The sequence below is a fragment of the Paenisporosarcina sp. FSL H8-0542 genome (genome assembly GCF_038632915.1).
Taxonomy (GTDB): domain Bacteria; phylum Bacillota; class Bacilli; order Bacillales_A; family Planococcaceae; genus Paenisporosarcina.
On record NZ_CP152050.1, the window covers coordinates 3,347,501 to 3,462,843 of the forward strand.

The 115,343-nt window shown below is 39.3% G+C and carries 119 protein-coding genes, 1 riboswitch and 1 other annotated feature (2 of these 121 running past the window's edge); of the genes, 53 read left to right on the forward strand and 66 right to left on the reverse strand.

Features of this window, described 5'->3' with window-relative positions; genetic code table 11:
• A protein-coding gene (locus MHH33_RS16750) for an SRPBCC domain-containing protein (RefSeq protein ID WP_342542413.1) crosses the window boundary here: on the reverse strand, positions 1-399 show its 5' portion. 51 nt of this gene lie to the left of the window's left edge; 399 of the gene's 450 nt are visible here — the first part of the coding sequence; it begins with the start codon at positions 397-399; its stop codon lies beyond the left edge, outside the window.
• Positions 400-452: 53 nt separating this feature from the next.
• The gene (locus MHH33_RS16755; RefSeq protein WP_342542414.1) at positions 453-1,364 is read right to left on the reverse strand and encodes a S66 peptidase family protein; all 912 of its coding nucleotides are present in this window, start codon (positions 1,362-1,364) and stop codon (positions 453-455) included.
• Positions 1,365-1,733: 369 nt separating this feature from the next.
• Here MHH33_RS16755 and MHH33_RS16760 point away from each other — a divergent pair, with 369 nt between their 5' ends.
• From MHH33_RS16760 to MHH33_RS16775, 4 genes are all read left to right on the forward strand, one after another.
• Complete coding sequence (locus tag MHH33_RS16760) at positions 1,734-2,090, forward strand: hypothetical protein (RefSeq protein WP_342542415.1); 357 nt, start codon at positions 1,734-1,736, stop codon at positions 2,088-2,090.
• 527 nt (positions 2,091-2,617) lie between these two features.
• Entirely contained in the window at positions 2,618-3,076 is a 459-nt protein-coding gene (locus MHH33_RS16765; RefSeq protein WP_342542416.1) for a GNAT family N-acetyltransferase, read from the forward strand.
• A gap of 191 nt (positions 3,077-3,267) precedes the next feature.
• Positions 3,268-3,933 carry an HAD hydrolase-like protein gene (locus MHH33_RS16770; RefSeq protein ID WP_342542417.1) on the forward strand — a complete coding sequence of 222 codons (666 nt, stop codon included), beginning with the start codon at positions 3,268-3,270 and terminating at the stop codon, positions 3,931-3,933.
• Positions 3,934-4,562: 629 nt separating this feature from the next.
• Positions 4,563-4,745 carry a hypothetical protein gene (locus tag MHH33_RS16775; protein WP_342542418.1) on the forward strand — a complete coding sequence of 61 codons (183 nt, stop codon included), beginning with the start codon at positions 4,563-4,565 and terminating at the stop codon, positions 4,743-4,745.
• A gap of 263 nt (positions 4,746-5,008) precedes the next feature.
• Here MHH33_RS16775 and MHH33_RS16780 read toward each other — a convergent pair whose 3' ends face one another.
• The 5 genes from MHH33_RS16780 to MHH33_RS16800 form a co-directional block, all read right to left on the reverse strand.
• Positions 5,009-5,794 (reverse strand): YqhG family protein, encoded by a 786-nt coding sequence (locus MHH33_RS16780; RefSeq protein WP_342542419.1) that lies wholly within the window; start codon positions 5,792-5,794, stop codon positions 5,009-5,011.
• 26 nt (positions 5,795-5,820) lie between these two features.
• Positions 5,821-7,353 carry an SNF2-related protein gene (locus MHH33_RS16785; RefSeq protein WP_342542420.1) on the reverse strand — a complete coding sequence of 511 codons (1,533 nt, stop codon included), beginning with the start codon at positions 7,351-7,353 and terminating at the stop codon, positions 5,821-5,823.
• Between the two features lie 261 nt (positions 7,354-7,614).
• Complete coding sequence (locus tag MHH33_RS16790; RefSeq protein ID WP_342542421.1) at positions 7,615-8,355, reverse strand: amino acid ABC transporter ATP-binding protein; 741 nt, start codon at positions 8,353-8,355, stop codon at positions 7,615-7,617.
• 16 nt (positions 8,356-8,371) lie between these two features.
• Complete coding sequence (locus tag MHH33_RS16795; protein WP_342542422.1) at positions 8,372-9,127, reverse strand: amino acid ABC transporter permease; 756 nt, start codon at positions 9,125-9,127, stop codon at positions 8,372-8,374.
• Positions 9,128-9,187: 60 nt separating this feature from the next.
• Positions 9,188-10,027 (reverse strand): transporter substrate-binding domain-containing protein, encoded by an 840-nt coding sequence (locus MHH33_RS16800; RefSeq protein ID WP_036659550.1) that lies wholly within the window; start codon positions 10,025-10,027, stop codon positions 9,188-9,190.
• Positions 10,028-10,163: 136 nt separating this feature from the next.
• Positions 10,164-10,346: riboswitch (Lysine riboswitch) on the reverse strand.
• A gap of 301 nt (positions 10,347-10,647) precedes the next feature.
• Here MHH33_RS16800 and MHH33_RS16805 point away from each other — a divergent pair.
• Genes MHH33_RS16805 through MHH33_RS16815 form a run of 3 tightly spaced genes read left to right on the forward strand, consistent with a single transcriptional unit; the run spans position 10,648 to position 14,415 of the window.
• Positions 10,648-11,970 carry a response regulator gene (locus MHH33_RS16805; RefSeq protein WP_342542423.1) on the forward strand — a complete coding sequence of 441 codons (1,323 nt, stop codon included), beginning with the start codon at positions 10,648-10,650 and terminating at the stop codon, positions 11,968-11,970.
• Positions 11,967-13,010: a HEAT repeat domain-containing protein gene (locus MHH33_RS16810; RefSeq protein WP_342542424.1), complete on the forward strand. Its 1,044-nt coding sequence runs from the start codon at positions 11,967-11,969 to the stop codon at positions 13,008-13,010. Before MHH33_RS16805 ends, MHH33_RS16810 begins: the two co-directional genes overlap by 4 nt.
• A gap of 34 nt (positions 13,011-13,044) precedes the next feature.
• Positions 13,045-14,415: a glycosyltransferase gene (locus MHH33_RS16815; RefSeq protein WP_342542425.1), complete on the forward strand. Its 1,371-nt coding sequence runs from the start codon at positions 13,045-13,047 to the stop codon at positions 14,413-14,415.
• Between the two features lie 36 nt (positions 14,416-14,451).
• Here MHH33_RS16815 and MHH33_RS16820 read toward each other — a convergent pair whose 3' ends face one another.
• The 3 genes from MHH33_RS16820 to MHH33_RS16830 form a co-directional block, all read right to left on the reverse strand.
• Positions 14,452-17,685 carry a hypothetical protein gene (locus MHH33_RS16820; protein ID WP_342542426.1) on the reverse strand — a complete coding sequence of 1,078 codons (3,234 nt, stop codon included), beginning with the start codon at positions 17,683-17,685 and terminating at the stop codon, positions 14,452-14,454.
• A gap of 550 nt (positions 17,686-18,235) precedes the next feature.
• The gene (gene helD, locus MHH33_RS16825; RefSeq protein ID WP_342542427.1) at positions 18,236-20,542 is read right to left on the reverse strand and encodes an RNA polymerase recycling motor HelD; all 2,307 of its coding nucleotides are present in this window, start codon (positions 20,540-20,542) and stop codon (positions 18,236-18,238) included.
• Between the two features lie 289 nt (positions 20,543-20,831).
• Complete coding sequence (locus MHH33_RS16830; protein ID WP_342542428.1) at positions 20,832-21,395, reverse strand: DUF4256 domain-containing protein; 564 nt, start codon at positions 21,393-21,395, stop codon at positions 20,832-20,834.
• Between the two features lie 299 nt (positions 21,396-21,694).
• Here MHH33_RS16830 and MHH33_RS16835 point away from each other — a divergent pair, with 299 nt between their 5' ends.
• Positions 21,695-22,381, forward strand: a complete 687-nt coding sequence (locus MHH33_RS16835) for a GIY-YIG nuclease family protein (RefSeq protein WP_342542429.1) — start codon at positions 21,695-21,697, stop codon at positions 22,379-22,381.
• 192 nt (positions 22,382-22,573) lie between these two features.
• Here the strand turns inward: MHH33_RS16835 and MHH33_RS16840 are convergent, their stop codons facing one another.
• The 8 genes from MHH33_RS16840 to MHH33_RS16875 all read right to left on the reverse strand — a co-directional run bounded on the left by MHH33_RS16840 (position 22,574) and on the right by MHH33_RS16875 (position 28,679).
• On the reverse strand, positions 22,574-23,422 hold the full coding sequence (locus tag MHH33_RS16840; RefSeq protein ID WP_342542430.1) for a hypothetical protein: 849 nt from the start codon (positions 23,420-23,422) through the stop codon (positions 22,574-22,576).
• A 186-nt stretch (positions 23,423-23,608) separates the two neighbouring features.
• The gene (locus MHH33_RS16845) at positions 23,609-24,166 is read right to left on the reverse strand and encodes an HAD-IIIA family hydrolase (RefSeq protein ID WP_342542431.1); all 558 of its coding nucleotides are present in this window, start codon (positions 24,164-24,166) and stop codon (positions 23,609-23,611) included.
• Between the two features lie 79 nt (positions 24,167-24,245).
• Positions 24,246-25,103: a GIY-YIG nuclease family protein gene (locus tag MHH33_RS16850; RefSeq protein ID WP_342542432.1), complete on the reverse strand. Its 858-nt coding sequence runs from the start codon at positions 25,101-25,103 to the stop codon at positions 24,246-24,248.
• Positions 25,104-25,164: 61 nt separating this feature from the next.
• Complete coding sequence (locus tag MHH33_RS16855) at positions 25,165-26,271, reverse strand: hypothetical protein (protein WP_342542433.1); 1,107 nt, start codon at positions 26,269-26,271, stop codon at positions 25,165-25,167.
• A gap of 47 nt (positions 26,272-26,318) precedes the next feature.
• Positions 26,319-26,909 (reverse strand): hypothetical protein, encoded by a 591-nt coding sequence (locus tag MHH33_RS16860; RefSeq protein ID WP_342542434.1) that lies wholly within the window; start codon positions 26,907-26,909, stop codon positions 26,319-26,321.
• Positions 26,910-26,951: 42 nt separating this feature from the next.
• The gene (locus MHH33_RS16865) at positions 26,952-27,959 is read right to left on the reverse strand and encodes a hypothetical protein (RefSeq protein WP_342542435.1); all 1,008 of its coding nucleotides are present in this window, start codon (positions 27,957-27,959) and stop codon (positions 26,952-26,954) included.
• Between the two features lie 234 nt (positions 27,960-28,193).
• On the reverse strand, positions 28,194-28,412 hold the full coding sequence (locus tag MHH33_RS16870) for a hypothetical protein (protein ID WP_342542436.1): 219 nt from the start codon (positions 28,410-28,412) through the stop codon (positions 28,194-28,196).
• A 126-nt stretch (positions 28,413-28,538) separates the two neighbouring features.
• Positions 28,539-28,679, reverse strand: a complete 141-nt coding sequence (locus MHH33_RS16875; protein ID WP_342542437.1) for a hypothetical protein — start codon at positions 28,677-28,679, stop codon at positions 28,539-28,541.
• Between the two features lie 176 nt (positions 28,680-28,855).
• Between MHH33_RS16875 and MHH33_RS16880 the strand changes: the two genes are divergently transcribed.
• Positions 28,856-30,184 (forward strand): PD-(D/E)XK nuclease family protein, encoded by a 1,329-nt coding sequence (locus MHH33_RS16880; RefSeq protein WP_342542438.1) that lies wholly within the window; start codon positions 28,856-28,858, stop codon positions 30,182-30,184.
• Positions 30,185-31,161: 977 nt separating this feature from the next.
• Here the strand turns inward: MHH33_RS16880 and MHH33_RS16885 are convergent.
• The 6 genes from MHH33_RS16885 to MHH33_RS16910 all read right to left on the reverse strand — a co-directional run bounded on the left by MHH33_RS16885 (position 31,162) and on the right by MHH33_RS16910 (position 38,447).
• Positions 31,162-33,183, reverse strand: a complete 2,022-nt coding sequence (locus tag MHH33_RS16885; RefSeq protein WP_342542439.1) for an HNH endonuclease signature motif containing protein — start codon at positions 33,181-33,183, stop codon at positions 31,162-31,164.
• A gap of 178 nt (positions 33,184-33,361) precedes the next feature.
• Positions 33,362-33,832 carry a FixH family protein gene (locus MHH33_RS16890; protein WP_342542440.1) on the reverse strand — a complete coding sequence of 157 codons (471 nt, stop codon included), beginning with the start codon at positions 33,830-33,832 and terminating at the stop codon, positions 33,362-33,364.
• A 203-nt stretch (positions 33,833-34,035) separates the two neighbouring features.
• On the reverse strand, positions 34,036-34,593 hold the full coding sequence (locus tag MHH33_RS16895; protein ID WP_342542441.1) for an SCO family protein: 558 nt from the start codon (positions 34,591-34,593) through the stop codon (positions 34,036-34,038).
• A 248-nt stretch (positions 34,594-34,841) separates the two neighbouring features.
• The gene (locus tag MHH33_RS16900) at positions 34,842-36,200 is read right to left on the reverse strand and encodes a PepSY domain-containing protein (RefSeq protein ID WP_342542442.1); all 1,359 of its coding nucleotides are present in this window, start codon (positions 36,198-36,200) and stop codon (positions 34,842-34,844) included.
• Positions 36,201-36,363: 163 nt separating this feature from the next.
• Positions 36,364-37,770, reverse strand: coding sequence for an ATP-binding protein (locus MHH33_RS16905; RefSeq protein WP_342542443.1), 1,407 nt, complete (start codon positions 37,768-37,770; stop codon positions 36,364-36,366).
• Complete coding sequence (locus tag MHH33_RS16910) at positions 37,767-38,447, reverse strand: response regulator transcription factor (RefSeq protein WP_342542444.1); 681 nt, start codon at positions 38,445-38,447, stop codon at positions 37,767-37,769. The genes MHH33_RS16905 and MHH33_RS16910 overlap by 4 nt, the downstream gene beginning before the upstream one ends.
• Before the next feature lie 241 nt (positions 38,448-38,688).
• On the opposite strand from MHH33_RS16910, the gene MHH33_RS16915 reads away from it, so the two are divergent.
• Positions 38,689-38,976 (forward strand): hypothetical protein, encoded by a 288-nt coding sequence (locus MHH33_RS16915; protein ID WP_342542445.1) that lies wholly within the window; start codon positions 38,689-38,691, stop codon positions 38,974-38,976.
• A complete protein-coding gene (locus MHH33_RS16920; protein WP_342542447.1) occupies positions 38,898-39,263 on the forward strand; it encodes a hypothetical protein in 366 nt (121 codons plus the stop codon). The genes MHH33_RS16915 and MHH33_RS16920 overlap by 79 nt, the downstream gene beginning before the upstream one ends.
• Positions 39,264-39,395: 132 nt before the next feature.
• On the opposite strand, the gene MHH33_RS16925 is transcribed toward MHH33_RS16920, so the two are convergent.
• From MHH33_RS16925 to MHH33_RS16940, 4 genes are all read right to left on the reverse strand, one after another.
• Entirely contained in the window at positions 39,396-41,138 is a 1,743-nt protein-coding gene (locus MHH33_RS16925; RefSeq protein ID WP_342542448.1) for a zinc-ribbon domain-containing protein, read from the reverse strand.
• Between the two features lie 345 nt (positions 41,139-41,483).
• On the reverse strand, positions 41,484-41,750 hold the full coding sequence (locus tag MHH33_RS16930; protein ID WP_342542449.1) for a hypothetical protein: 267 nt from the start codon (positions 41,748-41,750) through the stop codon (positions 41,484-41,486).
• A 271-nt stretch (positions 41,751-42,021) separates the two neighbouring features.
• Positions 42,022-42,555 (reverse strand): topology modulation protein, encoded by a 534-nt coding sequence (locus MHH33_RS16935; RefSeq protein WP_342542450.1) that lies wholly within the window; start codon positions 42,553-42,555, stop codon positions 42,022-42,024.
• A gap of 257 nt (positions 42,556-42,812) precedes the next feature.
• On the reverse strand, positions 42,813-42,956 hold the full coding sequence (locus MHH33_RS16940) for a hypothetical protein (RefSeq protein ID WP_342542451.1): 144 nt from the start codon (positions 42,954-42,956) through the stop codon (positions 42,813-42,815).
• Positions 42,957-43,070: 114 nt separating this feature from the next.
• Between MHH33_RS16940 and MHH33_RS16945 the strand changes: the two genes are divergently transcribed.
• The 9 genes from MHH33_RS16945 (at position 43,071) to MHH33_RS16985 (ending at position 48,675) form a co-directional block, all read left to right on the forward strand.
• Positions 43,071-43,469 carry a hypothetical protein gene (locus tag MHH33_RS16945; protein WP_342542452.1) on the forward strand — a complete coding sequence of 133 codons (399 nt, stop codon included), beginning with the start codon at positions 43,071-43,073 and terminating at the stop codon, positions 43,467-43,469.
• Between the two features lie 12 nt (positions 43,470-43,481).
• Positions 43,482-43,685, forward strand: coding sequence for a helix-turn-helix transcriptional regulator (locus tag MHH33_RS16950; RefSeq protein ID WP_342542453.1), 204 nt, complete (start codon positions 43,482-43,484; stop codon positions 43,683-43,685).
• Positions 43,686-43,727: 42 nt separating this feature from the next.
• Positions 43,728-43,940, forward strand: coding sequence for a hypothetical protein (locus MHH33_RS16955; protein ID WP_036659552.1), 213 nt, complete (start codon positions 43,728-43,730; stop codon positions 43,938-43,940).
• Between the two features lie 179 nt (positions 43,941-44,119).
• Positions 44,120-44,356 carry a hypothetical protein gene (locus MHH33_RS16960; protein WP_231391136.1) on the forward strand — a complete coding sequence of 79 codons (237 nt, stop codon included), beginning with the start codon at positions 44,120-44,122 and terminating at the stop codon, positions 44,354-44,356.
• Between the two features lie 139 nt (positions 44,357-44,495).
• Entirely contained in the window at positions 44,496-45,098 is a 603-nt protein-coding gene (locus MHH33_RS16965; protein ID WP_342542454.1) for a dienelactone hydrolase family protein, read from the forward strand.
• Positions 45,099-45,224: 126 nt separating this feature from the next.
• On the forward strand, positions 45,225-46,151 hold the full coding sequence (locus MHH33_RS16970; protein WP_342542455.1) for a DUF1835 domain-containing protein: 927 nt from the start codon (positions 45,225-45,227) through the stop codon (positions 46,149-46,151).
• Between the two features lie 225 nt (positions 46,152-46,376).
• A complete protein-coding gene (locus MHH33_RS16975) occupies positions 46,377-46,835 on the forward strand; it encodes a copper chaperone Copz family protein (RefSeq protein WP_036659554.1) in 459 nt (152 codons plus the stop codon).
• A gap of 451 nt (positions 46,836-47,286) precedes the next feature.
• Positions 47,287-47,418, forward strand: a complete 132-nt coding sequence (locus tag MHH33_RS16980; RefSeq protein WP_342542456.1) for a hypothetical protein — start codon at positions 47,287-47,289, stop codon at positions 47,416-47,418.
• Between the two features lie 12 nt (positions 47,419-47,430).
• Complete coding sequence (locus MHH33_RS16985) at positions 47,431-48,675, forward strand: helix-turn-helix transcriptional regulator (protein WP_036659556.1); 1,245 nt, start codon at positions 47,431-47,433, stop codon at positions 48,673-48,675.
• A 268-nt stretch (positions 48,676-48,943) separates the two neighbouring features.
• On the opposite strand, the gene MHH33_RS16990 is transcribed toward MHH33_RS16985, so the two are convergent.
• Positions 48,944-52,672 carry a S8 family serine peptidase gene (locus MHH33_RS16990; RefSeq protein WP_342542457.1) on the reverse strand — a complete coding sequence of 1,243 codons (3,729 nt, stop codon included), beginning with the start codon at positions 52,670-52,672 and terminating at the stop codon, positions 48,944-48,946.
• Between the two features lie 592 nt (positions 52,673-53,264).
• On the opposite strand from MHH33_RS16990, the gene MHH33_RS16995 reads away from it, so the two are divergent.
• Positions 53,265-53,690 carry a GNAT family N-acetyltransferase gene (locus MHH33_RS16995; protein ID WP_108586992.1) on the forward strand — a complete coding sequence of 142 codons (426 nt, stop codon included), beginning with the start codon at positions 53,265-53,267 and terminating at the stop codon, positions 53,688-53,690.
• A gap of 154 nt (positions 53,691-53,844) precedes the next feature.
• Here MHH33_RS16995 and MHH33_RS17000 read toward each other — a convergent pair whose 3' ends face one another.
• From MHH33_RS17000 to MHH33_RS17010, 3 genes are read right to left on the reverse strand one after another with little or no spacing between them, the layout of a single operon-like run.
• Complete coding sequence (locus MHH33_RS17000; RefSeq protein ID WP_036659558.1) at positions 53,845-54,120, reverse strand: hypothetical protein; 276 nt, start codon at positions 54,118-54,120, stop codon at positions 53,845-53,847.
• A 41-nt stretch (positions 54,121-54,161) separates the two neighbouring features.
• Entirely contained in the window at positions 54,162-54,308 is a 147-nt protein-coding gene (locus MHH33_RS17005) for a hypothetical protein (protein ID WP_016428707.1), read from the reverse strand.
• Positions 54,305-54,838, reverse strand: coding sequence for a helix-turn-helix transcriptional regulator (locus MHH33_RS17010; RefSeq protein WP_342542458.1), 534 nt, complete (start codon positions 54,836-54,838; stop codon positions 54,305-54,307). Before MHH33_RS17010 ends, MHH33_RS17005 begins: the two co-directional genes overlap by 4 nt.
• A 548-nt stretch (positions 54,839-55,386) precedes the next feature.
• On the opposite strand from MHH33_RS17010, the gene MHH33_RS17015 reads away from it, so the two are divergent.
• The 9 genes from MHH33_RS17015 (at position 55,387) to MHH33_RS17055 (ending at position 62,960) form a co-directional block, all read left to right on the forward strand.
• A complete protein-coding gene (locus tag MHH33_RS17015; protein ID WP_342542459.1) occupies positions 55,387-55,707 on the forward strand; it encodes a hypothetical protein in 321 nt (106 codons plus the stop codon).
• Positions 55,700-56,539, forward strand: a complete 840-nt coding sequence (locus MHH33_RS17020; protein ID WP_342542460.1) for a type II CAAX endopeptidase family protein — start codon at positions 55,700-55,702, stop codon at positions 56,537-56,539. Before MHH33_RS17015 ends, MHH33_RS17020 begins: the two co-directional genes overlap by 8 nt.
• A 60-nt stretch (positions 56,540-56,599) precedes the next feature.
• Complete coding sequence (locus MHH33_RS17025) at positions 56,600-57,430, forward strand: type II CAAX endopeptidase family protein (RefSeq protein ID WP_342542461.1); 831 nt, start codon at positions 56,600-56,602, stop codon at positions 57,428-57,430.
• Positions 57,427-58,104 (forward strand): hypothetical protein, encoded by a 678-nt coding sequence (locus MHH33_RS17030; RefSeq protein ID WP_342542462.1) that lies wholly within the window; start codon positions 57,427-57,429, stop codon positions 58,102-58,104. The genes MHH33_RS17025 and MHH33_RS17030 overlap by 4 nt, the downstream gene beginning before the upstream one ends.
• Before the next feature lie 150 nt (positions 58,105-58,254).
• Entirely contained in the window at positions 58,255-58,518 is a 264-nt protein-coding gene (locus tag MHH33_RS17035) for a hypothetical protein (RefSeq protein WP_016428714.1), read from the forward strand.
• Positions 58,519-58,914: 396 nt separating this feature from the next.
• On the forward strand, positions 58,915-60,423 hold the full coding sequence (locus tag MHH33_RS17040) for an FTR1 family protein (protein WP_342542463.1): 1,509 nt from the start codon (positions 58,915-58,917) through the stop codon (positions 60,421-60,423).
• Positions 60,413-60,832 carry a hypothetical protein gene (locus MHH33_RS17045; RefSeq protein ID WP_016428717.1) on the forward strand — a complete coding sequence of 140 codons (420 nt, stop codon included), beginning with the start codon at positions 60,413-60,415 and terminating at the stop codon, positions 60,830-60,832. Before MHH33_RS17040 ends, MHH33_RS17045 begins: the two co-directional genes overlap by 11 nt.
• A 243-nt stretch (positions 60,833-61,075) precedes the next feature.
• Positions 61,076-62,290: an MFS transporter gene (locus tag MHH33_RS17050; RefSeq protein WP_342542464.1), complete on the forward strand. Its 1,215-nt coding sequence runs from the start codon at positions 61,076-61,078 to the stop codon at positions 62,288-62,290.
• A 151-nt stretch (positions 62,291-62,441) separates the two neighbouring features.
• Positions 62,442-62,960 carry a hypothetical protein gene (locus tag MHH33_RS17055; protein ID WP_016428719.1) on the forward strand — a complete coding sequence of 173 codons (519 nt, stop codon included), beginning with the start codon at positions 62,442-62,444 and terminating at the stop codon, positions 62,958-62,960.
• Between the two features lie 250 nt (positions 62,961-63,210).
• On the opposite strand, the gene MHH33_RS17060 is transcribed toward MHH33_RS17055, so the two are convergent.
• From MHH33_RS17060 to MHH33_RS17075, 4 genes are all read right to left on the reverse strand, one after another.
• On the reverse strand, positions 63,211-63,651 hold the full coding sequence (locus MHH33_RS17060; RefSeq protein ID WP_342542465.1) for an NUDIX domain-containing protein: 441 nt from the start codon (positions 63,649-63,651) through the stop codon (positions 63,211-63,213).
• Between the two features lie 257 nt (positions 63,652-63,908).
• A complete protein-coding gene (locus tag MHH33_RS17065) occupies positions 63,909-64,193 on the reverse strand; it encodes a YiaA/YiaB family inner membrane protein (RefSeq protein WP_016428722.1) in 285 nt (94 codons plus the stop codon).
• 313 nt (positions 64,194-64,506) lie between these two features.
• Positions 64,507-64,692 (reverse strand): aspartyl-phosphate phosphatase Spo0E family protein, encoded by a 186-nt coding sequence (locus tag MHH33_RS17070; protein ID WP_016428723.1) that lies wholly within the window; start codon positions 64,690-64,692, stop codon positions 64,507-64,509.
• 306 nt (positions 64,693-64,998) lie between these two features.
• Positions 64,999-66,933 carry an endonuclease MutS2 gene (locus MHH33_RS17075; RefSeq protein WP_342542466.1) on the reverse strand — a complete coding sequence of 645 codons (1,935 nt, stop codon included), beginning with the start codon at positions 66,931-66,933 and terminating at the stop codon, positions 64,999-65,001.
• Between the two features lie 828 nt (positions 66,934-67,761).
• Here MHH33_RS17075 and MHH33_RS17080 point away from each other — a divergent pair.
• The gene (locus MHH33_RS17080; RefSeq protein ID WP_342542467.1) at positions 67,762-68,949 is read left to right on the forward strand and encodes a CapA family protein; all 1,188 of its coding nucleotides are present in this window, start codon (positions 67,762-67,764) and stop codon (positions 68,947-68,949) included.
• Between the two features lie 205 nt (positions 68,950-69,154).
• Complete coding sequence (locus tag MHH33_RS17085) at positions 69,155-69,961, forward strand: DUF2935 domain-containing protein (RefSeq protein WP_016428726.1); 807 nt, start codon at positions 69,155-69,157, stop codon at positions 69,959-69,961.
• An 83-nt stretch (positions 69,962-70,044) separates the two neighbouring features.
• On the opposite strand, the gene MHH33_RS17090 is transcribed toward MHH33_RS17085, so the two are convergent.
• Together MHH33_RS17090 and MHH33_RS17095 are read right to left on the reverse strand one after the other, a co-directional pair.
• Entirely contained in the window at positions 70,045-70,332 is a 288-nt protein-coding gene (locus MHH33_RS17090; protein ID WP_342542468.1) for a hypothetical protein, read from the reverse strand.
• A gap of 84 nt (positions 70,333-70,416) precedes the next feature.
• The gene (locus MHH33_RS17095; RefSeq protein WP_342542469.1) at positions 70,417-71,241 is read right to left on the reverse strand and encodes a Ku protein; all 825 of its coding nucleotides are present in this window, start codon (positions 71,239-71,241) and stop codon (positions 70,417-70,419) included.
• A 114-nt stretch (positions 71,242-71,355) separates the two neighbouring features.
• Between MHH33_RS17095 and MHH33_RS17100 the strand changes: the two genes are divergently transcribed.
• On the forward strand, positions 71,356-73,200 hold the full coding sequence (locus MHH33_RS17100; RefSeq protein ID WP_342542470.1) for a DNA ligase D: 1,845 nt from the start codon (positions 71,356-71,358) through the stop codon (positions 73,198-73,200).
• 44 nt (positions 73,201-73,244) lie between these two features.
• Complete coding sequence (locus MHH33_RS17105; RefSeq protein WP_016428730.1) at positions 73,245-73,469, forward strand: hypothetical protein; 225 nt, start codon at positions 73,245-73,247, stop codon at positions 73,467-73,469.
• 56 nt (positions 73,470-73,525) lie between these two features.
• On the opposite strand, the gene MHH33_RS17110 is transcribed toward MHH33_RS17105, so the two are convergent.
• A complete protein-coding gene (locus MHH33_RS17110) occupies positions 73,526-74,509 on the reverse strand; it encodes a hypothetical protein (protein ID WP_016428731.1) in 984 nt (327 codons plus the stop codon).
• Positions 74,510-74,596: 87 nt separating this feature from the next.
• On the reverse strand, positions 74,597-75,901 hold the full coding sequence (locus MHH33_RS17115) for an MFS transporter (RefSeq protein ID WP_016428732.1): 1,305 nt from the start codon (positions 75,899-75,901) through the stop codon (positions 74,597-74,599).
• A 172-nt stretch (positions 75,902-76,073) separates the two neighbouring features.
• Between MHH33_RS17115 and MHH33_RS17120 the strand changes: the two genes are divergently transcribed.
• Together MHH33_RS17120 and MHH33_RS17125 are read left to right on the forward strand one after the other, a co-directional pair.
• Complete coding sequence (locus tag MHH33_RS17120) at positions 76,074-76,589, forward strand: XRE family transcriptional regulator (RefSeq protein WP_016428733.1); 516 nt, start codon at positions 76,074-76,076, stop codon at positions 76,587-76,589.
• A gap of 144 nt (positions 76,590-76,733) precedes the next feature.
• Positions 76,734-77,663, forward strand: a complete 930-nt coding sequence (locus MHH33_RS17125) for a thermonuclease family protein (RefSeq protein WP_342542471.1) — start codon at positions 76,734-76,736, stop codon at positions 77,661-77,663.
• Positions 77,664-77,843: 180 nt separating this feature from the next.
• Here MHH33_RS17125 and MHH33_RS17130 read toward each other — a convergent pair whose 3' ends face one another.
• Positions 77,844-79,031: a hypothetical protein gene (locus MHH33_RS17130; RefSeq protein WP_016428735.1), complete on the reverse strand. Its 1,188-nt coding sequence runs from the start codon at positions 79,029-79,031 to the stop codon at positions 77,844-77,846.
• A 419-nt stretch (positions 79,032-79,450) separates the two neighbouring features.
• Here MHH33_RS17130 and MHH33_RS17135 point away from each other — a divergent pair, with 419 nt between their 5' ends.
• Complete coding sequence (locus MHH33_RS17135) at positions 79,451-80,548, forward strand: MBL fold metallo-hydrolase (protein ID WP_342542472.1); 1,098 nt, start codon at positions 79,451-79,453, stop codon at positions 80,546-80,548.
• A 122-nt stretch (positions 80,549-80,670) separates the two neighbouring features.
• On the opposite strand, the gene MHH33_RS17140 is transcribed toward MHH33_RS17135, so the two are convergent.
• Together MHH33_RS17140 and MHH33_RS17145 are read right to left on the reverse strand one after the other, a co-directional pair.
• Complete coding sequence (locus MHH33_RS17140) at positions 80,671-80,952, reverse strand: DUF6509 family protein (RefSeq protein ID WP_016428737.1); 282 nt, start codon at positions 80,950-80,952, stop codon at positions 80,671-80,673.
• A 225-nt stretch (positions 80,953-81,177) separates the two neighbouring features.
• A complete protein-coding gene (locus MHH33_RS17145) occupies positions 81,178-81,411 on the reverse strand; it encodes a hypothetical protein (RefSeq protein WP_342542473.1) in 234 nt (77 codons plus the stop codon).
• Positions 81,412-81,523: 112 nt separating this feature from the next.
• Here MHH33_RS17145 and MHH33_RS17150 point away from each other — a divergent pair, with 112 nt between their 5' ends.
• Genes MHH33_RS17150 through MHH33_RS17160 form a run of 3 tightly spaced genes read left to right on the forward strand, consistent with a single transcriptional unit; the run spans position 81,524 to position 83,248 of the window.
• Complete coding sequence (locus MHH33_RS17150; protein WP_342542474.1) at positions 81,524-82,393, forward strand: alpha/beta hydrolase; 870 nt, start codon at positions 81,524-81,526, stop codon at positions 82,391-82,393.
• The gene (locus MHH33_RS17155) at positions 82,369-82,665 is read left to right on the forward strand and encodes an MGMT family protein (protein WP_342542475.1); all 297 of its coding nucleotides are present in this window, start codon (positions 82,369-82,371) and stop codon (positions 82,663-82,665) included. Before MHH33_RS17150 ends, MHH33_RS17155 begins: the two co-directional genes overlap by 25 nt.
• Positions 82,666-82,723: 58 nt before the next feature.
• Entirely contained in the window at positions 82,724-83,248 is a 525-nt protein-coding gene (locus MHH33_RS17160; RefSeq protein WP_342542476.1) for a GrpB family protein, read from the forward strand.
• 140 nt (positions 83,249-83,388) lie between these two features.
• Here the strand turns inward: MHH33_RS17160 and MHH33_RS17165 are convergent, their stop codons facing one another.
• The 3 genes from MHH33_RS17165 to MHH33_RS17175 all read right to left on the reverse strand — a co-directional run bounded on the left by MHH33_RS17165 (position 83,389) and on the right by MHH33_RS17175 (position 85,926).
• Complete coding sequence (locus MHH33_RS17165) at positions 83,389-83,946, reverse strand: M15 family metallopeptidase (protein WP_342542477.1); 558 nt, start codon at positions 83,944-83,946, stop codon at positions 83,389-83,391.
• A 131-nt stretch (positions 83,947-84,077) separates the two neighbouring features.
• Positions 84,078-84,998 (reverse strand): ABC transporter permease, encoded by a 921-nt coding sequence (locus MHH33_RS17170; protein ID WP_342542478.1) that lies wholly within the window; start codon positions 84,996-84,998, stop codon positions 84,078-84,080.
• Between the two features lie 4 nt (positions 84,999-85,002).
• Positions 85,003-85,926: an ABC transporter ATP-binding protein gene (locus MHH33_RS17175; RefSeq protein WP_016428742.1), complete on the reverse strand. Its 924-nt coding sequence runs from the start codon at positions 85,924-85,926 to the stop codon at positions 85,003-85,005.
• Positions 85,927-86,117: 191 nt separating this feature from the next.
• On the opposite strand from MHH33_RS17175, the gene MHH33_RS17180 reads away from it, so the two are divergent.
• On the forward strand, positions 86,118-86,834 hold the full coding sequence (locus tag MHH33_RS17180; protein WP_016428743.1) for a serine hydrolase: 717 nt from the start codon (positions 86,118-86,120) through the stop codon (positions 86,832-86,834).
• 29 nt (positions 86,835-86,863) lie between these two features.
• Here MHH33_RS17180 and MHH33_RS17185 read toward each other — a convergent pair whose 3' ends face one another.
• Together MHH33_RS17185 and MHH33_RS17190 are read right to left on the reverse strand one after the other, a co-directional pair.
• The gene (locus tag MHH33_RS17185; RefSeq protein ID WP_016428744.1) at positions 86,864-87,295 is read right to left on the reverse strand and encodes a YkvA family protein; all 432 of its coding nucleotides are present in this window, start codon (positions 87,293-87,295) and stop codon (positions 86,864-86,866) included.
• A 54-nt stretch (positions 87,296-87,349) separates the two neighbouring features.
• Positions 87,350-88,084, reverse strand: coding sequence for a sulfite exporter TauE/SafE family protein (locus MHH33_RS17190; RefSeq protein ID WP_342542479.1), 735 nt, complete (start codon positions 88,082-88,084; stop codon positions 87,350-87,352).
• A 113-nt stretch (positions 88,085-88,197) separates the two neighbouring features.
• Between MHH33_RS17190 and MHH33_RS17195 the strand changes: the two genes are divergently transcribed.
• Positions 88,198-88,713, forward strand: coding sequence for a GNAT family protein (locus tag MHH33_RS17195; protein WP_016428746.1), 516 nt, complete (start codon positions 88,198-88,200; stop codon positions 88,711-88,713).
• Between the two features lie 204 nt (positions 88,714-88,917).
• Here the strand turns inward: MHH33_RS17195 and MHH33_RS17200 are convergent, their stop codons facing one another.
• Positions 88,918-89,304 carry a hypothetical protein gene (locus MHH33_RS17200; RefSeq protein WP_016428747.1) on the reverse strand — a complete coding sequence of 129 codons (387 nt, stop codon included), beginning with the start codon at positions 89,302-89,304 and terminating at the stop codon, positions 88,918-88,920.
• A gap of 100 nt (positions 89,305-89,404) precedes the next feature.
• Between MHH33_RS17200 and MHH33_RS17205 the strand changes: the two genes are divergently transcribed.
• Entirely contained in the window at positions 89,405-90,040 is a 636-nt protein-coding gene (locus MHH33_RS17205; protein WP_342542480.1) for a histidine phosphatase family protein, read from the forward strand.
• Positions 90,041-90,256: 216 nt separating this feature from the next.
• On the opposite strand, the gene MHH33_RS17210 is transcribed toward MHH33_RS17205, so the two are convergent.
• The 13 genes from MHH33_RS17210 to MHH33_RS17270 all read right to left on the reverse strand — a co-directional run bounded on the left by MHH33_RS17210 (position 90,257) and on the right by MHH33_RS17270 (position 102,445).
• Positions 90,257-90,712 carry a GNAT family N-acetyltransferase gene (locus MHH33_RS17210; protein ID WP_342542481.1) on the reverse strand — a complete coding sequence of 152 codons (456 nt, stop codon included), beginning with the start codon at positions 90,710-90,712 and terminating at the stop codon, positions 90,257-90,259.
• Between the two features lie 250 nt (positions 90,713-90,962).
• Entirely contained in the window at positions 90,963-91,427 is a 465-nt protein-coding gene (locus tag MHH33_RS17215; RefSeq protein ID WP_016428751.1) for a GNAT family N-acetyltransferase, read from the reverse strand.
• Positions 91,428-91,679, reverse strand: a complete 252-nt coding sequence (locus tag MHH33_RS17220) for a hypothetical protein (RefSeq protein WP_016428752.1) — start codon at positions 91,677-91,679, stop codon at positions 91,428-91,430. It lies immediately after the preceding gene.
• 341 nt (positions 91,680-92,020) lie between these two features.
• The gene (locus MHH33_RS17225) at positions 92,021-92,494 is read right to left on the reverse strand and encodes an acyl-CoA thioesterase (RefSeq protein ID WP_016428753.1); all 474 of its coding nucleotides are present in this window, start codon (positions 92,492-92,494) and stop codon (positions 92,021-92,023) included.
• A gap of 84 nt (positions 92,495-92,578) precedes the next feature.
• Entirely contained in the window at positions 92,579-93,541 is a 963-nt protein-coding gene (locus MHH33_RS17230) for an oligopeptide/dipeptide ABC transporter ATP-binding protein (RefSeq protein WP_016428754.1), read from the reverse strand.
• Positions 93,538-94,479, reverse strand: coding sequence for a C40 family peptidase (locus MHH33_RS17235; RefSeq protein ID WP_342542482.1), 942 nt, complete (start codon positions 94,477-94,479; stop codon positions 93,538-93,540). The genes MHH33_RS17230 and MHH33_RS17235 overlap by 4 nt, the downstream gene beginning before the upstream one ends.
• A 13-nt stretch (positions 94,480-94,492) precedes the next feature.
• A complete protein-coding gene (locus MHH33_RS17240) occupies positions 94,493-95,596 on the reverse strand; it encodes a dipeptide epimerase (protein WP_342542483.1) in 1,104 nt (367 codons plus the stop codon).
• Between the two features lie 18 nt (positions 95,597-95,614).
• Positions 95,615-96,538, reverse strand: coding sequence for an LD-carboxypeptidase (locus MHH33_RS17245; RefSeq protein ID WP_342542484.1), 924 nt, complete (start codon positions 96,536-96,538; stop codon positions 95,615-95,617).
• Positions 96,539-96,880: 342 nt separating this feature from the next.
• Positions 96,881-98,524, reverse strand: a complete 1,644-nt coding sequence (locus MHH33_RS17250) for a peptide ABC transporter substrate-binding protein (protein ID WP_342542485.1) — start codon at positions 98,522-98,524, stop codon at positions 96,881-96,883.
• Between the two features lie 62 nt (positions 98,525-98,586).
• Complete coding sequence (locus tag MHH33_RS17255; protein WP_342543798.1) at positions 98,587-99,612, reverse strand: ABC transporter ATP-binding protein; 1,026 nt, start codon at positions 99,610-99,612, stop codon at positions 98,587-98,589.
• A 107-nt stretch (positions 99,613-99,719) separates the two neighbouring features.
• The gene (locus MHH33_RS17260; protein ID WP_016428760.1) at positions 99,720-100,673 is read right to left on the reverse strand and encodes an ABC transporter permease; all 954 of its coding nucleotides are present in this window, start codon (positions 100,671-100,673) and stop codon (positions 99,720-99,722) included.
• On the reverse strand, positions 100,673-101,608 hold the full coding sequence (locus MHH33_RS17265; protein WP_016428761.1) for an ABC transporter permease: 936 nt from the start codon (positions 101,606-101,608) through the stop codon (positions 100,673-100,675). Before MHH33_RS17265 ends, MHH33_RS17260 begins: the two co-directional genes overlap by 1 nt.
• Before the next feature lie 12 nt (positions 101,609-101,620).
• A complete protein-coding gene (locus MHH33_RS17270; RefSeq protein WP_342542487.1) occupies positions 101,621-102,445 on the reverse strand; it encodes a M55 family metallopeptidase in 825 nt (274 codons plus the stop codon).
• Between the two features lie 409 nt (positions 102,446-102,854).
• Positions 102,855-103,067 (forward strand) — a binding site (T-box leader).
• Between the two features lie 77 nt (positions 103,068-103,144).
• Here MHH33_RS17270 and trpE point away from each other — a divergent pair.
• From trpE to MHH33_RS17310, 8 genes are all read left to right on the forward strand, one after another.
• Positions 103,145-104,509 carry an anthranilate synthase component I gene (gene trpE, locus MHH33_RS17275; protein ID WP_342542488.1) on the forward strand — a complete coding sequence of 455 codons (1,365 nt, stop codon included), beginning with the start codon at positions 103,145-103,147 and terminating at the stop codon, positions 104,507-104,509.
• Positions 104,506-105,087 carry an aminodeoxychorismate/anthranilate synthase component II gene (locus MHH33_RS17280; protein ID WP_342542489.1) on the forward strand — a complete coding sequence of 194 codons (582 nt, stop codon included), beginning with the start codon at positions 104,506-104,508 and terminating at the stop codon, positions 105,085-105,087. Before trpE ends, MHH33_RS17280 begins: the two co-directional genes overlap by 4 nt.
• Before the next feature lie 17 nt (positions 105,088-105,104).
• The gene (trpD, locus tag MHH33_RS17285) at positions 105,105-106,136 is read left to right on the forward strand and encodes an anthranilate phosphoribosyltransferase (RefSeq protein ID WP_342542490.1); all 1,032 of its coding nucleotides are present in this window, start codon (positions 105,105-105,107) and stop codon (positions 106,134-106,136) included.
• Entirely contained in the window at positions 106,133-106,921 is a 789-nt protein-coding gene (gene trpC, locus MHH33_RS17290; protein ID WP_342542491.1) for an indole-3-glycerol phosphate synthase TrpC, read from the forward strand. Before trpD ends, trpC begins: the two co-directional genes overlap by 4 nt.
• Entirely contained in the window at positions 106,921-107,535 is a 615-nt protein-coding gene (locus MHH33_RS17295) for a phosphoribosylanthranilate isomerase (RefSeq protein ID WP_342542492.1), read from the forward strand. Before trpC ends, MHH33_RS17295 begins: the two co-directional genes overlap by 1 nt.
• A 2-nt stretch (positions 107,536-107,537) precedes the next feature.
• Positions 107,538-108,746, forward strand: coding sequence for a tryptophan synthase subunit beta (gene trpB / locus MHH33_RS17300; RefSeq protein WP_342542493.1), 1,209 nt, complete (start codon positions 107,538-107,540; stop codon positions 108,744-108,746).
• On the forward strand, positions 108,739-109,527 hold the full coding sequence (trpA, locus tag MHH33_RS17305; RefSeq protein WP_036659568.1) for a tryptophan synthase subunit alpha: 789 nt from the start codon (positions 108,739-108,741) through the stop codon (positions 109,525-109,527). Before trpB ends, trpA begins: the two co-directional genes overlap by 8 nt.
• Before the next feature lie 194 nt (positions 109,528-109,721).
• Positions 109,722-110,201 (forward strand): hypothetical protein, encoded by a 480-nt coding sequence (locus MHH33_RS17310; RefSeq protein ID WP_231391138.1) that lies wholly within the window; start codon positions 109,722-109,724, stop codon positions 110,199-110,201.
• A gap of 214 nt (positions 110,202-110,415) precedes the next feature.
• Here MHH33_RS17310 and MHH33_RS17315 read toward each other — a convergent pair whose 3' ends face one another.
• From MHH33_RS17315 to MHH33_RS17330, 4 genes are all read right to left on the reverse strand, one after another.
• Positions 110,416-110,613: a hypothetical protein gene (locus MHH33_RS17315; RefSeq protein WP_016428771.1), complete on the reverse strand. Its 198-nt coding sequence runs from the start codon at positions 110,611-110,613 to the stop codon at positions 110,416-110,418.
• 330 nt (positions 110,614-110,943) lie between these two features.
• A complete protein-coding gene (locus tag MHH33_RS17320) occupies positions 110,944-112,371 on the reverse strand; it encodes an aldehyde dehydrogenase family protein (protein WP_342542495.1) in 1,428 nt (475 codons plus the stop codon).
• Between the two features lie 47 nt (positions 112,372-112,418).
• Positions 112,419-113,396, reverse strand: a complete 978-nt coding sequence (locus MHH33_RS17325) for a DUF4003 family protein (RefSeq protein WP_342542496.1) — start codon at positions 113,394-113,396, stop codon at positions 112,419-112,421.
• A gap of 24 nt (positions 113,397-113,420) precedes the next feature.
• The gene (locus MHH33_RS17330; protein WP_342542497.1) at positions 113,421-114,425 is read right to left on the reverse strand and encodes a phosphotransferase; all 1,005 of its coding nucleotides are present in this window, start codon (positions 114,423-114,425) and stop codon (positions 113,421-113,423) included.
• Positions 114,426-114,530: 105 nt separating this feature from the next.
• On the opposite strand from MHH33_RS17330, the gene MHH33_RS17335 reads away from it, so the two are divergent.
• Positions 114,531-115,022, forward strand: a complete 492-nt coding sequence (locus tag MHH33_RS17335) for a YusW family protein (RefSeq protein WP_342542498.1) — start codon at positions 114,531-114,533, stop codon at positions 115,020-115,022.
• 106 nt (positions 115,023-115,128) lie between these two features.
• Positions 115,129-115,343 carry the 5' portion of an NADP-dependent oxidoreductase gene (locus MHH33_RS17340; protein WP_342542499.1) on the forward strand. The gene runs 790 nt beyond the window's last position, so the window shows 215 of its 1,005 coding nt (coding positions 1-215); the start codon lies at positions 115,129-115,131; its stop codon lies off the right edge, out of view.

Here is a 115,343-nt window from a genome sequence, read left to right on the forward strand (position 1 = left end):
AGCATCTTTATGTCCGTTTCTTGACTCATCATCTATAAAGCCTGCGTGCGTAAGACGAATTTGTGTTCCATCTCCATTTGGCTCTAGCTCTATTGTGACAACGGTTTCCGCGCCCTTTGTTCCTCCATCCCCAGTAACCCAAGTAATTTCGACAAGCCGGTCTTGCTCAATCCTTAAAAACCTTCCGTAGTGGGGATGACGTTGACCGTCAAAGGCAGTCTCAAAGAAGAAGGACGAGTTGATTTCTCCCTGCATGATGACGCTTCCTGGTGCAGCGAACCAACGATCGATCTGTGTAGTCCACGCTTGGAACAGTACATCGGGCGATGCATCCATTATGCGGTCAACCACTAAATTGAACGGTCTTGTTGAAAGGTCAGGTGTAGTAATAGGCTTCATTATTAAGTCCTCCATCTCTATTTTGAATTGAACGAAAAGCAACGCTAACTTATCTACTTAATCCATTTCTCCATAATCTTCACTTTTCTATTCGTTGCATCCAGCTCCACGTTTATGCCAATAGGCAAAGTCAGCATCGGATGCGTGTGGCAACAATCAAAATCTGCAAGAATCGGAATGTCCTTGTTCCCCATCACTTCGAGCAAAATATCATATGGAGTTCTTCCAGTACCTTGATCATCAAATAATTCATGTTTCCCCAATAGAATGCCGGAAACTTTTTCAAATACACCATTCAGCTTGAGCAGAGTGAAATTCTTTTCGACGACGGATGCCGTTTTCATCGTGTCCTCTAACAGGATAATATCCCCTTGCTGGATGTCCGGGACATATGGACTTCCCCAAATGCCATACATCGCATTTAAATTACCACCTACTAATCGGCCATGCGCCACACCTTCATTCACACATACCCATTCATTATCCCTCTGTACTTTATCACCCGTTTTAACCTCCCAGTTTAAAGGTTCATCCGTCCAAATTGACGGTGTAGGGATAATATAAGGAAGACTTTGTTCTTCGATTAACATCTCTTTGAAATAATCATATGTAAGGTCAAGAAATGGTTCGAATTCTCCGAAAGAAGGCACCAGAGCAGGTCCATAGAATGTTGGAATTCCTGTTTGGGCATAGATACCGAGCAAGATGGCGGTAGCATCAGAATACCCTATCATGATTTCCGGGTTTCGAATAAGTTCGTTTAATTCGTCGGCTCGCTCCTGGATGGTCCCTGATCTGTAATAATCTTGCTTTCCTGTAAGATTTCCTTCAATAATCTCAAAACCTTTAGATTCTAAAAAGCTTTTTGCCCGTTGAAAGCGTTTCGGTGAAGAATAAGTGATGGGTGATGAAGGTGAATAAATACCGATTTTATCCCCTTTTCGCAATCTATTTAATAGTGTCATCTGTTTTTCTCCTTTTCTATCGCCTTGCGTACTTAGTAGGTTTTCAATACTACGAAATATCACTTATATTTTTCTCTTATCTTCCGTGCCTAACACATTTGTATTTGGAATTTCTATTTCCTCAGGTGAGCCATCGTACAATCTTACCCTTATGATGGAATTCATGAGTAATTACATGCAACAGTAATTTACAACTTGTTCGATTTTGTTTACCCATTCATATTCGTTATGGAAGTTATTCCACATTAAATGTTCGAACACCTTCTTCCCCATTGGAAATAAATGGCGTTTATAAGGGGGTGAGCTCTTTTATCTTGTCCTGTGATAAAGTAAGGATTGCAAAAGAACAATTAGCGGAGGTTTAAAAAATTGATTAATTACACGTTTGATGGAACGAAGTCTACTTTTAAGAATGATATGGGTGAAGTAACAATTAAATTTAAAAAAGCAAGCGGAACCCGTGTAGACATACAAGTTGAAATGAAACATTACGCAACCAACACTTTTGCAACATATAAGAAATATATTGCATTGGTAGATAACGGGTCTTTGCAGCACTACCCTATTAAAGAATTTACAGTTCAAAGGGTTTCCGTTGGTGAATACAACACGGTAAAAAAATACTTTACGCATATTTTAGGTGAAGATGGCTATAAAGAATTTAAAGAAGTCTTTTTAAATGAATATTCATTGCGCTTAGAAATCGAGTTGAATTGGTTTATTTAACGGACTTAATTAAGTTCTTTTTCTTCCACACAAAAAAGACAGAGGAAACAACTCTTAATCCGTTCAGTTTTCTGGTACAAAAGTTTAAATAACTATGCAATTAATGTCATATAAACATACAAATTAGCATTGCTTTTAGCAGTGCTTTTTTTTGCTCGATTTTAATAATAAAAAGATTTATAACAAATATATGGAAATATAATAAATAGATATATTGATTAGCAAATTAAAGCAGACCCAGTAAAAACTTTAAAGGCCGAGCCTTGAAAGATTTATTATTAAGCTATTTGGTTGACTAACGGGGCCGGTTAGTTCAAGAAGAATGTAAAATATTATAAGAATAGATGGGAAAAAATAGTATAATTAAAAAGTCTAAAAATTCATTGATATAATTTTTAGGAAATAGTCGTTAGAGGAGGCGTTCATTATGACAAACAAAAGAATTTTTATTATTAATGACTACAAGGGGATAACGACTAATTAACAAAGTTGTTTAGCGTTGCCCCGAATTTTGAAAGGGGAAAATTATGAGTACAGAAAATGTAAAAATCGTAGAATTAAATGCAGAAAACTGGTACGGCTGTTGTGAATTAGAGGTATCAACAGAACAAAAAGAATACATTGAGCCCAATGCTATATCAATAGCTCAGTCAAAGTTTGAGCCTACATTAAAGCCATATGCTATTTACGCTGAAGAAAAAGTAGTTGGCTTTTTGATGTACAATTCTGTTCAAGAAGAACTTGATGCTTATTGGGTTTATAGAATAATGGTGGATAAGGAATTCCAAGGCAAGGGGATAGGTAAAGCTGCAACTAAGTTAATGATTTCAGAGATGGCTAAATTACCGAACGCCCAAAAAATTGTTGTAGGCTATCACCCTGAAAATTTGGGAGCACATAATTTATACTCGAGTTTGGGATTTATTGATAATGGTGATAGGTTCGGTAAGGAAATGGCAGTTATAAAAAATTTAACCGAGAGATAGGTCGATAGAATGTTTCAATAAGAAAGGATCATTCTTTGATCCTTTCTTATTGTGCTAACGGGGCTTTACTTCAATTAGGAGTGAAGCCTTTTTCTTACTTAACTAACAGGGCAGGGTAGTTCAACAAGTGCTTGATTTTTTTAAAGATTCTTATGAGTTAAGTTGGAATTTGATACAAAGGGGAGTTTAATATGGACAAATACAAAATAATTTTATTTGATTTAGACGGAACGCTTTCAGACCCTAAAGTAGGTATAACAAAGTCTGTTCAATATGCATTGCAGAAAATGCACATTATTGAGTCTGATATTGATAAACTTGAATGTTTCATTGGTCCACCACTTCAAGATTCTTTTGCTGAATACTACAATTTCGATGAGGAAAATACGCAAAAAGCAATTGGTTTTTATAGAGAAAGGTTTAGAGAGATGGGGATGTTTGAAAATGAGTTATATTCAAATATATCGTTACTATTGAAATCATTGAAAGACCTAAATTTCACTTTAGTTGTTGCAACATCAAAGCCTACTATATTTTCTGAACAAATACTAATTCATTTTAATATTGACCAATATTTTGACCTTGTTGTCGGAAGTAATCTTGATGGAACAAGAACAGCAAAAACAGAGATTATTCAATACATACTCGATATGTACAATGGGCATAAGCTAGATGATTTTATTATGATTGGTGACAAGAAGCATGATATCATTGGGGCAAATAACAACGGTATTGACTCTATTGGAGTAACTTATGGATATGGTTCATATGAAGAACTAAGTCATTCTAACCCTACTTATATTGTCAAAAGTGTTGACCAGTTAAAAGACATTTTGATTGGAAGTCAAGTCAAATAAGTGATATTTAGTTCTTGATCTGTGGTGCAGCGTTTTTTGCTGCATGGATGGCTAACGGGGAGGTTTAGGTTAAATAAGGTACTAATAATATTATAGAAATTATTAGTACCAAGTTTATTATAATTACATCAGACACAATTGTTTAACTATAACCTGATTAATATGGAGGAAATACTTAAATGAATTCCAAAGCAACAAAAAAATATTTACCTTAATCTTACTTTCTTGTTTACCCATGTAGCATTCCTTTACTCTTAATGCTGACTTTTGCAACAGAGAGCCCTCAAATTTCTGAAAAAACAACAGATATGGTATGGTATATTTTTTCTATTTTCGTAACAATTGTGGGTACTATTGTTTTGAATTTCATTTTTAAAAGAAAAATGAAATTCAGAAGAAATAACAAACAGACTTGGATGGTATTTTTTGCCCATTTAATTTTAATTCCTTTTACATATTTATTAGGTATTGAGATTTTGTATTTATTAGACTAACGGCGCAGGTTAGTTCAAAGAGTAGAATCGTTGATTAACGATTGTGTTAATTTAATCTATCTTCCTTATGAAAGCAGACCGAGGTAAATTTACATAAGTACGGCATTTTTTGTTTGAAATAAGGAGTTACTAGCAATGAAAAAAATATTACTTCGATGGTTTATTGTTCTATCAGCTTTATATACTTTAGGACATTTGCTTTTTGGTTTTGATGAAACTCGGTTGTTGAGAGTTATTACCAGTACAATTGGTGCAATTTTCTGGGGCAGTATTCTTCTCTATATGAATATAAAAGAACGAGAAGAAAAGATTTCTTAATCAACAGTTTTGTTCAACTCTACAATAAATTTCTTCAACTAACGGGTGCTTTGTTTAAGAATAAGTTTTAATCATTAATAAAGCCTGTTATATAGGCATTTTAAAAGAGCCCAATTCAATGCGAATTTGGGCTCTTTTTGTATGTTTAATATAAATTTTGTACCAGATAACTGAACGGGTTAAACAACTCTGCCTTTTTTGTATTAAGTCCATTTACTTTTTGAAAACGTCTTGGGAAATAACATAGAGTTAGATTCCAGCATTTATGATTGCATATAGAATAATCCACCATTTACTACGTCGATGTTAATTCTCGTTTGGTACTGCTCATCCATTGCTTTTTTCTCCATCTCGTAACACTCCGGTTTGTTATCCATCGCTTCATAAAAGTGTTCCAGCACTTGCCGATCTTTTTGCCATCTGCTTTTGGCTTCATCCGCCCATGTGTGGTCGTCATGCTGGATAAGGCTTTCGATTGCAGCATCCAATCGCTCTAGTCCTCGTATTGGTTTAATAATATACATTAAATCAAAGGCATTTTTTGGCATAGTGGAATCCAAATCCAGTTCACTTATCTCTTCCTGAAAACTATGTTTCATTTCCCCTGTCATCAAATTAATACCTAAAGAGTACAGTATTTCCTTCGTCTGATCGCTGAAATACGATACTTTATAGTTCACGCCTAACCATGGAGTTAATATGGGTTGGGAACCAGGATTACCGGATACCCGTTCATACATGTGGACAAATGAACCCAGATCATTGGTTGCTTGAAATATATGATTGAGCCATGGAGAACCAAAGTGCACAACTTCCCCTTTGATGTCTTCCTCCAATTTGTTTTGATCCGTAATTAACGTTATTTGAGCCGGGCTCGGAACAATGTTTGTATTTTCGACATATTGCCAATAATATGGGCGGTTCATGATTTTTTTGTCCATATCGATGGTTAATTGGACAGTGATGTAGTGGTCATGTTCTTTGACGATCTGGCAATTGTTTTCTTTAAAAAACCTCACTAAATATTCGTGGATTTGTTGTGGATACATATGATTCCTCCTCTAGATGTCTCTAATCAAATGGATTGTTTATATGTGGATAAAATACTGTCTAGCTCACCCACTGCCTTCTCAAATACATCGATTTTGACATGGAGCAACTCTAAGATATCTTTCTCAATGGTTTGTTCAATTGCCAAGTTGTAAATATGAACATCATGTTCCTGACCTAACCGGTGAACACGTCCGATGCGCTGTTCCAATTTCATCGGATTCCAAGGTAAATCGTAGTTGATGACATGGTGGCAGAACTGCAGGTTAATCCCTTCTCCACCAGATTCAGTCGCAATCAGCACCTGTGCGTGGTCTTTAAACAATTGCTTCATCCAGTCTCGTTTACTCGCCTTGAACTTCCCATTAAAGATGACACTTGTGATTCCTTTAGAATGTAAATACCATTGTAAATATGCTTGACTGGCTCGGTATTCGGTAAATAAGATGACTTTATCATTTGCCTCGGTAATAATGTCATAAGCTTTTTCAGCTTTTGCATTGACTTCGAGCGTCACCAACTTTTCAATGATTTCTTCTATATAAAGAACCGCCTTTGAATCGGTGCATTTTTGACGCATCTCGTTTAAGGTCAAATACGTAGCTTCCTTACTGCTGCACATTTCCTTTTGCAGTGTAATCATCGTGAATGCACTCGAAAATTCAGGGGATATATTCTTCAGTTCCAAAATCATTTCATAGACTTCTTTTTCTTGTGGGGTAAACTGAATCGGAATGGTTTGAACACGTCGGTTGGTCCATTCAATTCCTGTGTCCTGTCTTCGGTTTCTGACCATCACTTGATTCACTAATTCTTTTAAGAAGTCATCATTTTCCCAGCTATGTTTACTTGCGGAAAACGCTGCTTGAAACGTCTCATAATCACCGAGATGTCCAGGTTTCAGCAAGGAGATTAAATGAAATAATTCAAATAGATTGTTTTGAATGGGCGTGGCCGTCAGTAACAAACAAAACTTCTTCTTTAAATCTTGAACAAACTCATAGTTTTTTGTTTTATGATTCTTTAATTTGTGTGCTTCATCAATGATGATTAAGTCATAGTCCTGCTCATAGATATGTTCTTTATGTGGGCTCCTTTTAGCCATATCCATGCTCATGACGACGACACTGTAATGATCTAAACCATAGTTCTTTCGATAAGCAATGGCTGGAATATAAAATTTGTGGTTCAACTCTTGCACCCATTGATTGATTAAAGAAGCTGGAGCCAATATTAACGCTTTTTTCACAAGTCCCCTGATGAGGTACTCTTTCATAATTAAACCGGCTTCAATGGTTTTGCCAAGCCCCACTTCATCTGCGAGAATTGCTTTACCATTCATGCGTTCTATCACGGTTTCCGCGACTTCGAGTTGATGCTTCAATGGTGTCAGGTTAGGTAAATATTTAGGAGATTGAAGACCGGTAAATTCGGTAATCAAGTTCGACTTTACTACGTCATAACTCATCTTATATAGCGTCCAGTTATCCCAAGCTTCACGATTTTCCAATCGATTAATGAAGCCTTCTTTCCACTTAGACGACCTTTCAATAATCATAGATATCACCTCATACAACATTTTCTTTCTAATAAGATGTCCAAAAAAGAAATAGCTATGATTTTTATTTGAAAATAAATATAAAAGCCTCAATCAAATCGTGATCTTTCACATTAAGCGCAACATCAAAATCAAACTCATTTAATATATTCAACGATAAAAATCATAGATTTGCTGCATTTGAGAGACAATAAGAAAAGGGACATCCAGTAATCGGATATCCCTTTTTTGTCATGTAATTATGATTTAGAAAAGATTAATTTACATCTTTTTTAATGTTCGTTTTAAGAATTCTTTTGTACGTTCTTGCGTTGGATTATTGAAAATTTGCTCTGGACTTCCCACTTCACAAATAACACCTTTGTCCATAAATACGACACGGTCTGAAACTTCCTTTGCAAATTCCATCTCATGCGTGACGATTAGCATGGTAAGACCTGTTTCAGCAAGTTCTTTCATGACTTTAAGAACTTCTCCTACCATCTCAGGATCTAGTGCTGATGTTGGTTCATCAAACAGCATGACGTCTGGTTCCATTGACAGTGCACGTGCAATTGCTACACGCTGTTTTTGTCCACCTGACAAGTGGCTTGGTTTCGCGTTGATATATCGGTCCATTCCAACAACTTTCAGATATTTTATCGCAATTTTCTCCGCTTCTTCCTTTGAGCGCTTCAAAACTTTTACTTGTCCAATGACGCAATTGTTGAGGACATTATGATTGTTGAATAAGTTGAATTGCTGGAAGACCATTCCGAGTTTTGTTCGGTAAGCATGGATATCATGCTTGTTACCCAAAATGTTTTCATTATTATAAATGATTTGTCCGCCGCTCGGTTTTTCCAATAGATTAATGCAGCGCAGAAGAGTGGACTTTCCTGATCCCGAAGAACCAATGACACAGACCACTTCCCCTTTATTTACCGAGAAGTCAATGTCGCGCAATACTTCATGGGATCCAAAAGATTTGCTTAGATGCTGTATATCAATAACTGCTTCCATGTGAACTTCTCCTTTCTTATCGGTTACCGTTTTTTGTTGTACCAAGTACATTTTCCGGCATTCCGATCATGCTGTAATTTTTAGGTCCATCCAGTTTCCGTTCCACATATCGAAGGATTAATGTGACGGTGAATGTCATGATGAAATACAGGACACAGGCAACAAAGAACGATTCAAAATACCTGAAGTTATTTCCGGCCACTGATTTCGTTTGGAAAAACAACTCGGTAACGCCAATGACGTTAAGTACAGCCGTATCTTTAATATTGATGACAAATTGATTGCCTGTTGCCGGCAAAATGTTGCGAATGACTTGCGGCAGGACGACATGGATCATCGTCTGGAAATGATTCATGCCGATTGCCTGAGATGCTTCGAATTGGCCTTTATCAACGGACACTATTCCCCCACGGACGATCTCTGCCATGTACGCTCCTGTATTGATCGATACGATGAAGATGGCCGCAGACAATACGTCCATGCTGATGCCAAATGCCAGGGCCGATCCATAAAAGATAACCATGGCTTGCACGATCATTGGCGTGCCGCGGAAAAACTCAACATACACAGATAAAATTGTATTAATAATTTTTAATAGCCATTTTTTAGCCCCTCGTTCAGGCATTGGAATCGTTTTGATGACACCAATCAGCAATCCAATGATTGCCCCAAGAATTGTCCCGATAATGGAAATCAAGAGTGTCATACCTGCTCCACGAATGAACATCGGCCAGTTATTAGATAAAATCGTCATAATCCACTCAGTACTCATTTTTGTCCTCCTTGGAAAACGTAAAACCGGCTGCTATTGCAGCCGGTATCACGTTGTTACTTATTGTGCTGCCGGTTGATTTTTAATTGCGTTATCCATGATTTCCTGGCGTTCTTCATCTGAAATCTCTGCAAGTGCTTCATTAATTTTTTCTGTCAAGTCACTGCCTTTTTGCAATCCGACTGCAGTTGTCGTGTCTTCTACAGAAGTCTCGAAACCATCTGTAAATTCAACCATAGCGAAGTTGTCGTTAGCTGCGGAAGCACTGATTCCTTCTGGGCGTTCCGATACATATCCATCAATCATTCCTGATTCAAGTGCTACACGCATCGCCGGGAAGTTATCCATAGCAGTCTGCTTTTTCACACCTTTGATTTGATCAATCACGGAGTAATGGAATGTATTTAATTGTGCCGTTACTTTTGCTCCTTTGAAATCATGGATCGAAGCGGCGCCCTCATATTTCCCGCCCTTTTTAACAACCATGACCAATTCTGAAGTATAGTAGTTGTCCGAAAAATCGATTGACTCTTTGCGTTCAGCTGTTGGTGACATGCCAGCAATGATGGCATCGATCTTACCAGAAACCAATGCTGGAACAAGACCGTCCCATTCCGTTTTGACAATGACCAATTCTTTACCTAGCTTGTCAGCGATTCGTTTTGCAATTTCAACGTCATAGCCTCCTGCGTATTCAGCATTTCCGTCAATTCTCACTCCGCCATTTGCATCATCCATTTGAGTCCAGTTGAATGGCGCATATCCTGCTTCCATACCTACTATGAATGGATCTTTCTTTTCTGATGAACCTGTTTTCTCTGAACTGCTTGTCCCACAAGCTGTTAAAAGCAAAATGGTAGAAAGGAATATCGTTAAAAATATGGCTGATTTTTTTCTCATGACTAGTTCTCCCCTTTTGTTTGATATATGTTTTAAATCGTCTTTATAGACTAAAAAGGCCAACTCCACAAAAAAAAGACCTGAGATGAACTCAGGTCGCAATATGTATAGTTGCCCTAAATCCTCTACTTTTCCCAAATGAGATAGCACACTCAATAAACCGGGATGTTTATTGAGACAGTCCTGCAGTTCTTAACTACAGACCCAGCAAGTAATACCGAGAAATATTACTCACTTCGGCGACATTTCCTTCTCCCTAAAATCAAAGCTTTCTCAAACTCCTCTAAGGACTGTTAAATATCGCGCCTCTACCTCACCATATAAGTGAGGTTGTATTCAATTGTATTAATCAGTCTTTCAACAACATCAACAGTCTACAACAACATAAATTATCTGTCAACCAATCTAAAAATCTAGTACTTAACCTATTAGCATATGTTGTTACCATTTCTTCTATCAAAAGATAAATGATATATATATTTCCATTATGCTATCGTTATCACCAAAGACAGCACAGACTGCTACTTAACGATTTAATAGATTTCCTGAGCCATACTAACATGTATTTCTATTTACTCTATTTTGTTATAATTAACATTCAAAGTTTGGAGGTGCACAATATGGATCAACACATTCCATTTAATGAATCTAAATCTCAACCTCGGGATGAGGTGTTAATTTTACTTATTGACCCAAATATTGATTTTGTCATGGACATGAAAGATTCCTTTGACCGACATTCTATTTCTGTTTTAATTGCAACGACCGCTTCAAAAGGAATTGAATATTTCCATACCGTCAATCCAGATTTCGTGCTTATTGAAGCAAACCTGCCCGATAAAAGTGGATTTGATGTATTGCTGGAAATCAAAGATATTTCACGAGATCGATCTATACCAACCGCGATTATCTCTTCCAATCAATTAAAAGAAAATCGAATACGCGCATATGAACTAGGGGCAATAGATTTTATCAGAAAACCGATTGATTTGGATATTTTCATTCCCTTTGTATTAAACCGCGTGGCTTTTAGAAAGTCGATTACGAATAAATTACTCGTTGACGAATTAACTGGTGCATACAACAGGAAACAATTTTATATAACCAAGTCTTCTCTTTATAATCGCTACAAAATATCCAATGAATCTTTTTCAATTGCTCTCATTGACTTCGACTTATTTAAAGATTTCAATAATATTTATGGCCAGCAAAAAGGAAATGAAGTGCTACAATTTTTTGTCCAGATTGCCCAACAGACCCTACGTTCAAAGACAGACGTATTCCGTTTTGGTAGTGATGAATTTGTCTTATTGATTCGCCATAAACCAGCTCTTGTTGCTGCAAATATCGTAGAAGATATCGCTGAACAGATGCGAGAACTTTGGAATATCACCTTTTCAGCTGGGATATCGGAATGGTTTCCTTCCACTCATATCGACGGAACTTTGCTGAAGCAGGCTGACCGTGCTTTACAACAAGCCAAAAAAGCAGGCAGAAATTCCATCCATGTGTATGATGAAAATTCGTTTGCCAGTTCCCTCGCTAGCCGCTTAATGATACATATTGTTGATGATGATGCGATGGTTCGAGCATTACTTGAAAGGCAGTTCTCTGCATGGCAATCGGATACTTTTGAGATTAGTGTCCACTGCTACAATGACGGCTTTGAGTTTACGGAATCAAATTGGTATACACCACAGGATTATCACGTTGTCCTGCTAGATGGTGTAATGCCCAAAATGGACGGGTTAGAAGTCCTGCACATTGTGAAGAAAAAAGTGCAATCCGAACGTGTGCTAATTGCTATGTTGACTGACAGAAAAAATAACCAAGATATTTTGCACGCCCTCAATTCGGGCGCAGATGACTACATGCTGAAACCTTTTCATCCACAAGAGGTATTGGCCCGTATCCAGCGTCTTGTCAATAGGTTATTCCTATGAATATCCTACTTACTTTTTTTATCATTCTATTTTTTGTTTTGGCTCTTTCACAGCTGCTACTGCTGTTATTTTTAGTAATCAAGAAAATGAAAAAAAGCAAGCGAGAGATGCATGAAGACCATATTTACAAAGAAAGCATGCCTTTGTTTATTCAGTATTTATATAATGATCAAGATGTATATATCCCTCTTCCACCTGAAGAGTATCGTGTTGCAGAGAAATTGTTCAGTGATAGTATGGCGATTACAACAGATGAAGGATTGCAGCACAAGATCCGCGAGAGCGCTACATACTATTTAAGTTCATACTATAAAAGAGTACTGAATACTGGGGCTTGGCCGGCTCGTGTAAATGCACTATATTATATAGAAAATTTTCGAATGGAATCTTTACAGCCCATTCTTAAACGAAGACTGGAAGAAATCAAAATTCATGACGAAGAAAAGCAGCAATTGATACGTACCTTGGCAGCCATAGGCGATCTGTCCATTTTAGCGTATTTAGAAAAAGATCAATCAGCGACTGAAACAGTTTTTCTATCAGCGTTTACTCGCTTTCCTGACGATGCAATCCCACAGGCAGTTGAGTATGTTTCGCTTCATGGTAGTTCAAAAGCTGTCAGTTCTTTGTTAATGTATTTTGGGCTTTCGAAGAAACTGGAATATTTGCAACTCGTTGAGGAAAAATTGTTTCATGAACTTCCGGAAATGCGCATTCAAGCATTGAAAGCAATTTTCAGGATGAGCTACTTATCAGACACCAAGTTTCTGGAACCATTTTTTAAGTCCGAAATTTGGGAAGAGCGGATGTTTGCAGCAAAAATTGTAGGCGCATTGACCCTACCACAATTTGAAAGTGAACTTAGTGAGTTTCTTGGAGATCCTGTTTGGTGGGTTCGCTATTCAACAGCAGATGCTATATTGCAAACGTTTGGTGAGAGCAAGCTGCTTGAACTTTCACAAAGCCACCCTGATCCGTATGCCAGAGATATGGCATCTCAGTGTTTAAAGCTAGATAGAGAGGTTCCGTCTTATGTCTGATATTTGGATTAGGTTGTTTCAATTTTTTGCGCTAATGATTATCATTTATATGTCTTTTACGGCATTAAGCTATGTTATCTTATTTCTACTGTCTTTACGGAAAGTGTTAAGGGAAGGCAGACTGGATAAAAAAGAGACTCTGGAAGATTTGGCTATTAGTGAAAGTACGATACCCGTTTCCATAATTGTTCCTGCTTATAATGAAGAGATTGGGGTCATCAGTACCGTCCGATCATTATTGACTTTGCAATACCCACAATATGAAATCATTGTGGTGGATGATGGCTCCAAGGATCAAACTCTTTCCAAATTGATAGTTGAGTACGGATTGGTAGTGGTGGATCATGCAATTCGAAAACATATCGATACTAATCCTATCCGTAAAGTGTATAAATCTCCCATATTCCCTAATTTAGTCGTAATCTCCAAAGAAAACGGCGGTAAAGCAGATGCATTAAACAGTGGGATCAATTTAGCCAATTACCCGTTCTTTTGTGCGATTGACGGGGATTCCATATTGGAACAGGATGCGTTATTAAAAGCAATGAAACCTGTTCTTGCGGCAGATGGGAAAATTATTGCTGTTGGTGGATCCATCCGTGTTGCAAATGGCACAACGATAGCCAGAAGCAAAATAGAAGTGATTGAGCTCTCCAGTAAACCTTTGGTCATCATGCAAATTGTAGAATATTTCCGTGCGTTTTTGATTGGGCGTTTGGGATTCAGCAGATTCAATCAGCTATTGATTATCTCGGGGGCATTCGGAGTTTTTCGTAAGGACAAGGTGATACATATTGGCGGCTACCAAGAAGGTACTGTTGGAGAAGATATGGAATTGATCGTCAGGCTCCAGCGAATGATTCGTGAGGAAAAACTGGCAGACCGGATTGAATATATACCGGATCCTGTCTGCTGGACAGAAGCCCCTGAGTCTTTCAATGATTTACGGTCGCAGCGTGTTCGATGGCAAACAGGTTTAGCTGAAACGCTTTATAAACATCGAAAAATGTTCTTTAATCCAAGGTTTGGTACCATTGGCTTTGTCACATTTCCTTATTTCTTATTTGTGGAATTGCTTGGAGCAGCGTTCGAATTCATAGGATATTTACTGATTATTTTTGGGTTGTTATTTGACTTCCTCGACCCTGCAGTAGTCTTCACCCTATTCCTGGTAACGGTCATGTACGGCTCCTTTATTTCATCGCTTGCTGTCCTAATGGAAGAGATGACTATGCATAAATATCCGAAAGTCTCTCATTTGGTGAAGCTGTTCTTTTGGTCACTAACCGAGAGTTTCTGGTACCGTCCAATTATGGTTATTTGGCGTATTGAAGGTTTAATTGTCTTTTTCACCAAAAAAGCAGAATGGGGACAAATGCAGCGAAAAGGTATATCTACAGATTAAAAAGAGGTTGTGCATACGCTGCACAACCTCTTTTCTTTATGGTGTTTTGCTGAATGTTTCTTGTAGGATTAGATATGATTGTTTCAAACGCTCGCTTGAATAAGGTAGCTCCCATGCTTCCCACCGATAGCGAGACACTTCATCGACACTAATGCTAGTTGAGGTGCTTGAAGGGAAAGTCTGGATTACTTGACCCTGATTGTCCGTCACTCCAAGGGCGATTCCAATATCATCGATTTGCTGCTTGGCATCCATGCCATCGACGTATACATCACCAAAAACTTCTTTGGAACTAGGATCTTTAATATTCAACAATAGCCACGGTATGCGAATTTCCATCACACCTGTTGATGGATCGACATAATAATCTGCTAAGGAGTCATAATCCGGTGAATCAGGATTGGAATTTCCAAAACGCATTTTCCCAGTCTCATATGAAGAAAACGGGAACGACTCTCCTGTATCCGGTCTTGTAATGCCTTTATTAAGCGGCAAGCGGATTTCATTGAACAAACCACTGTTTTTAGTAGGTTTTGTTGTTGCTGAATCCATCATATTTAGTTCAATTCCGTATTGATAGTAGAAAACGTCGTAGTAAGCATCTACTTTCATTCTTGCCTCTTCTGTGGACTGGATAGATAACCAGAAATCAGCAAATGGCTGATTAAAAGTTACATCTCCCAATTCATCTACACGATCATTTCCACTGCCAGGACTAACGTCAAACAGCAATTGCGGTTTGGTGTTTTTCAGCCAATCCGTCCCAGGTTTGCCGTCAATCCTCACATATAGAAAACGTTCATCACTAGTGGCATAAAGTGCAGTAATCGGCCCTTTTCCAGACTGGTACATCGGGTCTGCATCTGCCCAATCCTCTATATCGCCATCTGTTTTTATGAGCATACGATCAAAATTCAGGAGACCAAAATTCTGTTCATTCGTTTGTGCATTTGACCAAAATGGGCGGCGATCTGCGTTGTCTAAATCCATGGTATTCCACGTTCTCTTAAACCATTCATCTTGCCAAGTAAACACAAGACCACCCATCATGCCTTCTTGAATAATATCCTCATAAAGACTAGAAAGGTAGTTACCTTGCTCTTGCTCGGTATGAAAGCCTTGGTTCCATCCAAATGGATTCACATGTGTAAGTCCACGTGATGCAGGAAGTCCAAATTCTGCAATAAGTACAGGCATTTTATGGGACGCTTTTAAATCATGTAAATAACCCGCATAGTTATTTTTCTCTCCCCGGTGGTCAATATACTCAGTGTACCGTTCCTCCAAATTCAAAAAATCTGGATAGTATGGATAGACGTGATAGGAAGCAAACATTCCTGGCATTGAAAGATTTTCTTTATAATGCATATGGTTTGGATCGACACTTGCCAAATCCTCCTGTTCCAAAGGTTCAGCTGGTTGTTCTATATTGTCGGTCGAGACCCAGTTAGTAAAGCTCATCGGTCTCGTCCATTTATACGTTTCCGCTTCATACACAGTCAATTGATCCATTTGCTGGGCTATCCACAATTCAAATCCAACGGCATTGGTTGTTTGAATATATTCCCCATTATATTGGTCCATTCCCTTGTATTTCGTTGCCATATTATCCACCATGAATGGGTACCATTCAATCCCAATCATCCACCCAATCACATACGGCGAAATATCGGCTTTATAAGTCCCATAAGCATGGCCAGGTTCTTTTGCAACTTTGGCATTTCCATGAATCACATCAGTAATTTTCTGGAATTCTTTTTGGAAACGATCCGTGATTTCCGGTGTAAATGCATCGAGTGTTTCTTCCAAAGGTGCTTCATCAATCCATACCCCATGAAATACATAGAGCGGCTTTTCATGAGATTCATTGTATTCCTTCAATGCTTCATAAAAAGCAGGGGGATGAAGCGTGTAAATTCGTATGGTATTGGCATTCATTTCTCCAATTTGTTTAAACCATCTTGCATACTCACCTTTTGTAATAGCTGCTTCCCCAGGGAAAGTTCCCGGTTTCCCCATTCCGATATTGACGCCTTTAACCGTTAATGTCTTCCATTCCCCATTTGTATATACGTCAAAACGATCGCCATTTACTTTGGCTGAGTAATTCAGACCAAGTTCATTTTGAAGAACAGAAGGTTTATGTATCAACTGTTTGTCTTTGCTACCAACGTCTTTCACATCTTCCAAAAGCACTTTCATCATTGGGACGTATGTTTTCCAAAAGAAGCTTTGTTCAGGGTAAACAAAATCGAAGGTAAACCATTCTTTTACTTTTGTTATTCCACTATATTGATAGATTGAAGGAATATCATTCGTGTCTACGAAATCACCTGCAAAATAGTACGAACTTGTCGCATCCTGTTTCTTTTCAATTACTGCCGGAAAACGGGATGGAATTCCCCATTCGTCAAGCAATGCTTGTCCCTGTTTATTTACAGGGAGTTCGAAATAAGCCAATACATTATTTTCATCCACAGCTTCGGTTATATCAAACCAATACCTGTATGGAGATTCTCCGTCCAAATTAAATTTCTTCTCGCCATTTTGTGTAAACGTCAAGTTAATGGATGCTTCATCGACATCGCCATTTTCAAGTGACAATACACGGACCATTTCTGTATTCTCTTCAATGAACACAAGGCCTTCTCCTGCAAATGACCACTTTTGATTGCCAGCCGCTTCATAGGAGTCAACTAGCCATTGTGGTATTTCCCCGTTGTCATTGGACAATTCTTTAAAGTAGCGGCCAGTCCACCCTTTTTGCTCAAACCCTAAATATTTAGATACTTCCTTCCGCACTAAAGGTTCCGTCGGTGATGAGATTGAATTAAACTCCATGATCAATGGCACATCGTTTTGATCAACAGCCTGATGAATTGACGTCCACTCACCAGAGCTTAAGCCTCCCTCGATTTTATCACTCAGTTTCTCTTGCTCTGATTCATAGATTCCATAAGTGTCTGCGACGTAAATCATATCAGCAGAACTTAAATCCTCAGGCAATCCACGTACACTTTCACTTTTGCCATCAAAGGTCACTCCAGCATAGTCTTCCTTTTCACTATAGGAATCTCCATTCGTTTTATTAATATGGGTATGGTTAAGCAACCATGTCAGACCTTTATGTTCACGCAAATCCCCGTTCGGAACGGTCTTATCCAGAATAACAATATCCAAATTTTGTGCATGCCGTTCTTCCCATAGCCATATGGCAAGCGGCAATAGCAGGACAAAAAGAAATAAGACAATCCACTTTATAAATCTCATATAACCGCACCAACTCTCAATTTATAGAATCTGCAATTCACTTACCGTTTCATTCCATCTAAAGAAAAAACCGAAAAAGAAGCCTCTGCTCACACAGGATCAGGGCTTCCCAGTAGTTTACTAAGAATTTCATTTCTTCTGCGAGTGCGTGAACACCCACTCTCGAACTTGGTAAATAGATATCACTGAAACAAATAATCACATTAATGACCATCGTTGTATAGATAAACTTGTCCGAAGACTGTTTCGGGAAATCATTACAATAAGCTCCAAACTGATTTCCAATATTCACTAAAGATTCTAACATACAAAAGCAACTTAAGAGTACGTTGTTCCAATAAAATAACTTAACGATGCAGGAACAAAGGTTTCTCGCAAATTCTATTTTTTGATAAAGCTTCAAATAATCGAAATGTGAGATTGGATTTAATAAAACATACAGCTATAAGGATGCCTCGCATAGAAATGACTGAGCGACCGCACACCGACGAAAACAATACCTTTACTAATTTTTTCATTCAATTGTAGTTAATAATCTGAATTCGGAAATTCAAGTGAAAAATGGAGTGGGTTCTCCCAGGCTATAGAGTTGTAAGTGATGCATTGCTCGCGTGCAAACGGTATAGAAGACGCGGCGCAAGCTTTCGTCTCCATAGACATGCGTTGATGCATCGTACACAATGACCGCTTCAAATTCAATGCCTTTTGATAAGTACGACGGGATGACAACAACCCCCTGTTCGTATTCCATAGAGCCCGTCGTCATCAATTTCAAGCCAGGAACAGTAGATAACCCTTCATAGGCATGACTACTTTCCTCAACGGATTTACAAATGATTGCAATACTCTGGTAGCCACGCTCTTGCAACTGCTCTACTTTCCTGCTGATGTGTTGGTGAAGTTCTTCTGTACTGTCAACTTGTTCTAAGCGAGGGCTCTCTCCTTCGCGTTCAAATGGAATAATTCGATCACCGTTTGGTATAAGTTTTCTGGTGAAGTCGACGATCGGCTTTGTCGAACGATAGCTTCGGGCTAGATAAATGACCGTTGTTTCGTTGGGTCCGTACAAATCCAACAGAGACTGGAAATCATTCGTTTGACGAGCATGCGCAAAAATCGCTTGATTAAAGTCACCCAGCACTGTCATTCGCGCGGCAGGAAATATGCGTTTGATAAATCCAAACTGAAAAGGCGAATAGTCTTGCGCTTCATCTATCACAACTTGTTTAATGGAACGATTGGTCTGGAATCCAAGAATCAACTCTTTTAAATAGACGTACGGTGTCGCATCTTCATACAACAGGTTGCCTTCATCGAGCGCTTCACATGTTCGTTCACAAATTGCCGACCATTCTTGAGGCAACTCGTATGATGAGAATCTCCGCATGTTTGTAGGGTTTTCGAAAAGCTGTCTGTAAAGCTGTTTGATATCCACAAACTGAAACGCTCGAATTCGTTTTCGCAAAGTGTTGAGTTTTTGACGGACGATCAACTGCGCGAGTGCTTTTGGACTCATGTCGTAATCCGTCATCGCCTCTCTTTCATAGCCATGTTTCTTGGCTAAGTACCGATGCGCTTTATGATAGTCGTCATTGCTTAACGAGTCCATTTTTTCTTGGACCCACGGTTTTTCCCACTCTTCTTTCGCCACTTGAGCGATTTGTTCAATCAGCCAGTCCCTTAATTTCTCGATTCGATTGAGGAGCCGAAGTGACGTGTGGTTCTCATAAAATCGATCTTCCATTTGCTTTGCGCTCACCATGAGTTTTCCGCGAAAACGAAGATCCTGGAAACACATGCCAGCGTTTCCCAAAGAACTGTGATAGGTATTGATGGCATCAAAATAATCTGTTGAAGCTTTCCATTCAATACTGGCCAATCGCGTGTGGTAGGAAGGATCTTTCGTTTTTGTGTAGACATATTCTAATTGATCGAATGGATTCTCGACTTGAAATTGTTGATCGAGTCGTTGATGCAGATATTGTTGAAAAGTCACTTGGTGCATGTTTACTTCTCCGAGTTCTGGAAGCACATTGGCGACGTAGCTGTTAAACATGGAATTTGGGGAAAATAAAATGATTTGATCGCTCGTCAGACTATCTCGATAGTGGTATAGCAAATAAGCAATTCGTTGCAGCGCGACCGATGTCTTGCCACTCCCAGCTGCACCATGCACAATTAACAATTTCCCGTGGTCATGACGAACAATTTGGTTTTGCTCCTGTTGAATGGTGGCGACAATTGAATGCATCTGCTTATCAGTGCCTTTTCCAAGCACTTGTTGCAAAATCTCATCACCAATTGTTAGAGTTGTGTCAAATATCGATTCCAACGTGCCATCACGTATGATATATTGCCACTTTTTTTCTAATGTCCCTTCAATGAAGTCTCCTGGAATCGTATATTTCGCAGGACCCGGCTGATAATCGTAATACACGCTCGAGATCGGTGCTCGCCAGTCGTAAATCAGAAAATCATCTCCACTTACGTCTTTAAGAGTGGAAATCCCGATGTAGATTTGTTCAGGCGAGGATGTGCCGTCTTCTAAAAAATCAATTCGACCGAAATAAGGGATTTTCTGCATACGCTGGAGTGTAGCTAAGCGTTTTGATGTATGGCGATGCAAGCTTTGACTGACAGCTAACGCTTCTGCTTCTTGACGCAAACCAATAATCGTTTCTAAATAATCATCAAACGAATCTGTATTTACTTTCACTTCTTCCCAAAAGTGCTTCCGAATGTTGATGACTTCTTTTTTTAGTCGTGTCGTATCTCCATCAAGTGTCTGCATTTCCTTTGAGATGACATCCATGACATGGTCCAATCGTTGTTGTTCCTGATGCAGTTCCAGTTTCATCGCAATCGCCCCTTAAAAAGTTTTCTCAAAAAGCTTGACTATTGACGGATCGGTATTGTATACTTAAAGTAAGGAATACTATACAATTCGACAAATATAAACATATCTATATAACTGTATCATATTTAACAAAACCTGTCACTAGTCGAAACGCTTTTGCGGATCGATTTCTATAGAAAAAACGACCTTGATTCACAAGGTCGTTTTTTTATTTTTATTGAATTGTTGTGAAATTTTGATTGAACATATATCAAGGCTATCTGAGATAAACCCTGCTATCCATATAACTTTAAACCTTCAATAATCCTCTAAACCCTCTCGCAGCATAATACGAATCGGCTCCATTGTGATACACAAAGACCGTGTCATAGCGACGATCACAGAACAGTGCGCCGCCGAGTTTGCGGATATCGTCTGGCGTTTGGATCCAACTGGATGTCTTGGTGTCGAATTCACCAAGCGTCTGGAGGTGTCGGTACCGTTCTTCGGTTAACAATTCAATTCCCATTTCCGCCGCTACGTCTACCACGGAGTTTTCAGGTTTGAATTTTTTGCGTGCTTCGAGGGCTGCACGGTCGTAGCATAGACTTCTGCGCTCTTTCGGACTTTCTTTGGCGCAGTCGCAGAAAAGATATTCGACAGCTTCTTCATCGTAGCCGATGACATCCGGTTCCCCGCCAGTTCGTTCCATTTCGTTTAGGGACCAAAGCTTTTCCAGACTGTCTTCTAGCTTGGTTTGCACGTCCTGCCAGTTGACTCCTTCATGACGTTCCGTGTGTTTTTCAAAGCGTTTCTGTAGTGTTTCGAGTAATTTGTTTTGTTCTTCAGTTGATAAGTTTTTGGTTGGGCTCAACGCTCTTCTCTCCTTTATCGAGTTTCTAGTATTTATGTTATAGCGTTTTTACTTCTTTCACAAATTGGTATCTTTTTTTCTGCACTCCGATGGCAAATAAGTGATTTGAATTCCACCTTTCGGGAGAGCGTCTTGATTTGGAACAATCGATTAAAAGAAACTACTTTGAGATAATTTATTAGCATCCAAAAATTGTGCTTTTTACATTATTTTCTTAATTTTATCAAAAAGAACTACTTTTAATATATACTAGTTTTATTGACTGTCATAAATAGGTTTAAATGTTGGAGGTTATCTAAATGCTCAAAAGTTTTCTAAATAAAATAATGCCAAACAACTCTTTTGATAAAACAAAAACTATTCCTTCTAATTTCCAAACTCATAAGATCTATCTTTTTGAATCAAATCAAAAAGAGTTAGAGGATATAATAAATTCCCCAATGACTACAGGGGTAGCTCCAGGATACATTTATTTTGTTCAAGAGCACATGAATGGGACATTTAAAATTGGGAAAACCAAACACATCGAAAGACGCATGAATCTTTTTGGCGTGAAATTACCTTTTGAGAATAAACTTATCTATCTTATCAAAACTGCTAATTACCATCAAACAGAAGTTGCATTTCATAAGCACTTTTCCAGTAAACGCTTAGAAGGAGAATGGTTTTTATTAACTAAAGAAGATATCTCTTGGATTAGGGCTGGTAAATATACACCGGATATTAATCAAACACTCATTCCTCAAGCAGAAGTGAAAAAAGAGTCTGTAGCTACTAATGACCCGAATGATGATAAACCACTGACACTTAAACAAATTGATTTCGCAAAAACATTGATTCAAAAATTAGATAATGAATATATATTAAATGTTAGTCCCTCGACTTTAACACAAACAGATTTAAAAAGGTTAAGCGTATACTTTAGATTTAAAAACAAGGGTGCCTTGATAAATTTGGTCAAAAGCGGCGTGTTGAAAGCCAAATAAATAATTATAAGTTACTGTCCTCGGTCTAGATTCGATGCCATTTCAGATGCTCGCTACATGAAAACCAAGAAAACGAGAGAACCCAGCCGAGTAATCACTCCGCTTGGTTCTCTTTCCTTTAGCAAACTTATGATTCAAAAATACTACGTTACGTGGAAGTTTGTCTAAATAAAATCCTCTTAAATGGTCATTTCACCCTTTTGGATTTAAATATGACCCTAATCTCCATTGATTCCATTTATTTAATTTCTCGGCTCGTCCTGGTGCAACACAATAGTCAGTAATCTCAGTGACATCACCCTGATAATCCAGAGGAAGTGAATCTTTATTTTGATGCACATATTGTGCAATATATTTCCGAGCAACAGTAATACCCGATAGGTCATCTCGAATCATTTTTGCCTTTCCATTATAAATCATCTCAACTTTATAAGGTTTATATGCTCTGCTTCCCGTAATTCTAAAGTAAAAATCATTACTCCTATTGATTCCACTAATTATTTCTTTTGGCATTCCAGAGGAACGTCTTTTGGATTGAAATTTAAACTTAAGTTCTAAGAAATTTTCCACAAGAAAAAGAAGAACTAAATCATCAGTATTAATTGCCTCTAAAGAATGAAAGACATTATCCCAGCTAAGACGAATGACTTGAATATCTTCTTTTTTTATTAATCTTTTATGGGCTGAAATTTGTCCTTCATCTAATGTTCCTCTTATTTTAAATTCAAAAAGTAAATTAAAATTTTCTCCACATATCCATGCATCTGGTATGGAACCAGAATTGTCTTCAAGTTCAGAATGTATTACTCCACTTTTATAGGGTGCAATACCGATGATGAATTCGTGCGGCTTTGTTGGTTCGGGACAAAATTTTCTTCGAGTATTTATTGATAATGAAGAAAATTGAAAATTCAAAGCTTGCAGACCTATCAAACCCTTAATAAACTGCGGTAGAATTAATTTATCATTATACTCCAAAATATTCATTAGGATATTTGTATAGTGATCTTCTTCTTGTCCCTGATAATGAAAAATGTTCATTTTTTCATCTCCTAAAATGCTTTCAACTATACAGGACTCGCGTTAACAACTCCTGCAACTATTCATCTATTACTATATGGATTTCCTTTTGAGTTAATAACTGAAGAAGAAATCACCTAAATATAATTTGATTTTGGGCTAATAAAGGAATCGAAAATCTCTTCCGAACGGCTGCTAGTAAAATTCTTATATAGAAGCTACCCCATTACTCGTAATTCCTAAGATTCCTTTTACTGCCTCCAATAAGTTCTCAGCTATGAAATCTGGTTCAATCTCTTCCCATCTATACCGCTGATCATCTAAAGAAGATTTACCCCATCCTGTTAACACCAATATCTTGGTTGCCCCTACTGCATGGGCAGCTAACATATCAGTGGATCCAACATCTCCAATAACGACACAATTCTTCAAATCTAGTTTATGTATTTTTGCTGCTTCAAGTAGCATGCCTGGTTTAGGCTTATTACAGCCACACTCATCTTCTTCACTATGTGGACAAATAAAAGCATCTGTAAATCCAAATGTATAAAACTCTTTTTGAAATTCCTCAATGGATGCCTGTCCTTTGCTTATTCGATGTTGATTCGTTAACGCAATCGTTTTTATTCCACGCTCTTTTAAAAGAGATAAAGCTTCTTCCGTAAATGAGTAAGGTTGAAAATTAGAAGGGTGAATAAAATGACCAGTGCCACCAATGGTCCCGTCCCGGTCTATGAATACTGCTTCAATATCTTGGATTTTCATTACAAACCAACTTTCCTCATAATATTAACCTCTCAAGAATAGTAGTAATCTCGTGCCCGGAGGTAAGAATTCTCACCTCTTAACTTTCTTTCTTTCGCTTATCATCTAGTCCAATCCAAAATATCCATCCATTTTGAGATTGACCAGAACATAGTTCCGCGGGAGTGCTTGGGCTATTAAATTCTACATCATCTATCAGCTTTGCTGTCATTTCATCGATTTTGATTGCTTTGCCCGATTCTATCAATTGATTATATCGTCTAAGCGAACGCTGATAGAATGTGCCACCATCATTCCAATCTTTTGTGCGTTCTAATGGAACTTTAATTTCAGAATTAGATTGAAGTATGAACTTCCCATCCACCAGACGAATTGATGCCTTATGCGGAGGGCGTGCATTAAATATTTCACTGTCTTCTTGTTGGTTATATACCATAGAAGAGACTGGATTAAATGAAATCCCCATCGCTTCAAGTAAAAACTGAATCTGTTTTGCAAATGAATTGAGTGTTGATTGGTTAAAAACGTTTACATTCGGGGCAATTGTCCGTAAGTCGCGATTTTCTAAACTGTACTGCGTTTTTGAAAACGCTTGAATAAAATAATACTCTAAATAATCAATACTCAATTTATCAAAACTATTATTATCAGTAACAAAAAGTATTCCAAACTGCCAAAAGTCTTTCTCGCGTAAATGTGATTTAATGCGCATAATACCATTCACGGATTGTCCTACATACACACTTGATTCATCTGAATCTGAAAACAAGAAATATACAGCATGATTGTTAGCATACTCAAGGGATTCAACTTTGCTCAATTGGCTTTTAGTAAAGTAAAATCCTCGAATTTGACTTGTTGGGTCTTGAAATATTCTTAGAGATGATGCGCTACTTGCATCTGGGAAATAAAGCATTAGTGTACGGTCGTTTTTCATATGTCACACTCCTATATCTATTAAACCTATTCGTTCAAAGACGTTAACAATTACAAAAATGTTACTCAATGATTATATTCTTAACTTCTTTTGTAGCTTTACTTATCCCCTCATAACTTACTCGACCATTACCAAAAAAAGGTGTGACAAGCAGATATATTGTTCGTTTCCCAATTAGATTAAACTTATGCAAGTGATACTGTTCCGTGTTAACTTTCCAACTCCTAGCCTTTTCAATGTTAATTTGAAAATGATTAAAAATCATTTCGGTTAAAGAACGATCATATGAAACAATCAACTGCACTTCGGAATTTTTGATAAGGACTTCTTTTATCAAATCAAATCTCTTCTCTTTTACGTCTTTTTCATAAGCTCGTACAGTGTTCCAAATGTTTTGGTATGGTTGAATATTTGCTCGTGAAGGTTTTGGTAAAGGCATGAGTTCAGCCAAGAAATGATTTGATTCATTTCTACCTAGCTTTTTTGAGATAAAAAGAAAGTCATTTATTGAAGTTGCATCCACTTGTTCTGATTCCAACTCCAATAAAAACGCTGCAATAAATCGCCAAACGGTTGGCCCTTTAAATGAATCTAAAGGTACACCATAAAGATTTTCCCATACGTATTGGAAATCCATTTGCAGGTTGAAGTTGGATCGACATTCCAGACTTTCATCTAATGTAAGAGTCTTATTTCTCCAGACTTCCGCTCCTCCTTCTTCCATTCCCATAAACCATATAGGTGAATTGACTTGTCCATATCCTAGCCAATTATATAAACAGGATTCAACTAAATGTTTAGATGGAATTTTACCAATTTCAGTTATCGGTTCTTTTAAAGATTCAGTTTTTGGTTTTGGAGTTCTTGCCTGGAAATCATTCATCCCATTGTTAAGAGACTTTATTGCAAAAGAGATTACTTCTTGTAACTCTTCCCGAGAAAAATTTTTAATGTTAATCCAACCACGCGAATCAACTTGATAACCTTTTGAATGAATTAGTTCATCCTGCATAAACTTACCGATAACATACCCATTACCACTTGGGTAAATTTTAGTAGCCAGTATTTTAGCTCTTTTTGCGCTTTGTGGATATACATAATCAATACGATTGCGACTAGACTCTTTTTCTTTCAATTCGGTAAAGGAAGCGAATATTGATTTTTTCATCTCATAACTGATCATGCTAAGTACTCCTTCTTTACATACGATTTCTTTTATCTAGAAATCGCTTTCTTCTCATTTTCATAATGCATAAACAAAGTGCCCGCAATATCAGAAACATATGCGACTTTCTTTTTCATCTTCACCTTTTTGTTATATTGAAGATGGTAAGCATGAACCTCATCGAAATATAACTGATTCTTGCCAGTGGAGTTTGTTTTAAATATCAATAACGCACCCTTTATCTTACACAATTCAGTTGCACGTTCTAAAAGCTCATTGATCCTATCAGTACTTCTGACATTCAGGATTCCAATAACATGTTCAGGAATGATTTCACGTTCACAGAAAAGCTTATTCAACGTTTCTTCATCCTTACCGAAGTAGTTCTCACGTTCTAAATGCAAGATGAAGTCAGTCCAACCCGTTTCGTCACCGTTATCCCACCATGTCAAATCCATAGCTCGATTTGTCCCGTTAATTGTATCCTCGGTAAAAGGTGAAAATCCTAACATCGAACCCAATCTCGAAAAGTATTCAATCTCTGTCATGGTAAACGAATGTTTCCCATGATGGACCGTCAAATTAAATGTGTGATAGTTCCTTACATAGCCGTCAAATAACTTCATTAAATTCACTTTCAAATTATTACCTCCATTGAGGATATTGTTTGTCAATCGTTGTCACTATAATTTATAGCGATATGTCACCGTACTACTTTTTCCACTCGGAGGAGCATAAATCACTTCATATGGGAATAACTCAAGGCTAGCCATAGCTCCGCACACGGAAGGATAACTATTTTTAAGATTCATCGCTTTATGGACATCTCTCGAGCATATATCAGCAGATTCTTCTCCCGATGCTTTTTCAGCTTGTAGAATTTCAATGATAAAATTTCTTATGTCTTGTGTACTTGTTTTGCTATCAGAAGACTGCTTTATAACAACTCGTTTGATTGAATCTTGAAGGCGAAACTCACTTGAAAAATTGATTAAACGTTCAATCATCTGACTACCTTTTTTGGCAGATAAGATTTCAGTGACTTTCCAAAAGTACATATCAATTGTTTTCATTGGAGTATATTTCATGTGTTCGGTTGAGGTTTCCTCAATAAATCCTTCAAACTCGAATTGATAATAATTGAAAAAGGATTGTAACTGCAAAAATGAACGTTGGTTGAATTGGCCAGACATCCCATGCAACCGTGCTGCCTCCCTAAAAAAACGATCGTAAGCTGGAATCACACCAAACACACCTAAAAGTATTTTCGAGGTCAATGTATCCGTGATTTCAAGATGAGACACTTCCTCTTTCTTAGATTCATATAGAAACGGTTGATAAATGGCTCTTGTATCAGCTATTAATTGTTCAAGTATTTCTATGTCCTGATGTCGATGGAAGTCCAATTCATTACCAGCTAACAAAATTTTGTACTTTTCTTTTCTAACTATATTTTCAATGAATGGCTTATGTATTAAATAATCTCTTTGCAATAAAAATGAATTTCTTAACATTCCCCAGCTAGCCAAATAGAAAGCGAGATGTAAACACGCATGATCTACAACTTTATCGTCGTCGAAGTTTTGTCGGTTTTGCTTAAAGAAATCATAACAGTGTTCCCAAGACTTAAAACGATGATTATCCACATTTGTTGTTTCATTGTGGTATGCATACAGTACTTCTTTAATCATATTTACACCCCTATTTTAAATTTTGTTTATCACTTCGACTCTTTACGACCTACTTAACTTTCCGATAAGCCCTTCGCTCTGCATACTCGCTACAAGCAATACAGACGTTCAATACCTCATTGCGATCATTGCGATATTTCAATAATGGACTGATTTTTCGTTTACAAATTGCACAAGGCTTTTTAAAAAACCCAAACATTTATATCCCTCTTTCGTTTAGTTTTACAAAATTCGTTAGGGTTTCGATCGGAACCCTGGCACGATAAACCATGTTTCACCAACCTGCTCATTTAATTCGTTGTACTCTGCTACAGTACCATTGTGTAACTCAATCAAATTCTCATAATTTTTCCGATAAGCCTCTATATCCGCGACCATCACTTTATAGTTCCCTGAATCCTGCTGGTATGCTTGATAGCGTTGTTGGTAATCTGAATAAATCGTAACCGGCATTCCATTTTGGAAACTGTTTTGCCAACCTATTCATTTCTGTGAGCTTAGTTCCAAATCTTGAAAATATGTTGTCACATTCATTTCCTTTTCTTTTAATGCTACTTCTGTTGATTTAAGTTCCGTAGTTTATGAATCCATCAATCTTTTTAACATACGCATTCGGTCATGCTCTTGCTTTTCACTAAAGTATTGAAAACCTACAAATACTAGATTAAACACTATGTAAATGCCAACAATAGACCCGACCAACTTTGCAATCGAATTCATTTTACACCTCCCGACAATTCCCCAAACTTTCCCTCTATTATAATTGTGAAATCTAGAAACTTTTGTCGATTCTTGTCTATAACTTCAAAGACCCTCAATTTTGTGTCAGTTCCTAGGGTAATTATGAGATTCATATAGTAAAATAATTTATAATCATTAACTCTGGAGGTAGCCTTTTGACACAACATGCACAACAACTTTTAACGTTACTTGAAGATTCCATAGAATTCGCCAAATTGAACAATCATTTTAAGAGATTTAATCCATTTAAGATATTATCGGTGGATCAATTTGAAATACGTCATTCGAATTTCTTGGTGTGGATGTTGAATCCTAAAGGGAATCATAATCTAGGAGATTTCTTTTTAAAGAAACTTCTAGCAAAAGCTTTCGTCCATCCAAATAATCTGGAGGATACGAACAAACTTGCCCATCTTAATCCATTGAATTTGGTCAACCTCAATTTTCAGGATGTCATTGTCCACAAAGAACTCCTGACGTCAATTGATCAACGGATCGATATTTTGGCTGTGTCTGAAAGCAATAAAACCGTAATTCTTATTGAAAATAAGTTTTGGTCAAAAGAATCTTTTAATCAATTGAAAAATTACTTAGCGTTTGTTAACGAAAAATTCGAGGGCTATACGATTGTTCCTATATATTTAACAATGTTGGAAGACCCTCCATCTGAAGACAAATATTTAATGCTTACTTATAGGAATATATTAAGTACGTTGAAGGATTATGTGGTTTTGAACGAGGCCTTTATGAACGACGAAGTGTACTCATTCATTTCTTACTACATAGAAGTATTGGCAGATCAATTGGAGGAGAACGAAGAACTAAACCAATCTGCCTTATCCATTTATCAAGACCATAAAGATGCAGTTGACCTGCTATATACTTCCGTCAATAAAAAATCTTCCATGAAAGCAGTGAATCATCAATTGATTGCAACTGCAACAGTGGACGAAGAGGTCTTGAAAAAACTATACATGGAAAACAAGGAAGCCATCGATTATATCGTCAAAGTCGGCAATAGCATTATGTCCGAAGCCTTCAAATCCTTTGCAGCTTCTAAAGGAATGGAAAGCGACCACTTCACCGCTCATCATCGTCTCCCTTCGTTCGTTGAAAAAGAATGGGCAGCAGCACATAACCGTGAAGACTTACGACAAAAATGGTGGCTCGATAGAGGATTGATTGCCTGGTTTGCAAACAGCAATAACCGCCTCATGTTAAAAGTCGAAGTTGGCCCACTCCTTCAGGAAAAACGTGTGGAACTTTTACAAGCTCTCCAAAATGAAGGCATACTAATTCGCGACATATCCTTCGAGGACGGTAAAAAATACACTGGCATTTATACCAGTTTCCTTCCTTTATCTAATTGGGAGTCAAAAGAGACAATCAGTCAGGCCATGATGCAGTTGTATGAAAATACTGAGTACCAGGAACTGAATGAGCGAATTAAACGGGCATTAAGTAATTTAGAAATCCAGAGATGAATCACATTAGAGTTAATTCCATATTAAAAACCGACTGAAGTATTTTTCAGTCGGTTTCTTAAATTAAGCAGAATCAATAGTCTTTGAGCTACATATTCTAAATATTATATTCTAGGCTCTAAAATTATAATTTGTATGAATTTTAAGCAGGCCTTTCTAAATCGCCATATCTACCCATTCCATTAAAAATTAATATGAATAGCTTACTTGTAATCTCCCTTAACAAGCTTGCGCATTTTAATTTCATTAAGGTTTGTTTTATCTAGTAAACCCCTTAGTGGCAAATCTTCTATTTTTCATCGTACTTCTTCACTGGTAATGGTAACATATTACATGTATTAATTGTTTTACTTTTCTGATTAGAGAAGTAAAGCAATTAATATACGCCGTAAAAACATAATCACTTAAATATAAAAATCTAAGGATGATTTTAATGACTAATAAAAGCTGTTTCTTCAATAATCCATCAGTTGCAGAAGCAATACATAAGTACCTTGTTCAACTCCCTGGAACAGAATAAGATGACAGTGCAGAAGGGCCATCTATAGGATACAAAAGGAAAGAACAGAGATATAAATTTGCTACCTTACATGGGGGCAAATCTTATCAGTCACTAGTGTTACATGTAGACCCCGGAAATCCTGTAACTCTATTAGGAAAGGAACATCAGAAAGAAGTTCAAGTAGAGTTAGATTTCGATATCAGTACAATTAGAAAACACCTTCTTAAAAAACATGAGGTGTATATACCTATTGAAAAACTGAATATCTCAAATCCAATCGATAGTATTAAACGCATTATTCATATTGCCTATCACCGACAGGATATAGATTAACAAAGAAGAATGATTTCCATCGATATATGCATAATTACCAGATTCTCCTGCCTCTATATTAAAAAACCGACTGAAGCTGATTTCAGTCGGAATCTTAAATATAAGGAATCTGTCGCATTAAAAATAAACTAAAATTCCACACTTAAAATCTTGGTTCTAAATGATAATTTGTATGAATTTTAAGTATGCCTTTCTTATTCTTAAATTGTGGCACATCATCATTCCAATTCAAATCTTCATAACCACCGTTTTCATAGTGCAAAACTTTATGATGGTGAGGGCAAACAACAATGACATTTTGATAAGAATCCAGCGGCAGATCGGATTCATCGTTTGTAGATGTTGCTGTTGAGAGTTGGATTATATGATGAACTTCGACATACTCCCGCCCATTCTCCATCCGAATGACGGGTACCCCGTCCGAAGCCTCACAAAGTTGGCAACGATCTAGATATAGCTCTTTCAACAACTTCACCAACTCACGACTTCTATTCCGTTTTTCTTCAACTACTTGAGTCTTTCCAAGTGTGCTTTGAACATTCTTTAACCTTGAAAGTAAATCTTCTCGAACATCCAATGCCACATTAGGATCGACTTCTTCTGCTACAAAATCTTCAGGAGGATTGTAGATTCGTTCGAAGCCCCATGACTCAATCAATTCTGTAACGGTTCGTTCGAATCTCACACCATAGAAATAGAGTTTGGCATAGAAAATGGAATTACTCGGGATGAAAATAAAATTATCTTTTATTATATAATGATTCTCAATGAATGATATAAACTCTTCTTCTTTATCAATATCCACTATGTAATTTCGCCAGTCATACGGTTTATAGCCTTCAGGCAAGTTTTCGTATAAAACCCTCTTTAACCCATAAGTATCCCATAAATAATCCGTTAAATTCATTTCTTTTTTGTAACCTTGTAGAGATAGTGCGCTATAAAAAGGATCATATGAGCTAATGTAAACCTCTCCAGGCGCCACAGCATATGTTTGAATTAGTAATGAACGGTATTTTTCCAATGTATTCGTCTGTGGAATGCGCTTATAGGGGAGCCCGAAATGCTCAATGAAATCTTTCAAAGAGAATCCTCGGTTTTTTGCTAACATAACGATACGAGAATATTGGTTTGAGCTCAAGGGAATTTTGACAGTGCCTAGCTCCTCATCATAAAACGATTTCAAGATATCAAGAATTTCATCATCTCCAATAAAACGACGGTCGATTATTCGAAGATGTTGAATTCCAAAGTGTTCTAAAAGTTTTTCATGATTAAAGCCATGTGTTTTCCCTTGTGTCAATTCTCGAATGAGGCGCATCTCATTATCGTCCATACCTCTTTCTTCATGACCGTCTTTTAAAGCACTTTCGAGTAGTTGTTTTAATCTTTCCAAATCATATGGTTGAAACACATGATATAACTGGCGTTTGAGAGCCTTTTGCAACTCGACAGTGCCATTGAAGACTACTTTCATGTGTCGATTATTATTAACTAGAAAAACAAATCGCTCATTCTCATTAGAATAGATGCGATACTTTGTATTTGTAGAGTCATTTGAAACCTCAAATCGATTAATCATTTCAAGGAAAATGTTTTCCTCTTCCTCCGTCAAATCCTCTTCAACCCAACTGGCATTAGATTTACGTCTACGCTTCAATAGTGAACCGATTGCTTGACGACTCACTCCGAACAACTCTGCCCACTCTGTCTGCTTAACGCCAAATTCATTCATTAACTTTTCCATGGTTTTCACATCATAAACATTATTCCCATCTGGAACAACTATCGACCCTGCCGGGATACGATTGTAGTAAAACCCCATCGACTCAACGAACGACTCTACATTCATTCCTTTTGTACGTGACGCATAAAACAAACGTCGATATAAGACAGGATGGTCGGTACTTAACTTCAGAACAATTCTATCCGGGAAAGTAGCTTGGAGTTCCTCAATAAAGCTATCAAAGGTTGCATTCTTTGATTCATTTGGCTTACGTACTTGAGTAAAACCATTAGATGCCAACCAATCATTCAGTTTCACCCCTTGTATTTCAGCCTTTTCCTTTGCCAACCTGTACAAGTGGTTATCCTTTTTATGAAGTGAAATGACCATCCTATCTGGATATAAAGTAGTTAGCCTGCCTATTATATACTCAGTCATTTTGTCATTCATCGTCTTCACCTTCTATATGTTTAAAAATACTTGCCACTTAATATAATGTTACTGGTTTGTGAGGATAAATAAAGTGGGATATATAGGAAGGTTTTTTTGAATAAAAAAAGCAGCTGAAGATGTTGATTCAGCTACTGCTAGTTTTTTGACAGTATAAAATAGAAAATCAAATTTTGCCTTTTATGTTCCCAAACTCGTCCTTTTCTGAACACGACACTCCTGGAGATATTGTTTTGTCTTCCCCACCGACTACTTCAATTACTTTCGAAGGCATTGTATGCATATCACGTGCTGTCACATGGGAAGTAATCGAATACGATCCACCTCTTTCAAAAGTGAAAGTTGTAGAATATTCGCCAGCTTTAAATTCAGCTGCAATCATCGTCTTTTCCCCGGAAGTCTCATTCAGAACTTCAAACTTCACTTCATCAGCATCCGTTACTATTTCGTCATCCTGTGAAACGCGGACAGAGAATTCAATCTCATGTCCGACTTCCGCCTTCACAGGGACAGCGAGATCAGCTAAAACGGGTTCGGGAACGAGTTGTTCGGTCTCTTTAACAGCAATGTTATTCCCGCATGCAGATAGAACTACAATTGCAGTTAGCAGCAGGATAAATGAATAAGTATGTTTCATGAGTCAGGCTCCTTTACGTAAAGTTTAGATGTAGAAAAGACCTTGCAATTAATTAAATTGGCAAAGAATGGTACCAAAAGAATTTGTGTTATATTCTTATCTTTTTGTTACGCAGTCGAAAGAAACGTGATAATAAAATTAATATACAATCACAAATTCTACTACCACATTGTCACTATTCCATATTTCTCCGTATTACTTCATTAAAATAACCTGTTAACATCTTTTATTAATTCATCCGTACTATCCCCTTGAATAAAGCTGTAGGTACCTACAATTTCCCCATTCTGATCAACTAAAAAGAAGTCAGATCCATGAATGACCTGATTTGATGTCTCCGGTTTCTGGACAAGCGTTTGGAACTCATCACGTGCAAATATTTCAATTTCTTCTTGGGAATAGCCTGTGAGCATATTCCAATTCGAATCGTCGTCTGTAAAATTCTTTAAATAGTTGTTCAGTTTTTGAGGAGTATCTACTGTTGGATCCACGCTGAACGAAACGAATTCAACATTTATTTCTTCTTCTCTGAATTTCTCTTGCAATGTTGCCATACTCGCTGTCATTGGCGGACAGATAGTATCACAACTAGTAAAGATGAAATCCGCAATCCAAACTTTACCTTTTAACTCTTCCGTTCCGAATTCCTCTTCATTTTGGTTCGTAAATGCAAATGATTCCATTTGAAATGTTTTTTGGGGATTGCAACCAGCAAGCATTACTAGTGCAAGCGCAATAATCAAGTATCTATTTTTATTCATACTTTACCTCCAATCAAGTCATCTTTTATATGTAGTTTAATGGTAAATGATAGTTGTGAAATTTATGTGAGGTTAGACATATGGAATATGGTGTTTTTATGCATGATATCGATATCATGCTATCCTTTGTGATGTCATAGATTTGGATGAGTGGTCTATTCCATTCTTGCTACACTAAAACAAAATAAAAGCATCGAAAAATCAATCTCTGTGATTTTTCGATGCTTTTTCCTTACGTGTTAATTTGTTTAGGAAGTAGTTTTTTGTTTCTTGGTGAGATACATAATTCCCTCAATGCATACAACGAAGATTAACGAAATACCAAACAGTGGCATAATGATTCCTAACACAATCAATAATGCTATAAAGCCGATAGGCACACCGCTTGCAACCCTCGTTGGTGCAGAGAATTGACCTGCTTTTTTACGAGATAGCCATGTTTTAAAGCCCCAGATGATAACAAATACGAAGGCTAGGCATACGACTAAATTAATCAATTTGTTTGGCCAGCCAAATAAATGCCCTTCATGCAATGGAATTCCCCATGTAAACCACTTTGTTAAGATGCCATAATCATCATAGTTAACTTCTGAAATGAGTTTTCCGCTATACTGATCAAAATACGTAGTCATTTCATCATTTGGGTGTACATCCAAACCAGTGACTCCTGTATTACTCCCTTTTGATACCGTGAATACACCATCTTCACTCATTGGATAGACGATGGAATACGGTTTGGAGATATGCGCTTCTTCAACCTTTTGCATGAGTTGTTGCACACTTACCTTCATATTGCTTTCATCGGTCATTCCAGACCCATCTGACATGTTACTATGATGAGCGTGAGCATCGTTTGATGAAGGAGCTTCATTTTTACGAGTAGCCCAAGGAACTTCACTCAGATCAGAAGTAGGCGGCTGCTGTTTTAAGGTAGGAATGCCGATTGACGGATTTTCCTGAGCAGCAGAATAAATGAAATTTCCCATAAATGCTGACCAAGGCAACCCTGTAAAGATAATTACAATCATTGGGATGACAATCACTGACCCAAGCAATGAGTGCCATTTTTTATTTATATGCCTATTCGTCGGATTTTGTTTTTTCTTCAATGCCTTCCCTTTAATTGTCATGTAAACACCTGAAAGTAGAAGGAATATAGCCCAACATGCTGCCAATTCTACTAAATAGTTAACGAACGCCCCACCAACCAATAGAGAACTATGAATGTTACGCATAATATTCGAGAACGTTTTTTCAGCATTTTGACTGCCAACGATTTGGTAGTTGTCATCTAAAAACACATATTTCTGCTCGCCATTTTCATCCGACATTGTTAAACGCGTGTTATAAGAACCATCTAAAACAATAACTTTCGATACAGAAAATCCTTTATGTAGATTTTCAGCATTGGAAATCCCTTGGTCAATTGTTAATTCTTCTGTTTTCTCACTTGTGCCAAAGAAGAAATCATCATACAGCTGATTTTCAACATTGGTAAAGAATAAATAGCCAATACCACTAAGTGTTAATGTAAGCAATAAGGGTGTAATAAATAACGCCGCATAAAAATGCCATCGCAAAAAACGATTATAATTTCCTTTTTTCACTTTTATCTTATCCTCCAATTTTGTAGAAAATGAGCAACATCATTAGTTTATTGGATAAAAGTGAAGTTTGAGTGAAATATGGGACCAATAAGTAACATTCAAGAAAATGACCTTAGAATTCCAATTCCAAGGTCACTTTGATTTTTATGAAATTCTGCCTATATCAGGATGATGTGAGCACAGGTAATACAATAACTACGGATGTTCCAAGTCTTGAATCACTTTCTATCGAAAACAATCCATCATGCAATCTGACAATTTCTTTGACAATGGAAATACCAAGACCTGTCCCTCCTGTGGATCTACTTCGTGCCTTGTCGGTTCTGAAAAATCGTTCTCCAACATGTTGGAGGTCTTTAGTGGATATTTCGGTCCCTTGATTAGTAATTTTAAAACGAAGTATTTCCTTTTCTTCCGTCAGAATTACTGAGATAATTCCATACTCATGTGAATACTTAATTGCATTATCTAGCAGATTATAAAAGATTTGCTGGATTCTCTTGGGGTCTCCATTGCCAATTACCTCTTCCTGAATATCCATTTTTAACTGTATGTTTTTTTCATTCATGTGAATTTGAAATAAATCAAGCGTATCAAAAAATAACTGCGCCATTGCAATTGGTTCCTTATTAAGTAGATACATGTTTTCTTGAAGATGATCGAGGTCTACTAAATCATGGATCAATTTAATTAAACGACCTGTTTCTTTTTCGATGGTCAACAAATAATGCTGAGCTTCTTCTGGTGAGGAAAAGATTTGCTCCTTCAACACTTGCGTGTAACCGCCAATATACGTTAAAGGCGTGCGTAATTCATGTACAACATTTGATAAAAAATCCTTTTTTCGAACTTCTTGTTCTTCAAGAGATGAACTCATCCGATTAAATGCATTTGCGAGCTTTCCAATTTCATCGTCATGTAGAAAATTTAGACGATATGAATAATTTCCATTGGAAACCTCTAGTGCAAGTTTCTGAATATCTGTAAGTGGCTGAAATAGAGAGTGATGAATACGATTCACCGCAATAAATAGAACAATGAAAAACAAACTCCCTACAAGTATTAGGATGGGGATACTTCCTTGAAAAACTTCTTGCAAATCTGCCAAGGGTACATAAATATAAATAAAGCCGATTAGTTTCTTCTCCGCAAGTATAGGAAATACCGCCCCGACAATCTCTCGATTTAATTCCTCAACATATCCATCCTTGATGACATAACGGCCCTGTTGCAGTAGTTCTTTATCTTCTTCATTGACCAAAGCTTCATAATTGAGCTTATATGGAAAGTAAGTGGATAGTTCTTCTAAATCATCCACTACAATTACCTCATACTCGGAGACAATATTGTACCATTGGATTTTTTCAATGATTTCGTCACTTAATGAGCCATAGTGATAGTGGGCAGCGGTTCGTTCTCCTTGATAGATAACTGATTCTTTCACGCTGGTAATATATAAATCTTTGTATAAGAAATGAAGGAAGAAAAACGAAAAGAGAAGGACAAAAACGATACACAAACTAATAAGCAATAATACTTTCTGACTTAATGTCATTGCTATTTTTCTCAATCACTTACCTCAAACTTATAACCTACACTCCAAATGGTCTGTATGAGTTTAGCATCTTCCGTTAACTTCAATCGCAAAGTTTTAATGTGTGTATCTACCGTCCTGCCGGTCCCCTGATAGTCTTCTCCCCAAATAGCTTGTAATAGCTGTTCTCTTTTAAAGACTTTCCCACTGTTTTTAGCAAGCATGAATAACAAATCAAATTCTTTTAGTGTCAATGAGAGCTCTCGATCGTTGACATATGCCTTAAATCCCAAAGAATCAAGAACCAGCGGCCCAATCTTTAATGAATTGTTGTTTTGAGTAGCATATGTTGATCTTCTTAATACGGATTCAATACGAGCCAACAGTTCTTCTCCATGGAAGGGTTTGACGATGTAGTCATCACCTCCAAGTTTCAGACCGTGAACTTTGTCCCATTCCTCCCCTTTAGCAGACAAGAAGATTAGAGGAATATCGAATTTTTTCTTCAACTCCATCGCAAACGTGAAGCCGTCCATATACGGCATCATTATGTCCACCAGAATAAGGTCAGGTGCTTTTTTTGATATTTTAGTAAAGGCATCCATCCCGTTAGATGCCTCTGAAATACTATAACCTTCTCTTTTAAGGAACGTCTTAATCAAGGATCTCATTGTTTCTTCATCATCAATTACCATGATAGTTAGTCTATTCACTGCGAGCCCCCCTATAATTCTTTACTCTAGTAACATATTATCCATCTTATCCAAAAGGTGTGAAGTTATTATGAGCTTTTTTAGAGCTGCACTTAATATGAAAAGAAAAAGCTTGTTCTTTGAATTAGCTACAGAAAGAATATTTCTGTATAGATTATTATAAAGGCATGACAGTCAAAAACTTTACATTTTCGTGTGAATTGACAAATGTAAACTAAATCCGAAAGCATTAAGTTTCTCAATGCTTTCGGATTCAAGCCTTAAAGAGGAATTGCCGGAACCACCGACAACTGTGACATCGACTTCTTTTAATATTTCTTTGCATGCTGTTCGAAATGATGAGATTATCGGCTATCGTGTATACGAAAAAGATAGCCGAACAGGGGAAATGAAGAAAGTCAAAACGGTTTCTCTTTTTGATCGCAAAAAAGTGGAAATCCGGTCCGAGGTATGCTTACTCGTGGGGAAGATGACTGGTTCTTACCTATTCAAGCGATTGATACAGCAAAGTGTTTTCATCATTACCTGACGGACAAATCGTACCGTATGAATATCGATTTCAGTGATAAACAAGGCAAGGAATTGGAAGTTTACAACGAACGCAAAGTAGCATCACTCATTCAAAGAATGCCGATGACAAAGTGGGGTGGTTCGAGTAAAAACTTAATCACCTTTGAGAACCAATTGTTTAAGCTAAATTTCGATATCGCACCAGAAGATCGCTTGATTGTCTATGAATGGACTCGACAGATTTGCGAGTATCGTTTGCATACTTATTTCGAGAAAAAAGCCGTATCAATAGTCGAATCCAACTGAAAAACCACTTCATCATTCATCTGATGAAGTGGTTTTTTAGTGTTGTATTTGCATGAAGGTTTTAGGATTTAATGAACAACAAGCAAACCGTTACAGGTTTACATATTTCAAAGAGCTAAATAAACAAAAGTGTTACACTGATGATTTTCTTTCCTCCTTATAACAAAGAGGACATCTGCTATTGTTACTGCTGTTTACACGGTTATTAGGGGTCGTTTCCCACTCATGTCCCCTTTCACATAGCCACCAGACCTTTTTTCCATAGTTCAAGGCTATTTCATTCGGATTTAAAGCTCCATTCTTTGTGGGATGCCACTGTTTACCCATTTGAGGTGCTAAAGCCATAAGAGAATTAGTTTCATTTATTTTCCTGTTTAAACAGTAAGGACATTTTCTTCCATTAGCACGATTCGCAATCGTTGCTTCCCATTCATGTTTGTCATTTTTTTCGCACCTCCACCAAACCTTCAGATGCGAAAATGGAGATACTTGGTTTGGCATAAGGGCACTATTCTTAGTTGGATGCCATTCTTCGGATACTAGGGGAAATAGCATTTCGAGATTTCGTTCATTTTCATTCATTTGTTTAAGAATTTCTCCTCGATCTCTGTTCGAGTCGACATCCACACTAGCTACGTCCAAGGAATATTTTTCAATAAGGTAGGCAAGGATTTCTCCTATGCATTTGTCTAACCCTTTTTTATGGTTGTAATCATGTTCGATTACGAAGGAATCACTGTTCTCGATGTTCGGCAATTTCCTGTCACCCACAAACTGGCGAACCCTAATGAGTTGAATGTTATTTTCCTTCATCAAGACATTTTTTCGCTCATCTCTCTCTAATTCATTCATATGATGGTAGCCATCATATTCGATTGCGAGATTCAGTGAATCAATAAAAATGTCGGCTTCCGCGTTATTAGCCAGAAACTCTAATTTTTTCCGGTTTTCTGTTTCTGGAAACAGTTTCTTTATATAGTAGAAGATTGCCTGTTCAGGAAAGGAGGTTTGGGAATTTCTTGAACAATCTGGACAACCCCTTCCATCCTGTCGACTATAGATAGCTGCCGACCATTCATGACCTTTTGAACAACGCCACCATACTTTTTCGTTCGAGAATGGCTTGAAGTCATTGGGAATTTTATCTCCATTCTTTTCACTATTCCATTCTTCACAAAGCTTAGGATTTGTGGCCAGAAGAGAGGTTTCATTAGTGGGCTTATGGCCCGAACAATAAGGACAGCCTTTTCCTTTTGTACGATTAGCAATATAGGCCTCCCATTCATGGCCGTGTTCACAAAGAAACCATGCTTTTTTATGGGTATTAGGCATGAAATCAAAAGCTGTTTTTTCGTTGTTCTTTTCAGGGTGCCATTCCTTTAAAAGATGAGGGTGTAAGGATCCAAAAGACTTCTCCCTCGTTACTCTTTGGCCAGAACAGTAAGGACAGTTCGTTTTCTTTCTAGTAGCTATGACCGCTTCCCATTCGTGTCCCTCAGCACACTTCCAACAAACTTTTTTATTCGACCCCTCTGTATAGGTATCAGGACCTCGTTCCCCATTTTTTTCAAAATCCCATTCGCCTGCAAGCTTTGGGTTTAAAAAAGCAATCGTTTTTTCAAATGGTGGCCTATAATTTTTTTTACCTTCCACAAACTTTTCTTTCGCACAAGTTGGACAGCCAGATTTATTTCCCGTTCTAGAATAAACATATGTATTCCATTCATGTTTTTTTGAACAAATCCACCAAACCTTCTTACCTGAACCAGGAGTTACATGTTCAGGTTTTAAAGTATCGTTCTTTTCTATGTTCCATTCTTTTGCTAGATGGGGATGGGTAATTGATAGGTTATTTGTTGGTATTTTATTAGACATTTTCTACACTCCTGATTATCTACGTTAAAAAAGCACAAATTCTATCATAACTGATTTAATCGTAACTTTGGATTAAAAATAATGGAAATGTAGATATAGTGAAAGAGTAGCCGAAATTGCATCTTGGCTGCTTCCTTTTTATTGAGTAAGTGTTCCTTCTTTCGTCACCAAGACCGATACTCGTGAATAAAGGTTCTTGGGGAGCGACAGATGCATCGTAAATTTCCAGTACGAAAAAGAGGGACGATTAAGTGACCTGGTCACTTCATTCGTCCCTCTTTCATTCATGCGGTTATGGTGCAGCCGGGTGCTGTCCATAGCAACCCGGATACATAACCCCTATGCTCAACTTGTCATTCGACTAAACGTTTTCAACTTCTGCAAATAGAAATTCTCGGCTTCTTCACGACTCCCAATTATATAGGCTTCCTGTGTAATGCGTCGTGCCGATAAAATGCCCTTTGCTTTCACTCCTGGCATGTGTTGGGCATCTGTTATGACATCCAGTAAGGTGAAATCTGCAGGCTTGATTAAGTGTCGTGCTACGCTTACTTCTTTCCGTAAGCCCACGTGGCCGTATCTCATAATGACTTTCCAGTAGGACCATTCCATCGTTCTCCACTCCCTTTCCCATCGGTAATGTGAAACGCTTTTGCTCCGCTTAATACTGATTGAATATTCAGTCTTATCATTAAAGGATATTCTAATACCCCTTCCAGAAGAACCTTATTAGGGGAAATCACTGATTTTGGGTCTTCAGAGATCTCGTTTATACGTCATAAAGTGAAGAGCAGCTGAAATTGCATCTTCAGTGCTTCTTTTTAGTAAACTGAGTGACTATTCTTTCGTAGTCCAAAAATGCTGTCTTCAGTTAGTAAGGAAGTTACGGATGCACGTAGCTACATACATTATCCAAATACGATTGAATTTCTTTTTTACTCTTCAATGTAATTACTTTCTTGGTCGGACCTATTGCTTGGAAGCTTTGAAGACGCTCGTCCATATTTCGCTTTCGGGGATAGTAAGTCGTGAGGATAAACTTAATGAATGCCCATTCGAGTTTGTCCTTACACCCCTCCCCCAAATCCTGCCGGGTTTTCCCCAGGTTCATCAGAGAACGCTTCACGACCCGGTAGAGACACACGTGAAGTGGAAGTTCCAAATAGATAATGGTATCGGCATGTGCTGCACGAATATCAAATGTATTGCTGTAATTCCCTTCCACAATCCATTGATCTTGAGTAACGATTTCCTGTTGGGCTTTTGAAAATTCCTCTAAAGACGCTTCCACCCAGTTAGGCTTCCAAAATAGCGTATCTAAATGAAAAACGGGGAGGTTCCAGGCTTCCCCTAATCTGCGGGCAAATGTTGACTTCCCTGCTCCTGCTGAAATACCAATTACCATAATTTTTTTCATTCGTTGTAGCCCCTTTTTATCCTACCTGGCGATATCGATACGCTTTAATCCCATTCATCCTTTAAATTCTTTTTACTCCTCTTTTGATTTAACCAAAACAATCGACATAAGCCAATAATTCCCTAAAAAAGAGCTGTGCGAAATGTTCCTTCGCTCAGCTCGTTCCTTATTACGGTAATGGTTTCGCTTCTACGTTAGCTGGACTGACTAAATAGATATTCAATGCTTGTTGGAATGTCCCAAATGTTTTGGGGTCTTTATCGAATTTGATGGCCCAGCGTCAGCATTTTTCGTACGACATCCGATCTTAATCCTGTGATTACTGTATGACAACCCATCATTGATGAACCATCAATTGTTTTCATTAAATGATCGATCACTTCCGACTCCATGTCCGTCATTTAAAGAACCAATATTTAATGATTGATATTTGTTTTGAAAAAGGTTAATATGAAATCAACTTCACATGAAGTTAACTTCACTTCAGGAGAATAAGTTGGTTAGGAGAGGTATAATTGAAAAATCTATTCATACAGCGTTTTGTAGTCTCAACTTTGCTAATTATATTGGGAATCATTCAAATAATTTTCGATACATCAGGAAGATTTAATTTTGGCTATATCATAGTATTCTTAGGTGGAATAATTTTGTTGTACTCAACAATTTCTTACATTAAATCCCGTAAGAATATATCACTAGAAAAGGAATTAGCAAAGGAATATGACGAAAGAGATGCTTTAATTGATGGAAAAGTTGCTCGCTTTTCCTTGTATATTCTGATATCCGAAATTTTTATTCTTATGTTTTTAACTAATTTTGTGGTAATCCCAACAAATACTGCATTATTTGTTGTCTTAATATCTTTAATAATTATTGAAAAGGGGTCTAGAAAGTATTACAATCATTTTCTTTAATCAGGAGGATTTATGGAAAATAGAGTAAAAGAATTGCGATTAGAATTTGGAATAACGCAACAAGAATTATCTGATAAAGTAAGTGTATCTTCTAGAACAATCATCTCATTAGAAAAACAAAAGTATAATCCATCTGTGCTACTTGCGTATAAAATAGCTTCAGTTTTTAATTTATCAATTGAAGAAACTTTTATTTTCGATGAGGATGACAAATAATCCATTTCATTAAGATACACTTATTAAACAAACAACGGAGGAATGAAAATGATATTTATATTATTTATTTTTGGGATAGTTTTAACGGTTTGGGGTCTTTATCGTATGAAAACAGACGATGGTTTATTTGGAAAAAATCGAAAAACTAAAAACTTATTCAATTTTATACTAATGGGAGAAGCTTCAGGATTAGGGCAATTTTTGGGTGGGATTCTGTGTATTGTTATAGGTATTATCGCATTTTTTGTGAAGTAGAAATAAATGAGAATTTCTATTCTTCACTGAAATATTGTGAAAAATTACGCTTAAACTAACGGGTGCTTTACTTCAAGTAGAAGTAAAGCATTTTTTCTTATTGAACTAAAACGGGGCAGGTTCGTCCAATAAGTATATATATTACGGATTGAAATATGAGGAAGTGAAATTCTGTGAATATTAATTGGTTAGTTGAAGATATAGTTTTTGAAACAATGCTTGAAGCTGATGTATGGGCAGATTCATTGGTGAATGAAATTTATGGTAGAAACTTTAATGGTTATATTACAACGGATTATAAAATTGCTTGTGCAATGGCTTTTAGATTAGCTACTGCAAGAGAACTAAGAGTTTTTACATCAGAAGATGAACCTAATAGATATAAAGTATGGGTAGAGTTTCACAATCAAGAGTAAAACACTGGCTTATCCAACTAACGGGTGCTTTAGTTAAAGATCATCTGGCTGCTTTAAGCAGCATATTTTCTTGATGATCTAATGGGGGTGTTGATAAACACATTACAGAAGTGGTATTAACTACCGAGGGAGGTACAGCATGATTAAAATCCAAAATAAGTCTGATACTCTAATCATTGTGATACACGAAATTTATGGTATCAACCAACATATGAAGAGTTTTTGTGAAATTATATCCGAAGATTGTTTTGATGTCATTTGCCCAAATTTATTAAAACGAGAAACACCTTTTGATTATTCTCAGGAGGAAGTTGCTTATCGTAATTTTATGGAGAACATAGGTTTCGCTGACGCTTCAAATAAAATAAGAGATATATTATCAGAAGCTAAAAACAACTATAAAAAAATATTTATCATTGGATTTAGCGTAGGGGCAACTGTTTCCTGGTTGTGTAGTGAAGAAGAGTGTGTCGATGGAATAGTTGGATACTATGGTTCGCGTATTAGGAATTATGAGGAAATATCTCCTCGATGTCCTACTATGCTTTTCTTTCCGCATGAAGAACCATCATTTAATGTAGATGAGTTAATATCAATTTTAGATAAAAAGAATATCGAGGTACATAAATATTCCGGACAACACGGATTTAGTGATCCTTACTCTCCAAAATATAATTTAGAATCCACAGAAAAAGCATTTATTGAAATGGTGAGTTTTTTAAAAGCAAATAAATCTAACTGAAGTCTTATTCAACAACCAGAGGCTTTACTTCAATAAGAAGGTTTGAGAGAAAAATTTAGAAGAAAATAAAATAAATTGAGTAATCAAGTGAAGTTCTAGTTACTATAAAATACAGGGGTGCGGATATTGAAGAAGATAGAAGAATTGCAGAGAACGTTAATGACGGGTGGAAATAAGAAAATAGATAAGATTCAAGCACAAACGGTACATATTTTATTTGGTGAATCACCAGCTGGGTGCTTACGTGCTGCGTTTCGAAATACACCTTATGAAAAGACTGAGGAAATCATTGTATTACCAAATATTTTATCTGTTGGTCCTGTGAAAAATATACATACAAAAGAAGGAATGCAGGCACGTTTTCATTGGTTTAAAGAGCGTTACCGGGATGAGGGCAATGAGCGTGATGTTACTATGCTAGGAATGATTGATTCAGTGGATAGAATCAAAGCCATTCCACAAGTTCAGGATATTGTTATTTGGACTTGTAATAATGCACACGAACAAACAGGCCTACGGATAGTCCTTGCACTGCTTAAAGGAAAGTTGAACACAATCTTTGTGATAAATACTTATACGGCTTTTCATAAATTGTATGATTTGCATCCATATGAAGAAGATTACCCGAGAACAACTGGCGAACTTCCGAGTGAGAAATTATCCTTTTTTTATGAGCAATATAAGCAACATCCCCTAAAAGACATTCGACGAACAAGTTTATGCGAAGAAGGCAAGAACCTTCTTAATAATGACCAATCTTTACTTCGCACATGGGCAGACCACCAATTATGGCATAATTATGTGCTAACCAGAGATGATGACTTAATCATTACTTGTGCAAAAAGACTAAATGAAGAACTTGAATATCCTGATTTTATAAAGGCTGCGCGTGTTATTGGCGAAGTTTTATGTCAGATGGAGCAATATACAGGAGCAGCATGGCTCGAATACCGCTTGCGTTGTTTAATCGAACTAGAAATATTTGAATACGAAGGAAATTTGAAAGCAATGCGGTATTACGGAGTAAAGTTAAAAGAGGAATTTTCAGCATAACGTTTATAAAGAAATCTGAACAACATGAAGATTACTGGAAATGTGGTTATGTCCTTCCTATCTTCAACTCCCATGAAAATTAAAATTACCGACAGTCAAAAAAAGACAACGAAAGTAGACACAGCTGATTTGATTTTTTAAAAAGTGCAGCGCATAAACTTGGATCGGATTATTTGTTGCATTAGGATGCATTTGGTTCAGAGAGCTAAAAGGGAAGGTGTAGAAATGACTGATTGTTGTGCTTCAAAAGAACAAATTACTGAAAGTAATGATACTGAGTTTTGTCCATCTTGTAATACCAAAGGGAAAAAGTTGAAAATTATTACGTTGAAATCAATGCTTAAACCATCAGTTTTAGATTCTTTGAATCCGAGTTTGACTCATTACTTTTGTTCAACGAAAGATTGTGATGTTGTCTATTTTGATACAGAGAAAAAATTGTACCTTAAGTCAGAAGTAAAGGTATCTGTGCATCAAAAAGATGATTCTCCCACAGTACCAGTTTGCTATTGCTTTAGTTGGACAAAAGAGAAAATTAAGAAATATGAAGAACAAGAACTTTCTCCTAAACCTTTAGAACACATTCGAGTAAATGTAAAAGCGGACAGATGCGGGTGTGAGGTAAATAATCCTCAAGGAAGTTGCTGTATAGGGAATGTTACGAAATATATAAAAAGTCTTTAACTAAAGCAATATATTTTTTTACTAACGGGTGCTTTACTTCAAGTAGGAGTAAAGCATTTTTTCTTATTAAACTAACGGGGCCGTTTAGTTGAAGAAATGAATGGAAAAAGGGAAATAAGAGTGAAAATGTTGATATATTAAAAAAAGCCAACAGATACTGTTGGCTTTTTTCTGTCAATTTATGGTTGTATATCGCTACCGAAGTTATTGCTAAATGCTGTAATCTTTAAAACTAAAGATTTTCCGGTTGAAAAAGAATAATAAACGATAAATATAAAAATATAGAGCCTACTACATATACTACTTCAATGCTAAAACGTTGTCCTAAGTTTCTTCATCAACTAATAATGCAAGTTAAGTTAAAGAAGGACTATCCCCCTTTAATAGAGAATTGAAAAAGGAGAAAAACTAAATAGAAAAAGATGCCGTCATGGCTTAAGGAGCATTTAATTTGAACACACAAACTCATGCAATTTCACATGGATGGACTATAATGGCACATGAAAACATTTCTATATATACAAAATATAGTGGACCTAATCCTAATCAAATTGTGTTAATAGATTGGGATGGAGACGCTTAGGGGATGGGGATCATGCTGGAAGGAAAGATAATCAAATTCTATCGCGAACAACAAGAAATGAAGCAAAAGGACCTAGGGGAAGGAATTTCCTCCAGTACTCATATCAGTAAAATAGAACGGGGGCTTACAGAAGTATCGGATGAAACTATTCTATTATTATCTCAAAGACTAGGAATTGATATGGAAAGGGAAGTGTTAAATTACAGGAGGGTGGAATCCTTATTAAAGGAGTGGCATGATGCCATTGTGAAGGAACTGCAGACAAAGGCGGATAGTATAAAAAGGCAGCTTGATGGAATTAACCTTTTATATATTCAGGATTTTTATCGATCCTACACCCTTGTGCTCACCAGATACTACTTGTCTATTAGTGAGTTTACATCAGCGCAGGCTCTAATAGAGGAGATGGATGTTTGGACAGGTTTATCTAATTATGAGGAAAATATGTTGTTGCACATAAAGGGGATTTTCCATCTGACCGTGAAGTATGACTATGTCAGTGCCATCTCTTTTCTAGGTCAAATCAGTCTGGAGCAATACTCCAATCAGGAATATTATTACGACTTGGCTGTTGCCTATAGTTCGCTCAATTCTCGCGTCCTAGCTTTTTTCAATGCGAATAAGGCACTGGCCTTCTTCACCAAAATTCGCAGCTTCTCCCGTATCATTAAAGCTGAAATGCTGATGCTCATCCAGCTCGAGCAATCGAAGGATTACCGTTTTCTAAGCAGTGAATATCATAGATTGATAGATATGACAGGGGATTATGGGCTCGATCATCAAAAAGCGATGCTGCATCATAACCTCGGCTATCTGAATTTGATGCACGGCTATTTCAAGCAGGCTGCTGAATATTACAAAAAGTCGATGGATGCACGCAAATCCTCGGAGCCCAAGTATGTCGCCTCGCTGGAGGGGTACATAAACGCTTTGACGAAAGAAGGGAAGACGCCAAAGGAAAAGCTTCTAAAGCTTGTAGAAGAGGGACTCGTGTTATGCAGGAATTTTTCGGCCGCCACCTTTCATCATCTCTTTACGATGCATTATCACTCCATTCTAGGTGAGGATGACCAGTATTATCACTATCTGGAGAACAAGGCATTTCCCCACTTTGACAAAATGGGCTATGTAATGGCGAAAGAGTTTTATGCGGTAAAATTATTTGACTACTACATGTCCAACAATGATATGGTCAATGCTAATCGTTATGCTGGAGCAATTGTGGAGAAGTTCAGAAGAAATAATCAGTTTGTTTGATGGAGAGGTTACGTTTTTATGGCTGAAGCTTTAAGTTTTGGTCAGAAAATGGACTTGTAAAGAGGAAAAAACGCTCTATTTTTATGTTTTTTGCATCGTTCGGGGGTGAAAAGAATGTTTGTGCTTCCTTCTGAGCTAGGATGGGGTGCTCAAAATATCCTATTCTAACAATCCTAATCATTTATCTTTTTCACATCGGGTCACACCTCACTAACCAAAAGAAAAGACGCCTGCTTTCTCTATATAAAGCAGGCATCTTCCACTAAAATTATCTTAATCCGTAAGCCTTGATGATCTCTTGGGTAATTTTGTTTCCTTCATCATCCCAAGCGCTTGCTCTGAGTGAAACGGATTTTGCGTTTATCGGATTTTGGATGGTTGCGGCATAAGCGTCGCCATCTTTTGTAAGCTTCACTTTTTTCCACGATTCGCCTTCATTGAATGAAACTTCCAGAGTGGCATCCTTCACGTTTCCGTATCCTACTGCACCTTCCACTTTACCGACAGACAGCTCAAGGTTAGTAGGACGGTTTGCCAATGCATCCCCATTTACATCGGTGTCCACCTTGTAATCCAGAGTTAGGAATGGAAGATCGTATCTCCAATCCTCTGATGCTTCCGTCCAGAAGGTCCATTCAGTATGAGTGCGGACCGACGTATTCCAGCGATCTGCGTCACGTTTTGCGTCCGTAACAAAGCGGAATTGCGTACGTTCTTTTGGTGCGACATCTGTTGCATAGAGCGCTTGGCTTTTACCTTCCTTCACTAATGTATCACCCTTGTACAATTTAGATGTCTGATTTTTTACAGATATATTATAATCGTTAATACCGCCTGTGTTTCCTGTTCCTGCATCGGCCCAAGCAGGAACATTGATCATTAGATGATTGCCTTGGCGCTCAGGAGCCCAGTAACCTTCACCCAAGCTTGGACGGACAACTGGAGAGAACCAGTTCTCTGTTAATTTTTGTCCTTTTGTGTAAGTGGCCAATGGCTGACGGATCTGCCATTTCGAATCTAAGACAGTTGCCTCGTGATACCAGCCTGTGTCCTCTATTGCCGAAACATACTCAGTGCGGGCTCTTGGTAATGATATCTTTTTCAGGAAGCCTACAGCCCCAAATGTATGCGGACGCAAGTCGTATCGGAATTCTCCACCTGCTGTTTCAATGTGGGAATTGTAGCGACTGTCGATTGTCGCTAGGTCTTTATTCTTCGGTGCATAGGTTAAATCCTTTGGTATAGAACCTTTATGGACATCCATAAGATCATATACATATGGAGAATCGATTGTTCCTTCTACTTGCAGTTTTACATCTCCTGAACGTACAGCTTTTACAAGCTTGTCGCCTTCTTTTTTGCTGATACTAGCAACAGCAATCGGGTTGTCTGTGTACTCTGGAGTACCAGCATATTTACTAAATTCTTTATCCTCATTGTTGACGATGATCAGTAGCTTTGCCCCGGCAGCAGCAGCAACAGCAGCTTGTTGAGAAGGGGTTACTTCATCATTTCGATCGACCACAACAGCTTTACCTTTTGCTTTTAGGCGGTCGAAGTCAGCTGAACTGCCTTTTCCAGCATAGACAGTGGATAAGTTATACTTTCCATCCAACAATGTACTTCCAGCCAATGGAATATCATCCAGTTCCTTTCCATTAAAGTTAATGGTCAGAAATGGTTTTGTTAAACGCCAGCGAGTGAGCTGCTCAAAATATCCGGTTTTGACTTCTTTTGTTGGAACAGCGTACATCTTATCAATCCAAACCGGCATCAAATAGAGACTAGTCAGGGGCATATCACCAATTGTTCGGTGATATTCCATACGTTGGTAATTTGCCTCTGTTTTCTTCGGTACCTCTACAGATATTTCTTTTGCTTTTCTTGCATCGAGTTCCACTGTTTTTGGTCCGTTCAGTTCCACTTCCGGGTCACCTACAAGGGCTACACCAGCGTGGTCTGTGTTCACGTCCACATCCATTAGGGACATGGCTGAATAGGTGCCTGGCGGCAGGCGAAGTTCTGATGAACCATTGACAGCATAAACAAACGGCTCCATTTTCTCGCTGGATATTGCCACATATGCCAGTCCAGCAGAGCCGTCACGGTCAGTTGCATTTAGTGTAAGAGTATAACGTTCCTCTTCCTTGACCATCGCCATAGTTGTGTGTACAACAGCTTCTCCGTTTGCTTTTGCTGTTAAGTATCCTTGATAACGAGAACCTGTTTCGCCAAGTGTCGGATCAAGTGTTACGTTCACGTCCGCTGTGCCATTGGCTGGAACAGTGATGGTATTTTCAGAAAGGTTTAACATACCAGATGGAGCTTCTTTACCCTTTGCATTTGTAAATGTTGCTTCCAACTCTATTGTGATGTCCTCGGCACTATCATTTGTATAGGTAACGACTTTTTCAACAGGGGCTGCTTGATCATTCGGCCATTTAAAGAAGCCGAATGATACGGAGCTAGTTGCTCTCAGCTGTGTTCCCAAGGCTGCAGCTATATCAACCCGTCCTGTTCCCACCTGATAAGGCTGGGAACCTTCAAGCTTCGTTGTTGTGTTCATTAATGCTTCTTTTAAAGCTTTTCCGTCCCATTCCGGATGTTTTTCGGCAAGGATAGCTGCTGCACCTGCGACATGTGGTGAAGCCATGGATGTACCATCTTTTCTAGAGTAATATCCACTGCCAGATGTAAATTGGGAACGGGCTGCAACAATCCCTACACCAGGAGCAGATAAGTCAGGTTTTAGACCCATATCGCCATAGCGAGGCCCCATTGAAGAGAACCATGCAAGCCGATCCGATTTGTCCACAGCCCCGATAGTTAAAGCGGAATCTGCAGCACCAGGAGAGCCGATAGAACCTTCTGCTCCATTATTACCGGCAGCGATAACAAATAGTGTTCCATTCTCTTCACTAAGTCTATTTACAGCTTGAGACATAGGGTCTTTGCCATCACCTGGCTCGCTGGTTCCAAGACTCATATTGACAATCTTTGCATTCTCAGATGCCCATTCCATTCCATCAATAATCCAAGAATCTTGTCCAAATCCTTGATCACTCAATACTTTCCCTACCAGTAAGCGTGCATCAGGAGCAACGCCTTTGGATCTTCCATCAGCTGCACCTGTTCCAAGCACAGTGGAGGCAACGTGTGTTCCGTGACCATTTCCGTCATTCACTTCTTCGCCAGGTACAAAGCTCACCGCTTCGTCCAATTGATCGACAAGGTCCGGGTGGCCAGGGTCAATTCCAGAGTCAAGCACGGCAACCTTGACGCCTTCACCTGTAAAGCCTGCTTCCCATGCTGTGTGTGCTCCAATTTGAGGGACACTTTGATGAAGGGCTGCTTCTACACGGCCATCCAGCCAAATTTTTTCTACTCCATATTTAAAGAGTGATGATTTTTCAGGTTCTTTATTGTCCCTTTGAACTGTGACATCTTCCCAGAATGTATCCGCTTTCATTTTGTCGGTAGTAAGTGCGGCACCATTAATACTTTCCAAATCCCGAACCTTCTTCGCTCCTTTTGGAGCAATGTTTTTGGAGAAAGATCTAGCCTTTGTCTCTTCGTATTCGACGATAACCGGCAATCCTGCCTGATTCTTGTCATCATACCCATATTCAATCAATTTCGTAATATTAAATAAGTCCTTATCGAGTTTTCCTGCTGCCAGGTAAGGCATGGTAGAGTTCGGGAATACGAAAGTATCCTCACCAAAGGTCAGGACCCTGACTCCATCCCCATCCTCATTAGCTGGCTCTACATTGATGATATATTTCCCGTTTTTAAGGGTAGAAACTTTTACGACATCACCAGTAATGAGCGTAATTACGTGATCACCGGTCCCATTATTACTCATTGCAACAGTTGATTTATCCAATACCGTCCCATTCCTAGATGCTCCAAGTGCGTTCACTTGAAAAATGGAGCCTGATAGCATAGAAGCGGCAATCGATCCAACTAGAAGCGTCTTCATGGTTAGCTTTTTCATTTACATTCTCCTATTCCATAAGGTAATTAGCGGATAATTCTAAGCTGAGAAAAATCATGGTGAGGTAAAAATAAGAAGTTATTCAGTCCCAAAAAGATTACTGAAAGAAGTAGACTGCTAGAATCAGAGCTTGTCTTCACCTCCTTAAAGGTTTGGTTCTATTTCTGAGGAAGCTCCTAATGGTAGTAAGTTCTCTAGATGAGGTAAATAAATAGGAAGGATTAGTTGAATTGTATAGTCATACAATATTATTGACAAATGGGGTTTTGAGAGGGACCTAAGAACTATATTAGAAGAAGGAAATCTGCAAATATTAGCTGAAATAACCGATGGGATAAACCGAAATGTCTAAAAAAGGGGAAAAGAATTGGGGTTTTAATTAGTATAATCTAAGGTAATGAATTACATAAACTAATAAACTAAATTATCCTTATTCAAGTCAACAGTGATCTGTTGGCTTTTTCTGATGCATTCCGGACCATAATTCGCAGCATTATCTAGCGTTTTTTTATTGTCAGCGATAGCTTGTTAAATGGTGATACAATTGAATTATAAACACTAATTATTTGGTTTATAGGAGGTAATATTCCAGATGGAAAACTTAAAACTTCATGTTGGATATGATAAAAAGGAAGCATTATATGTTAGAGAAAGTCTAATCAATTACAATAAAAAACAAGTTGCTTATACTGAAGAAGAAAAAATAAATATTATTATTAAAGATGACAATCACAACATATTAGGTGGAATATTAGGGAATATAGATTGGAAATGCTTTCACATTGAGATTCTTTGGATTGATGACGTGTTACGCGGACAAGGTCAAGGAAGAGAGTTAATGAAGGAAGCAGAGAAAGTAGCTATAGAAAAAGGGTGTAATTTAATTAGATTGGAGACTTATAGTTTTCAAGCCCCTGATTTTTATAAAAAACTTGGTTATGAAGTTTTAGGTAAACTTGAAAACTATCCAGAAGGTTTTGACCATTATTATTTATTTAAAAGATTGAACAGTCTTTGATCTAAAAGTTAAATTCATATTCTCTTTAGGACCATGATACGCATAAATACCTTATTGAACTAACGGATGCTTTAGTAAATAAAGACAGTCAAAAAAATGCGCTTAGAGATACATTCCCAAGCGCATTTTTTCTCGATATAGCTAGGATTCCAGTTCACAGGTTTCTTTCCTGTGAATGCCCATCGGTCCTCTTCAAGTTCTTCATCTTCGTAAGGGATAATCCCTTTTTCCATGGCAAGATGTTGATCCAACACTCTTCCACTCCCCATTGTGTGCTGTGCCAGAAACGACCGAATTCGTCGATGTCACGGTATAGCATTGCCCCTTGCAAGTATGAGAAGGGCGAACCATCTCCTTGAACTAGACTCATCGGTTCGACTTGGTCGGTATCTTCGATGTTCCAGCCTTCCACTTTTCCGTATCCACCCATTCCCTCACAAAAGGATTCCCCTTTGAAGGTCCAGCCCTCTTTTATTTGTAGTTGAGAGTAAGGCTTCCCAGCACCTTTTCCAATTGATTGTGCTTTGTTAAGCCTAGTCCTGGATTTGGATTGTAGGATGAAGGTGCTACAATATTTGGTTTTGTGACTTCTACTGTAAATTCGACTCGTTTGATCATCGTTTATTCCTTGCTTTCACTTCCGCCAATGTATACAGTTCCATTAAATCCTGTGTGGTGAGTTTAGAATATAGGGATGTTAGTTGGTCCAGGTATCGTTGTTTTTGTGATTTCCCTGGAAATAAATCTTCTATAGAAAGGTCATCTTGAGATGATGTCCCGTTCATGATGTCTTCCCATTCAACGTCTGTTCTACTTGAACTGGCTGAGGAGTTTAACTGAGAGTAGACTTGCTCTTCAGGTTCACTCACGAAATTAAAAGTTGTGGCTGATTCGCTTATTTTGTACATTTCTTCTGACCATTCCAATTGCTTTAAAGGACTATTTATTAGTAATAAATCAGTTGAAATGTTGAATCGTTCAGCTATCGCCACAATCCAGTTTGCAGAAGGGACGCTCTCACCGCTTTCCCAACTCTTGATGCGGCTAGCGGAAGTACCGATGTCTTTCCCAAGTGCCAACATAGAAAGCCCGTGTTGAATGCGTATTTCTTTCAATCGTTCACCAAAATCTTGTGAATTGAATACCAAAATTCATCACCTCTTGAATGAATTATTAACTTTTAAGTTAAAAGTGTCAATAATTTTTATTTATAAGTAAATAGAAACCATTTCTCCCCCATTTGCGTATTAGAAAAAAAGAAGTTATCAGGTTGATTGAGGAGGGAAAAGACATGGGGTTACAGAAATGCGTCAAATGCCATCATCGATTCAGCTGGGGCAAAATATTTAAATCAAATACCTTTATGTATAAACCAATTCAATGCAGCCAATGCGGCACTGAACACCGAATTACTTTCCTTTCAAGATTGTAACAGCAGTAGTGCTTGTTCTACCGATGTACTTTTTTGGTTTCTATTTAGGGTGGCAGTGGCATTTAGCTTATGGCTACGCTTTTTTATTAGTAGTGTCATTAGGAATTATTTTTTCACTCATTCTTCCCTTTGTACAGAAGTATCGGCGCAGCTAATAAAAGTTACTGTGCAATGGATGGTTTTTTTCAATTTTTAACTGTAAATAAATGTTAGAATAAATCATATAAGGAAATTTCGAAATATATATATTAGGATGGTGTTCGGGTGAAAAAACGTATTGCGATAGCATTTCTTATAATTTCTATTGTGGGATTCATTTTCAGCTTGCACGGTCTTCTTTATGAATGGAAAGCGAAGGAATTGTCCGTTGCATTTATAGAAGAAACTTATGGAGGCGACTGCCTGAACGATATCCGAGCTGGCATATATGGAGAAGAAGATGGCTACTATGCGGTTTATGTTCGTTCAAATGATAAAACCTTTTATCTGAAAATCAAATTGTCCATGTGGGGGCAAACAGAAGAAATCTTGGATGCTTCTGAATACAATCAGGTTTACTCTTGCGAGGAGGAATTGGATGTTTAAAGAAATGAAAATCCGGATTTTTGTTGTCTTAATGATTGTCTTTGCTCTCGCAGTGGAATGGATTTTATCCTTGTATGAGATTCCTGAAAACTACAAACGCATTATTTCAGATTTCGTTTCTTTTGAATTGGTTGCGTTGCTGTTCTTTGGCTATTACTTTTATCGGTATAAATCTCCGCTCCGGACTGTTGTTTCAGACAGAAATGTTGATACTTCATTCTTATCGGTGCTAGCAATTGCGCTGATTTTCAATACATTTTCACTTACAACGTTTTGGGTTTATTTAGTGATAGAAGATTCTTTCTTTCAATTAGACCCATTTATCGTTGAACCCTCTAATGAAACTGTCCTATTTTTGATTGTCTCTATGGTGGTGACGACGGTAACGGGACCAATCGCTGAAGAATTCGTTTTTCGGGGACTTTTGTTGAACCGCCTCATCAAGAAAACGAATATGTGGGCCGGTATCTTGATTTCGAGTTTGGCTTTTGCAGCAATCCATATGCAAGCCGAAAAGATGCTAGCTACTTTCATCTTTGGCATCCTTGCCTCACTGATTTATTTGAAGACAAAAAATTTATTCATTCCGATCTTGATTCACATCGTACATAACGGCTTCACTTTATTTCAAGAATTCTTCTTTCCTTCATGGATAGAAACCCTTTTCTTAGTCAGCTCGGACGATTTATATGTGAACGTTTTCCTGAAAAGCACGTTTCTCGTGGTCAGCTTATTATTGTTGATTCTCATCATTTTGTATCTTGCAAGAAGCATATACTCCGATAGACGAAAAAGAGATGTATTATCGCAGCCAGTAGGAGTTTCTCAATAATTCGAAACCATTTCCTCCCAGTTGCGTATAAGTAAGTAGAATTTGATTGGGGTTGAGCGAATGTTTGAAGAGATGAAGACGCGTCATTTGTTTGGTTTGAATATTTTATTGATGGTGGTATTTGGAATTGGGGCTATTTTCCTTCCTTACAATGATGATAATTTTGTGGAAGCCGGAATTACGCTAATTTTGTATATAGCAGCACCCATTCTGTTCTTCCGATATCATTTCCGAAAACAAGGTCGATCTGTACGTGAAGTGGTATTCAAGGAAGGAACCGTCGAATGGCTACCTCGTTTATTTGGATTTGTTGTGATTTCCATTGCGTTTTCAATAAGTGTATTTTGGCTTCAATTGTTTGCCTTGTATCCTATTTTTCCTGGGTTTGTGGATTTTCTTTTGGAGCCCATTCCGATGCCGGAAAACCCGATTTATTTAGTGATTTCACTTGTCAGTATAGCCATTATTGGTCCCATTGCTGAGGAGTTTATCTTCCGTGGCGTTTTGTTGCATCGCATGATGAAGAAAACGTCGATGTGGGGCGGAATCCTCATTTCCAGTATTCTGTTTGGCCTGTTGCATGCAGATGTTGTCGGGGCATTTATCTTTGGAGTGATCGCTTCCTTGTTGTATTTGAAAACACGCAATTTATTGATTCCGATTTTAATGCACATTATCAATAATTCGATTGCCGTGATCTGGATGTATGTCGCACCGACTTGGCCAAAGTGGGGCATTATGGAAAGCTCAGAACTGTATGATAAAGCCCTTCCGAATGCGATTGTGCTATTGATTAGTTCTGTATTAATTACGTGGGTGATTGTAAGTTTGGTTAAAAGTTTGCCGAAGAAAACACATAAAGAAGAAGTGCATGAAGAAATAGCTCAATGATGAAGGATAATCGAGTAATCGTCCGAAAAAGAAAAAGACTGATCGTGGGAATTGGCTTGATGGTATTCGTCATGCTGCTCAATTTCCCTTTTCCGCATGAGAAACCTTTTGCCGCAGGTAATGTGTCAGTCATGAACATCCCCATTCAGGATATGGATGGGTTCAAGTTTGGTGGGCTCGTCTTGCTTGTCATTTTGGTAGTTGGTATCTATCTGTTTGGGACTTCCTTGGAAAAATATCGGGCTCGACTGGTGATTTTAGCGATTTTTCTCTACTTTTTATTGCCTTTTTTCTTAATCAATGTCTATCAAAACACACTCGCTTCGGGTATTTACGCGATTGACTATGGGTTGGATGAGAGTGTGTGTGAATTCAAGAAAATGGATGACAAGAGATTGAGTGTCATGTGTGATTTACCGTTTGAAAATTTTAGTGACGATGAAGTGACTTTTGATGTTCGATTTGGTGACGAACCGCTTTTCGAAGAGAGATTCAAGGTGGTTCCTTTGATGAATGAAAATGCTCCTTACACCGTTTCCCTTCAAGGGGACGAAACAAAAGTAGTCCGTATTGAAACAGAGTTGGCTATTTCTCGAGTAAACGGTTTAGATGGCGGGACCACCCATCAAGTACACATTGAAATATCACAAGGCAATAGAATGAGACGGTTATAAATGGACATAGTCCCTGGTACTTTCAGTTCTCTGGGATCCAAATGATTTAAAAAAAATGACTCCACAGACCGTTTTTCACAATATTTGCTTAAAGATATTCCGGATCATGTTGTTACAACATTATATTCTTATAAAGGAAGGTAATCATTAATGACTTTTTGGAAAGCTGTTGCCGCATTCATTTCAGCATGGCTCATTAGCAACTTCACGTATTTACTATTGCCATTTTTCCAATACAAATTGTTCAGTGACGGTCAATTTGTTTGGGAATCCCTTTTCAAATTTGTTTTGGATATCGCTTTGTTTGTTGTTCTTTACGTCGGGATGTATTATTTGATTTCGTTCATCCAAAGTTGGCGGATGCGTGCCCGGTATGACGCAGCTCAAAAAGAGCGAGCGAAGGAGAAACAATAGGTAGTTCAATATTAATATCTTCATTATTTTATGTATAGGCATTTACTCGATTGGCATCAGACCGTCATATATGAAATTCCCTTCAGAAGTATATACCCTAATTTGGCCATCGTGATGGCACATATCTTTTTGAAAATTGAAAATTTGTGAGCCATCACATTTAGTTTAGTTAAGGCATCATTTTGTTTATTTTTTCCATTCAACCACTCCATTTTTCCCTCTATATTAAAATCGTTCTTCTCCCCTTTTTTATTTCGACCTTATTCATATTTATTTTGTGATTGACAAGACATCTATATAACCTTATAATTCGTAAGAATCTAATTGATAATGATTTTCATTATCGAATTAATCTTTCAATTAATTTAAATAACAATATAAAGAGGAGACAAAATAATGCGATCTATACATTTTGCTCTAGTCTTCGTCCTTATCGGGCTGTTAATTTTTCCAACCAAAAGTTTTGCTACGAGCCCTGAAGATGACCTGCGCCAAGCAAACATTCAAATTGATGAAGTCGTAAAATCTGTTCAATTGGGCGACACTAAAACTGCCTCTGAACAATTTAAGAAATACACGGCTAATTGGATTTCTTTTGAATCAGGAATTAAGGAAAAATCTGAACAGGCTTACCATGATATAGAAGATAATATGGGACAAGTTCAGTTTGCTTTAGCTCAAGATCCGGTTAACTCTGAAAGTGTTCAAAAATCGCTTCAACAACTGAAAGAAACGAATACTAAATTTATTAATGGTCAATTCTCACAAACTTCAGTTGCGGATCAAGATGCTTCAAAAAATAATGGCGATGTTGCCAAACTGATTATGTTATTAAATCACTCTTTAGACAAAATTGATAACCAAGATATTGACGGTGCTAAATTAGATATTGAGGAATTCAGAAAATCTTGGTTGGACGTTGAAGGTGTAGTGCTCACTCAGTCTGCAACGGTCTACAAAAATGCAGAAAGTGATATGGTTACTTCATATTCCATGCTTTCAGCTAATCCGCCCGATGTAAAAGGGGCAAAAAAAACCATTGAAGAAATGAGAGATTATTTATCTCCACTGGTTTCAAAAACTAGCTACACGATGTTAGATGCGACGACCATTCTGTTACGCGAAGGGTTAGAAGCTCTTTTAGTTGTCGTAGCGCTTATGGGCTTTTTAAAGAAATCCGGTCATTCGGACAAGAATAAATGGATTTGGGTAGGCGTGGGTTCTGGCATTGGCATCAGTCTGGTTCTTGGCATTTTGGTCAACTTCTTATTCTCAGCTGGCACATTTGGTCACAACAACTTTCTGATTGCTGGATGGACAGGTGTTTTTGCTGCTGTCATGCTCAGCTACATGAGCTATTGGCTTCATAGTAAATCGAGTATTTTAGAATGGAATCGCTATATCCAGAAGAAAAGTACGAAGGCACTCGATACTGGTAGTTTACTTTCAATTGCGATTTTAGCTTTTCTTGCTGTCTTCCGTGAAGGAACTGAGACCGTATTATTCTATATCGGAATGGCATCTTCTATTGACTTAGGTTCCTTATTAGGTGGCATAGCGATTGGCCTAACCATATTATTGATTACGTCGTACTTAATCTTAAAAGTAGGCTTAAAAATTCCGATGCGTCCATTTTTCATGGTGTCGAGTATATTAATGTTCTACTTGTGCTTTAAGTTTACGGGTATGGGCATTCATGGTTTACAATTAGCCGGGCTTATTCCAGCTACACAAGCTCCAATTCCAACCATTGACTTTTTTGCGATCTACTCAACTTGGGAGAGCTTTATCCCTCAAATGATTTTGTTAGTCGTTGCAGTTTTTGTAGCATTTTTGGGTAAAATAAAACAAAAAACAATTCAATCAAGAATGAAAAAACAGGAGGAACTTAATAATGCAATCTAAAAAGTACGTATTCCCAATAATAATCGCAGCATCAATGGCTTTATCGGCTTGTGGAACAAATGATGAACAAACAAAAACTGATGATAACACCCAAACAGAAGAGACGACTTCACAAACATCGATTGCGGATGGAGCAAAAGAAATGAAAGCTGAAGTTGCCGATTTGAAAGTGCAATTAGAAGCAAATGACACTAAGAAAGCCGAAGCAAATGGCGAAAACTTAGAAGAAATTTGGGAGAGTTTTGAAGATGCAGTAAAAGAAAAAGACGCGGACCTTTATGAACAAGTTGAAACACCCCTTCACATAATTGAAGCAGGAGTAAAAATTGACCCTCTTGATGTAGACACATTAAATAAAGCCGCTGACGATTTGGATAGTGTCCTTTCCGATGTTGAAAAAATAAAATAAAATCAGAACAGCTTGCAATTTACTTCAACGTAGATTGCAAGCTGTTTTTTGTACGTGAACTCTACATATTCGGTGATTAGAAAAAACCCTCATGTTTGTTTTTAAAACATTTGAATGGGGTGCCTCCTAAATTTTAAACAGCGTCCCAAAATTTTTGTGTCTCGAAGTACTTGTTTTCTTTTTTTACAGGTTTATAATTCATAGAATATCAAACCTATTCTTTGAATTATAACGGAGAAACTTATGCGACCATATAATGAAAAAATCAGCATTTATTATGGCATGGCTTCGACCATTGCGATGAATTTTTCTAACAACTTCTTTCCCATTTTTGCAATTACCATTTTGAGCGCCACCAACTACCAAGTGGGATTGATTAGTTCCCTTCCCCCGCTTGTCGCGTTGCTCATGACTATTCCAGCTGCCATGCTACTGAACCGAGCACATGAGCATAAGAAGCTAGTGGCGATGTCGGTTTTGCTTGCAAGGTTGATGTTCCTGCTGATTGTCATGCTCGTGTATTTGCCTTCTGAATCGATGCAGGCATGGGCTTTCCTTGCCATCATTGCACTAATGAGTGTGCCGAATACTGTGGCAAACATCGGCTCGCAAACCTTGATTAGCGGCATGATCGATGAATCCAGGCGTGGCCAATTTTTCAGTGACCGCAATCGGCTATTGACGATGGTTGGGCTCGTTTCGACACTTATCATCGGCATGGTGATGAAAGATGAATCCGACAATGTGACAGCGTATCAAATCCTATTTGCAATGGCCTTTGGATTTGGACTTTTGGAGGCCTTCTTGTTGATGAAGCACGACGAAGCGCCTGCCCATGGGGGTGGCCCTTTGGTAAAGAAAAAGTTAATGGATTGGTCCATTTTCAAGCATGCTAATTACGTATGGTTTTTAGTAGCAGCACTATTCTTCAACTTTGCGTGGCAAATGGCATGGGGGATTTTTAACATTTACCATGTGCGTGTGGTTGGGGCGACCATTTTTTGGATCAGTATGTTTTCTGTTGGAAATATGTTGATGCAAATTTTGACATTCCCGCTATGGAAAAAATGGGCTGAGCGCAAATCGAATGTGCGTGTCTTCGTATGGGCCGCAATTGGAATGGCTTCGACGCCATTTCTGACGGTACTATCGACGAACTTGTATTACTTAACACTCGTCCAGACAATGTCGGGCTTCTTCCTGTCAGGCGTCGTGTTGCTGCTGTTCAATTTATTGTTGGAACAGTCTCCTGAAGAATCACGTACGTATTGCATCACGACCTACAATGTCCTGCTTGCATTTATGGCGTTCCTTGCACCGCAAATCGGTATTTGGATGTTGAACAGTTGGGGTGTCGAGACGGCAATGTATCTAAACTCTGGACTGAGATTGTTGAGTGCCGCGCTGTTTTATGCCGTGTATGTCCGCTATGGAAGAACGCCTAAAACGATCACCTGATGTGGATGCAAATATAATTTTCAAGTAAAACACCGCTAATCCATCATTGAATTAGCAGTGTTTTACTTGTTGTGGTATGGAAGTTATTCAGATTCACAACGCCTTTATGTAAAAAATTACTCAAATGACTTTCATTAATAGGAGGATTCTTATGCAACGCTATACATACAAAGTGCCTGGAACTGTGTTCCTTTCTACAACAATGCCCATCAATCATGAGCTAGGCGGCACCAGTTTTGCGATGCAAAAGCAGCCCCATGGCTTTGTTGCCAAAATCGTCAACGATGCCCTGATCACTGGCTTGCCCTACTGTTATAAAATCGTAAATGAGTACGAGCAACCTTTATATAGTGTAGATTGTACATTTCCAGGCATTGGCTACACATTTACCGATCATGTATCATCACAGACCGTGTCGATAAAGAGCCATAGAGTGCAATTGATGGAAAAAGCCTATTCGATTACACTTGCCAACCACGAATATTATATTGAAAACGATTATACAGGTGTCGGTCACTTGAAATGCAACAATACACACGTTGCCACTGTTTCGAGACTTTCTGCGACTAAAATCTCAACAATTGATACCGTTGTCATTCAAGCAACGACACAGGAAATTGCAGTTATCGCGGCCGTACTATATCATACGTTTTACTATTTGGGTGCTTAATATTGGTTGTTGGATGGTGTTTTTCATTTTGATTTCTTTCCATACATTTATCGTTAACTAGTCCAATTAAAATAAATTCCTTACTACACGAATGATTAGTCTCGGGATAAAGGTGAGGATGCCTAAAATAATTTCAATTAGGATCGAATCTCGAATCTCCCTGTCCATCTGTCCATGTCTCTTAAAAACCATTTCTTTTTTCCTAGGATTATTCTTCATTCTTATCCCCTCTGTATCTTTAATCATGACTTTAAAAATTTACTATTGTATGTTGTTGAGCTAATCTATCCGCAAGTTTGATATTGTCCTTCAAGTAACCCGGTACATCATGATGATTTACGATTTGTTCAGTGGTCATCCACAGAACGACGTCCACTTCATCTGGACTCTTAGCATACGCTTCTCCCGAATGGTGGTCGCAAAGAAATACAATATCTACTACATGGATGCCTGAATCCGTAACAAATGATGAGCTATTCACATACCGAAGATTTGAAACTTCAATGCCCACTTCTTCCGCAATTTCTCTTTTTAGTGTTCTTTCTAAAATATCCGATGAAACTCCTTCTATTTCTACCTTGCCCCCAACCAAAGACAGCGATCCACCCGCATGTTCTTCTTTTTCACTGCGTCTGATTAACAACCACTTTCCATCGTGATAAATTGCGCCCTCTACATTTACAATAAACAAAAGTTCCCCTCCTCAGATTTCATCTATAAATCAATTTATTTTGCCTTATACTCACTTTTTAAAAGAATGTCGTCTGCAGGCAGTTGCGTCCATTCTACAAGGAATACATAAAGATATTAAACGATTCAAGATTAAATTAACGCATGTGTCTCTTTATACGTACTGAAAGTAAAAAAGTTCCAATTCAAGAGTGTCTTTTCATTCCATTAAAAAACACCCCAAAATGGAGTGCAATTTGTTAACTATTTCAGTTTTCATTACGATTCCTTCGACCCACTTGGAATTCGTGTATTGTTAAATTGTCTCTCTTGTTCTGCCAAAATATCGTTATCTTCCGCATTATCACGTGTCACTTTTTGTGTTAGGATTGCACCCACTGCCACCAAGATCATGACTGCGATGTAATAGCCTTTTTCATTTAGTTGTAAATTATCCGCATTGTAAAGACCGATTGCGAACATGACTACACCTGCAAAGAATGTGAAATAAGCAAGCACGGTAAAAGCGACGGTATTGCGTCTTCTGTATTTCGTTGGATACATAGAACACCCTACTTTTCTCTTTATTTGTACTTCTTATTATATGATATGAGTGGAAATTCTAGGTATTTCGCAAGAAAAAAATGCATTTTCCCATTTTTCAGACCGTTATCGCTTTTTTTACTAGAGTGAGACATATTATGGGCAACCCTGTATAACTTGAAAAATAGGCTATTCGCGGTTTTTCTGGTTGTATTCGCGTTTCCAGCCGGTCTATTCACGCTTTTGACACTTCTATTCGCAGCCCCATACAAAAAAAAGCGAAGCGAAGTGACATGATCACCTTGCTTCGCACTCTTTATTGGCTAATCTTAAGCTATACGACAAAATTGAATTGATAAATCCCTTGATAGTGGTTGAGTAACTCATCCAACTCTTGACTGCACATGACGACGTTGGGATGACTCATACCCAAGTGCTTTGCTTTCTTATACATTTCTCTTTTTTTACTGTTGATTTGTTTCAACGTTACGTTCGTTTTACCTATCGTTGGCGTATTCATATTTCCCTTCCTCCATACCCATATGATTTTTGAGAGCACATAAGTTCTAGCGGTCAGTCAGAAAAGCGTTTTAAACACAGGGCTATGGTTGCGATAAGCTTGATTGAAGGGTTTTTCCTTCTTAATTATTACCATTTACTTTACATTTTTATTATATAACGCAAATCCATTTAAATCAATATATGGTGTTAACTTTATTTTTCGACACTACATATTGTGAAAATAAATCATTTTTTTCATAAAATAAGCCATAAAAAGCTATGTGCTTTCTGTGGCTTATTTAGCACTAATATTGCATTTAGTTAATTACTCCTCATCCTCGAGACTTAACCCTTTAACATGCTTGCGATTGAGCTGCTTCTTCACTTTCCGATAATTTTTGGATTTGAAAATGATATCGTAATCATAGTTTTCAGGATACAGTTCACTTCCTTTAATGTGAAGCTGCAATCTTTTATGGTTAAAGGCTTTCTTTTCGCCTTTCACTTGCACGATGTAATTCCCATTGCTGTCAGGTCCTTTATATACAATCCCCGTCTCATTCGCAGCGGGTATCGTGACATTGTCTCCTTGTTCAAACTGCGCTACCTTTTCTTCAATGGCTTCCTTATTTTGTCGAGTTTTTCTGGCGTATTTATTTGTCGTGATTTGCTGCACATAATGAAGGTCCTTCAAATCAGCCTCGCTTGCATCATGAGGATATGTCTGCTCTCCTTTATACGATATGTCGTGTGCTTTTCTGATTAACTGCGGGTGCAATCCAAGCTTCAATGCAATATCAAACGCCTGACTTTTCCCGCTTTCCCCCAATAACAAACGATACGTTGGTCGCAGTGTCTCGAGATTGAACTCCATCGAGCCATTCACAAACCCTTCTTTCCGATCGGCAAAATCTTTCATTTCACTGTAATGGGTCGTTGCAAAGAGTGTTGCTCCTTTTTCAAACAATTGCTCCAAAATGACGATGGCCAACGCCATCCCTTCACTCGGATCCGTTCCAGAACCAAGCTCATCTAGCAGTACAAGTGATTGATTATCGGTTTTCTTTAAAATGTCGATAATGTTCAAAAGGCGTGAACTGAATGTGCTTAAATTCGCTTCGATGCTCTGGCCATCTCCTATATCCACATAGATTCGATGGAAAATGTGGAGTGAACTTCCCTTTTCCGCCGGAATGAACAAACCTGTTTGTGCCATCATGGTCAGCAGTCCGATGGTTTTTAGCGTGACGGTTTTCCCGCCAGTATTCGGACCCGTAATGACCAGTGCCCGATCTTTTTCTCCGAAATGGATGGATAAAGGAACTGCATTCCCTTTCAGCATAGGGTGCCTCGCCCCATTCAAATGAATGATATAGTCCTCGTTCAACGTCGGACGTTCCCCATCAATGGAGACGCTGTACTTTGCTTTCGCAAAAATAATGTCATAATGATGCATCGTGTCCATAGCAATGTTGATTGCTAGTTCTTGTTCTAAGAATTTTTCGGTCAGTTCGTACAATATCTTCTCCACTTCATGCTCTTCTGAAATTCTCAAGTACTCGATCGATTCCTGCATTTCTTCCAGTTCTTTCGGCTCCATGAATAACGTTGCGCCTGATGCAGAGGAATCAATAACAGTCCCTTTCACTTTAGTTCGGTATTCCCTTTTGACGGCAAACACATAACGACCATTTCTTTCGGAAACCATCGCTTCCTGCAAAAACTGCGCAAACGTTTTTGACTTCACCATCGTTTGTGCTCGTTCCTTCACCTTAGCCAGTTGCATGGATAACTGTCTTCGAACAGTTGAAAGTTCTTTCGTAGCATAATCGTCTACTTGACCGTGTCTCAAGCAGCGCGTCAGTTCAGCTTCCAACTCATTTAAATCCCCTATTGATTCCGCATACAAATGTATAGTAGGTGCTGCGTACTGTTTATCTTTCATAAAGCGCTTCAGTTTATTACAGTGATCCAGGAAAGAAAGGACACGGGTAAATTGATCAGCCCGAATGTACAATCCTTTCTTTGCCTGTTCGATGTATTGCTCCATATCACTTAATGTATGAATCGGCACACTGGCACTAATTTTCATAATTTGCAGTGCTTCATGCACCTCACCTAATCCATGTTCAATACTTTTCTTATTCGTGGTCGGTCGCAATCCCTCGATTGAGTTCTTCGCCCGCTCCGTAATCGCAAAGCTCCCTACTTCCTGTAAAATTTCTTGATATCCCAATACATCAATTGTTTGTTGATTCATTATTAATCCTCCCTTTTTTTATAAGGCACTGTTAATTTCTATAGTTAAATTTTATAAAAAAGTGGGAATCTACTCCCTTTCCGCGGACGAACCGGCAAGCCTCCTCGCTCGTGCCTCGCTGCGGGGTCTTGCCAGCCCGTTTTTCCGCAGGAGTGTCGCAGATTCCCTTGCTATCAAATACATCGTTTAGCAGACGGCTAGTGCAAATTTACAATCAATAAGGTGTAACAAAACCTTTTCCAAATAAAAAAGCCGACATGAAAACACTCATGACGGCTTAGAAGATATTGCATATAATGGAATCCCTGATTTGTGCACAAAATCGGCTTTGGTTGACGAAAATCAAACAAATGACCGTTTATAGACACAAAAAAAGCGATGACAAATACATGCCATAGCTGGAAATTCCATTCTTCTTTGCTATGATGCTTGTTCTTAACAATTCTTGAAAAGCGCAACCTAAATAAACCAAGCATTTTCTTGGTTTTTTGCTACTTTCAAGACCGTATTAAAATGACGGATTAGTTAAGAACTGCCACACTCATAAATAAACTCCTCTTTCGGATCTTTCTTTTACAAATTCAGAATATGCGAATTTCAGAATTTTGTCAATTATAGGAACTCATTTCGGCAGGACTTTTCATCTATTTATAGAATAACCTCATGACAAGATACTATTATTGAACTTTTCATTCTTCCAGCATATCAATCTTCATTGCTACATACGTATTATCGTCGCATCTTTTGTCAAAACTAGTTACTAATTTGCGATACAAGTTGTTATCACTCTTTTTATATCGTAGCTAATGAATATTTTGGAGGAACGTCGTGAAAAAGTACTATTTATTAATCGCCTTATGTATGTTAATCGTTGGCTGTTCACATTTTTCGGCCCCTGAATTGCCAATCGACAGTATACCTGTCGCCAATGCAATGGAAACTGAAATGGCAAAAAGACCTGTAAAGCCAATTACAGTCAAAGCATTCAAAATTGAAAAACCCGTGGTAACAACCGCGAAACTTGTTGCAATTGGCGATATCCTGCTACATCAACCCGTATATAAAGATGCAAAAACGACTGACGGAACATATGATTTTACGGCCATGTTCGAAAAAGTGAAGCCTTTTATCGAAAGTGCCGATATTGCAGTTGCCAATCAAGAAACGATGATTGGGGGTCCAGAGCTGGGGCTTTCCAGTTACCCCAAGTTCAACAGTCCTTATGAAATTGGAGATGCGTTGAAGTACTCGGGAATCGATTTAGTGACCATCGCAAACAATCACACGCTGGATAGGGGTGAAAAAGCCATTCTTAACGCCATAGACTATTGGGATCAGATTGAGATGCCATATACGGGTGCTTTCAAATCGCCAGACGACCGGAATATGGTACGGACTGTCACGAAGAATGACATCACTTTCTCTTTCCTGTCCTATAGTTATGGCACGAACGGCATGCCAGTTCCTGAAGGCAAACCTTATTTGATTAATTTGATTGACTTGCCGTTAATTGAACAGGACGTGAAAAAGGCGAAAACCATTTCGGACGTGGTGGTCGTATCCATGCACTGGGGAAATGAATATGAAAAAACACCAAACGACACACAAATTAATTTAGCCAATGAGCTTTCAAGCATGGGCGTTGATATTATCATTGGCCATCATCCTCACGTTCTTCAACCCGTTGATTGGATTGAACGGCCGGACGGAACGCGAACATTCGTCATGTATAGTTTAGGAAACTTTTTATCTAGCCAAGAGGGCTTGGAGAAATTGACAGGTGGCATTGGTGGCGTGGAAATAACGAAGGTCGTGGATTCGGAGAAAACGGTTATCAAATTGGATCACCCTAGTTTCGTACCGACTTATGGTTACTACAAAAACAAGCGTGACTTCGAAGTCATCCCTATGCATTTGTTAACGGAATCTTATTTACCTGGCTATCAAACGCACTATGAGAACACCCAAAGACACCTGAACGTATTAACGAATGAACTGACGTTTATTGAAAAATAATCGGTAAATGAAAGAGGACGGCTCTAAAGCCATCCTCTTTTTTGTGATTTGTTCCCTATGCCTTATCTTTTGGATTCATTTTTTATCTAGTAGCTAACTTGGTGCAACTGAGGATTGTTTGTAGCTTCAATTTTGTCTAAATTAAAGCATGTTTGACAAAGCCTGGCATACAATTATTTGTAGGCAGACGAACGGAGGCGAATTGATGTCGAACGAGTTTGTGGTAAGGTCATTAGACGAAATTCGATTTTGGGCAAGAATTATGAAAGAACATGCTCTATTTTTAAGTTTAGGATTTTCTGCAAATGACAAAAAGCTTATTGAGGAAGCTCTACAGTTCATTGCTGTCTTTGAAAGAATTGAAGAGCAATTAGCCGGTTACTCAGTGCATACCGATCCACGACAGATTAAAGCTTTCAACACGCAGGTGTATCAAGCAGTTGCATCCATTTGGGCGTATAAGCGAAAAGTATTAGGACTCATTCTTCGTTGTGAAATCACGTCAAATAACTACCCTTTACTGGTTGATCATACGAGTAGAGAAGCCGCTTATTTTGCTAATCGATTAAAAGATTTGAATGAAGGTAAATTACAGCCTTTACCCGAGGCCATCATTGAAGAAAATGTATTCTTCCTTAAGATTATGGCGGACCATGCGAAGTTTATCGGGCATTTATTAGACCCAAGCGAACGAAAATTGGTCGATCAGGCAAGAGAATTTAGCAACGATTTTGATCAGTTAATGTTCCAGGCAATTGACTTGGATAGCATGAGACCACAATCAGAAACGACCCCTCTACTCGATCATTTTTTAGATCAAAATCGGGTGTCCGTCGTTGCATTAAGGGACTTCAAGAAAACAGCCCGTGATTTAATTGAAGCATGCCGGATTAAGAGTGATATTCATCCTCTTTTAGCGGATCATGTTTTTAGAGAAGCCGAACGGTTTATTGAAATCATTGATATTTTCGAGGTAAGTCTTTTAAACCCTAAGCCAGAAGTCAGTTTATAAATAAGCCGTCAGCTTTAACGGCTTCTTTTTGTTTTCTTTTTAGTTTAGATTATTCAGGCATCATGAATGCAAGATTACCCACATTATTTGAACGAGCGAAAAGTATCGATAAAGGTTTGCGGATTGCTGTGAATGTTAAATGGAATAACGCCTTGATTGGTATGGAGGTATAAAATTCCCGCTTCTGAAGAAAAAGGCCTGTAGGAAACATCCAGTACCTGATTAAGCGTGAATTTTGTTCTGGCTGTCGTCACGTTTTCAGATGTGATGGTTAGTTCATGATGCGTGGCGATTTTCTGTAGCTTGTAATAAAAGTCGATTTTTCGTTCTACTTCCGTGTAAACAATCATGGCGTGTTGTTCTTTATTCATCACCCGACAACCCTCCTTTGCTTTAATGGTACAGGAGATACGCCAGAAAAAGCAAAACATACAAAGGACCAGGTCCAATGTATGTTAAGACGTTTTTGCCGCTTTCTTCTTTCGGGGAACCGGCTTTTTCTTTTTGGTTTTATCCAGCGACGCTTGAAGTGCAGACATTAAATCGGTCACATTTGAAGGTGCTACAGCTTGTTTTTCACTCGCCGTTACGGTCTTGTTGCCAGTTTTCTTCTCTTCAATCAATTCCATCAGTGCAGTACGGTAGTCATCCGTGTATTTTTCGGGTTCAAACGTCGTCGTTAATTGCTCCACCAATAACAAGGCAGTATCAAGTTCTTTCTGAACGATAGCCGGTTCACTCGGGATATTTGGGACTTCTTTCGCACTTCGTACTTCATCTGGAAAATGAATCGTTTCCATAATTAAAATTTCGTCGTAAACTCGCACTACTGCTAGCTGTTCTTTTGAACGGATCATGATTTTGGCAACGCCAATTTTCCCGGATTCAGTTAATGCTTTTTGCAGAAGGGAATACGCTTTCCCTCCTCCCCCATCCGGCGCCATGTAGTAGCTTCTTTCAAAGTAAATGGGGTCGATTTCTTCCAATTTCACGAAATCAATAATTTCCACTGCTTTGTCTTCATTTTCCTTTTTCAATTTCTCCAGTTCATCGTCGTCCAACACCACAAATTTATTTTTCGAATACTCGTAAGCTTTTACAATGTCTTCGCTTTGTACTTCTTTTTTACAACCGGCACATACCTTTTGGTAATTGATTGGCGTGTTGCACTCTTTGTGTAATTGTCGTAATTTAATATCCTTATTTTCTGTCGCAGCGTGAAGCTTAACTGGAATATTGACCAGTCCAAAGCTGATACTTCCTTTCCAAACAGTATGCATATTCGATTCACCACCTACATTTCTTTTTCTTACTATGCTTTTTTTGCCTATATTTATGTATCAGGTTCGGAAAATTACAAAAGCTAGGAAAAACAATCGAGAGTAGGATAAAAATTGAAGCCGATGCTTTTAACTACTGCAACAGAAATTCCAACAGGAAAAGACTGGTTGTACGAAGTGAAATACGATGGCTTTCGTTGCCTTCTTGAATGGGTGGATGAAACGCCCACTCTCAAAAGCCGGAATGGCAAAGTGCTCAATCCGATGTTTCCGGAAATCATTGATTATTGTCAGGACATTTATGAGAATATCCGCTCCTTTTTGCCCTTGATGCTTGACGGAGAACTGGTTTATTTGGTGAATGACCAACAAAGTAACTTTTCCATTGTACAAATGAGAAGCCGCATGCGAACACAAAGCGTCATCAGTAAACATGCTCAGGAATTCCCTTGTCATTATGTTGCATTTGATTTGTTAACCTGCAAAGGCGAAACGCAACAAAGTGTTCCTTTTTCAAAGCGTAAGCAGCTTATGCGTAAGGTGTTTAAATCCCTCAACTTGCCACATTCCGTCGATTATCAGGATTTTGCACGAATTCAAATGGTTGAGGAAAACAAACACAGCAAGAAATTGTGGAATGAAGTAAAAGTAAGTAATGGTGAAGGTATCGTTGCCAAAGAAAAAATGAGCAAATGGCAAAGTGATAAACGCACCAGCAACTGGATGAAAATTAAAAACTGGAGATATGTCACGGTCATTTTATTCAAATACGATCACAACAATGGTTTTTTCCATGGATCCATTTATGGCAAAGGACAGTTGATTGAAGTTGTTACTTTTCGCCACGGGCTGAAAAAAGAAGAAATGAATACATTAAGGACGTTATTCGAATCAAATGGCACCTTAATTTCTTCGAATGTATGGGAACTTGAACCATCCATTTGCGTAGAAATTGCATGCATTGATTTCGATGGCAAACACCTAAGGGAACCGCGATTTCATGCATTCGTCTTTGACAAAGACCCTGCCGATTGCGATTGGAAACAAATGCAACGTCAGCTTTATCCTTTACCCGAAAATGTAAAAATCACTAATCCGGACAAGCCCGTGTGGCCATTATTAGGTTTGAACAAAGATGATTACTTACTTTACTTGCAACATGTCTCTCCCCATATGTTGCCTTTCTTGCAGGATAGACAACTGACCGTCATCCGCTTCCCGCATGGTGCTGAAGGTGAAAGTTTTTATCAAAAAAATGCACCTGATACATTTCCGGATTTTCTTGCGACCTCATCAGGAGATGACATCACACATATGGTGTGCAATAACCTGGAATCCTTACTATGGCTTGGGAATCAGTTGGCATTAGAGTTACATATTCCTTTCCAGACAATAGGAACAGAAAAGCCGACTGAGATTGTGTTTGACTTGGACCCTCCATCCGTTCAAGAGTTTTCATTGGCCATAGAAGCCGCGCAGCGAATGAAAGCTATCTTTGATCAATTTGGTCTTGAATCCTTTGTGAAAACTTCTGGTCGCAAAGGTTTGCAAGTTTACATTCCTTTGCCTTTTGATCGTTTTTCTTATACCGAAACACGCGTGTTCACAAAATTTGTTTGTGATTTTTTATGCGAACAGGAACCTCAATGGTTTACAACAGAGCGCTTGATTAAGAACCGCCACAACAAATTGTATTTGGACTATGTGCAGCACCATGAAGGGAAAACCATCATCGCACCCTATTCTGCTAGAGGAACTGAAAAAGGTTTGATTGCCACACCGTTAACTTGGAATGAAGTAGACGATTCTTTGAAACCTGATCTATTTTCCATACCCGCCGTATTGGAACGCCTGAAAAACAAAGGGAATCCTTTTCGGGATTTCCGGGATACAGCAGACGAAATGAAGTTTGCCGATGTTCTGAGTCAACTGCAAGAATTCGTGAAAAATAAGGCATAACTCATTTTCAGAGAAACTAAATACTAAAAACAAGGAGGATTTGGATGCAAATTGAAAATCCAATGATTACAGGTGCAGGACTGCCTAGTGATCCACAACAAGCGATCGTGATCTATAACTGCGATTTCTGTAACGGGGAAATTTATGAAGAAGATATCTGCGTGGTGTACGAAGGGTTGATTTTTTGTAGCAGCGACCATCTGGGCGAACATTTGGTGAAACATGACCTTGCCGAAGAAATCACCGCACATACTGAAACTTCACATTGAATGGATTTAACAAAAGAGCATCGGCTTAGCCGATGCTCTTATACTGTTATAAGATATTAAACTTCTACAACCATACCAATCCCTGCTTCTTTTGCTTTAGAATAGACGCCTTTTGCAACAGCAAGGTCGAAATAGGCAGCTCCTACGCATTTGAAGAAGGTGATTTCTTCTTGTACTTCTCTTCCCGACTTCGTTCCAACAACAAGTTCTCCGAGTTGGGCATGAACGTCTTCAAATGACCAGTTTCCACTATCTGCTGCGTGCATCAATTCACCAGCTTCATCTTTTACGCCAGCAAGGTCGTCCACCACAATTTTGCCTGCACTCAACACTGTTGTTTCGTCCACTTCACGCATATGAGGCAAGTAGGAACCTACGCCATTTATATGGGTTCCTGGTTGTAAATCACATCCCATGAATACAGGTTCGTTTGATCGGGTGGCACAGCAAATAATGTCCGCATGCTTCACCGCTTTTGAAACATCAATTTCGATTTCAAAAGGCACGTTCACTCCAAATGTACGTAATTTCTCGCCAAATGCTTGCGCTTTTTCCGGTGTCCGATTAACCAAGATGATTTTCTCGATGGTACGAACCGCCAGCACGCCAAGAACTTGTTCAAAAGCCATTGCACCTGTTCCGATGACTATTAGGATTCGGCTATCTTTTTTTGCCAATAAATCCGTTGCGATGCCACTAAGTGCACCTGTTCGCAGTCGTGTCAAATACGATGCGTTCATCATTGCGACATGCTCGCCATTGGTCGCATCGGAAAGTAGCACGACCCCTTGTGTTGTTGGCTTTCCTTCGGTCGGATTTCCTGGAAAAATCGTTACTACTTTGACCGCTGTTACTTCGCCAGCCATATCGGCACTCGGCATATATAATGCGGATGCTTCGTGTTGAGGAAATTCGAGTACTGTGCGATGGGGGTTATTGATTTTCCCTGCTTCTTTAGCCTTTAATACCGCTGCGATATCTTCAATGGCATCAACCATTTTATAGAGTTGTTGAATCTGTTGTTCGTTGATGATTAACATGGTCTTCCTCCTAACAAAAAACATTACTTCCCACACTAATAAATGATTTCGTGTGGTGAGCTGAACTTAAGAGAAAAAAAGAGCCGCTTACGCGCGACTCTCTTTTCCTACCACGATTCGTTTAGATTGTTGTCGACTGCGATCTTTCACAGCCCAAATTGCAACTAGTGAAATAAGTGCAGTGAACACGATGTAAAGTGCAACCGGTACATACGAATTATCAAAACGTGCTAGTAATGCCGTAGCCACAAGTGGAGCTGTACCACCCGCTAATGCTGCACCGATTTGATAGCCTAATGAAATGCCCGTATAGCGTACTTTTGCATCAAAGATTTCCGAAAACATCGTGCCAAGAACCGCTGTAATCGGTGCCCAAATGATTCCGAGTCCAATAACTGTTGCGATGATCAATAATGCAACTGACCCTTGTTTAATCATCCAGAAGTATGGGAAAGCAAAGAGTGCCATGCCGACCGTACCAGCAACGTATAACTTTTTGCGTCCTACTTTATCCGATAAGTTCCCCATGATTGGGATTAATATCGTCGTAACGACGGTAGCAATCATAACGGCAGTTAATGTAGATGTTCGTGTATATCCTAAATTTGTTGTTGCATACGACACCACGAATGTGCTGAAAATATAGAAAGGTGCAGTCTCCACCACTTTTGCTCCAATAGCTATCAACACTTCACGCCAGTGGTATTTCAGTGTATCTGCAATCGGCAATTTTGGAATATCGCCAGATTCCTGCACTTTTTTGAATTCAGGTGTTTCATCAATGCCTTTACGAATCCATAAACCAAAAATAACTAATAAAGCACTTAAAATAAATGGCACACGCCATCCCCAGGTCATGAATGACTCTTCAGGAAGTAACGTCATCACCCATAAAGCGATCGTTCCCATCAACATCCCGATTGTTACGCCCATTTGCGGGATACTACCAAACAATCCACGTTTTTCAGGTGGTGCATATTCTACTGCGAGTAAAAGTGCGCCTCCCCATTCCCCACCGATTCCCAAACCTTGCACTAAGCGAAGTGTAATCAATAAGATAGGAGCCCAAACGCCTATTGCTTGGTAAGTTGGCAATAAGCCCATTCCAAACGTAGCAATCCCCATTAAGCTTAACGTTAAGACGAGTGTTTTCTTGCGCCCAATGCGGTCACCGATATGACTGAATATCACGCCGCCAAACGGACGGATGAAAAAAGCTAAAGCAAATGACGCATATGCTAATAAAAGTCCTACAGTCGGATCTTCATTAACGAAAAATAGTTGGTTGAAAACAAGTGCAGCAACTGTTCCGTATAAGAAATAGTCAAACCACTCGATTGAACTCCCTACTAAACTCGCAATCAAGATGCGACGGGTTTGTTTTTTATCCATCATAAATCCCCCTTGTGAAAAATGAAAATTGAAGTGACACTTTAATTTATCTTCCGAGATTCATTTTAGACAGTTATAAATTTTCTGTCAATACTTTGTCACAATTTATATTTCATTGCTGTTTGAGTGATGTATTATGAGAGTAAGAGATTAGATGAAGCGAGGAATTCTTATGCCACAAGAATCAATTGGGGATACATTAAAAAGTCTTCGCAAAGAACGGAAAATGACGTTAAAGGCTTTGTCTGAACAAACCGGGGTATCCATTAGTTTTTTATCACAGGTGGAACGGGGAAAATCGAGTGTTACGCTTGAATCGCTAAAGAAAATTGCAGACGCATTAGGTGTAAATCCGAGTGTATTTTTTGCAGAAGAATATTCACATGACAATTTGGCTATCCGAAGAGAGCGTTTTTATTACAAGGACTTATCCCATGGAGTTCGAGATGCCAGCTTTTCCCCTATTTTAGTCACACTTCAACCAGGAGAAAATGAAGGGAATGCATTTTCACACGGTGGACATGAATTTCTGTTCGTAGTAGAAGGCGTATTAACGGTCGAAATGGATGGCAATCGAGCGGAACTCCGTGAACAAGAATCCATTTTATTCGATGCACGTAAGACACATTATTGGTTCAACCATACCGAAAACGATGTACGATTTTTGGTCGTTTCATCGAAAAATTAACCAAACCTCCTCAGAAATCCAGAGGAGGTTTTTTGTGTAGCTTTTCGGTCAATTGGTATGGCAACACACTTTGTTAAATATTATGTTTTATAGACGGAGGTTGTTGTTATACTAGAAAAGGAAATCTCAAGGAGGATATTAAAAGTGACTTTTAGTTTCAAAAATAAATTAACATGCTTGATTGTAGGTAGTGCCCTTATTTTTTCTGGTTGTGGCACGACAAGCATGGACGATGAGAAATATGAGCCTGTTGTAAAAGAGACGACAGACGAAGATTCCGGTTCTGCAGATCAAGAAAGCGTCGTGGACGATTCAAAGCAAGACGAAAAGCCTGCCGATAAAGCAACTACCGGAAAGACAGCGGAAACTAAGTCCGTTACGAAAATCATAACAGCACCTCAACAAGGTACGACGGATCAAATCCCGGTGACATTGGTCTCGACGACGGACGGGGATACGATTCGCGTGATGTATAAAGGCGTGGACGAACCGGTCCGTTACTTGTTAATCGATACACCGGAGACGAGTCACCCACGTTTAGGAAAACAACCTTTCGGGCCTGAAGCCAAGGAGCGAAATCGTGCTCTCGTAAACAGTGGAAAGTTAACACTTGAATTTGATATTGGTGAAAAACGCGATAAATACGGACGTCTATTGGCTTATGTATACGTCGACGGCAAAAGTGTACAGGAAACATTGATCCGTGAAGGATTGGCACGCGTTGCGTATGTCTATCCACCAAATACTCGTCATTTAAATCCTTATGAAGAAGCACAAAAAGAAGCTCAGTCGAAGAAAGCCGGATTCTGGGCAATTGAGGACTACGCCACGGATTCAGGATTTGCAAGCTCATCAAAGACTTCTTCAAAGAGCAGTTCCAGCAGCGATAACTCTTCAAGTTCAACTGGAGGAGCTTCAAATAGTTCTGCGACTACCAATCCCGCAGGAACAACGGAGTGGTTCGATAATTGTACGCACCTCCGTACCAAGTATCCGAACGGAGTGCCGAGTGACCATCCGGCCTATCAACCGAAAATGGACCGTGATAAAGACCAATTTGCATGCGAGCGATAGGTTGAATAGTTGCGTGAGTTCAAGATATTCACTGTAATCTAAGATTTGTGCAACCTGGAATGGGATTCTGTCTACCTGGATCGCAATTCTGTCTACCTTGACATCTAATTTTACTAGTAACTCATTTCAACCTAAAAATGACCTTTCCATTCATTCGGAAAGGTCATTTTTGTTTGTCGATTATAGGAATCCAACGAATATACCTGCTAATATAACGGAAACAATCGTTACGGTGATGAAGCCGGCAACCAACATTGGTGGTAACATGTGACTTGTTAACACTTCCCGTTCTCTTTCATCCTGAGTTAACGCATTGATGACTTCGTTAGTGATGATGTAGTCCGCCGGGAATCCGTATAGGGCCGTTAAAGATACGGCAAACGCCATTTCTTTGCTTACTTTTAACACCTTGCCCATGATGAACGAAAACACGTACATGCCAGCTACACCGATGACAATACAGCCAATCAACGGATAGATTAGATCAATCATCATATCTGGCGTTGCTGCTTTCAGGCCGTCCAAAATGAACAGCATTAACCCTAAAACGGCGAATCCGAATCCGTTCGCTTTTTTCAACGGGTGTTTTTCCAAGAATCCTACGCTTCTCGCGATTACTCCAAATAGTAAACAGAGAACAAATGGACTGATGGTCACAAATGGTGCAAGCCATGTAGATACTTGGTACGCTAAAAATCCGACAAAAGCCAAGCGGAAAAATTTGAAGAATTCCGTATTGTATTTTTCAGGCATCCAGTTAAATAATTTTAATTCTCTTGAATGTGTCTCTTCATTTTCTTCCCCTACTTGCTTCAAATCAATTTCCCCATTGCGCAATTGTTGAAGCAAACGTTTTCCTTCTTTTTTCAACATGACTGATGTCAAAGGATACCCTGCGAACCCTTGCATCACGTAAATAACGATGGCGAAAACAGCTAAGCTTGGAAGTCCTGCCTCTGCGGCGCCTTCAGACATAATAAGTGCCGATACAAGCCCGCCCACTAAAGGTGGAATGGCTACAATTATTGTTTCACTGCCGAATAGGAAAGTACCGATTCCAAATAATCCAGCAATGATTCCTAGAATTCCTGCCAATGCAATCAAAATGGTTTTCCACTGGTTTATCAGTTCCTGCAAAGATAGCAAGGTGCCCATATTGGTAATTAACAAGTAAATTAACATGACTGCTACAACTGATGGAATTCCTGATAACTCTACAATGTTTGCGGGAAAGAATGTCCAATAGCCGATTAAGAAAAGAACGGCACTGATAAAAATTGAAGGAACCCACGCTTTCGTACGGATCGCGACGACATCCCCAATAAAAAGAATGAAAACTAAAATACTTAAAGCTAGCATCTGTGACATATTGATTCCCTACCCCCATTACTTTTCTCTTTCACTTCGTTGCACGAAGTAATGTGTACTACAGTAACACGATTCGACACGATAAATATATAGAATAAATAGAATTTAAAGAATATTCATCCATTTATAGCAAATAACATGCATGTAAGCGGATAAATAATGTCTGAACGATTATTTATCGTCATTATGGATTTTGTGGTTTTTGGAATTAAATGGACACTGAAACGATTAAATTTACATAAAAAAACTTCCTCACGTTTTTGGAGGAAGTTGAATGTTTATCGATAACTAGACAGAATAATTAGAGTCAATAAATGCACTTAACCATTTCTCTTAAAATATGACTAATTTCTTTATTTCTTTTATGCTACATATATCAGAAAAATTTTATAACCCAAAACACATTTGAGGTGCCATTGATGAAAAAAACTTTATTCGGAGTGGCAGCATTTGCTACTGCTTCCACTCTCTTTTTGCAGCATTATCCGGCATTTGGGAAAGCTCCGAACGCCAAGAAGAAATTAACATTAATAGCATCCCCCAACTATGAAAAAAACAAATTCAAGAATACCTCAGATACGACTATGTCTAATGATTTAAAAACTTTAGGCTCCATGATTAAAGATTATGTTCAAAAAAATCCTGATCTGACACCAGTTCGATCGCTTCCGATGGAGAATTTCCAATGGAATCACCTTCTTGATTCACAAGCAAATGTGACATGGTTCGGACATTCAACTATATTACTGAACCTTCATGGTAAAACCATCTTCATCGATCCTATGCTTGGTAGCTCTCCTTCCCCTTTTCCTCAGATCGGTGGAAAGAGATATAGTGAGAAATTGCCATTTGACATTAATGATATACCTGCTATTGATATCGTCCTTTACTCTCATGATCATTATGATCATTTGGATATCGATTCTGTTCATTTGCTGAAGCACAAAGTCGGGCAATTTATCGTCCCTCTTGGTGTCGGGAGTAGATTGGAAGGTTGGGGTGTAGCACCTGAAAAAATTAAAGAACTCGATTGGTGGGACACTTTTGACCATTTAGACATTGAATTTATCAGTACTCCTGCACGTCACTTCTCTGGCCGCAATCTGTTCGATCACAATTCTACTTTATGGGGTTCTTGGGTCATTCGCAGTGGAGAAACGAGTATTTTTTATAGTGGGGATAGCGGGTATGATACGCATTTTAAAAAAATTGGCGAAAAGTATGGTCCATTTGATTTCACTATGATGGAATGTGGCCAGTATGACGATCGTTGGGCAACCATTCATATGAAACCCGAAGAAACGGTACAAGCCCATCTCGATTTAAATGGTAAATTGATGATGCCAATCCACTGGTCCGCTTTTACACTTGCGTTTCACGCATGGACCGATCCTATTGAGCGCGTCACAAAAGCTGCGAAAGCACGTGACGTAGCTATTACGACACCAAAAATTGGACAGTCTGTTGTAATTGGTTCTGATGACTATCCTGTTGCGGAATGGTGGAATTTGGTATAATTGTTTTTATCAGCAGTCCGGTTATCCGTTATCGATAACCTTAAAATATATTAATAAAAAACCCTTTTTCATCGCTTGATCTTATCTTCTGATAAGAACGAGCTTTGAAAAAGGGTTTTATTTTATGCCAATGTATTTTTGCAATACGCGAGAATTTCTGCCTCTTCATCATCTTCTAAAGCAAAATCCAAAACTTCATTTGAAGCTTTATCGGTAAAATGATACTGCACGATGCGATGTACATCCTCTTCGACAGCCAAAATGACACGCAATTCTAATCCGCCTTCTGTATATAACTCATCATCTTCATCAACTTCAACGGCAAGCAGAAACTCAAAACGGTCTCCAACAATAATGCCCGTAGGGTCGTTCATTTTTTCAACCATGTGATTTGTAATTTCCATGTGGCATTCTCCTTTGTCAGTTCATTGAACTTCCCTCATTGTATACTGACCTGTAGCCACTAAACAACTCTATCGATTATCTTTCCTATTCTTCCCACACATTAAAGACCATTCCGAATGGATCGCGGACATAACAAACTCGTCCTTTTCCTTCCCAGCGAACAATTTCACAGCCAAAACATATGTGTATCTAGGTATGGCTAATTACAGCTAATAGCCTCTTTTTCATTTGCCCTCAAAGTCCTCAGGATTTAAAGCCCTGTGACGATTACTGTCTATATCCTCATCTTCGTCTTCGTCACCGTAAAAGGCTATATAGTTTAGTCTAGCTATTTCCTCTATTGTAGGTGGTTTCCTTCCAAAATGTTTTACAGCTAATACTGTTAATAGTTTAATACGTTCCCCATTATCCATTTCTTCCATAGCTTTTAATATTTCCTCAGCAGTCATTTTTGACATAGCGGCTACCCCCAACTTTACATTAAATACTTTGTTACCCGTAATATACCATATTCAGTCGACATGATGAACGAGGTTTGATTACAATGAAAGTAGTTAGGGGTGAGCGGAAATGTCCTGGATAAAACAATTGATTGAAACTGAAAACAGTGTTTTTGAAGTATTTTCAAAAGGTTCTGGAGCCCCTCTTTGTGTCACACATCATTACTCCGAGTTTACTTCTGAAGGTGATCTATTTGCAGAGAGCTTTGTACATAGCCATCAAGTATATTTAGTAAATTTGCGTGGTGCTGGCTCATCCGCGGATGCTTCGTCTGAAGTTGAATTGAGTATGATTGATGCCGTGATGGATCTGGAAGCCATTCGAAAAGCATTGGGCTATGAAACGTGGACATTTGCAGGTCATTCAACCGGCGGAATGATTGGTTTATTATACGGAATTCATTTTTCGAAACGGTTAGATGCGCTTCTTTTGGTAGGTACAGCAGGTCGTTATTACGGTGACGCAAAGTCGTGTATTTACAACGCCGCTCACCCTCAGTTTCAGTACATGCAAGATTTGATAGAACGGTTGAAAGTTTCAGGGATGGCAAAGGATGAACGAATGAAACTTTCAAAAGAACGAACGAAGCTATCTCTTCATCTACCTGAACACTATGATGTGTATTTTGCCGATGCACCGCAAAAATCGATGGCCACTGGTCGCATGAATATGTTTGCAAGAGAATATGCAATCTATGACGTGACAAGAAGAATAGACAAAATTACTTGCCCGGTGTGGATTGGCTGTGGAACTCATGACGTACAATGTCCCATCGAGTTTTCAAAAGAAATTTATGAATCAATTAGTGGCAGTAAGTTCATACAGTTTTATGCCAGCAATCACTATCCATTCCTGGAAGAGCAAGATAAATTCCAACAAGAACTACACGCTTTTTTCAAGGAGGTAACAGCATCTTGCAACCATTCACGGCAGAAGTAGTTCGGATATTAAAAGAAATACCAGAGGGATACGTCTTTACCTACGGACAAGTCGCGCGCATGGCGGGGAGCCCCCGCGCAGCAAGACAAGTGGTACGGATTTTACATACGATGAGTGAAAAACATGGCTTGCCATGGCACCGCGTGGTCAATGCACGTGGTGAAATTGCTGTGCCCAATGAAGAATCGAAAGAGTTGCAACGTATGTTACTTCAGGGTGAAGACGTTGCGTTCTTAAGTGATGGACGGGTGGATTTGAGTGTTTTTGAGTAAAATTTTTGAGTAAACCTTTCAAAAAACTATTAAATCGAGCTGTGCGGAGGGGAAATAAATGAAAGTTCGACTTACTGACTTCAGTGAAAACTGGGCACTTATGTTTCAAAAAGAAGTTTATTTTTTAAGTGAAATTTTCGGAGATGAAATCATTAAATTTGAACATTTCGGCAGTACTTCTGTTCATGGTCTAAAAGCAAAACCAGTAATCGATATGATGTGTCTCGTAAAAGACATTCATCAAATTGATTCCTTAAATGAGAAAATGGATTCTTTAGGATACGATGTGGTCGGAGAATACGGTATTGATGGAAGAAGGTTATTCCGAAAAGGCGGAGAAAACAGAACTCATCATATTCATTTCTATCAATACGACAATCCACAAATAGCTCGCCACTTAATTTTCCGCGACTATTTGCGTTCTCATCCAGAAGATGTGGTTAAATATAGTCACTTTAAAGAAAAGTTAGCTCAACAGTTTGAGAATACCAGCGAATATAGTCCGGCAAAAAATTTATTCGTCAAAGAAATGGAACAGAAAGCAATACAATGGTTTGCTGAAAATGAGGATAAATTAACTTAAAGACTGTCTAAAAAAGAGTTGAGGAGATAGGAAGAAGAAGAAATTATTGGAGGCTGTCGAAATAGTAAAGTAATTTTGGCTGTTTTATAGAACCTTAAAACCCTCCTCAAGACTTTCGAGGAGGGCTATTTGATTCTATTTCATTTTTCCACCTTATCCTCTGGCCGCCAGCCGTTTTGCAAGTCACTGATCGATAAGCCGAAAGTATATTCTAAATGTGGGTAGTCCTTGAAGCTAGGCCAGTCTCCGCCCCATTCAAAGCCTAAGTCTTTGCCAATGCTTGCAACTTCGTACCAGTCCGCTTCCCCGTTGCCATTCAAATCACGCTGTAAATCGTAACTAATCGTCCCGTCACTGTTTTGCAGGACGAAATCGATGGCGAGTCCGTAGTTATGATAGCTTTCACCGCCGCGTGCATACGTGACGATGTCACCTTCAATCGAGCGTCCTTTTTCATAAAGGACATCTTGAGATTCGACGGAACGGAAGCTATCACTGATTAATATCGGAATACCGATTTCCTCAGCTTTTCCGATCAATTGATTGCTCTTTTCTGCCACGATGGGATGCAAACCTTCCGGTAAAGGGCGTTCTTGAAGTTCTTCTCTAAATTCTAGTTCCTTGTGGACCCAAACAAAGAAGAGTCCGCCGATGACGAGCCACAATATAATATTCAAAACGGTCCATAATCGTTTCACACGAACTCCTCCTTTCCCACACGCTGCTTTTCATCTTACGTAAATTCTCCAGAGCTTTCAATGATTCAAACTGACGATTAGGCGAATGAATAAAAAAGTCGCTCCTCCGAAAAGGAACGACTCTACCATAATTAAGCTGTAACGTCTCGCTTTGTAAACGACCAATAGCTGATGAATAAGAACAATACGACATATACAGTCAACACAGCGGCTGACAATGGCCAGGTGATGCCTGAAATGAACATATTGCCTGTAATGTAACCAGTTAAATCAGTATGCGCAAACAGGATGTATTTCGTAATTTCGTATTTACTTAAGAAAAAGACAATATTTGGACCCATAAACATCAGAAAGATCGATAATCCGATGGCAAGTGAACTTGTACGGAAAACACTTCCAATCATAAATGCAAATGTCGTGAATACCATGATTCCGATATAAGTTAAGCCATATAAGGCTAAAACCCGTCCCCAGTAAGATACTTCAACTACTTCCCCGCCACGAACATCCAGCATCGCACCGCTTCCAGCATCAAAGAATATATATCCAGCAACTACGTTCGCAATTAAGGCAATGATGGATAATACTAATGCATAAAGCAATGATGTGATGTATTTGGACGTTAGGATTTTCCACCGTTTCACAGGTCTGCTTAACAACATTTTAATCGTTCCTTGAGAAAATTCAGCTGCCACTATACTAGCGGCCGCAATGACGGCAAACATCAGAACCAATGTAAGCATCGTATGGGAATCCATCAAATTTTGTTCTCTATCACCGGGACTGAACGGTGCCACGTTTTCCGCTAAGCGGTATTCAGTGATGGCCAGTTCTTCTTTTAACTGTTTTTTAGTCTCGGCATCAAGATTTGGCTTTGCCAGTTCAGCTGTTAAATTTGCTTGATTTACAGCCGCATCCTCTTCCCAAGTGGGTTGGTCTGACGGTTGTACCGTTCGGTCAATCGCCCAATTAATGATGCCTGTAATCCCGATTAATATGAGGACCAATAACCCAGCCATTATCCAAGTGGCTTTTTTATGCCACAGTTTCATCCATTCATTTCTTATGAGATTCAGCAATTTGGCCACCTCCAGTCATTTCGAGGAATTGATCTTCCAATGTTTTACGGAACGGGTGCACAGCGAACACTTGAAGATTTGCCGAGACCATCGCCTGAATGATGGAAGGAATCTGGTCCTGTTCAACTTTGACAATGAAGCCAGCCCCACTATTTTCAAGAGTTAATCCTTGTGTTGATAATAGTTCACGTGCCTGGTCAGCCGGTTGCGCCTCAATATAATAATGAGCTTCTTCTTCTTGATTAATTTCACGGATATTAATAAGTTGTCCGTTTTGAATAATGGCGATTCGATCACACATCAGTTCAATTTCTGAAAGCAAGTGACTCGATACGAATACTGACACGCCATCTTCAACAGCGATTTTACGCAAGTATGTACGGAATTCACGTATTCCGGCAGGATCCAGACCATTGGTTGGTTCATCCAAAATCAAAAACTTCGGACGATGCAGCAATGCTTGTGCAAGGCCTAGACGCTGACGCATACCTAGCGAATAAGTAGAAACCCTTTCATGAATACGATTTTGCATGCCTACTTGATCGACGACTTCAGCGATGCGTTCTTTTGAAATGGTTTTGTTCATGCGTGCGAAATGCAGTAAGTTTTTCCACCCCGACATGTACTTGTACATTTCCGGATTTTCGACGATTACCCCTACTTTGCTCATTGTTTCTTCAAAGTGGTCTGTCAGTGTTTGACCTTCCACCACTACTTCTCCGCTTGTCGGCCTCATTAAACCGGCCATCATGCGAATCGTTGTTGTTTTACCAGCACCATTTGGCCCCAGAAAACCCGTAATTTGACCAGGGAATAATTGCAGGTTCAAATTATCGATAATTTTCTTTTTGCCAATGGTTTTTGACAAGTTCTTTAATTCAACGATTGGTTGTTGTTCCACGCTTTTCACCTTCCTTAATATGAGACATCCTTCATTTACTTACTAAGACGAAATGACTAGTTAAAAAGTTCTATCCAATCTACGTCCATATTTATATACGAAACACATGACTCTTGGTTTCGTTTTTATTTCATATTAAGGATTTATTTGGAAAAGTTTTTGAATTAAACTAGTAGAAAGGAGGGGTTCAGATGGGCTTTACATTATTTCCCGAGAAATATTGTTTACATATGGAGTATCCAGTTGGAGTCGTTCGTTATTCGAAAAATATTGATGAAATCTTCAAATCAGCAAGCGTCATAAAGCTTCCTATTTTCTTATATGGTTTGCACCATGCAAAGGATTCAAATGAAGAGATGGAAGTATCCCCAGAAGCCATCGTGGATGGATCAGGCGTATTGCAAACACTTGTTACACAACCAAGATTATTTTCAATTCGTGATTTACTTGCTCTCATGATGGTGGTTTCGGATAATACGGCAACTAACATACTAATCAGACGCTACGGGTTGAAACGGCTCAATTCTTATATACAACATCTCGGAATGACAAAAACCGTATTGGGTCGGGAAATGCGAGATCTGGTTGCTATTTCGGAGGGCCGGGACAATGTCACATGTGGTCGCGATATGGTTGCCTGCTTAAGACATATGGTCAGCTCACACGCTTTTCACGACATGCTTCAAATCCTTGAAAAGCAGCAATTTCAGAATAAAGTTCCAGCTGGTGTCAAAAGCGATCAATTTGTTTTCTTCAACAAAACAGGCGAATTGGATGATGTCGAGCATGATGTGGGCTTATTTATGTACAAAGGCCAAGTGGGGTTGTTTGTCGGTTTAACTGAGGGCAGTAATTCTAGTGGACGTACATTGTTACACGAGTTTGGACATATGTTAGACGAATTGTAAATGAGCGAACCGTCATCGGTCCGCTCTTTTTATTTTTTAGGCAACATAAGGTCTTCTATACTATTGTCAGTTGTTCCAAACCAGGATTTCATTTTCTCGTATGCCTGTTGTTTCGTTGGTTCATCGATATGGGAAATCACTTGATATAAAGCATAAGCAATTACACTTGCATCATCTACCAAACCGACAACTGGAATGAAATCTGGAAGTACGTCTGCCGGGAAGATTAGGTAGCCAAGTGCTCCCGCAATGGTCAGCTTAGCAGATTTCGGCACCGCTGGATTTTGAGCTGTGAAATAAAGCAACAAGCTTGTATACACTGTTTTTTCTCCTGCTTTTTTGCCATACTTCACAATTTTATTCCAAAATTTTTCTTCATCATAATGCTCATGCGAGCTCTCTATTTGCTCTTGTGGATCCACGTTTTTTACCCAATTCTCTTGAATATCTTGCTTGTTCATGGTCATCACTCCTTTTTATCAGTATGTCGGTTTGAAAGAAAGTTTTCAATGATACTATAGGATGTTTTCAACAACCAATTGCAAAATGAGTAACGCAGTCACGACACGTAAGATGGGCTTTACGTATTGAGGTTTTATTTTCTCTGCGATACGGACTCCAAGCTGAGCTCCGGTAATAGACCCCGCCATCAAAGCAAGGGTCAATGGCCAAATAATAGCTCCTGATATAATATAACTGATTGCTGCGCCGAAACAGCTTGAAAAAGTAGCCAGCCTGACCAATCCCACTGATTTCACATACGCAATGTTCAAGTAGCTGAACAAATATAGCATTAACGTACCTTGTCCCGGACCAAAAAGTCCATCATAAATTCCAATACCAAACAGCCCTGGTCCACTGACCTTTGTTAATTTCAATGGTTCTTCGCCTGTGAAATTACCTTTGCCAATAAATGAAGTAACAAATGCAAATGCCAAAAGAAAAATTGCCAGTACATACAAATTATTTGCGGACAGCTGTGAAGCAATAAATCCCCCGGTCACGCCTCCACCCAAACTGATTGGGATTAGCCAAAGAGAATCCTTCAACGATATTTGTTTTCGTTTATACAATGTAAAGAAACTTGAGAATGAACTTACCGTGTTGGATACTTTATTTGCCCCAATAGCTGAATGAATCGGCATGCCGAGCAACAACATCGTTGGCAAACTGATAAGGCCCCCGCCACCTGCCAATGTGCCGATTGTCGTTGCGGTTACCCCTATAAAATACAATAGAAAATAATCCAACTTAATCACCTGTCTTTCTTATTAACTGTATTGTACTTCGTGTCTCGAATTAAGAAAATGACGATGATATAATGAAGTACAATAAGAAAAACTTATGATAAGGAGAATATTCGATGTTTATTGGCTCTAAAATTCGTTTGACTGCAATGAGAAAAGAAGATTTGCCAACGTATCGACTGTGGAATGGCTTGGAATCTTTTGGACGTTTTTATAATGCCTTTCCCATTCGTGAAGAATCAGAAAAAAATGCAGAACAGTTAATGGACCATTCTGATCGTAGTTTTCGCTTTGCCATTCGACCGATTGATTCGGAGCAATTTTTAGGTGTTTGTGCCATCGAAGATATTTTATGGTCGCATCGTGTAGGCTGGCTGTCCATAGCTCTTGGGCCAGAATTTCACGGCAAAGGATTTGGGAAAGAAGCCATGCAATTGTTGATGAATTATGGTTTCAATGAACTGAATCTTCATCGTTTGCAGCTGACGGTATTCGGCTATAACGTAGGTGCCATCAAACTTTATGAATCTCTTGGTTTTAAGCCCGAAGGAACGTTCCGAGAGTTTTTACAACGTAACGGGAAGCGTCATGACATGTACTTATATGGTTTGCTTGTTTCTGAATTTCACTAATCAGCAAAACTTAAGCGTGTTGATTCAGTTAATTTTCGTTCAATAAACGAAGTCGCAAATTTACTAAATCTCTGATAAGTATGAAGGTGAATACGATGGCTAGGAAACAATTGTAATTAAAGAGTATTATTTATTAAAAAGTAATTTTATCAACTTTATTAAACTAATAGAAAAGGATGCCCTCTGATAAAGGCATCCTTTTTTCTATACTTTTGACTGGGTAAAACGTTGATATAAATTACGCATGATTGCACTCACAGTTAAGATAAACAAAATAATCAAGGTAATTTGAAGGACCATGATCATCCAGTCAGGAAATGACAGAATACCTGCACCGATTAAATGATTCAAACTCATGAAAATCAGTACCAGTGCAACAATAGAACCCGCCAATATACCGAAGAGTGCGAGTAATTGTACAAAGGACAATTGCTTAATATAATTTCTCAAACGGATGATTTGCATGAGGATTACCAGTATGAACAACATTAAGGATAATCCATCAGAACCTATGTAGATGGAATTAACGATGTAGAAAACTAAGATAATGCTGATAATGATGTTTTGGTATTTATCGAAGATTGCTAGCATGTATGTTTCGCTCCTTTATATGTACTACGCAAAACCTGATAAAAAGTTTCACATTTGGTAAAATAAGAGATATATTCGATTAAAAGGAATGAGGAATTGGATGCTAACCCTATATATTACACGCCATGGACAAACAGAATGGAACGTACAATCGCGCATGCAAGGCTGGGCAGACTCACCTTTAACTGACATAGGAATGGCAGCGGCGTCTCAACTAGGAACGCGTCTTAATGATGTCCCACTCGACGCTGTATATAGTAGTACAAGTGGACGTACGGTTCATACAGCTCAACTCATTATTGGGGAACGTAACATTCCTCTTATTCAAAAAGAAGATTTACGTGAAATCCATGTAGGTGAATGGCAAGGAATGCTATCTTCGGATATTGATCGTGATTATGCGGAGCAAGTCAAAACCTATTATGAACGCCCGAGCCAATATGAATCGACTTCCGGGGAAAGTTTTCACATGTTGAAAGAACGCGTATTACGTGCAGTGGAAGAAATTGCTGCAGCTCACCCAAATGGTCACGTCCTAATTGTCACGCATGGCGTCGTTAAGAAATGCTTGATTAATCACTTCAGTGGAGCTGATCTTGATTTATTGTGGAATCCACCTTTCATTCACGGAACGAGTCTGACAGTGTTAGAAATCGATACTGATAGACGCGAATTGACTATGATTGGCGACATGTCCCATGCAGAAGAAGCGAAGGGACCTTTAATGGTTCAATAAAGTAGTAAATATGCTGACTGTGCTCTAATATTTTCACTAAAATAACATCTTCCCACCGAACGCCCGTATTTGGGATTAATTTATCTCACAGGTGAATCACTAAAGTGATTCACCTTACCAAATAACCATGTATTTCTTTAACTAATTTCCTCGGTTATTTGATAAGTCAAACTATCCTTCTTTTTTGAAGAATCGCTATAGATAGCTACGAGCTATTTATAAATTCTTTTCCATAAATACGCTATTTGGGTCCTCCTTGTAATCGGAAAATGGGTTACAATAGTTGAACCCAAACCTTGCATAAAATCTTCTTGCCGGATCGAAAGAATCCATTGATCCCGTTTCCAAACTTAACTTCCGATAGCCACGTCGTGTGGCTTCTCCAATTATGTGATGAAGTAGTCTTTTTGCAACCCCCTTGCGAAGATGGAATGAAGAGGTTCGCATTGATTTGATCTCTCCATGCTGACCATCAATTTCTTTAAGTGCCCCACATCCAACCAATTCATTTCCTTCCCATGCACTCCAAAATGTAATATCTTGTTGTTGCAACTGCTCAAGATTGAGAGCATGTATACTTTCTGGTGGTGAATGCAGTGTCATACCATGAAGATGCTCGTTTATCAATTTAGTAATTTCAGAGCCCGATAAATCATCTATTTTAATATCCAAAACTATGCCTCCCTAGTTGTTAATTACCTTCTTTTACTATCCTGACCACTTCAGTTTAGCTTGCCTGATTATATGGAAAAAGTGAAGTGGTCAGGCTATCTTTATTCATAGTTATAGAAGAATGTAGGATAACCAAACTTATTGTGTAAGGAACTATTTATAGAGCACCAAATAGGTAGGATAGAGCATTGCCCCCTTGTATACCTGTCTTGATTCTAGGACTTTTTCGCTTATCGTATTAAAAGGATTTTTAAATTGACTTCGCCATGACTATATTGGTGATTTCGTAGCCCATCTTCTCGTATAAGCCCCGCGCGACTTGGTTGTGACCAAAAACATGAAGTCCAATTTTGCACATTCCTAGTTCTTTCGCAATTGTTTCAATTTCTCTCATTGCTTCCTTGCCATATCCTTTTCCTTGATATTCATCTAAAATACTAAAATCATAAATATAACCTTCATCAGCTTTTTCAGGAGATTTTTGTGCCATCCATATCATTCCGACTATTTGTTGATCATGGAAGATAGAAAATATGTAATTCCCTTTCGATTTTTCACCGTCAGGCAACAGACGGTTAAATTCATTTTTGGAAAGCTCCGATGCTTCCGCTTCGCTCCAATTCCCTGAAGCTACTTTGTCTTTAGCATAGTCCTCTACTGCAATTTCAAGGTATTGCTGAAAATCCTCTTGTCTCATAGGTTTTAATGTGACCATTTATTTCCCTCCCAGTTGTGGTGATTCGTCGTTATTCATCTCTTCTAACAATCGCTTCTTTTTCAAAATGAAAATCTCTCGGATAAATGCTCCGATTACTCCAGACAGAAAGACGATAGCGATCAAGTTGACTACTTTTAAAACTGTAGATGGTGTGTACATGACTTGTAAGCATTGGCTAATGACAAATAGACTGTACGCCACGCACATTATTATTAAGAATTTAGGTGTTACTTCTTTTCGCATCTTCATCCTGGAATTCCCCCTTCAAAACTGAATGATGTTATATGCATATTTTACCTATAAATTCCATAAGAATCACATTTATTCCTTCTTTACTTAAACACGTCAAATATGAAAACCGTATACTTCTGGGTCTCACGCTTCTCGCTCTGCGGCTTGCTAGTCGCAAATGTACTCTCTCGTTTTTCATTAAATATCACCGTTTTGATTTAAATCACTTTTTATTAGTGGGAAATTAGGAGGGAAATGGTTAGTTGCCCCAGTTACATGAAAAGTTGCCCCAATCAAGCCAATAGTTGCCCCAGTCAGCAAGAAAAAAAAGCGGCAGCCTGTAAGCCACCGCTTTCTTTCTATAATTTCATTTGAATTCGTTGTTTCCGATGTTCTCTTCTTGCAGGACCTGATTCAAATAGGCGGTGTTCGTTTTCAGTTTCAGGCAGTATTCCTGGGACAGGCATTGGAACTCCATTTTCTACCGCTACAAACGTCAAGAAGGATTCCGTCGTTAACTTTGTTTCTCCTGTCAACAAGTTCATCGATTGCACACGTACATACACTTCCATGGAAGTGCGGCCAGTTGAGCTCACGATTGCTTCCATCTCCAACACATCCCCAACTCGAGCGGATGATAGAAAATCTACTGAATCGATTGAAGCCGTAACAACAGGCTTATTGCAATGTTTCATCGCAGTAATAGCACCTATTTCATCTATAAAAGATAGAACTCTACCCCCGAAAATCGTTTCGTGGTGATTCGTATCGGGCGGTAAAACCAAATGTGTTTGGATTGTTCGCGACTGGCTCATGGGTACTGTATTTGTCATGATGTTCTCCCCTTCATTGCTGGATAGTCTCATCATACAAAACACTACTGCGAATGAAAAGTTTCAAGCTTTATACAATCGCAGTTACTCGTACAAGTGACATGCCACAAAATGGCCTGGTTCCTGTTCTTGCCAAGCGGGTTTAACATTCGCACAGACTTCCATCGCCATCGGGCAACGCGTTCTGAACACACAGCCTGAAGGTGGATTAATTGGACTCGGCAATTCCCCTTCGAGCAAAATACGTTCGCGTGATTCTTCAATGTCCGGATCTGGAATCGGAATGGCGGATAACAACGCTTGCGTATAAGGATGAAGTGGATTTGCATACAGTTGTTCACTCGTCGTCAATTCAACCATATGTCCTAAGTACATTACACCAATACGGTCCGAGATGTATTTGACCATCGACAAGTCATGCGCAATGAACAAGTACGTCAGGCCTTTTTCGCTTTGCAGTTTTTGCAGTAGCTTAACGACTTGGGCTTGAACGGATACATCGAGTGCCGAAATTGGTTCATCGGCAATGATGAAGTCTGGATCCAGTGCCAGCGCACGCGCGATGCCGATTCGTTGACGTTGTCCTCCCGAGAATTCATGCGGATAACGGTTGGCGTGGTCGCGATTGAGTCCAACATCCTCCAATAACTGATAAACCCGTCGTTGCATATCTTCTTTTTTCTTATGTAACCCATGGACTTCCATCGGTTCTGCAATGATTTCAAAAACAGTTGAACGAGGATTAAGTGATGCATACGGATCTTGGAATATCATTTGCATGTTGCGCAAAAATGCATAACGATCGTTTTCGCCCATCGTATGTACATTTTTCCCACCGTACGTTACTTCCCCTTCCGTCCGATTATATAAACCCATAATCGTCCGTCCTGCAGTTGATTTGCCACAGCCCGATTCACCAACAAGTCCGAATGTTTCTCCTTGGTAAATTTCAAAACTGATGCCGTCCACAGCTTTTAATGTTTGATTCTTGCCTATATCAAAATGGCGTTTCAGATCTTTTACTTCAAGCAATACTTGACCAGTCATGACGCTTCCCCCTCAGCTCTTGCGTAGCGTCTTACGGCGCACAATTCTTTTACGAACTTTGTTCCTTCAAGTTCTATTACTTCAATGTGTTGTCCAGTGGAAGGCGAATGAATCATTTGCCCGTTGCCTGTGTAAATACCGACGTGCCGAACATTGCTAGACCCTACGTTCGCAAAGAACAATAAATCGCCAATCTCCCACTGAGTCATGTTGGCCATATCCACTTCTTCACCATTTCTTGCTTGATCATCCGCATCCCGAGGGATGAAATAACCATGCGCTTTTAACATATTGTAGCTAAACCCTGAACAATCGTAGCCGTACGAAGACATTCCGCCCCAGAAGTATGGAAGCTCCAAAAATCGCATGGCACTCGCCACTACGTCATCCCCTGAACGTTCAATGAAAGCTTCAATTCCTGGCCCATGCTCGATTTCTTCGCTTGAAATAAGGGCTTCACCATGAGGTGTTGAAACTAAAGTAAATTGTTCATTATTATCGAGTATAGGAAGAATCGTGTTGAAAGGAACCACCAGCAAAGGCTTTAAATCTTTCGTCCAAAGTTGCGCTCTATACTGTGTCACTTTGGCAAAGCCGAAATCTGAGATGCGTTCCATTTCTTTTAATTGAGCAACGGGTATCCATCCCGGATAGCCACGGCCGTCCTTTTTGGAAGGTTGCCATGTGCAGATTACTTTTGCCCAGTCACCAACGATCTCTTCAATCAATACAGGTTCCCCGTAAAGGACTTGTGTTTGCACGCGGTTACCGTTGCACAAATCAAGCAAATCCTCATACTTCATTGCTTCCAGCCATTTTGTGAAACGGACTGGATTTTCAAGCCCATGGGTGTCTTGAGTACGTGCAGACTCAGGCGAAGTCCATACTGTCGCAACCGCTACCGAACAAGCCCAAGTCGTGGATGATTGAACTAGCATATGAAAATCCCCCTTACCCTTTACGATGAAATCGTTTATTCATTAAATCTGTATGTATTCCGAGCCCTGACTCACGAGAGAAACGAATATGTCGACCGTCATAAACAATGCCACCTTCGACGATATCTTCTGCAAGCATCAACGGCGCATCAAAATCAAAGCGTGTCACGTTTGGCTGGCTTGCAGCAAAATGAGCCGCTGCGGAAATTCCGAGTTTCGTCTCGATCATGCTCCCAGTCATGCATTCCACTCCATAACTTTCTGCTAAAGCATTGATTTTCAACGCTTGATAAATGCCACCAGCTTTCATCAGTTTGATATTGATTAAATCCGCTGCTCGAAGCTGAAGAACGCGTATTGCGTCATTCGGTGTGAAAATACTTTCATCCGCCATAATTGGCGTATGTGTATGCAAGGTCACATGCTGTAAACCTTCGATATCATTCGCTTTCACGGGCTGCTCGATGAGTTCGATTTCAAGCCCGGCATCTTCCATCTGCCCAATTGCTCGGACCGCTTCTTTCGCTTCCCAGCCTTGATTAGCGTCCAGTCTAAGCTTCGTTTCATAGCCGATTTTTTCACGGATCGCACGAATTCGTTCAACGTCTTTCTCGATATCATCGATGCCTACTTTTATCTTCAATACATTAAATCCTTTTTTTACATAACGAGCTGCGTCTTCAGCCATTTCTTCCGCATCATTGACACTGACCGTGAAATCCGTTTCTAGTGTATCTCGGTATCCACCAAGCAATGTGACAAGCGGAATCCCTGCAAGTTGGCCAAGCAAATCATGGAGGGCCATATCAAGTGCTGCTTTAGCACTTGAATTCCCTACCATGGAGCGATGCAATTTTTGGAATACCCGCTCCGAATGATGTAAATCAAGTCCAATCAGTTGGGGGCCTATCACATGATCGATAGCAAACTGAATACTCCCAAGCGAATCACCTGTGATGACGTGGGTAGGGGGTGCTTCCCCCCAACCGACACTTCCATCTTCAGTTGTAATTTTCACAAATATGGATTCAGCAATCGTCACGGTACGAAGTGCGGTTTTAAACGGTTTTGTGAGCGGTACCGCAACCGAAAAGGTTTCAATTGAATGTAGAATCATGGTAGTTTCCCCTCCCGATTATTTAACTCCTGGTAAGATGGTCAATGTTTTGGCATCGCCATCGAGTCTTGCTTCCACTCCTAGTGGAACGGCAAAGTGTGGTTCACAATGACCGATTTTAAAACCAGAAACGACTGGTTTTCCTAAATCACCCAAGTAATGTTCCAATACTTCACCAAGTGTCAATGTCGTTTTTCGTTTTTTAGGTACTGCTCGGGCAAAATCCCCAACTACGATGCCAACTGCATCTTGAAGTTTCCCAGCCAATCGTAATTGATTCAACATGCTGTCTACTTTATATGGTTCTTCATCCACGTCTTCAATCAACAGTAACTTGCCACGAGTATCGATTTCATATTTAGAGCCCAGTGCACTCACTAGCAATGAAAGATTCCCACCGACAAGTTCCCCTTGTGCATTCCCACCACCTAATGTGGTCAATGGAGAAATATCTTCGGTATAATGCAGTTCGATTGGTTCAAACAGCTGATTGAACATACGTGCGGACAAATCATGGAACGTATCTTTCCCTACATCCGATGCAAGCATCGGTCCATGGAATGTCACTACATTGGCGAATTGGCCGATTGTTGTATGGAGGAATGTGATGTCGCTATAGCCCCATAAAATTTTCGGTTGTTCCGCCATTAATTGAAAGTCGATTCGGTCAGCGTAACGCCCTGCCCCGTAACCGCCTCCTGCACAAATGATCCCTTTTATGCTTGGATCAGCAAGCATAGCTTGTAAATCTTCCAGACGTTCATCATCGGTACCAGCCAAATAGCCGTGCACGTTCTCGATATATTTGCCCATTTTTACGTTTAATCCCAGTTGTTCTAAAAATGTGAGTGAGCGTTGCAAGCTTTCTAAGTTGGGAGGACTTGACGGGGCTATAATGCCAATCGTATCCCCTTTTTGTAATCGTGTTGGTCGTATGCGCATGCTTATATTGCTCCTCTCTTCTATTTTCAAAAAAAGTTATTCGCCTAAGTATAACTTCTTTTGAAAACAGAAGGGTGCGGCGCCAGATTGAGACGCCGCAACTTCTTGTTTTTATTGTCTTGAAAGTATAAATTTATGGGTATTTCATTCGAAATCAGTTGTGTCTAGCTTCCAGCGCCAGCTCGCACTTAAGCTTAGGGCCACAGGATGTGGGTCATGAAAGCGTGGCGACAGGACGTCGCGTTCTTAGCTTTCCCTCCTGCCTCAGGCGAAAGCAATGCTTTCGCATCGGTTCTTCCAGCGCCAGTGTCGAGCTAGAGTGGCGCATTCCGCTTTTCTCAATTATTCCGCTTTTTTGTCTACCCATTTAAGGTCTAGGTAACCTACTGGGTGACGCACAATTCCAGAAACGCTTGGTTTTTGCAATGCCACTTGGTTATAGAAGTGGATTGGGAAAATCGGCATTTCTTTCATTAATACTTTCTCAGCATTCATCAATAACTGCCAGCGAGCTTCTGCATCTGTTTCTTTTTTTGCATCGGCAATCAGTTTATCGAATTCTGCATTTGACCAACCAGTACGGTTCATTGATGAACCTGTAACGAAGCTTTCAATCGCGTTCACTGGATCTGCATAGTCGTGTAAGAATGAAGAACGGGACAATTGGTATTTCAATTCTTTTTGTTCAGAAGAGAATACACTTCCTTCTACGTTCGCTAATTCCACGTCCACGCCTAAAGCTTCTTTAAACTGCGCTTGCAAAGCAACCGCAATGTTTTGATGTGTATCTGAAGTTGAGTACGTTAAAGTAACAGTCGGTAATTTATCGTAGCCTTCTTCTTTCATACCTTCTTCTAACAATTTCTTCGCTTCTTCAGCGTTGAATTCTACCAAATTACCAACCGTGTCACGGAATTCAGAACCGTCCGGACCTTGGAAGCCGTAAGAAACGAAACCATGCGCTGGTTTTTCACCGTTTTTCGTTACGAATTCAACAATCTCTTCTTGGTTGACTGCTGTTGCGAAAGCTTTACGAATTTTTTCGTTCGTGAAAGGCTCCATTGTTGTGTTGAAACGGTAGAAATAAGTACCTGCCTGGTCTTGAATTGATACTTCTTCGCTGTCCATTAAATCAGCAGCCAATTCAGATGGAACGTCAGATACATCTAGTTCATTCGCTTGGTACATTTGGTACTCTGTATTGGAGTCGTTGACCATTGCCCACTCTACTTTATCTAGCTTCACAGTTTTAGCATCCCAATACTCTGGGTTTTTCTCAAATACCATTTTCACGTCATGTTCCCATGATGCTAATTGGAATGGACCGTTTCCTACGAATGATTCTGATTCAGTGAACCATTGTGCGTTTTCTGTTGCCACTTTTTCATTGATTGGGAAAAAGCTTGGGTTTGTAATGATATTCAAAAATGCATCAGTTGGTGCAGTTAATTTTACTTCAAATGTTTTTTCATCCAATGCCTTCATTGCTACCTCTTCAATCTTACCTTCACCTGTGTTGAATGCTTCTGCACCTTCGATGAAGTAACCAAGGAAAGCCGCTGGTGAAGCTGTGTTCGGATCCAACATGCGTGTCCAGCCATATACGAAGTCTTTAGCAGTAACTGCGTCTCCATTAGACCATTTTGCATCTTCACGAATGTGGAATGTATATGTCAAACCATCTTCAGATACTTCAATTTTTTCAGCCGTTGCTTCTTCTGGCTGATGGTCTTCGCCTAAACGAGTTAACCCTTCCATCAAGTTGTTCAATGCATTCCAAGAAACAGCATCAAAGCCGACCGATGGATCGAATGATGTTGGCTCGGTGCCGTTGTTCAAGTAAAGCACTTTTTCTTCAGCTGTTTCTGTTTCTTTGTCGTCTCCGCCTTTGTCAGCTGGCTTTTCGCCTGCATCATTATTCGCTGTACATGCTGATAGTACAAGTGCGAACACGGCTGTCAGTAAAAACAAGAGCCATTTCTTCATGTGTGTTTTCCCCCTTGGAATTGTGTTCATGATTTATGATTATGCACCTAAGTGCGTTCATCCTATTTTTGAGCTATTTCCAAAAACGCTTGTGCACGTTCGTCCTGTAACCAACAATCGACGCGATGAGTAGCTGTTTTAATCGTTGTTTCTGGATGTACGTGTTCACAAACTTCCATTGCAAATGGACATCTCGCTGTAAATGCACACCCTGTAGGCGGCGCAAATAAATCAGGTGGTGTCCCTTCAATTGGCTGCAGTTCTTCCGCAATCAAATCGAGACGCGGAACCGAATTGAGCAAGCCTTGCGTATACGGATGCTGTGGCGTATAGAAAATCTCACGCTTCGTACCGAGTTCAATGATTTTGCCGGCATACATCACCGCAATACGATCTGCGATTTTTGCTACAACTCCCAGGTCATGAGTGATCAGAACAATCGATACCCCTGTTTTCGCTTGAATTTCTTCAAACAATTCGAGAATTTGCGCTTGAATCGTTACATCTAGTGCTGTTGTCGGTTCATCCGCGATTAATAACTCCGGTTCGCAAATGAGCGCAATGGCAATAACAATCCGTTGACGCATTCCGCCTGAAAACTGGTGAGGATACTGTTTTAAACGTTCTTGCGGATTTGGGATACCTACTAAGCGAAGCATGCCTAGCGCTTTTTCTTTCGCTTCCGCTTTGCTTGCTTTGGTATGTGTGAGCACACCCTCCATCAACTGCTCGCCAATGGTAAGTGTCGGATTGAGTGCCGTCATCGGATCTTGGAAAATCATTGAGATGTCGACACCCTGTATTTTGCGAAGTTCTTTTTTCGTCATATTCGTAAGATTGACATCTTTGAACATCACTTTGCCATCTGAAATACGCCCCGGCGGCTGTGGAATAAGCCCCATAATGGCATTGGATGTCACGGATTTTCCGCAACCCGATTCGCCTACAATTGCAAGCGTCTCTCCTTTTCGGAGAGCAAAGGACACACCACGGACGGCATGTACATTTCCACCATATGTTTTGAATGACACATGTAAATTGTCTACCGACAAAATGATGTCCTCGGTTATGACTTTTTTACGTTTCATTTTTTGCGTGTGCGCCGTCACAACCGCTTGTTGAGTACGACCGACTTCCGCGCGTCTTTCTCTCGCCAATTCCCGGGCGTTTTCTAGTTGCTGTTCGTTCATATGTGTCACCCCCTTAACTTCGGATCAAGTGCGTCTTGTAGTCCGTCACCAAGGACGTTAAATGCAAACATAGTTAATGAAATGAAGAATGCCGGGAAGAATAGTCTCCACCAGTGACCTGATAGGATAACTGGCAAGGCATCATTCGCCATAACACCCCAACTTGCAAATGGGGCTTGAATACCGAGTCCAAGGAAACTCAGGAAGGCTTCCGCGAAAATGGCACTCGGAACCGTCAAGGTCATTTGGACAATGATTGGACCCATGGTGTTCGGCAATAAGTTTCGTCGAATGATTCGTGGTGTTTTTGCTCCAAATGATTTGGACGCTGTCACGAATTCATAGTTTTTGATTTGCAGTACTTGTCCCCTTACAATTCGGGCCATTCCGACCCATCCGGTAACGGTCAGAGCGACAATAATTGTCGTTAAACTTGGACCCATTACAACCAATAATAAAATAACAACTAATAAATGCGGCAAGCCATACAGGACTTCAATGATACGCATCATTATGGCATCTGTACGTCCACCTTTGTAGCCACTAAAACCGCCGTAAATCACACCGATAAAGAAGTCAATCAATGCTGCGGCAAGTCCCACAAACAATGAAATACGAGCGCCATACCAGGTGCGTGTAAAGACATCGCGTCCCATTTCATCCGTCCCAAACCAGTGTTCACTTGAAGGTGCTTTGTTTTGGTTCGGCAAATCCATGCCATCCACGGGATGCGGAGAGAAAATCGGACCAAAAATCGCAAGTAACGTCAAAAGAACTAAGAAAATTAAACCCGTCATTGCCAGCTTATTTGTGCGAAGTCGACGCCATGCATCTTTCCAATAGGATAATGAAGGTCGAACAACGGCTTCCGCTTCGACTAAATCTCTATCTTTCTTACGGAACCATTCATCAGGTACTCGGTTGGGTGATACGGGTGTCGATTCGTGGTTGATAGTCATCACGCATCCCCCTCTTTCTTATGCAATTTAATACGTGGATCTAGGAATCCATAAACCAAATCGACAATGAATAACATAACTACGAGAATCGTGCTGTAGAATACGGTCGTTCCCATAATGACCGGATAATCCCGGTTGTTGATACTTTCAACGAAGTATTTTCCCATCCCGGGAATTGCGAATATTTTCTCGATGACGAACGTTCCTGTCAGAATCCCAGCAAGCATCGTCCCCATAATTGTGACAACTGGCATTAAGGCATTGCGCAACGCATGTCGTGCAACAATGCGAAACGGTGACAATCCTTTTGCTCTCGCCATTTTTATGTAATCCTGCGTCAATACTTCAAGCATCGACGAACGCGTTAAACGTGCAATGATGGCCATTGGACCCGTAGCAAGAGCGAGCACCGGAAGTACCATATGCATCGGGCTCGACCAGGTGGCTGGTGGGAAAATATTATAATCTACTGCCAGTTTTTGAATAAGCAATGTAGCCAGTACGAAGCTTGGTACGGAAATTCCGATTACCGCAAATGTCATTGCAAAGTAATCAATAATCCCGTTATGACGCAGTGCTGCAAAGGTTCCGAGTAAAACACCCGAAATTACTGCTACCAAAATGGTTACCATCCCGAGCTCAAAGGATATCGGGAAGCCACGAGAGAGCAGTTCATTAACCGTTTCATTCGGTTTTTTGATTGAAGGTCCAAAATCCAACGTGACAATGGATTTTAGGTAGTACAAATATTGGACCGGAAGTGGTTCATCCAGCTTGTAAAAGCGTTCTAAATTGGCTTGAATCGTTTCATTTGTCGTACGTTCTTCATTGAACGGCGATCCTGGAATTGAGTGCATCAAGATAAATGTCAGGGTCGCAATGATCAGAATGGTCATGATCATCATAAAGAAACGTTTGATGGTATATGAGAACATATTAAGTCCCCCTTAACAGAACGTCGTTTGCATCGCCAGTTCCACTTGAACTAACATTGCTCGATACGCTTCCAAAATATCTTTTGCTTCAAATTTCACAATCGTTGTTCCAGGTTCTATTTCACAGCCAGGCATAATGGCTGCCCATTCGGCTTGACCATAGTTGGTAAATTCAATTCGCAACGTTGGGGTTTTTGGTGGGGTAAGTGGTTTAACCAAATGACGATTGTCCACTGCTTTTTGGATTTGTTCAGTCAACAGTGCATGTGATTTTTCCGGATGCATCGTTTTGACCGCTTGGCGAGTGATTGACTCTTTTACTGCAACTGTTGTGATGTTTGGAATGAGTGCCGCTGCTTCACGACATGCTCCGTCATCTCCAGCAACCATGATGACCGGTACACCAAAATGACCCGCCACATATGCATTGAACCCAAGCTCTCCAATTTCCACGTCATTGATGAACATGTTTCGCACTCCAAAAATCATCGAGTGACTCATTACACCTGGTTGTCCTGCACGTGAATGATAGCCTGCGAAAATCGCACCATCATAAGTTTCATCGAGTGCCTGTACCATTGAGTAAGGTTTCACTCCACCCGTGATCAGCATGGCTTCAGGATTCAAATCTTCAACAAGTAAGTTGTTCATTTGTGAATGGCTATCGTTCACCAAAATATCGGTAGCCCCTTTTTTCAGTAAGCCTTCAATAATGGCATTTGCTTCGTTTGTCATGATACGACGGGCGCGTTCATAGTTGTGTTTCTTCGAATCTACGAAAGTGTGATCAGGTAAACCTGTAATCCCTTCCATATCGATCGAGATAAAAAATTTCATATTCTTGATGTCCCCCTCATGCCATTGACTCATATTTTTATTATTATGAATTTTTACTTATTGTTATTATTAAAAGATATCAAATTTTTTAGAATATTTCAATATAGTTTGAGGGTTTTTTTCGTTTCCCGAAATGATTTGACGGAGAGAAATTCCACTTCCAACAAAATACTTGAAGACCACAAAATATATCCGAAGGGACCCCAATTAAATTGCTAGTCCCCACGGATAAAATGGCATAGACACCGACACACATCTGCCCTCAATTTTTTCTACAAAAAGATTTCAGTTGACATCTTCTTTCATGCGTACTACGATAGGAACAACTTTTTTGTTCGGGATTTAGGCAGAAGGTGTCGGGAGCGACATCGCCGGTGAGAACACCAAGAGTTGAGATGAGTTGAGTTGAGAAAAATCGATGACAAAGAATAGTAGCACAAGTACGTCTTCATAGAGAGTCAGCGGCTGGTGGAAGCTGATAGGCAACTTGGTGTGAATGGTCTTTGGAGAGTTTCCCAGAATGTCAGTACGGGAAAACGTGTGATCTACGTTACAGGTCCTAAAGCGAAAGCCGTTATTGGCTTTTAATTTGAGGTGGCACCGCGGTCATTCCGTCCTCTGTACATGAACTCTTCTGTTCATGTACAGGGGATTTTTTTGTTTCCTGGTGCAAATGAGCTGAGCAGAGGAGAGATTTACATGCAAACACATTCAGTAAAAACAGCACGAATTACCATCAACGGGGACACTTTATCGCCCATCGCCATTTTCAAAAGGTTACAGGGAACGCGGAAATTCCTGCTGGAAAGTTCTTTGAAACATGAAGCGTCGGGTCGCTATTCTTTCATCGGCGCAAATCCAGTGAAAGAATTTCGTGGTTCAGCCAACGATTTGATAGAGCATTCACTTCTAACAGGTGAAATCACCGTGCACTGCGGAAAGCCTATCGAATTATTGAAAACGTTACTTCCCATTGTTGACGATGATCTGGAATTCCCTTTCAATGGTGGTGCAATTGGCTACATTGGCTATGACGTCATCGCACACTATGAAGACATTGGGCCAGCCCTCCCTGACGAACGTGATATGCCCGATATCCATTTGCTCGTTTATGAAACCGTCGTTGTATATGACCATCAAAAACAAGATGTCACCATTTTGCATAACGGCACAGCCCTTTCTCTTATCAATGATGTTGTACGCCAACTGGCAGTAAAGGAATGTGAAGAAGAATGTGTACAATCTACCCTTCCCTTCACATCCAATGTGAGCAAACAAGCGTTTATCGATAACGTAGTGCGCGCAAAAGAATGTATCCGGGCGGGAGAAATTTTTCAAATTGTGTTATCTCAACGATTGCAGGCAACGTATACAGGTGACCCTTTCATGCTTTACCGGAAATTACGGAAAGACAATCCTTCCCCCTATATGTTTTACGTAGATTTTGATGAACATGTAGTGCTCGGTGCATCTCCAGAAAGTTTAATGAGCATTCAAGGTAATCGGGTGACGACAAATCCGATTGCTGGAACTAGACGACGAGGTCACACACCTGGAGAAGATGCACAACTTGAAAAAGAATTGCTCGCCGATCCGAAAGAACTTGCCGAACACCGGATGCTGGTGGACTTGGGAAGAAATGATTTGGGTCGTATTACCGAAGTGGGCAGCGTCCATCTAACGAAATACATGAGCATTGAAAAATACCAGCACGTCATGCACATCGTTTCCGAAGTTGCTGGCACGTTGCGTAATAATCAGCATCCTCTTGATGCACTAGTCGCTTGTTTACCTGCAGGAACGGTATCGGGTGCACCGAAAATTCGTGCCATGCAAATCATTCAAGAGTTGGAAAATGTAAAACGAGGCGTTTATGCCGGAGCAGTTGGTTATATCGGTTTTAATGGCAATATCGATATCGCGTTAGCCATTCGAACATTGGTCATCAAAAATCAAACCGCTTATGTCCAGGCAGGTGCAGGCATTGTCTATGATTCCAATCCACTAGCAGAATTCGAAGAGACGTTGCACAAAGCGAAGTCGTTATTGGAGGTGCTGTCATGATTTTGCTGCTAGACCACTACGATTCGTTTACGTACAACTTGTATCAAAGCTTATCGATGCTCGGTGAAGAAGTAAAAGTTGTCAGATATGATGAAATTTCGATAGATGAAATCCGTCAGTTGAACCCAAAAGCAATCGTGCTATCGCCCGGTCCTGGGTCACCAAATGACAAGTTGCACTCTTTATCAATCATCAATGAATTCCATCAAACCATCCCAATGCTCGGGGTGTGCTTGGGTCACCAACTTCTTGGAGTGGCATTTGGTGGCAAAATCAAACGGGCAACGCTGGTCATGCATGGAAAAGTTTCTGCCATTCGGCATTCACATGCAGGAATGTTTGCCTACCTGCCGCAACCCTTACCCGTCATGCGCTACCATTCGCTCGTCTTGGAGGATCTGCCTTCATGTTTTAAGACAACAGCCATTTCGATGGACGATCAAAGTATTATGGCAATTCAACATTTGGATTACCCGCTTTACGGCTTGCAGTTCCATCCAGAATCAATTGGAACGCGTGATGGGGATAAAATCCTTCAAGCCTTTTTAACAGATATAGCTCAGCCTATAGAGATTTAGTCAGAGGAGAGATTGAGATGAGACGATTTACAGTGAGTGTACGTAGTGGAACGTCACTGACGTACAGTGAGATGAGAGAAGCAACGAACGCCATGTTTTCAGAAGATATTGCAGGCGTGGATATCGCGAATTTTTTAAGTGCCCTATCAAAAAAAGGCGAAACTACCGAAGAAATAACTGCACTTGTTGAAGTGTTACGTGAAAATGCTACACAGATTCCTGTTACCTCTTCCCATGTATTCGATAATTGCGGAACTGGAGGCGATGGTTCCCAAAGTTTTAATATCAGCACCACTTCGGCCTTTGTCTTGGCGGGAGCAGGACTGAAAATCGCAAAGCACGGGAACCGTAGCATTTCGAGCAGAACGGGCAGCGCGGATGTACTCGAAGAGCTCGGCATTGCTTTGGATTTCCAACCACGCGAAGTGGAAGACTTATTAAATCAAAAGAATATCGCTTTCCTATTCGCCCCATATGTCCATCCGAAAATGAAACGGATTCAATCCATTCGTAAGTCTCTGGGAAAACCGACGATTTTCAATATGATTGGCCCATTAACCAATCCCGTGACATTAACATCCCAAATGGTCGGCGTATATCGCCAGGATAAATTGATGGATATTGCAGCAGCCCTATATCGTCTGGGCCGAAAAAGAGCAATCGTCTTGAGTGGTGCCGATGGAATGGATGAAGCTTCTTTATCCGGAGACAACCACCTCGTACTTATGAAGAACGGCGACTACATCCCTTTTACATTGAATGCCGAAGAAATGGGCTTGTCATTTGCTCCACTTGAAGCGATTCGCGGTGGGGACGCCAAGGTTAACGCAGCCATTTTAAAAAGCGTGCTACGGGGTGAATCTTCACCTTATATGGATACCGTATTGTTGAATGCAGGAATCGGTTTGTTTGCGGCAGACATCGTTTCTACCATTCAAGAAGGCGTTCACCAGGCACGAAAGAGCATTGAAACAGGTAGTGCGCTCAGTGTGTTGGAATCAGTCGTCACTTACAGTCAAAATCGAAGTCATTTGGAGGTGAACGCATGACGATTTTAGAGAAGATTTTAGAAGTAAAAAAACTGGAAGTGATAGAGTTATTGGAACAAGAAGGACAATTTGAATTTTCTAAAACACTTACTGACAAGCCTTCTTTATTTGAGACTTTATATAACACGCAGCACTTACAGGTCATCTCTGAAATTAAACGCGCCTCCCCTTCGAAAGGTTTGATTGATGGTAATGTCGATCCCGTACAGCAGGCACTCGCTTATGAAAAAGCTGGTGCAGCTGCAATTTCTGTATTGACTGATCAACAATTTTTCAAAGGCTCGATGGATGATTTACATGCAGTATCATCAGCCGTCAATCTTCCCGTCCTCTGCAAGGACTTTATCATTCACCCTTTGCAGATTGAAGAGGCAAAACGTGCTGGCGCATCTATCATTCTGTTGATTGTCGCTGCGCTTGATCAACAGAGTCTTAGCGAATTATTTGACTATGCTAGTAAGTTGGATTTGGAGGTTTTGGTTGAAGTTCATAATGTCGAAGAATTGCAGAGAGCCTTAGCAATCGATGCAAAAATCATCGGCGTAAATAATCGTAATCTCAAAACGTTCGAAGTAGATTTAGCAAACACTTCGCAAATTGCCGCTCACTTCCCTTTTCATGAACAACGCGTATTGATTAGTGAAAGTGGGATTGGAAACATCTCAGATGCTGTTTTAGTTGCGGATGCTGGAGCGCACGGAGTGCTGGTTGGAGAAACGTTAATGCGTAGTGAAAATATTGACGAAATATTGCGTTCGTTTCACGTGAAACGTGGTGAATTGTGATGACAAGAGTCAAAATTTGCGGATTGATGGAACTGGAAGATGTAAAAACAGCAGTTGATTCTGGAGCAGACGCAATTGGTTTTGTATTCGCTCCTAGTCGACGCCAGCTAACGGTTGAAACCGCCAAGAAACTTGCTAGTTCAGTTCCAAATGATGTGTTGAGAATTGGTGTATTCGTCAATGAAACAACGGATGAAGTGAATCGCATCGCAGGAGAAGTATCATTGGATATGGTTCAACTGCATGGAGATGAAGCACCCGAATATGTTCGACAAATATTCCTTCCTACCATTAAATCCTTATCGATAAAAAGTTTTGAAGATGTGCGAAAGGCTTCGCAATTTGAAGTCGATTATTTCTTGTTTGATGCACCAGGCGTGGAGTTTCGCGGAGGATCGGGTCAGTCATTTGACTGGAAACTCCTTGAAAAAGCTAATATTCCACTTGAGAAAGTCATATTAGCCGGTGGTCTGAATGAAAGAAACGTAAGAGAAGCAATTAAAACCGTCAATCCTTTTATGGTGGATGTATCCAGTGGTGTCGAGACGGAGCAAAGAAAAGATGCAGTAAAAATCCGCACGTTTATCCGTGCAGTTCGAGGTGAGGAGAGATGAGCATGCAAACTACCTACAACCAACCAAACACTACCGGTCATTATGGCAGATTCGGCGGTCGATTCGTCCCCGAGACATTAATGCAAGCCGTGATTGAACTTGAGGAAGCTTACGACTTAGCTATCAAGGACGAAGCATTTCTTGAGGAATTCCGCTACTACTTGAAAGATTATGTGGGACGGGAAAATCCCCTTTACTTTGCTGAACGTTTGACGAAAAAAATGGGCGGCGCCAAGATCTACTTGAAACGTGAAGATCTCAATCATACAGGCGCTCACAAAATCAACAACACAATCGGACAGGCACTTCTTGCGGTCCGTATGGGTAAACCAAAAGTCGTTGCTGAAACAGGCGCTGGCCAGCATGGTGTGGCAACCGCAACGGTTTGTGCACTGCTGGATTTAGAGTGTGTGATTTTCATGGGAGAAGAAGACGTCCGTCGTCAGCAACTGAATGTATTCCGCATGGAGCTGCTTGGTGCGAAAGTTATTTCCGTAACCCAAGGCAGTCGAACGTTGAAGGATGCGGTTAATGAAGCGCTGCGTTATTGGGTGACAAATGTCGAGGATACTCATTACATTATGGGTTCGGTTTTAGGACCACACCCCTTCCCTAAAATTGTGCGTGATTTCCAGCGTGTCATTGGGGATGAAACGCGTAAGCAAATCGTTGAAAAAGAAGGCCGTCTGCCAGATGCGATTGTTGCTTGTATTGGTGGAGGCAGTAATGCCATGGGAATGTTTTATCCCTTCATAGAAGACAAAGACGTGAAATTATTCGGCGTCGAAGCTGCTGGTGCAGGACTGGATACCGATAAGCACGCCGCCACATTGACGAAAGGTTCTGTAGGAGTTTTGCACGGAGCACTAATGTATTTACTGCAGGATGATGCAGGTCAGATTCAAGAAGCACACTCTATTTCAGCAGGACTCGATTATCCAGGAATAGGACCCGAGCATAGCTACTTACATGAAAATGGCCGTGTTGAATACACATCAGTAACAGACGAACAGGCTTTGGCGGGTGTTCAACTGTTAGCTCGTACGGAGGGCATCCTCCCCGCTCTCGAATCAGCTCATGCGATTCATTTTGCCGCTGAACTGGCTGCTGATTTGGATAAAGATGAAATTGTCGTGATTTGTTTATCTGGTCGTGGAGATAAAGATGTTGTCACAGTGCGTGATGCACTTGGAGGTGGAACGAATGACTAAACTGAAGTTGCAAACTGCCATAGAACAACAAGTCGAAACAGGTGGAAAAGCATTTATTCCTTATGTCATGGCCGGTGACGGAGGGTTATCAAAACTCCGTGAACAATTACTGTTTCTTCAAGATGCTGGTGCTACTGCGGTAGAACTAGGAATTCCTTTTTCAGATCCCGTTGCAGATGGCCCGACCATTCAAGAGGCTGGGAAACGTGCGTTGGCTGAAGGTGTGACCTTGCGTGGTGTATTGGAAGAAATCGAACGAGTTCATAGTGAAGTTACGATTCCGATTGTCTTGATGACCTATTTGAATCCGGTGTTCCGTTATGGCATAGAGGCATTCGCTAAGGATTGTGCAAATGTCGGCGTGAGTGGATTGATTGTTCCAGATTTGCCACTTGAAGAAAGTGGGATGGTGAAGGATGAGTTCTCAAAACACGATTTGGCTCTCATTCAATTGGTCAGTTTAACAAGCCCTCCCGAGCGTATTGAACGAATTGCAAAAGCTTCAGAAGGATTTCTGTACGCCGTTACGGTGACGGGCATTACGGGTGCGCGCGCAGAGTTTGCTATGAACGTCGGAGACCATTTGGCGAAGCTTAAAGAAGTGAGCCCAGTTCCAGTCATGGCAGGCTTCGGGATTTCCACGCCTGAGCAGGTTCGGGAAATGGGTAAACTGGCAGACGGCGTCATTGTGGGAAGCCGTATAGTTGATGCATTGCATGAAGGAAATCTTGATAGTATCAGAGAGTTGATTGCTGCATCGAAATCAGTGGAAATCGTATAAAACTAGTTTGGACCTCATGCGCATTCGTATGTGGTCTTTTTTCAGGAGAGAGTTGGGGGAAACGGAATAAATACTAGTTGAGGCCGAATAAAACTCGTGCGTTACAGTTTAAATTTTTTCATCTTCCTTAGGAAAGTGAAACACTTATGTTTCCTTACTCGTCAAAGTTATATAAAGGAGGAAGAAATTTGAAAATGAAACCTTTGTTAATTGCCATTTTATTATTTACTTCGCTTTGGATTACTGGATGTTCGAACGATACGGTTACCGCAGGAAAAGAAGTTAAGGTCAATGAAAATGAATTTCCTCCATCTATTTCTGGAGTCGTTAGAGTTAATAATGCACAACATGAAATGGTAGTTGGAGGTTATAAATGGGAAAGAAAACAAGGTTCTGAAACTCAGGTTGTCCAAACTGACTCCGCTTCCCCATACCAAATCGCTGAAGATTTCAAAGCCATTGCTTTAGAACAGAATCAAAAAGTGACGATTGATGTTGAAGAAAATCCCGAACTATATGTTTACTTATGGAATAAGGATGGAAGAGAAAAAGAAATTACATTGAAAGATAATCAAATAACGGTTCCTGCAAGTAAAGGTCAATATATATATGAAGTGTTAGCAAAATGGAAAAACGGTGAAGTTTCCTACACCTTTGTGGCTGAAGTGAAATAAAAATTCACTTTTACGTAATTGAAAATTACATTTTGACGATCAGTACAGCAAAGTTATAACGTTGTTTTAACATAGAAAAATCTTTCTCATGATGTGATTTTATTGCCCGATTCCTGTTTATTGGATTTGGTTATTTCGATTGGTTGCACGGGCTTCTGGAAATAAAAATATCAACTATTATTAAACGAATAAATGTTATCACTGGCACCTTTGTCTATTTTCCAGCTATCCTTTGTGCATCTTGTTCAGCATTTATTTTCATGAGCTCGTTTGCAAATATTGAAATACCTGTTGCAATTAATCCTACTGCCAACCATCGAATACCAATTGGTTCCATAAAAGTATTAAAATAAGTCAACGTCAATATAAGGCACCCGAACAATAAAAACAGTGTTGCGATTAAACTATTCATCTTTCTTTCACCTCGCTCTAATTAGTAATACTCACACCGATAAAACTACATTCAATCATTCAAGTTTAATTTAACTAATTCTCTTTTATTCCCGTTACTCCTTCTCCTTTAATAAAACAGGAATGGTGATGTGTCTTTCTGAAGAAGAATCGTGTCCATTCCACAGCGAATGGTCAGAAACTGAGATTGAGTGGACGAAAAACCATTTTGAATGGACAAAAACCTTGATTGAGTTGTCATAAAACCAAATTGAATGGACGAAAACCCACAGCGAATGGTCAGAAAAAAAGCAACCCAATTGAGCTTTACAATTGGGTTGCTTCGTCACTTCTAAAATACGGTTTTCATCGTAATAAATTTCAGTTCGGTCATTTCATCGACGGCAAACTTAATGCCTTCACGCCCATATCCACTCATCTTGATGCCACCATACGGCATGTTGTCTGTACGGAAAGTAGGAATGTCGTTTATGATGACGGCTCCCGCTTCAATTTCATCTGCGGCCTTCATAGCATCCGTTAAGACATTGGTGTAAATCGCTGCATTCAATCCAAATTGTGAAGCATTCACCCACTCAATTGCTTCATCCAGTGTATCGTAAGGAATGACGGAAACAATGGGTGCAAAGACTTCCTCACATACAACTTTCATGTCTTCTTTAGCACCTGTCAAAATAGTTGGATGCAACTGACGCTCTGTAAATTCGCCACCTGTGGCAACAGTTGCTCCTTGCGATTTGGCTTCTTCAATCCAGCCGACGATGCGTTTTACTTCGTCCGGATGGATCATGGAACCTATATCGGTTTGTTCATCCAGTGGATCACCCACTATTAATTTTTTCGTTTCTTCCACGAATCCTTGCACGAATTCATCGTACACTTCGCGGTTTACGTAAATGCGTTGTAAAGAAATACATACTTGTCCTGAAAAGCTGAATGCCCCTTCCGCACAACGTTTAACAATTTTTTCGATTGGCACACTTGGCTCCACAATCAAGGCTGCGTTTGAACCCAGCTCAAGCGTAATTTTGCGTAGACCTACTTTTTCTTTAATTTTCAATCCGACAGGAACACTTCCGGTAAATGTCACTTTTTTGACCGCTGGATGTGTAATGAGTGAGTCACTTAAATCACTCCCGCTCCCTGTTATAATTTGAAGGGCACCATCCGGCAAACCAGCTTCCTTGAAAATATCAGCCATAACCAATGCACTCAATGGTGTTTGTGTTGCCGGCTTTAAGACTACCGTATTTCCAACTGCAAAAGCAGGTCCCAGTTTATGCGCCACTAAATTGAATGGGAAATTAAAGGGCGTGATTGCCGCAACAACGCCGATAGCCTCTTTTTTTGTCCATCCGATTCGGTTCGCACCTCCAGGGGCAGCATCCATCGGAATGGTTTCCCCACGGTACTGCTTCGCTTCTTCTGCAGCAAATTGATAGGTCGCAATCGTGCGATCTACTTCACCACGTGCCGTTTTCAACGGTTTTCCCGCTTCTTGTGCCAATGTCATTGCGAGTTCTTCTTTACGCTCTCGCATAATGTTGACCACTTTATATAAAATTTCTGCCCGATCATATGCCGTCCATTTTTTGAAGGAATGAAAAGCCTGTTCGGCACCAGCAATTGCTACTTTCACATCATCCGGTGATCCCTTTGCCACTTTTGCAAGTAATTTTCCATCATAGGGAGCTTTCAAATCATATGTTTCACTTGCTTCGCGCCAATCTCCATTAATCCAAAGTCCGGTTTCTTTCAAAAGAAACACCTCCTGAGGTTGATATATATACATTCGTCATTATTCTATCATTCTCCTCCAACACTTGACGCGACTGCCGCATTCGTTGCTGCCATCGTAGCAATCATGGCGGCTTGTTGCGCTTGCAACATTAGTTCAATGGTAGTGGCAAAACTGACTGAGGTTGTTCCTTCATTATCGATAATGTGTTTCGTTTCGAGTTGGACTGCGATAGGTAAAATCATATCTTTGTACCAATTGAAAAGCTTCATTGTTTCCAGTTGACGGTACGTATCAATGACATGTTGCAATTCTACATCTTTAATTTCCAAGGCAGCCAAAAATCCGATCATGACATAGTGCATGGATTTCACTTTGATTCCGGCACTTTTCAGCTGATCTCGTATATGCACAGCTTGCCCAACCAGATTAGCTTGATAGCTCGAACTCTTGTATGTAAGAACTTGCGACATCCATTGAAGTTCATTCCCCATATAAAAACCTTGTGGTCTAAGTTCCGTATAATAGCGATTCATAGTGGCTGCTCTTTCTTTCGTATCTCCCGGTAATTTCCCAAGCATGACTGCATACGGCACATCATCAGGCTGCGTCAGGAATGGGTGATGTGATTTCATCGCATCATATAAGTGTTTTGCTTGTTCCGCATGTAGTCCTTGTAGAGTTGCATCATCGCTCATCAAAAGTGCTGCTAAATAACTGTATACATTGTTTTTGAACCCTGCTGATTTTAATTTAACTTGCTTCGTCAATAAGTTATCAATTGAAATGGCAGGATCTTCATCTTCCTTCGCCAAAAATGCAACCATCATGTAGTGAATGTGTGAGCGGAGTGGAGATGTCCAACCCGTTTTTTGTTTGATTGCGTCCGAGGTTGCCAAGAAGCGTTTGCCGTCAAACGTTTTACCTGTCGTGACAAAGTAATTTGCTATCGATAACGTAATTCGTTTATCGGTAGTCCATCCAACTGCGTTCTTTACTTGTTCAAATGTTGTTTGCAAATCTTGTTTCACTTTATCCATCGTCATATCATCCACTCCCTTTACCAACATTTACGAAGAATGATGATTAAAAGTTTCATTCATCCACATTCTCAATTCTTGTTCATATGGAATTTTCTTTTGACGCAAGTTCTCTTCAAGTTCGATTAACTTGTCTGATTGCCATTGCTCCAAGTGATCATGGTCCCAGGATTTCTGAAATAACAAATACAAAAATACTTCCCTTATTTGTAGGAACAGTGTGAGTTGGGTTAAATCGGCTTCTGTGAGTGACCGACTACTTGTATATCCTTTCAGAAAATGCTTCAAAAATTCTTGTTGGAACGTGATCCATTCTGGATGATACGAGCTTCCCGTCCACAGGGCATGATAAATAGAAGTCGATAAATCTTGGACGAACCAATTGTAAGCACAATCATCGAAATCAAAAATAATGAGTTGTTGAGCTTTCACGAAAAAATTCCCTTGATGCAAATCATTGTGAATCAATCCGAAGCGTTCTTTGGTTTTTGGAAAAGTAGCCAATCTTGACTTGTAGTCATCGTAAATTTCCTTTAGCCAAGGTTCACTCTCTTCCAACATGGATGGCATTGGATTTATTTCTTCATCATCCATCCAAACAGGGCGATTGATTTTCTCTTCCATGTTTTCACTGATGCCATGCAATTTTGCAATTGTTTTTCCCCACTCGTAAAAGAATGCATTGTTCCACTGAGAGAGATCCGACACATCTATTTCTTTATCTTCTACATATTGAAATACCGTCAGCCAATAGCTTTCATTGTCGATTATTAATGTTGATATGCATTTGCCATTAATCGTGATTACGTCTGGGGTATATATTTGATTTCTTTTTAGTAAATCGATATATCCTAGTTCAGCCTCTATCAATGCTTTTGACCTTTTAAGAAATGGTGTCAAACGGGCAATATAAGGTCGATTATTCATCTGAAAGTGAAACACAACATTTTGGAAACCACCCGATAATCGTTTTACATTTGTAATGTCCTGATTGGTTAACTTCGATAAGCTTAATAAAATTTTATGACTATCCATACTGTTTACTTCCATTTCTTATTTAAATTTGCATAGAAAAAACGGATATTTAGAGAATTTTGGGATATACCAACTACAAAGAATTATAGCGAAAGGATGATATACATGAAATCGAAAAAGACATTCACCGTGGCAAGTTTATTGCTCTCTTCTGCCCTCTTCCTTGGGGCTTGTGGAGATAAGGACGAGATTACAAAAGATGTGACCAATAACAATACGGAAAATGATATCGAGGATAATGCTCCAGGTGATAATCCAGCAGATACCGGTGAATCATTTGAATTTAGGAAGTTTGAACTGGAAGTAGATTATCCTGACCAACCAGAAGCGCTTGATGTAAATTATGAGGAAAAAAAAGACTCTACCGACGCGGAATACAAAAATGTAGCAGATGGTAGTAGTGAGGTCACTGGTAAGGAAGCCATGGCAAAATTGAAGCCTTTATTGGTAAAAATGCGATTAAAAGAAAACATGTCTGAAGAAGTAATTATTGACCAAATTGTTAGCGCTTTTGGCATTGAAGATAATTACACATTACTTGAAGCAAGTATCACGTGGCAAAATGATGAGAAAAAAGAAATTGTAGTAACAAAATAAAATTTAATTTGAGTCCTTGACCTTCGTTGAGGGCTCTTTTCATGTAGAAACCTCCAATGTAAGGTACATTACTACATACAAGAAAATATAAAATGGAGGTAAGATAATGCAAAAACAAATAAAATTAATCAATCGACCAACGGGGACACCAACTAAAGAGAATTTCGAAATTCTCACTGCACCAATTGACAGTGCGTCTGAAGGTGAAGTAGTAGTAAAAACTGTTTACATTTCAGTGGATCCATATTTACGTGGTCGGATGAATGATGCGAAATCCTATATTCCACCGTTTGAGTTGAATGAAATGATATCAAGCGGAAT

What these genes read in the sequence shown, in the direction of transcription:
- MHH33_RS16755 (WP_342542414.1), bottom strand. Translation starts at nt 1,364, where the DNA reads ATGACACTATTAAATAGATTGCGAAAAGGGGATAAAATCGGTATTTAT.
- MHH33_RS16765 (WP_342542416.1), top strand. Translation starts at nt 2,618, where the DNA reads ATGAGTACAGAAAATGTAAAAATCGTAGAATTAAATGCAGAAAACTGG.
- MHH33_RS16770 (WP_342542417.1), top strand. Translation starts at nt 3,268, where the DNA reads ATGGACAAATACAAAATAATTTTATTTGATTTAGACGGAACGCTTTCA.
- MHH33_RS16775 (WP_342542418.1), top strand. Translation starts at nt 4,563, where the DNA reads ATGAAAAAAATATTACTTCGATGGTTTATTGTTCTATCAGCTTTATAT.
- MHH33_RS16780 (WP_342542419.1), bottom strand. Translation starts at nt 5,794, where the DNA reads ATGTATCCACAACAAATCCACGAATATTTAGTGAGGTTTTTTAAAGAA.
- MHH33_RS16785 (WP_342542420.1), bottom strand. Translation starts at nt 7,353, where the DNA reads ATGATTATTGAAAGGTCGTCTAAGTGGAAAGAAGGCTTCATTAATCGA.
- MHH33_RS16790 (WP_342542421.1), bottom strand. Translation starts at nt 8,355, where the DNA reads ATGGAAGCAGTTATTGATATACAGCATCTAAGCAAATCTTTTGGATCC.
- MHH33_RS16795 (WP_342542422.1), bottom strand. Translation starts at nt 9,127, where the DNA reads ATGAGTACTGAGTGGATTATGACGATTTTATCTAATAACTGGCCGATG.
- MHH33_RS16800 (WP_036659550.1), bottom strand. Translation starts at nt 10,027, where the DNA reads ATGAGAAAAAAATCAGCCATATTTTTAACGATATTCCTTTCTACCATT.
- MHH33_RS16805 (WP_342542423.1), top strand. Translation starts at nt 10,648, where the DNA reads ATGGATCAACACATTCCATTTAATGAATCTAAATCTCAACCTCGGGAT.
- MHH33_RS16810 (WP_342542424.1), top strand. Translation starts at nt 11,967, where the DNA reads ATGAATATCCTACTTACTTTTTTTATCATTCTATTTTTTGTTTTGGCT.
- MHH33_RS16815 (WP_342542425.1), top strand. Translation starts at nt 13,045, where the DNA reads ATGATTATCATTTATATGTCTTTTACGGCATTAAGCTATGTTATCTTA.
- MHH33_RS16820 (WP_342542426.1), bottom strand. Translation starts at nt 17,685, where the DNA reads ATGAGATTTATAAAGTGGATTGTCTTATTTCTTTTTGTCCTGCTATTG.
- helD (WP_342542427.1), bottom strand. Translation starts at nt 20,542, where the DNA reads ATGAAACTGGAACTGCATCAGGAACAACAACGATTGGACCATGTCATG.
- MHH33_RS16835 (WP_342542429.1), top strand. Translation starts at nt 21,695, where the DNA reads ATGCTCAAAAGTTTTCTAAATAAAATAATGCCAAACAACTCTTTTGAT.
- MHH33_RS16840 (WP_342542430.1), bottom strand. Translation starts at nt 23,422, where the DNA reads ATGAACATTTTTCATTATCAGGGACAAGAAGAAGATCACTATACAAAT.
- MHH33_RS16845 (WP_342542431.1), bottom strand. Translation starts at nt 24,166, where the DNA reads ATGAAAATCCAAGATATTGAAGCAGTATTCATAGACCGGGACGGGACC.
- MHH33_RS16850 (WP_342542432.1), bottom strand. Translation starts at nt 25,103, where the DNA reads ATGAAAAACGACCGTACACTAATGCTTTATTTCCCAGATGCAAGTAGC.
- MHH33_RS16855 (WP_342542433.1), bottom strand. Translation starts at nt 26,271, where the DNA reads ATGAAAAAATCAATATTCGCTTCCTTTACCGAATTGAAAGAAAAAGAG.
- MHH33_RS16865 (WP_342542435.1), bottom strand. Translation starts at nt 27,959, where the DNA reads ATGATTAAAGAAGTACTGTATGCATACCACAATGAAACAACAAATGTG.
- MHH33_RS16870 (WP_342542436.1), bottom strand. Translation starts at nt 28,412, where the DNA reads ATGCCGGTTACGATTTATTCAGATTACCAACAACGCTATCAAGCATAC.
- MHH33_RS16875 (WP_342542437.1), bottom strand. Translation starts at nt 28,679, where the DNA reads ATGAATTCGATTGCAAAGTTGGTCGGGTCTATTGTTGGCATTTACATA.
- MHH33_RS16885 (WP_342542439.1), bottom strand. Translation starts at nt 33,183, where the DNA reads ATGACTGAGTATATAATAGGCAGGCTAACTACTTTATATCCAGATAGG.
- MHH33_RS16890 (WP_342542440.1), bottom strand. Translation starts at nt 33,832, where the DNA reads ATGAAACATACTTATTCATTTATCCTGCTGCTAACTGCAATTGTAGTT.
- MHH33_RS16895 (WP_342542441.1), bottom strand. Translation starts at nt 34,593, where the DNA reads ATGAATAAAAATAGATACTTGATTATTGCGCTTGCACTAGTAATGCTT.
- MHH33_RS16915 (WP_342542445.1), top strand. Translation starts at nt 38,689, where the DNA reads ATGCTTTCGGATTCAAGCCTTAAAGAGGAATTGCCGGAACCACCGACA.
- MHH33_RS16920 (WP_342542447.1), top strand. Translation starts at nt 38,898, where the DNA reads ATGCTTACTCGTGGGGAAGATGACTGGTTCTTACCTATTCAAGCGATT.
- MHH33_RS16925 (WP_342542448.1), bottom strand. Translation starts at nt 41,138, where the DNA reads ATGTCTAATAAAATACCAACAAATAACCTATCAATTACCCATCCCCAT.
- MHH33_RS16930 (WP_342542449.1), bottom strand. Translation starts at nt 41,750, where the DNA reads ATGGAATGGTCCTACTGGAAAGTCATTATGAGATACGGCCACGTGGGC.
- MHH33_RS16935 (WP_342542450.1), bottom strand. Translation starts at nt 42,555, where the DNA reads ATGAAAAAAATTATGGTAATTGGTATTTCAGCAGGAGCAGGGAAGTCA.
- MHH33_RS16940 (WP_342542451.1), bottom strand. Translation starts at nt 42,956, where the DNA reads ATGACGGACATGGAGTCGGAAGTGATCGATCATTTAATGAAAACAATT.
- MHH33_RS16950 (WP_342542453.1), top strand. Translation starts at nt 43,482, where the DNA reads ATGGAAAATAGAGTAAAAGAATTGCGATTAGAATTTGGAATAACGCAA.
- MHH33_RS16955 (WP_036659552.1), top strand. Translation starts at nt 43,728, where the DNA reads ATGAAAATGATATTTATATTATTTATTTTTGGGATAGTTTTAACGGTT.
- MHH33_RS16965 (WP_342542454.1), top strand. Translation starts at nt 44,496, where the DNA reads ATGATTAAAATCCAAAATAAGTCTGATACTCTAATCATTGTGATACAC.
- MHH33_RS16975 (WP_036659554.1), top strand. Translation starts at nt 46,377, where the DNA reads ATGACTGATTGTTGTGCTTCAAAAGAACAAATTACTGAAAGTAATGAT.
- MHH33_RS16985 (WP_036659556.1), top strand. Translation starts at nt 47,431, where the DNA reads ATGCTGGAAGGAAAGATAATCAAATTCTATCGCGAACAACAAGAAATG.
- MHH33_RS16990 (WP_342542457.1), bottom strand. Translation starts at nt 52,672, where the DNA reads ATGAAAAAGCTAACCATGAAGACGCTTCTAGTTGGATCGATTGCCGCT.
- MHH33_RS16995 (WP_108586992.1), top strand. Translation starts at nt 53,265, where the DNA reads ATGGAAAACTTAAAACTTCATGTTGGATATGATAAAAAGGAAGCATTA.
- MHH33_RS17000 (WP_036659558.1), bottom strand. Translation starts at nt 54,120, where the DNA reads ATGGGTGGATACGGAAAAGTGGAAGGCTGGAACATCGAAGATACCGAC.
- MHH33_RS17005 (WP_016428707.1), bottom strand. Translation starts at nt 54,308, where the DNA reads ATGATCAAACGAGTCGAATTTACAGTAGAAGTCACAAAACCAAATATT.
- MHH33_RS17020 (WP_342542460.1), top strand. Translation starts at nt 55,700, where the DNA reads ATGTTTAAAGAAATGAAAATCCGGATTTTTGTTGTCTTAATGATTGTC.
- MHH33_RS17025 (WP_342542461.1), top strand. Translation starts at nt 56,600, where the DNA reads ATGTTTGAAGAGATGAAGACGCGTCATTTGTTTGGTTTGAATATTTTA.
- MHH33_RS17030 (WP_342542462.1), top strand. Translation starts at nt 57,427, where the DNA reads ATGATGAAGGATAATCGAGTAATCGTCCGAAAAAGAAAAAGACTGATC.
- MHH33_RS17035 (WP_016428714.1), top strand. Translation starts at nt 58,255, where the DNA reads ATGACTTTTTGGAAAGCTGTTGCCGCATTCATTTCAGCATGGCTCATT.
- MHH33_RS17040 (WP_342542463.1), top strand. Translation starts at nt 58,915, where the DNA reads ATGCGATCTATACATTTTGCTCTAGTCTTCGTCCTTATCGGGCTGTTA.
- MHH33_RS17045 (WP_016428717.1), top strand. Translation starts at nt 60,413, where the DNA reads ATGCAATCTAAAAAGTACGTATTCCCAATAATAATCGCAGCATCAATG.
- MHH33_RS17050 (WP_342542464.1), top strand. Translation starts at nt 61,076, where the DNA reads ATGCGACCATATAATGAAAAAATCAGCATTTATTATGGCATGGCTTCG.
- MHH33_RS17055 (WP_016428719.1), top strand. Translation starts at nt 62,442, where the DNA reads ATGCAACGCTATACATACAAAGTGCCTGGAACTGTGTTCCTTTCTACA.
- MHH33_RS17065 (WP_016428722.1), bottom strand. Translation starts at nt 64,193, where the DNA reads ATGTATCCAACGAAATACAGAAGACGCAATACCGTCGCTTTTACCGTG.
- MHH33_RS17070 (WP_016428723.1), bottom strand. Translation starts at nt 64,692, where the DNA reads ATGAATACGCCAACGATAGGTAAAACGAACGTAACGTTGAAACAAATC.
- MHH33_RS17075 (WP_342542466.1), bottom strand. Translation starts at nt 66,933, where the DNA reads ATGAATCAACAAACAATTGATGTATTGGGATATCAAGAAATTTTACAG.
- MHH33_RS17085 (WP_016428726.1), top strand. Translation starts at nt 69,155, where the DNA reads ATGTCGAACGAGTTTGTGGTAAGGTCATTAGACGAAATTCGATTTTGG.
- MHH33_RS17090 (WP_342542468.1), bottom strand. Translation starts at nt 70,332, where the DNA reads ATGAATAAAGAACAACACGCCATGATTGTTTACACGGAAGTAGAACGA.
- MHH33_RS17095 (WP_342542469.1), bottom strand. Translation starts at nt 71,241, where the DNA reads ATGCATACTGTTTGGAAAGGAAGTATCAGCTTTGGACTGGTCAATATT.
- MHH33_RS17105 (WP_016428730.1), top strand. Translation starts at nt 73,245, where the DNA reads ATGCAAATTGAAAATCCAATGATTACAGGTGCAGGACTGCCTAGTGAT.
- MHH33_RS17110 (WP_016428731.1), bottom strand. Translation starts at nt 74,509, where the DNA reads ATGTTAATCATCAACGAACAACAGATTCAACAACTCTATAAAATGGTT.
- MHH33_RS17115 (WP_016428732.1), bottom strand. Translation starts at nt 75,901, where the DNA reads ATGGATAAAAAACAAACCCGTCGCATCTTGATTGCGAGTTTAGTAGGG.
- MHH33_RS17120 (WP_016428733.1), top strand. Translation starts at nt 76,074, where the DNA reads ATGCCACAAGAATCAATTGGGGATACATTAAAAAGTCTTCGCAAAGAA.
- MHH33_RS17130 (WP_016428735.1), bottom strand. Translation starts at nt 79,031, where the DNA reads ATGTCACAGATGCTAGCTTTAAGTATTTTAGTTTTCATTCTTTTTATT.
- MHH33_RS17135 (WP_342542472.1), top strand. Translation starts at nt 79,451, where the DNA reads ATGAAAAAAACTTTATTCGGAGTGGCAGCATTTGCTACTGCTTCCACT.
- MHH33_RS17140 (WP_016428737.1), bottom strand. Translation starts at nt 80,952, where the DNA reads ATGGAAATTACAAATCACATGGTTGAAAAAATGAACGACCCTACGGGC.
- MHH33_RS17145 (WP_342542473.1), bottom strand. Translation starts at nt 81,411, where the DNA reads ATGTCAAAAATGACTGCTGAGGAAATATTAAAAGCTATGGAAGAAATG.
- MHH33_RS17150 (WP_342542474.1), top strand. Translation starts at nt 81,524, where the DNA reads ATGTCCTGGATAAAACAATTGATTGAAACTGAAAACAGTGTTTTTGAA.
- MHH33_RS17160 (WP_342542476.1), top strand. Translation starts at nt 82,724, where the DNA reads ATGAAAGTTCGACTTACTGACTTCAGTGAAAACTGGGCACTTATGTTT.
- MHH33_RS17170 (WP_342542478.1), bottom strand. Translation starts at nt 84,998, where the DNA reads ATGAAACTGTGGCATAAAAAAGCCACTTGGATAATGGCTGGGTTATTG.
- MHH33_RS17180 (WP_016428743.1), top strand. Translation starts at nt 86,118, where the DNA reads ATGGGCTTTACATTATTTCCCGAGAAATATTGTTTACATATGGAGTAT.
- MHH33_RS17185 (WP_016428744.1), bottom strand. Translation starts at nt 87,295, where the DNA reads ATGAACAAGCAAGATATTCAAGAGAATTGGGTAAAAAACGTGGATCCA.
- MHH33_RS17195 (WP_016428746.1), top strand. Translation starts at nt 88,198, where the DNA reads ATGTTTATTGGCTCTAAAATTCGTTTGACTGCAATGAGAAAAGAAGAT.
- MHH33_RS17200 (WP_016428747.1), bottom strand. Translation starts at nt 89,304, where the DNA reads ATGCTAGCAATCTTCGATAAATACCAAAACATCATTATCAGCATTATC.
- MHH33_RS17205 (WP_342542480.1), top strand. Translation starts at nt 89,405, where the DNA reads ATGCTAACCCTATATATTACACGCCATGGACAAACAGAATGGAACGTA.
- MHH33_RS17215 (WP_016428751.1), bottom strand. Translation starts at nt 91,427, where the DNA reads ATGGTCACATTAAAACCTATGAGACAAGAGGATTTTCAGCAATACCTT.
- MHH33_RS17220 (WP_016428752.1), bottom strand. Translation starts at nt 91,679, where the DNA reads ATGAAGATGCGAAAAGAAGTAACACCTAAATTCTTAATAATAATGTGC.
- MHH33_RS17225 (WP_016428753.1), bottom strand. Translation starts at nt 92,494, where the DNA reads ATGACAAATACAGTACCCATGAGCCAGTCGCGAACAATCCAAACACAT.
- MHH33_RS17230 (WP_016428754.1), bottom strand. Translation starts at nt 93,541, where the DNA reads ATGACTGGTCAAGTATTGCTTGAAGTAAAAGATCTGAAACGCCATTTT.
- MHH33_RS17235 (WP_342542482.1), bottom strand. Translation starts at nt 94,479, where the DNA reads ATGCTAGTTCAATCATCCACGACTTGGGCTTGTTCGGTAGCGGTTGCG.
- MHH33_RS17240 (WP_342542483.1), bottom strand. Translation starts at nt 95,596, where the DNA reads ATGATTCTACATTCAATTGAAACCTTTTCGGTTGCGGTACCGCTCACA.
- MHH33_RS17245 (WP_342542484.1), bottom strand. Translation starts at nt 96,538, where the DNA reads ATGCGCATACGACCAACACGATTACAAAAAGGGGATACGATTGGCATT.
- MHH33_RS17250 (WP_342542485.1), bottom strand. Translation starts at nt 98,524, where the DNA reads ATGAAGAAATGGCTCTTGTTTTTACTGACAGCCGTGTTCGCACTTGTA.
- MHH33_RS17255 (WP_342543798.1), bottom strand. Translation starts at nt 99,612, where the DNA reads ATGAAACGTAAAAAAGTCATAACCGAGGACATCATTTTGTCGGTAGAC.
- MHH33_RS17260 (WP_016428760.1), bottom strand. Translation starts at nt 100,673, where the DNA reads ATGACTATCAACCACGAATCGACACCCGTATCACCCAACCGAGTACCT.
- MHH33_RS17265 (WP_016428761.1), bottom strand. Translation starts at nt 101,608, where the DNA reads ATGTTCTCATATACCATCAAACGTTTCTTTATGATGATCATGACCATT.
- MHH33_RS17270 (WP_342542487.1), bottom strand. Translation starts at nt 102,445, where the DNA reads ATGAAATTTTTTATCTCGATCGATATGGAAGGGATTACAGGTTTACCT.
- trpE (WP_342542488.1), top strand. Translation starts at nt 103,145, where the DNA reads ATGCAAACACATTCAGTAAAAACAGCACGAATTACCATCAACGGGGAC.
- MHH33_RS17280 (WP_342542489.1), top strand. Translation starts at nt 104,506, where the DNA reads ATGATTTTGCTGCTAGACCACTACGATTCGTTTACGTACAACTTGTAT.
- trpD (WP_342542490.1), top strand. Translation starts at nt 105,105, where the DNA reads ATGAGACGATTTACAGTGAGTGTACGTAGTGGAACGTCACTGACGTAC.
- trpC (WP_342542491.1), top strand. Translation starts at nt 106,133, where the DNA reads ATGACGATTTTAGAGAAGATTTTAGAAGTAAAAAAACTGGAAGTGATA.
- MHH33_RS17295 (WP_342542492.1), top strand. Translation starts at nt 106,921, where the DNA reads ATGACAAGAGTCAAAATTTGCGGATTGATGGAACTGGAAGATGTAAAA.
- trpB (WP_342542493.1), top strand. Translation starts at nt 107,538, where the DNA reads ATGCAAACTACCTACAACCAACCAAACACTACCGGTCATTATGGCAGA.
- trpA (WP_036659568.1), top strand. Translation starts at nt 108,739, where the DNA reads ATGACTAAACTGAAGTTGCAAACTGCCATAGAACAACAAGTCGAAACA.
- MHH33_RS17310 (WP_231391138.1), top strand. Translation starts at nt 109,722, where the DNA reads ATGAAACCTTTGTTAATTGCCATTTTATTATTTACTTCGCTTTGGATT.
- MHH33_RS17315 (WP_016428771.1), bottom strand. Translation starts at nt 110,613, where the DNA reads ATGAATAGTTTAATCGCAACACTGTTTTTATTGTTCGGGTGCCTTATA.
- MHH33_RS17325 (WP_342542496.1), bottom strand. Translation starts at nt 113,396, where the DNA reads ATGACGATGGATAAAGTGAAACAAGATTTGCAAACAACATTTGAACAA.
- MHH33_RS17330 (WP_342542497.1), bottom strand. Translation starts at nt 114,425, where the DNA reads ATGGATAGTCATAAAATTTTATTAAGCTTATCGAAGTTAACCAATCAG.
- MHH33_RS17335 (WP_342542498.1), top strand. Translation starts at nt 114,531, where the DNA reads ATGAAATCGAAAAAGACATTCACCGTGGCAAGTTTATTGCTCTCTTCT.